Source organism: Sphingomonas sp. CFBP 13733 (genome assembly GCF_014841795.1).
Lineage (GTDB): Bacteria > Pseudomonadota > Alphaproteobacteria > Sphingomonadales > Sphingomonadaceae > Sphingomonas > Sphingomonas aerolata.
On sequence record NZ_JACYUP010000003.1, the window covers coordinates 790203 to 871956 of the forward strand.

An 81754-nucleotide genomic window follows, 5' to 3' on the forward strand; every position below is an offset into this window, starting at 1 on the left:
CTTCTTCCGCCAGCCGGTCCGGGCCTATCTTCTGCTGTGCGACCGCAGCGTGCCCTGCATCGACGGTTCGCGCGAGCCGCTGCTGCGCGGAGAGTGGAACATCGCGCCGCAGCTCGGACAGCTTCGCTTCGCTCCGCTGACGAACGGACCGTTCCAGAACAATGCCCTGAGCCTCGCCCTCCGAGAGGACGGAACCGTCGCGAGGTTCCAGTATGCCGAGAAGTCGGCCATTCTCGCGCAGGCCCTTGCCACGGCGAGCACGGTCGCGACCCGCCTCGAGGCCGAGCGCGACACACGTGCGAAGGAGGCGAGGCAGGGGGAGCTCGATCGACGGACGGATGTCGCCTACGTACGTGCCGAAGCCGCCGCCGTGCGGGCGGACGACATCGCCCGGACCCAGTACGAGATCGACAGGATCGCCAAGGACCAAGAACTGCTCGCGAAGCGCTCGCCACCGACGACGAGCGATCCCGTCGTCGCGCAGGCGTTTCTGGACGAGACCCTGCGGTACGAGGCGGAGGCGGTGCAGCTGCAGTGGCAGCTGGCGGCGATGAAGGCCCAGGACGCGATCGCAAGGCGGCAGTGAGGAGGCTATCCCGGGGTGCGGCACCCAAGAGCGCAACCGGTTAGACCCGCGACGTTCCTTCGACTGGCCTTCACCTCGGAGGTCCGGTGCTGTGTCTTTCTTCGGCTCCGTCCTGATCGACGGGGCCGACGATGTCGTCGGCACCTTGGCGTTCCAGATCGTTCGATGGACGGCACGCGACCGCCTGCATCAGGGGAGGTCGCCGTCCTCCTCAGCCAGCTTACGGTCTTCTTCGGCCTGCACGGCCGGGTCGACCAGCGGCGCGAACCAGTCCCTCGGCGCGGGAGCCTCGGTTTCCTCCTTCTGCATGCGGAACCGGCCGTCGGGTCCTACCGTGGCCGCAGTGCGTGCCATGATGCCTTCGATGCGCACCATCTCGTCGCCGAACTCTTCGAAGATTACGCTCCAAGGCCCATGGATCAGCCCCTGCAGCTCGCGCCAGGCGTCCAGCGCAAGGGTCCTCGTCGCGATATCGCGTGCGATCTGCTCAACGCTGGACCCTGAATTCTCCAGGCCGAAGTGGACGACCTTGTTTCGGTACTTTCGGAGTTCGTCGAAGGCGGCGAGGGAGGAATCCGGCAGCGGCTCGTCGACGATCACCTTGAGCCGTTTGGCGGCCTCCTCGAACGGCACGCTGACGAAGTCGCCGCTGCGGAACTTTGCCAGTGTCGCGTCCTTGGTTATGATCAGGCTCCAGTGCTCGCTAAGCAGACGAGCCTTCAGGAACAGCTCGATCGCCGTGTAGACCTTGATGGCGAACTGATCAGGGTGGTTTGCCCAGTCCTTCGGTGCCAGGCGCAGGTAGGTCAGGGCGTTCTCGGTCATCATGACAAAGGTGGATCTGCTCATGCGTCCGTAAGTGGACCGAGCATCTGCCGGGATCAAGCCGCGGCATCCCGAGGGGAAACGTCCAGCGCGTCGGTCGTCCCGCTAAGCAGCTGCGTACGCGCCTGCCGAAAAAGCCGCCGTCATCCACGATGCAGATGCGGGATCGTGTCCCTTGGACGACCTGCAGAACCAGCTGCACTATGACCTTGGAAAGGTAGATCAGGGCGATCACTACCAAGCGCGCACAATGACAAGAGAGGCGTTCTCGCCGGTGGTGGACGAAGGGCTTCTAATGCCCGTCCTTCCATGATCTAGTCGTGAGACGCGACGAACTCGAGGGGGAGCGATTCGCCGATGATACAGGGACGGCCATGCTGGCACCTTCGATCCAGCCGGACAGTACAGCGGTCGATACGCGGAACAACGAAGGCCACGCGTCGACTCGCGGCCTGCCGGTAGATGGCGGTCCTGCTCTTCGTGCACGGTGTCGCGACCCGCGCCGGCAACGACTACGACGTAGCTGCAGAGGCGAGGCGCCGTCGCTTCAGCGACGCGGCGTTCGCTGGCGTCCCGCTGGATGTCACCGCCACCTATTGGGGCGGCTTCGGTGCCGATCCCAGGTGGGGACTGACCTCCATACCGGACGTCCGGCGTGATTATGTCGATCTCGGGACGGCCGAGGGCGCGGGGTCTTCCCTAGACGCTCAGCCCGCGTCGCTGCTGCTAGCCGCGGCGCGGGCGGACCTCGCCGCCGTCGTATCGGCGCTTTCCGTAGAGGAGCTTTCGCTGCTGGAGCGCGAGGGCAACTACGCCGGTCTCGAGCAGGCGGAGCGGTTCTGGCTGGCGGCCGCCCGCTACGTATGCCGGTCGCCCGACCCCGGATGGCTCGCGGATATTTCCGACGACGAAGAGTTCGTTGCCGAACTCCATCGGCAGGTACAGCCTCTGACGAAGCAGCAGGATCTCGGCGTCCTGGATCCGCTCTGCCGTGCGGCAGGCCGCCTGGGGGGAGCGCTGTCCAACCTGGTCAACGCACCATTCGCCCGCATCGGTCGCGAACGGCTCTCCCCCTCGGTTGCCGTCTTCCTCGGCGACGTGTTCAAATATCTGCGCGAGGGCGAGCCGCGCGAGAACATCCGCAGGGCCGTACTTGGCGATCTCGCCGCCGTGGCCGCGAAGGCCCGGGACCGGCAGGAACCCCTGGTCGTGGTCGGCCACAGCATGGGCGGCATCGTTCTGCATGATCTGCTGAGCGACGACGTCGCGATGAAGGAGATCGAGCACGGGCAGGGTGCGCCGCTCCGGATCGACCTTCTTCTGACTGTCGGCTCGCAGGTGGGGATCTTCGAGGAGCTGAAGCTCTTCGGCTCGAGCGACGAGGACCGCTCGGGTGCGTCTGCGCCGCCGATGCACCGGGCGGCCCGATCGTCCCGAGTTGTACGATGGTGGAACGTGTTCGATCGGATAGACGTGCTGTCCTTTCTTGCAGAGCCGGTCTTTGAAGGCGCGATAGACCTGGAGGTCGACACGATCGCAGGCGTCGCCGGGGCGCATGGCGCGTACTTCACTAACATGGTGTTTTACGAACGGCTCAACCGCCGGCTTCGCGAGGAGAGGCTGGTGCCATGACGATCGTGTTCGACCGGGGCGTGCCACCTTCCGGGGTCCCTGTCACGCATGCCTTCGTTCTCGGCTGCGGCCGCTTTCCGGCTAGGCCTGCGCTGGCCCGGGCAGCCACGGTCGCCGGCGCCAGGAGGATCATGGAGTTCCTGGCGTCGCATGCCGACGAATTCGTCGCACCGATCTGGAGCATAGAGTGCCTGCTCTCTGATCCATCGGCGGCGCCCGGCGACGACCGGCTCGGCGTCGAGCTTCATCACGGCCCCAGGAACGCCGTCGAGCCGCCGCCCCATCCCGCCGAGATCGCTCCGCCGGACAAGGTGGTGGGCCCGGTAACGCTCAAGGCCGTGACAGACGCAGGCGATGTCTGGCTGAAACGGATCGGAGACGATGACCGCCACGGGGCGGATCAGGCATTCTTCTACATGTCCACGCACGGCGTCTCCGACGGCGCCAACGCTCTCGGCCTCTGCGAGGATGTCCTCAGCAACCCGAGGAGGCGGTGGTCGCAGTCGCTGAACGTCTCGACTCTGGCGCTGGGTCTGACGTCCCCTCTTGGCAAGGCGTTTCGCGGATGGATTTTCCTGGACGCGTGCCAGGAGATCGCGCCGGATTTGCTCGGCAGTCCGACTGGCCTGCCGGGCCTGCACCTCATCGAGTTCGGGGTGGCGGCCGCCACAAAGGCCAGCAACTCGATCGCGATCGCAGGCTCTCGCATGGGGGGCAAGGCATGGGCGCCTACGGGAGAGGAGGCGCCCTTCTTCACTCAGGCCCTCATCGAGGGGATGGAGAACGCGTGCGTCGAGGACGTGCCGGACGTCGGCTGGGCCGTCACTGCGACCCGCCTGATCTTCGATCTCCCCCGCGTGGCCGAGGCGACGTTCGGGCGCAGGGGCATCGAGAGCGAGCCACTGACGAGATTCAACCAGCCGCTCGTCGGTCTGCTCAAGGTCGCGGCGCCGATGATACCCGTCGCGATCTCCACGGAGGTCGAGGCGCACCTCTCGCAGGCCAGCGTCACGGTGAGGCGCGACGATCTGGGGCCGCCAGAGCACGAGCGGAAACCGGGCGGCGAGGACATGGTCTGGAGGTTCCGGGTGGAAGCTCATCGCAAGCGTACCTATTCGGCAGAGGCGACGTTCAGCGGCGGCGAAGCGAGCTACCGAAAGGCGAGCTTCGACTCACTGCCGCCGTGCCAGATCGTCCGCCTGAGGAGCGCGATGTGACCGACCGTCCGGAAGCGACCTTCGAACGCTTCAGCTTCGTGTCGCCAGGCGGCGGCGCGTACCGGGTCCGGCTGCTCGGCGAGGAGGTCGGCAACAGCGCATCGATCCTCCTTGCGGGTACCGGCGACGTCTCCAGCGTCGACATGGCGCCCGGCAGGTACACCGCGATCATCGAGCCCATCGGATCTGAGGAAATCACGCGCCAGGTGCTGGACCTGCGCGCCGGCGAACGGGAGAGCATTAGGCTCCAGGACCTCGGCTTCGAGGAGCTCGATCCGGTACCGAGGGCGGACCGCGCCAGACAGACGGTGCCCTCGGATGCCGCCGACGCCAGCGCCACGCTCGAGCCGGTCCGGGTCGCTGCCTCCGCGACGCTGCGATCCTCCCGACCGATGCGCTACGGGGGCGGGCCGGAAAAGCGGCTGTCCGCCGCCGATCTGCATCGGCGTGCTTTCTCCGCCGGCCTCTCGGTGCGCCATGCCCGAGACCCGGACCGCCTCTGGCGTCCGAGCGCGCTCTCCATGTCGGTGAACGACAGGCCATCCGGCGACGTCGCGATAACCGTCCGGCGTCCGCCGGACTGGCGCCAGAGGCCCGAGTGGCGGCTGACGGTCGCCGTGCAGGACGATCCACGGTGGCGCATGCGGATTCCCCTGTTTACGGGCGGCGTTCAGATCGTACTGACCCCGACTGCGACGCCGGGCGGGTCCGACGTCATCGTCGGCCTGGCGCCCCGCAACTCCGGCCGGGCGGCGCTCGTCTCGAACCTGCAGACGCTCTTCCTGGGCAGCGCCGGGGACGTCGTGCGATCCACCCTTCCCGCATTCCGCGACGGAGGCAGAGACGACCTGATCTCGCACCTCTCTGAATGCGGCGAGGATCCATGGACTGTGGCCGCGGCGGCGCTTCTCCTCGCCCAGAGCGACGAGCTCCTGCCGATGGCGTCATCCATGCGGCGATATGCGAAGAGATGGCCGTGGCTTCCGGACATGACGGTACTTCTGGCCTGGATCGCGGCACGGGATGAAAGGCAGGGTCGCGAACGGCGCGAGGCCGCCTGTCTCGAGCTGCTCGGAGCCATGCCGGGACGTCCGTACTTCGCAGCCACCCAGTCCCTGGGCCTCGACCTTCTCACGGTCCTGGCGTTGGGCGCCTGTCAGTCTGACGTGCGATCCGCCGCCTCGTCGGCTCGCGAAAGATGGGCAAGGACGAGCCGACGCCAGGTTCCGACAGGCGTCTTCCTGGCTGCCGAGGACGCCAGGATCGCGAAGGGCGTGACCCTGTCGCGGCGGAACTACGAGACGTTCGTGACCGGCACTATCGAGCCGTCCCAGATCGAGATCGCTCCGCGCGCGCAGCCGCAACCGCAACCGAGCCGCGGCAAGGTTCCGGCGCTTGCAAGATCGTCGATGCACCCGAACGATCCGTGGAAAGGGCGGTTCGGGGGGCAGTACACGCGGGAGGGCTTCACTCTGGGAGCCAGCTTCTCACGTGGACCGGAGAGCTGGGTCGAGGTCGACCTGTACGTCACCGGTCCGGGCGGCGATCGCGAGGTCGTCGAGTTCTTCCTCCATGACAGCTACCATCCCGAGCGCGTCAAGGTCGCGTTCGAGAATGGTCGGGCGTGCTATCCGGTGCTGGCATGGGGCGGCTTCACCCTAGGCGCCTGGCTGCCCAAGCGGGGGATAGAGCTGGAGCTGGACCTCAGCCTTCTGCCCGACGCCCCTGCCGTGATCCGCGACTACTGAAACCAGGAACAGGACAAGTAGCGTTCGGCGTCGTTGCGATCGTCGTTCTCCGCCGCCGGTGATCGCCCAAGCGACGAGAGGCCCTGCGTGGTATGTGCGCCGAGGCTCTGCGGTATGACCACTTCGTCTCGTGCCAGGACGATCCAGCTTAGACGCAGAACTGTTCCTTGGTAAGCTCGTCCAGCAGGTCGGCGGTTCCCGCCAAGATGACCTTATGGAGCGCTCCCGCCTCTGGAAGCATCTCGCGAACGAAGAAGCCCGCCGTGGCGATCTTGGCGGTGAGGAAGCCATGGTCGCAATCGCTCCTAGACTGCCTCGCCGAAGCGACAGCGGCCTGGCGGGCCAGAAGGTAGGCAGCGAGCACGATCCCGAAAAGCCGGAGGAACGAGGTCGCCACGGCGGCGGCGTCCATCCGCGAGGACGTTCCGCGCTTCAAGCGACTGCATGAACTGCGCGCGGCCAACGTCTGGCCGCACCTCTTCTACGTCGCGGTTATCGAGGATCAGGAGCTGCTCGACTATCTGGCCGAGGGCGAGCTTCCGACGTTGCGGTGAGGGTCGCCGGGAGCCACGTCAGCATGAGGCTGCGCCAGGTCCGTATCGGCGTAGCACACGCAGGATCAGCCCTCGCCGCGCGCCGTGCCGTTCCGGATTATCTCGAAGTTGGGTTCAATGTGCCCAAGCAGCAGGCGCAGGTTGCTGCCGGCGAAGTCCCAGCGGTCGAGGGGTGCGAACCAGTCGGGGGCGGGACGGCCATGCAGCTGGATCAGACGCTCGCCCTCGACGGTCTGGGTGGCGAAGTAGCGGCTGAAGATGCGGCTGGCCCAGCCGATGCCCTGCCATCCCTCACCGGCCGGCTCCTCAGGCTCGGCCACGTACTCGACACCGGCGATCTCTCCCTCCTCCATGAGCGCAAAGGGCCCGGCGAGCGTCCACTCGCCGTAGAAGATGAGGACCTCCGCGAGCTTGCGGTCGCGGGCATCGACCAGTCGCTTGCCATCTGCGAAGATCTCGACCGAGCCGACGATGAAGCTCGCGGTGTAACCCTCCAGACCGCGTGGCCGATCGGGCGCGGCGCGCAGGACGATCCTGAGCGGCGGGATCGTCATGATCGTCACCTCGCCCAGCCGGCCGAACTCGCTGACGGCGACGGCGTCCTGCATCCGGACCCGCAGGGAACCGTCTTTCCGCATGAACGGCTCCGGCGCAATTACGGTCCAGATGTTCCAGACCGACCAGTAGAAGGCGAGCCGCAGAGGTACGCCCATCGCGTCGGCATAGGATCGGAGCGAATGCAGATAGGCGGCGCTCATGCCCGTGCGCTGCCTGAACGGGTCGCTGCAGCGGACGTTCTTGACCTCGATCAGCCACTGGTCGCCGTCCTCCAGGACCACGCGGAAGTCCGGTACCCGCATGGTCTCGGCGGAATGGACGCGCCCGCTGTCCTCAGTTTTGAAGAGCCTGAACCTGCCCAGGCTGAGGACGGTGGCCTCGAACAGCCGTTCGGTCCTTGTGCCATGGAGAAGCGCCTCGTCGTCGAGCGCCGCCGCCAGCTGCTCGCCGGCATCGGCCGTGAACGTCGGGATCAGCTCCGGGTCGGTCAGCGCTATGCCGCGAGCATGCGCGAACGCTGCGAGCGATGCCAGCAGGTCGAACGGCTTGGGACGCGGTCGGTTGTCCGGATTGATCATCCCGCCACTCTAAGGCCGGCTCGGTGGCCTGCAAGCTGTCGAAAACCGCCGCAGGGCTGCTGCCGACGCACCCGCGGCTACGACGGTCCCACCTGCCGAACCGGTCATCGCCGTGAGACGAGAGACGTGGTCCCGAGACCTTCCGTCATGCCTGACGTGGACGGTCAGCGCGGCGACGGTTCGCTCCGGCTGAAGGCGAGGGCGGCGCAGAAGCGGCTCAGGCAAGCGCGCGCGCAGCCGGAAGCGCTCCAAGGCGACGCGTCGGTGATGGTCGGGGTCATCGCAGCGCGGCGTCCGGGGTCGCCGCCGGCGACGGCATCCGATGTCGTGACGACTTCGGCATCACGCCGCGATCTGACGCCGCCGAACCTCGGCGCGGTCCGGCAGGAGCCGGACGATCGACCGCACGATACCTGAGGCGCCGCCACGAAATGCAGGCCTAGGGCAGAGGAGCCCATATAGCGACGGCATCTCGCCTCCGGCGCATATCCTGCGGATGGCCTAGACCCCTTGGGAAGCAAGAGGGATCCACTGGGTTGCCGGGGATGAAAAGGAACCAGGTCGCAACCGCATGTAGGTCGAAGGTGGTGCCGACCAAGTCTGGTAGCCCGCTTCTGCTCGCACGCGTACGCACGCGTGGAGTCTCTCATCTCCTAGTCAGTATAAGAGAAGAAGAACCCAAAAGGAAAAAGAAGGCGCGAGTGCGCAGCCGCGCGAGCGATGGCGGACCCAGTAGCGTTGTCAAGCCGCCGACTGGGCCGCCAAGATCGCTGTCGTTCCCGATCCGGGACACGTGCGCGAGGGCTAGGCCACCGCCCGATGCACATGTGTGCATCGGGGAAGGCGCGCAACTTGCACATGTGTGCATAATCCGGGCTCAACATGCACATATGTGCATAAGAAGGCGATCTATGCACATGTGTGCAAAGCGGCGAGTCATGCACATGTGTGCATACCGGAACCATTGCGCACCAGAAAAATAATGTGGCGCACCGATGCGGGTCCTGCCGGCTCAGGGATGCGGCAGTGCAGCTCCCCCGAGCGAAAATTTGGAAATATGCGCCGACAAAATCAGCGGGATTGCGACATAGAGCAGGCGGTCGGTGATATGCGTCATGAAGCGGCTCGCGCCTCCCGGACACTGTCCGGGCGTCGACGCGCTTGCGAGGATCGATCTGCCACGAAACTCGGCCCGGTTATCTGCACGGGCTTGGCCAAGCCGGCGAACGCCGCCGGTCCTGTCGTCGTCGGCGCCGTCTGCAGCAGCTATCTCCAACATACACGATTCCCGAAGGCAGAACGGAGCAACTGCGGAGTCGCTCTCGTCTCTCGGGAACGGTCATCCGGTTTCGTTGCTGCCGATCCTGGCGCATCCGGCAAACATCGACGGCGCTCTCCGATGCACATGTGTGCATCGGCGGAGCGCGCAACTTGCACACATGTGCATAATCGAGCGTTTTTGCACATGTGTGCATCCACGCGATGTCTGAGCGGGCCACGCGCGCCCGCTAGGTCGGATTATGCACCTGTGTGCATCCGCTGGGTGTCGGCAGCGGGCCACACGCGCCCGCCATGCTGGATTATGTACATGTGTGCATCTGCGGGGGCCGGCGGCGCGCCATACGCGACCGTCCGGCCGGACTATGCACACATGTGCATCGGCGGGGCGCGCAACTTGCACACATGGGCATAATCGGGCGCTTTTTTGCACATGTGTGCATCCGCGCGACGTCTGCAGCGCGCTACTCGCGCTCGCTAGGCCAGAATATGCACATGTGTGCATATCGTAAGGCGGAGCGCCTGCCACGCATGACCGTGCGCGCGTCGATCCGAAGGAGCGCTGCGGCACGATGCGGGTGCGTCTACCTGCGGTCGGATCCTGGGCACGAGAGCAGGCGAATCCTAGGACTATGCCGTGATGTCGGCGATGGCGCCACGACGCGACGGAGGTGTTCGAGCGCGTGGCTGCCAAGCATCGTCTGGCGGAACCGCTAATGCGAAAGGCAGCGCTGCAGTACGAACATGGCGAGAAGCTCACCACGGCGCTGGCTTGGCCGGGGTAGACGCTTTCCTCGCCCCGAGAACGTCCTGACGGGAAGCGTCGCCGCTCGCTCTAGCGGAACCGCGTCCTTGCGGTCACCTTCTCGAAGTCGGGTCCCATCGCGCGGGCGCCCCTGCCGGCCGCATAGACGCTGGAGGCCAGCCAGAACTCCTCAGCCGATCGCGACAGGTCGTCGACCTCCTTCCACCAGCTCCGGCGTCCTGCATCCCAGCGATAGCTACGGTCGCGCAGCAGGTCCTTGACCTCGAACGACGCACCTGCCGCCCGGACGATCCAGGAGGGGTCCGCGGCGCGCTGCAGCAGCTGCGCCAGCGCAGTGGTTCCGTCCCCGAACCTGTGGCGGAGAAGCTGGATGACCGCATCGACGTCGGCAGGGCCGCGATGAGCCTCGTGGAACCAGCCCGCCTGCCCGAGCAGATGACCGAGCGCCAGTCCGTCGAAGCCGTGGCCACGCCAGTCGATCTGGCTCATCGAGCAGGCCCATTCCAAGTCGCCTGCGTCGTCCAGCCGCCCTTCGATCCACGGGCGGTCGAACGCCGCGTTGTGCGCGACGACGATGGATGCGGAACGGAGCACCCGTAGCGCAGCCTCGTCGTCGATGCGCCGGCCCGCCACGTCGTCGTCGGCGATGCCGGTCATGCGCGTTATGTCCGGCGGGATGGGGGATCCGGGATCCTCGCGCCAGCAGTAGCTCCGGTCTAGATGGGTGATCACGCCCTCGGCATCGAAGCGGAACCGGCGCATCGCCAGCTCGATGATCGCGCCGGTCTCCGGGACGGTACCCGTGGTCTCGACGTCGACCGCTACGCCGACGCGCGTAGCGGCGTCGTCTCCGAAGCCCGTCGGTCCCTCCGCGAGGTCGAGCCGGTACTGGACGCGCACGTCGGCGCCACCGGACGCGCCCGCGCGTCCGGCCTCGTCATGGCCTGCCATGATGGTTCTCCTTAAAGTGGGTCGGACGCTGCGGAGCGGTCCGTGGACTCGGTCAGATCTGGATGCGCTGCTCGATGTCGACCACGAACGACAGCGCCGCCGGCCGCGAGGGATTGCGTTCGGTCTCGCGGATCATGTCGGCGATCGCGGTCGGCACCAGGGCCACGGCGAGCGGCACGCCCGGGTGGAAGCCGAGCCGGAGTTCGGCAACGTCGAGGACCTCGTCGCCAAAGCGGGTGCGGAGGCGCTGGACCACCTGGCCCGGATGATCGGCGACGGATGCGTGGAACGCTTGCATCATCACGCTTCCGTCCGCATAGGCGATGGTCGCAGTGAACAGGCGCGGCGCCGGAGCGAGCCGGGAGAGCGTGCTGCGCCCGCGCTTCGGGCGGGCGAGCGCTTCGCCGCGCGCCTGGCGCCGGTCCGGCGCCTCCTTGGATCCCGACGCGGTGATCCGCCCCGTCCGGGGGGCGAGCCGACGGGCCCGGGCGTGACGCCCCTTCGGCCGGTCCCTCGCCACTCCACCGTCCGTCTTACTCTTCAGCATGCGTGTGTCCTCCTGTTGGAGCGATCCGGATATCAGGCCATCAGCGGCGACGGCTGTTCGACCTCGTCGTCCGCTAGCAGGTCGTCGATGAGGGCGGGATCGGCATCGAGGCCGATCGCCAAGCCGTGCAGCAGGATCGCGCGGAGGCAGCCTTCGAGATCGAGCGCCCCCTCGATGCCGTCGCGACCTTCGAACAAGGCGCGGGGCGTCAGCATCCAGGCGACGGGGTCGTGCTCGAGGCCGTCCCGCTGGAAGCGCGCGCCTGTCTCCGCGGCCACGAGAGCAAGACGGATCAGACGCCGACGGGTGACGAGGAGCGGGAGATCCTCGCCGGTGTCGGGATCGAGCGGGTCGGGCAGGCCGATGGTCCGGTCGACGGGACAGGGCTGGTGGAGGTGCAGCGTTTCGAGGCTTGCGAGCATGGGCATTTCCCTTCTGGATCGATACTCGTTCCCTACAGGAGGGCCGGAACGACGGCCCTCAGACGCACCATGTAGGTTACCACCGAAACTATTCAACAGTTCTAGAAACGATGAATTGATTTTTGATGGTTAACCCTTTTTCTCCACTTGGTGAGCAGCAGAGCTTGAAGCTGACGACGTCTCCATTATTCTGGGAGCATGGAACTACCGATCCTAGTCACCGTGATGAGCGCGCTGGCGCAGCCGACGCGATACCGATGCGTGGAGATGCTTCTCGCCAAGGGCAGATGCACCGCGGGCGATCTCGCGTCCGGGCTAGGCGTGCCGGCGAACACGATGTCCAGCCACCTGACGATCCTCACTCATGCCGGCCTCGTCTCGTCGATCAAGGAAGGTCGTCACGTGATCTACCAGGCACATGCCGAACTCCTTGGCGCGCTGTCGGAGCACCTTGCGCGTCTGTCCGTCTCCTGACGGCATCTCATGGAGGCATGGCTACCGCGTCACGCCGCACTGGCGTACCCACGTGACTGGAAACTCTCCGAGCGACCTGCCGTCGTCATGGATCCCATGGGCAGGGACTGAGGTGGGAAGATGCGCGAGTGCCGTATCGGTCCCGGATAGAAAAGAAGGAGGTCGGTAGCCTTCACTTCGATCGCATCGCTTGAAGTGACCCGCTCGCGCGTGCCGAGATGCGGGCCCCCTCCGTATCAGGTCTTCCCGATCTGCCGGCGGAGCATGGAGACGAACGCGCGCGCGGCCGGCGTCGGATTGCGCGACGGCATATGGACGACGCTTATCGGCACCGATGGCATCTCGAAATCGCGGAGCAGGCGAATCAGGCTGCCATCGTCGAGGTGCTTCGCCACCAGGTAGTCCGTGGCCATCACCAATCCGACCGCTCGGACGCCTGCATCCACAAGCGCCTCGCCGTCGTCCACGACCAGCCGGGCCGGAAGGTTCATCGTCCGGGACGCACCTTCCACCAGAAAGCGGTACGTGAAGCGCACGGCAGTGTCGGGCGTGACGAACCCGACGAGCTGGTGACCGACCAGATCGTCCGGATGGCCGGGCATCCCGGCTGTGGCGAGATACTCGGGCGAACCGCACATGAGGTAGCCGGTCCAGCCGATCCGGGTGGCGACCAGGCCGGAGTCCGGCAGGTGCCCGATCCGTATCGCCAGATCGACGCCTTCCGTCACCAGGTCCACGACCCGGTCGCTCAGCCGTGCTTCGATCTCGACCTGCGGATGCCCGTGATCGCGCTGCGGATGCGCAGCGTCCCGGGACCGGCCTCGCCGGCATCCACCACGCGGTACCTAGTCCCGAAGCTACGGACGAGCCGGGTGCGGAAATCCGCCTTCAGCTTTTCCTTGATATCGTCGCTGCGGGCGGGGGCGAGCCACTCCACCGTCTCGACGACCACCTTGTCGTACGCCCCGGGCGCATAGTCGGCTGCGACGAAGATCGCGTCCTTCTTGTGCTGCTTCGTCGGCTTCATCGCGGAGTAGTCGGGCAGGAAGCCGGAGCGGGTCAAATTCTGACCACCTGTCGAGCAGGCGCTCAGCCCGGCCAGCAGCGGTATGGTCAGCATGATGACCGCAGTGCGGCGTGCCTGTACGGTGGATCCGGGCATGTATGCTTCTCCTGGAGGTGCGCTCCACGGAAGTACGGAGACGCCAGGAATGCCTAGGTCGCGGGCTGCTGGTCGACCGGGACGAGTTCGTCGCTTCGGCGTTTTCTGCGTGTTCGCGTACGATCACGCGCGGCCCGACACGTCCAGCTTCGTGACTTCGCGGATTGACTTCGAATCGCAGTAGCCTCCGATCGAGCGGATTCTGACCTGAAGAGAAGTGGCAGGTCTCATCGACGATTTACCTGTCGGCCGATAGCCGAACAACGGAGTGCTTGGCGGAAGGGCTGTCCGGTCGGCGTTCGAGAGCCCTCAGCTGCCCTGACGCTGATGGTCGCAGGTTACCGGTATGCCGTTCCGTCATGTAGCGACCTGGCGGCGTTCCAACAGCCTTGCGGAACAGGGTCACGAAACTCGAGACGCTGCGAGACGTGGGCGGTCAAGTGGCTCTCGCCCTGATCAACGGCGCCTGGACGCTCTACCTGTCGGTTCGGAAGCTGATCGAAACTCACCTGCGATCCGGCGCGACGATACCGGGCGAGAACGCCCTCGCTCATGACTACCTTGCCTATGTCCGCCCTCCGGCGAACGGCTATATAGCGTACACGCTGTCTGCCGACGTCGGGCGCGGTAACGAATTCGTCGTGAGGGTAGGCTAGAACGACAAACGCCGCGGTATCTGTCGTTCTGGACGGCCTTAAGTGTGTTGCAGACGAACGGTCCTGCGGGGGCGTCGATATCCGAGGCTGTTCGAAAGAGCCTGATCAGTAGGCGCGACCCGCGAGGCGACCGTTCGACGCTGCCTACTCGAACCGCTGCTTCCCGCTTCGAGCCGTCGCATCACGGGCAGCCTCACCCTCCCGACTTCGTCAGTATGAAGGCGAGAAGGAAGCCCACTACGGCGATGAGGCCGCTGTAATCATGCGTCGCCTCGGTAGCTTCTGGAATCATCGTGTCGACCAGCATCGCCAGGATCGCGCCGGCGGCGATCGCAGTGACGGCGGCGATCACCTCCGGGCCGGCGCTCGCCAAGGCGACGTTGCCCAGCATAGCCGCGAGGCCGGAAGCGATCGCGATGCCGGTCCACACACCGAACACGTACCCGGCACCGCGGCCCGCCTTCTTCATGCCTGCCGCGCTCGACAGGCCCTCGGGCACGTTGGACAGGAAAATGGCGGCGACGGTGACGGTGCTCACGCCGGTGCCGCCGAGCAGGCTGACGCCGATGACGACGGACTCCGGGATGCCGTCGAGAAGCGCCCCGACTGCGATCGCCAGACCGCCGCCGCCGTCGGCGTGCGGCTGGCTCTCTTCCTCGTTGAAGCCCGAACGCTTACGATGGCGTGCGCCTCTCTTCGAGATCACGACGTTCGCTACGGTGTAGACCAGCGCGCCGCCGAGGAAGCCGATCGCGGTGGAGTCAAAGCCGCCCTGCCTGAAGGCCTCGTCCATCAGGTCGAACGCCACCGCCGAGATGAGCACGCCAGAGCCGATCGCCATGACACCTGCGATCAGCCGCTGAGGAAGACGCACGAACCAGGCGATCAGCGCGCCCAGGATCAGCGCCGACCCGCCGACGAAGCCCCAGAGGCCAGCCTCGATCACGCTGCAGCCTCGGATCCGTCGGCTCGCTCTAGCGCTGCCTCGCCCAATGCCGGATCAGCTGCCCGCCGATCCTGGGGCATAAAGCGCAGGACGAAGTCGATCACCTTGGAATCAGGCATCTCGCATAGCAGGGCGTTCAGGCGGCGTTCGGCGGCACGCCAGTCGTATCGCTCGAGCCGACGACCGACAAGGCGGCGGAAGTCCGCGACGCCTACGCCAGACGCCCAGTTGCCAGCATCGGGGAACGAAGACCAGTCGAAGCGCTCCAGTTCGGCCCGAATGGCGTCGAGGCGTTCGCCCGGTACGGTGATGGTGAATGGCTCTGGCATGATCGTCTCTACGGTTGATCTGGCACATCGATCCTGGCGCCGAGCAGGCGACCGCGAGGAATGCCTCTGCGTCGGCGAACATCGGGGGGTGGAATGACTGACTTCCGAAAACCGCTTCCACATCTCTTGGCAGGCAAGGGACGTCACAGCAGGATCTGCTACGGCACGTGCCATGGTCTGATCAACTGCTATCAACCGGGTCGCCGGAGAACCTCCGTCGGCGTCAGGGTATCATCATCTCGAGAGCCATTCGCACTGACGTCGGTAACCGTCACAGCCGGCTTCGAAGTCGGCTATGAGACGTATCGTGCAGATGTCATGCTTCCGCTCGTGCCGTAGCTGATTGCGCCATCTGAATTCGTCGGTGAGAGTATAGCGGTGATGGGCCGGCGCTTAGCCGCGCAACGCCGAACAGCGTCAATCGGCCGTATGGAAAGGGCCGGATGCCCCGTACATTGACCTCGCCAGCCACTGCGATCTGGGCTCAGCTCGGTCGTCTCGCCGACGAGCCGGCGTATGGAGTGTCGAGCCAGGATGAAGGCGCGCTGGAGTGACGGATTCCTCCTCCGTGCATCAAGGCTCTTCGAGGCACCGAGATCAGTGTCGGCGAGTTGCCGATCATGAAAAGCGCCTGTCCGGCGATGCGATGCGTCGGCGGCGCTGACGCGCAGCGACTCTGCCATCGCTGCTCCTGCAACGTTGTCCGCTGCTCCGCGGTATCGCTGGCGGCATCCCGCCTCCGCTCCGAAATGAACGCAGCGATGACAAGGAGGTCGCAAGGCATGGCGCGAGGAAGTACGAAGAGCCGGGACGTTGTCCAAGTGGTGTCGGATAGCAGCTACTACATCGGCGAGGTGATCGCAGATGCGGCGTTCCGGGTGCAGGATCGGCATCCCGAAGGCGAGGGCCTGTGGAAGATGGAGGCCGACAAGGTCGCCTGGAGGGATCCTGCAACCGGTCTGGACTGCATCATCCGCCGTTCGAAGGAGGGAGGATATCTGTCCGGCTATGTCGGAGTCCCGCCTCAGCATCCCCTGTACGGCTTCGAGGGCCGCGCCCTCGAAGCGCTCGGTATCCATCCGCATGGAGGCGTCGACCACGGCGCGCCCTGCGAGGAGTGGACGCCCGAACCAATCTCGGTTTGCCACGTCCGAGAACAGAATGCGGCAAAGGACCGGAACAAGGCAAGAGCGGCCGCAGCAGCCGAGATCGATCGGCAGCATGACCACGCATGGTGGTTCGGCTTCAGCTGCGACAAGCCGGGCGACCTGCAGCCGAGCAAGCACGGCGCCGCGCCGACCGTGCGGGGCGTGTGTGTGGGGCTGAAGGCCATCTACCGCGACGAGAACTACGTTCTGGCGCACGTCGTCGACCTGGCCGCGCAGCTGCACGCCATCGGCGCGGGCCGAGACCTGCCGCCCGCCACCGCACCCGCCGGGTACATTCGCGGTCGCGATCCTGACTACGGGGGGGACGCGTGATGGTGGAACGCGACTACGACGAAATCCTGCCCTGGGGTCATTGGATGCGCGTGAAGCCGGGCACCGTCAGCACGATCCTCGTGGACGAGGACGGACGGGAGTGGAGATCGCTGCGGGAGGCCCTCTTCCGCGGCAGGCTCGGCTTCAAAAACGTGTCATTGTTCTTCCGGGAAGTCGAGCTGGAGCGGATGCTGGCATACCTGCTGGCGGCTGGCGGTTTGCTTCGTAGCGGGAGCCACCGCTACGCCGGGATCGAGCTTCTGAAAGACGACCAGTTCCGGCTGTTCTATCCGCACTGGCTCGCCAGCCAGGGCCTGCTGGAGGGCGATGATCACCGCCCCCCTGTCCACGAAAGCAAGATGACGAAGGAGGGGCACTCGATCGCGAAGATGCTGCTGGCCACGCGTCCGCCCGAACTCGCCCCGTTCCATCCCGGCGTAGAGTCCATCCTCTTCGCACTGGGCAAGGCGGAGGAGATCCGTCGCCCCGCATTCGAGAGGGGCGATCAGGATCTGGGCCAGATGAAGTTCGCGTTCGTTCGCGAGCGGATCGGCCAAGTTCCGGCGATCTCGCTGCTGCACCGCGACGCAGGGACGAGGATGCCGCTCGTCCGCACGATCTGGGTCCAGACCTTTGCCGATGAGCGGAGCCGCGACAGCTACTTCGCTTGGCTGAGCCGAAGGCTGGACATGTGGAACGACTGGGGCGAGATCGCCAAACGTACCAGCTCCGCGGCGCTGACCCAGGAGCTGCTGTCCCTTCTCGTCTGCGAGATGGACGATGCAGCGGAAGACGCAGACGACGTTCATCCGGAAGGCAAGCGAGACGATGGAGAGGCGCCTCCATTTCTATCCATAGAATACCGGAAGCCCTAGGGGCGCCGGCGTTCCCGAGGTGCCTCGAAGGGGGCGGGTCGAATGACCGGCCCCCTTTCTCATTGCGGTGGCGCGACCAAGAATGCCGTGCACTCCGATGCAGGCTCCGGATGAACCGACCCGGCCGCGGTTCTATCTCCCTCGCTCAGACGCGGCCCTGGATCGCCGCTCCGCCGCCTTCATAGGCAGGACGCGTTTCGCAGGGCTGCTGAGCTGCCACCGGCCGGACATCCGCTCGTGCGTCCCGACGTCTTCCGCCGGCTGCCAGTTCGCCGCGGGATCGGCGCCGGTCGGCTGTCCCGCGCCGCCGACGGGCGGCAGACAGCCAGTCTACGCGCTTTCTCAGACCGGCTCTGCACGCCCGTTGCGATTCCTCCGGCAGCCGAAGAATCACATCGAAGGAGAAAGAGATGAAGGCACTCGACATGTCAGGCGTCGACCCGCTGCGCTGGGCGGAAGTGCGCGAGCGCGTCGCCGTCGTCGTCGCCTACCTCACGATCAATGGGCCCACCGAGGACGACCGGATGGATCACGCGGCACGTCTCGGCCTTGGCCGCACGCAGTTCCTCAAGCTGGTGCGAGCTTGGAGGGCACATGAAACCGCAGTCGCGATCGCAGGCGCGAAGCCCAAGCGCGAGAAGGCTCGGACGGGATGGAGGGCGCTTCCACCCGCTTCGGAAGGCGTGATGCGCGAGACGCTTGAACGGCTCGGTCCGGACGTGCGCCCGTCGGTCGCCACCGCCGCCGTCACCGCGGCGCTAAAGGCGAAAGGCCTGCAGAGCCCGGACCGCTCGACGGTATGGCGCCGGCTGATGGCGATCAGGCGGGATCGGGGATACGTCGCCGACGCCGGCGACGTGGTGGTCGCGGAGTGCCGGGTGCGACTGCCAGTCCTCGCGGACGGAACGATCTCGATGCCGAGCCTGCTGATCGCGGCACGTGCCAGCGACGGCCGGATCGCCGCCGCGCTGCCCCTCGCCGGCGAACGGCCGGACATGAGCGGCTTCGCGAAGGCGGCGCTGGCGGCATCACGATCCGGCTGCCTGACCGCCGATCGCGCGTTCGCCGCCGCCTTCGGCTGCGTGGAGGGGGTGAGGCAAGTCGGACCCGGCACTGCGCGGACCACCCTGTCGCGCGTCGTCGGTCGCAGGCTAGGCCGCCTGGAGCTTCAGTTCAACCGAACCAGCCGCCCGGTCGAGCGCCTGCTGCGGACGGAGGACGATCGCCCGCTGGATCTCGCGGACGCGCGGCTCGCGCTGGAGAACGCCATCGCGCAGCACAACGAGGCACGGGGCGGGTCAAGAAGGTTCCGACTGCTCTGAGAGTCCGTGATGCGGCCTGTGTGCGAAGAACTCGAGCGTGGCGACCAGTCCCGCCGAAAGGCGCGGCGCAGGATCCTCTACGAGGTCCGGCAGGATCGCCGCGTTATGTATCTCCACCTCCACCTGCAGGCGGGCGGCATCGTCGCCTGCATCTCCCACCTCCCGTGCATCGCCGTCCGCCGACTTCGCCAGGCGATCGGCCGAAAGGAAGAGCATTCGGCCCATGCGGTCGCCCGCCGCCCTCCGCAGATAGCGCCCCGGCTTTCCGGCAGGCTGCACCACCGGCAGCCCGGCCCATGCCGCCTCCACCCCGACCCGAAGAAGGCCGTCGTCGAGACCGGTGACCAGTTCGGTCTGCTCGAGTCGGTCCGCCCACGCGAGGCCCTTCAGCGATCCCGTCCCGATGCGGCGCAGCGCGTCGACCGCGGCCAGACCGTAGCCATGTCTGGCCTGCCGGGCGTTCCCCAACGCGGCACCGAGCACGAGCTGCGTCCGGCGATCGATGATCGCGAACGCGATGCGCTCGGGCCGATCCAGATTGGCCATCGCGAAGGCGCAGCAGTCGAAGTTGAGATGGCCGCCCGGCTGGGCGCTCCTCTCGCGCCTGCGCTGCTCCGCCAGCACCTTGCGGCGGAGCGTCGCGAAGCTCGGGATCTCGTTAAGGTCCGCGGCGGCGAGGGTGGCCAGCCGTTCCGCCACCTTGTTGACGATGACCCCGCCATCAGTGGACACCTCGTCGAACGCGGTCGTCACATGCGCATCGAGGGCGTCATCGTATTCGCTCACGCGTGCCCGCGGCGCTGCAGCGAGCACCTCCACCGACGCCAGCGACGGCACCGCTCGCCACGCCTTGGCCATCTCGTAGAAGTGGTTCTTCTTCAGTCCGGCCGCCAGTGCTGCCGCCGCCGGATTGCCGGAGTCGTCTTCCGGCTTCCAGTTGGCCAGCGCTTCCATGCGCTTCATAGCCACCTCGCGCTGATGCTTCGACATCGCGAGCCAGAGCGCAAGCTCCCGCATCGGCAGCGGATCGCCGAGCAGGCGATTCAGCTTTCGATCGAACTCGACGTGCGAGAGATCGATCCGCTCTTCCCGTTCACTGGTTTCCGCGGCGCCTCTCATGCCCATCACCTAGCATGTTCTCGGATTACCGGTCCGGAAAAGTTCATCAGTCGGTGACTTACTACTTGAAGGACAAGCTGGTCACGCCTAGATGAAAGTCACTGCTTAATGAACTTTCGTACTTTGGTTCTGATGGTGGACAGGAGGCCAGAGAATGGATCATCGACGAAGAGCAGGCGAAACCCGCCTCAAGACCTTTTGTCGCGAAAGCACGGGCCCACCGGTTAGCATGGTTCACGGTTGTACGTGGACCGGCCGGCGGGTGTCGACGACGGCGGCCTGAGGCGGCCGCAGGACGACATGCTGCCTGACACTAACGAACACGACGGGTCGCCTCACGAGGCTGCCCCCACACCTGTCAGCGAGGGGGCTGTCGGCGGTCGATGACCTGCGCCCTAGGAAGAAGTAAGCATGCACGAGATCTATAGCTCTGGCGACCGCGTCGATCCCGCCGCGGAAGCGCGACGTTCCGGCGCTCTGATCGTCCTCCGCAATGGTCGCTCGGCTCCGANTCGGACGTCCAGGACTTCCGCTTCGATACGCTTGCGATCCACGTCGACGACGGCTCGCAGGTGAGGAGGGTCGGCGTCCACGCGGTCGTCGAATGTCTGTCTCGGACGTGGCTGGTCAACGTGCATGGGGACGGAGCCGACGCCTTCCGGGCGACGTGCTACCTCGAGGCCGCCGCTGGTCAGCTCGGCTTCCTCCACCGCGTCGTGACCCCCATGGCGGTCGAATGCTCCTCCAGGAGGTTCCACACTTTGCTCGAAGTCGCGTGCTGGCAGCATGTCGAGCTGGACGCCGCCGACCTTCAGTCGATCGCGTACGTTGTCGCTCGGCGGCGTCGGCCGACGCTCGCAGACATCCACCGTGCCCTGGGCTCGGGATCTCGCAGGCGTGCGACGGCGCTGACCGCCGTCTCGCAGGGCTATCTGCGTCTGGAACCGCATGCCGAGCTCTCGTCCTCTCTGCGCGTCGCGCCCGGTCCGATGCTGGATACAATGATCGATCCCTTCAACGCAGTGGCGAACGATCGCGGCGGCGATCTGGACGGAGAGGCCGCGTGAGACCGCCGGAGCACCACATCCGGCTCCTCGTGACGATCGGACTTGGTCAGAGCGACAACGAGGTGACGCTGGAAAAGGTCGTCGTCGCAGAGGATCCCGGCGTCTTCCCCGACATTCCCGCATTCGGTCGCGCGCTGGCGGCCGAACCCGAAAGGCCAGGCCTGAGCGACTGGGATCTGTTCCGCGCGCGTAAGCGCCTGGCCCAGTGCCTGCTCATGGATCAGTACGACACGCCGAACGGCGACAAGGCCATCGCCGTCGCCCTGCACAGGCATTGGACGCCCCTGCTGGCTGCGGCGTTCGGCAGGCCGGATGATCCCTCCTCGATCAGGAGGTGGCGTAGAACGCGGGGGCGGCCCGGCAGCCGCCGCCTCGTCGACATGCTGCAGTCGGGACGCAGGGAGCGCGGCGATCCGGCAAGGCGCCGCGACCGCGGTCGTACGGCAGCGCGGGTTCGCGGCTAGTGCCCCGCCGCGGTCGGAGCCGCAGCGTCCAGCGCGGCGGTCCCCGGCGCGAGCGTTGCCGAATCAGTCGTCTTAGGCGATGTGGCCCTCCGCGGGCGCGGCCCGGCGCAGCCGTTCCCGCCCGGAGGCGCTCAGGCGTCGGATCCCTAGGGCGCGGGCCGCCTCTGTCGTCGGATCTTCGCCTCCGCAGCCGCGCAGGACCGCCGTCAGCTCGGGCAGTGCGATGTCGCCCAGATCGCGGATGTCCTCGCTCGTCGCGGGAAAGCGCGGTATGTCCCAGGTCGAGGCGGCCGTCGCGTCGCTCCAGACGAACGCGGTTCCCCCGTGTTCCTGCGCGACGTGCGTCGACGCCCGCGCCAGCGTCATCACGCGATCTCTGATCGCCCGGCCCGATCGTCTGAAGCCGTGGGCCCGGGCGATCCGCTCGACCAGCAGATCGTCCCGTATCGGCGCCTCGGCCGCGATCACGCGCAGGATCATGTCACGCAGGACTGCCGTGTATGCAGCTTCCATGAATCGCGCAGGATCGATCCGCGCCTGCAGATCGGCGAAGCTGGTCCTCGCATAGTCGCCGCCCAGCTGCTCCACCGGCTCCGCCTCCGGCTCGCTCCCATCCCCGTCCAGCGGTGCTGCATCCGCTACGCCCGGAACGTCCGCCGGTGCAGGGCGGTTCGCCTCGCGCTCCGCCCGCGCGCTTCGCACCTCATCGAGGATCGAGCGCAGCGCGGCGTCGAGACGGTCCAGCGCCGAGGGGGCGTCGTGCCACCAGTCGGTCGACCACACCCGCACCAGGCGCCAGCCGAGACCTGACAGCACGCCCTCCCGCACCTTGTCGCGGTCTCGGGCCGTCGCCGCGCTGTGGTAGGAAGCGCCGTCGCATTCCACACCTGCGAGATAGTCGCCGGGACACTCGGGATCGACGATGCCCAGATCGATCCGGAACCTGGAGACGCCGATCTGCGGCACCGCCGTCCAGCCGCGCTCGCGCAGGCCGCGTGCCACCGCCTGCTCGAACGGCGACTCGAAACCGCCTACCGATCCCATGACCGCCTCGCCGAGGGCCCGCGGGCCACGTTCGGCGAACTCGAGGAAATGGCGAAGGTCGCGCACGGCCTCCGCGCCGGTCCGGTTGAGGTCGATGCGATCGGCGGCGAACGAGGTAAACACCACCATCTCGCGGCGTGCACGGGTGATGGCGACGTTGAGCCGGCGCCAGCCGCCTTGGCGGCTGAGCGGGCCGAAGTTCATCGACATGGTCGGAGCGTCGGGCGTCTCGGGGCCGTAGCCGATGCCCAAGAGCACCAGGTCGCGCTCGTCCCCCTGGACGGTCTCCAGATTCTTGACGACGACGGGCTCGGCGGCGTCCTCGGAGAAGAAGGCCTCCAGCTCCGGCCGGCCGCGACGGGCGCGGTCTAGAAGGTCCTCGATGAGCTTCTGCTGCTCGGCGTTGAGAGTGATGACCGCGATGCTGAGCGGCCGGCCGGCCTCGTCGACGAACGCAGGATCGGCGAGCCGAGCCAGCACCTCCGCCACGATGGCCTCGGCCTCCACCTGATTGGTGCGCGCCTTGCCTCTGGCCCAGGCGCCGGCGACCCTGCGCCAGGAGACGGCCACGTCCTTCGTCACCGGTGCCGGGAAGGTGATGAGATCGCCGTCGTAGTAGCGGTGGTTGGAGAAGGCGATCAGGCTCTCGTTGCGGCTCCGGTAGTGCCACGTAAGGCGGCGCTGCGGCAGACGGGCACCCAGGCATTCCTCGAGAATGCTCTCCTGATCGCTCTCGACGTCGCTGTCGTCCTCCTCGGCTCCCGCGCCGCGGTCGAAGAAGCTCGTCGGCGGCATCTGCTTGGGATCGCCGGCCACGACGACCTGCCGGCCGCGCGCGATCGCGCCGACCGCATCCCAGGGCGTGATCTGCGAGGCCTCGTCGAAGATCACCAGGTCGAACGGCTCGGAGTCCGGAGGCAGATACTGCGCGATCGACAGCGGGCTCATCGGCAGGCACGGCGCGAGCGTGGTAAGGGCAGGCCCCATCTCGGCGACGAGCTGCCGCACCGGCTTGTGCCGTTTCTGGAGCTTCAGCTGGTGGGCGAGCGCGCCGAAGCCGGGCGGCTGCGTCTGCGCATCCCTGGGCGGGATCCCACCCGAAAGCCTGGCCCGGATGTACGCCTGCGTCAGCTTCGCGAACTGCTGGTCGAGGTCGCGGAAGCGGGTGATCGCGTCCGTCTGCTCGGCGAGCGTGAAGTCGCGGACCGCAGGCTCGGCGTCCATGACGCCATCTGCCCACCACCGCGCATAGGCCAGCTCGAACGTGTCGGCCGCAGCCCCGGGACTGACCGATCCGCCCTCGACCGCATCGACGAGAGCGCCGAGATCCAGATCCAGCGCAGCCTGCCGCGCACGCCGCCAGGCCGTCCAGCCGTTGAGCTGCGAAGCGCGCGAGGCGACACCGGCGGCGGCGGCCTTCGCTGCCGCCGGCAGGTCGTCACCGTCTAGGGCCGAAGGAGAGGATGCCACGGCCTGGAAGCCTTCGAGCGCCGTCTCCAAACGCTTGTGAACATCGAGGAAGGATGCGCCAGCTCGCCCAATCGCACCGTCACCGCCGAGCAGATCGCTGCCCTCCGTCACGAGGCGGCGCAGCGATCCCCGTAGCGACATAAGCCGATCCGGCGTATCCGCAGCACGCACAACGGCGCCGCGCAACCCCTCCGCGGCATCGAGCAGCGCGGCGATGCTCGCCACGTCGGTATCGACGCCGGACCAGCCCGGGACGGCGCCGGCTGCGCCGAGAGGTTCGAGCCGGGCCATGATCGAGCGCATGGATCGCAGACGGGGGAGCTCGACGTCCGGATCTGCCTCGCCGTTCGGGTCTAGCCGGCGGACGACCGCCTTGCGCCGGAAGATGGACAGCGGCCAGATCGCGGCGCAGGCGGCCTGCCATTCCGCCTGGATCTCGTCGAGCGGCAGCGCCCGAACCTCGGCGGGTTCCAAACGGACCCCCAGCGACGCCGCCTCCCGCCGGTACTCCTCGACGACCGGCAGGGCCTCGCGCGCATGCTCGATGGAGCGGGCGGCTTCGGGCGCGAACGCGAAGCCAAGATCGTGACCCGCAGCCGAGCCGAGGGCGCGCGCCACCGCCGCGGTCGCGGCGAGGCCTTGCCTGTCACGCCCCAGCTCGATCCCCAGAAGCGACAGGAAGGCTTGGCGCCGCGTCTCGATCTCGCCCGCCACGGTCTCGAGGCCGCCTGCCGCGGACAGCAGCTCGGCGACCCATGCGTTCGACCACTCGGTGCGGCCGACCAAGACCAGCGACGTCTCGGCGGGATCGGCGGGACGCAGCAGATCGAGACGGCGTGCCGCCTCGCGCAGCTGCTCGAGCTGCGCCTCGTCGTGGCGCGTCGAAGTCGGCCAGGCCAGACGGAGCGTGCCGCCCGCCGCGCCGTCCCGTACCACCCGGCCGATGGCGGCGTGCAGCGTCAGGCCGTTCCCATGCCGGCGATGCAGTGCGGCCACGAGCCGGTTGAGCCCGTCTCGGCTCGTCCGGAGCTCCGCCGCACGGCGGTCCCATTCGGCCTGCGGAGATCCATCGCTGACGCTCCAGGCCGCGTCGAGCTGCCGCAGCACGTCGAGCTTGGAGGCCTTGTTGCTGTGCAGCTCCAGGCAGAACGGTCCCAGTCCGTGCGCCACCAGACGTCGATGCACCACCTCGAGCGCCGCGCGCTTCTCGGCTACGAACAGCACCTTGCGCCCGAGCGCGAGATTGTGCGCGATTATGTTGGCGATAGTCTGCGACTTGCCGGTGCCCGGCGGCCCGTCGAGCACGAAGTCGCACCCGCGCGCCGATCCCACCACGGCGGCGAGCTGAGAGGAGTCGGCCGGAAGCGGCGTGAAGAGGTCGCCTGGCGCCACCTCAGCGTCGAGAGCCTCGGGACGCGGCGGCTGCTGATCGCAAGGGTACGGATCCCGCGGCGTCTCGAGCAAATGACGGACGACCGGGTTCGCCTTGAGGACGTCGGTGCGATCGACCAGGTCCTTCCACATGAGGTACTTCGCAAACGAGAAAGAGCCGAGCACCACGTCCGGAACGACCTCGAACCCGGCCGCGTCGCGAACCGCTCGCCGGACGACGGTGAACACGCGGGGCACGTTGATGCCCGACGCGTCCGCCGGCAGCGGACCGGCGAGCTCGGGGATCTCCAGGTCGAAGTCCCTGCGCAGCATTTCGAGCAGCGTGAGGTTGAAGCGAGGCTCGTCCTCGTGGATCGAAAGCCTGACGCCGGACCTCACCGAACGGCGATCCAGCCGTACCGGAAGCAGGATCAGCGGCGCACGGTACTGGCTGGCGTCGGTCGCCGACTTCTTCCACAGCAGGAAGCCCACCGCCAGGAACAGCGTGTTGGCGCCACCCTCCGCCATGTCCAGCCTGGCCTTGCGGTAGAGCTCGACGAGCTGCGCCTCGAGGTTCGCCGGATCACCCGGCGAGAGCAGCTCGCCGCGGTCGAGCGCGGCCTTCGCATAGGCCTCGTCCAGCACAACGCCCGTACGCTCGGCATGGAGCGAGGCGTCCCGCCCCGCCGCTCCCGCGAGGTCCGGTTCGCCGACTATGCGAAAGCTGCGGCCGTCGGCGAGCTCGTCCTCGAGCCTCGCCGGATCCGGGCAGACGAGCCGGATGGCCGTGGCGCCGGGCTTGACGTGCAGCAGCCGGTTGCGCGTGGTCAGGTCCAGGAGCTTGCGCTGCCAGCGATCCAATCGTCCCTCGGACGTAGCCTCGGCCACGTCGGCTTCCGCCAGGTCGAAGTCGGGCAGCGGCGGCGCAGCCTCGAGCGCATCGCCCGCGGGATCGGCCGAAGGGTCCCCGCCGTGGACCGACGTGGCCGACACCCCGGCGTCGGTCATCGCGAGCGGCCGGATGCGCTGCATCCGCGCCCGACGGACGTCGACCGCCACGACGAAGCGGCCTTCGTGCTCCTCGTCGATCAGCCTAGAGGCCGAGGCGATCGCGCGGGCGAAGCCGGCCGGGCTCGACCCCGTCGCGAGCGTCGTCTCGAACAGCACGAGCTCCTCCAGCGACACGCGCTTGCGCAGCGCGGCGGCGTCGGGGACGAGCAGGGTCGCGAACTCCTGCGGCTGGAGCCATACGCCGGCGAAGGCGTGACCCTCCACGATCACCAGCACCGGGAATAGGCCCGCCTGCTCGATCGCCGCGGCGAAGAGGAGCGCGCTGTCCAGGCAGGTCGCCAGGCCCCCCTCGACGATCTGTCCGGGCGTGCGGACCTTCTGTCCCTCGACCTCGAAGCTCGCCGGCGGCTCCGCGTACGTGAGGCGCAGGCCGGAGACTGCCGACCAGATCGCCGACACGAGCTCGTAGACCCTTGTTCGGGACTTCGACTGGTAGCCGTCGATGCCGTCGGGTCTGCCGGCCCTGCGCAGGACCTCGCTCGCGGCCTTCAGAACGCGTCCGACCGCAGGGTCGTTCGGGAGTGCGAACGCGGCGAGAAGTTCCGGCATCGCGCCCGATCCGCCCCACTCGTTCCGGGCGAGGAGCTCCACGGGTACGCGCCTTTCGGCGACGACGTCGCCCGTGGCGGCGCTGGTGGCCGTCAGCGTCACAGTAGCGCGTACGGCCTCCGTCAGCTGGAGCAGGAGCCCGGCGTCCAGCCCGATGTCGCGCTGGGAGACCCGTACCTCGCCGCCGGCCGCTATGCGGTCGAAGCGCCAGTCGCGTGGAGCGAATACCGGCGGATCGGCTCTCACCGACAGGACGACGTTCTCGACGGTCGCCTCACCAAGGTTTACGATCTTGAGCTCGCGTATGACCGGCACGTCGTTCTGGTGCGTGGCGAAGCTCAGCTTGGGTGCGATGACCGCATCGATGAGCAGTTGGTCTTCTCGAGGACTGGCCGCGACGTCGGCGATCATGTTCAAGACGGCGGCTCCTGTGCTTCTTTTCCTTGCCAAATTGGTCGTAAGCCGAACTAAATGGAAGAAGAATGACCAGCTTTCGCTTTCTGCACGTGGCCGACATCCATCTCGACAGTCCGCTGACGGGGCTTGCACGCTACGAGGGGCTTCCGGTCGACGACGTCCGTGCGGCCACCCGCGGCGCGTTCGACAACATGATCGACTTCGCGTGCAGGGCGGCGGTGGACTTCGTGATCATCGCCGGCGACCTGTTCGACGGCGACTGGCGGGACATGGGGACGGGCCTCTACCTAGCACGCCAGATGGGTCGGCTCGAGCAGGCGGGAATCGCGGTCTACGTCCTGCAGGGCAACCACGACGCGGCGTCCGTCGTCACGAAGAGCCTCCCATGGCCCGGCAACGTCTTCCGGTTCGGCAGCCGCTCTCCGCAGACCTTCCGGATCGAGGCACTGGGCGTCGCCCTCCACGGCTGGAGCTTCGCGCACCAGGCCGCGCCCGACAACCTTGCCATTCGCTATCCCGAGGCCGCCGCCAGCATGTTCAACATCGGCGTACTCCACACCTCGCTCTCCGGCAGGCCAGGGCACGCCTCCTATGCGCCCTGCGAGCTCGCCGATCTCAAGTCTCGGGGGTATGACTACTGGGCGCTGGGCCACGTCCACACCTTCGAACGGGTCTGCGAGGATCCGCCGGTGATCTTCCCTGGCAACGTCCAGGGCCGCAACATCCGCGAGACCGGCGCCAAGGGCGGCGTCCTTGTCGACGTGGCGGACGGCGTCATCTCGGCGATAGAGCCCGTGCACTTCGACGTCCTGCGCTGGGCCCGCGTCGCCGTCGTCTGTGACGGATGCGACACGATGGACGATCTCCAGGCCCGCCTGCGCGAAGCCCTTGCCGCGGCCCGGACGGCGGAGACGGCGGATCGCGGGCTGGTCGCGCGTGTGACCTTGTCGGGCGCGACGCCGCTCGCCGGGATGCTGGCGGACTCGCCGTCGCAGCTGCGTGACGATGCCCGCGCGCACGCCGGTGCGATCTCGCCCGATCTGTGGATCGAGAAGGTGCAGGTCAGGACGTCCGCGCCTGTGGCCGCGGCCCAGGTCGAGCTGTCGGACGACGTGGCCGCGCTGCTCGCATCGGCCGCCGGCGACGGAGAGCTACAGGAGGCGCTCGCGCAGGAGCTGGCGCCCTTTCTCGTCGCCACCGCTGCGGCGCAGCCGCCGGAAGAGGACGACATGCGGCATGCCGCTTCGGTGGGCGACTGGTCGGTCGTCGCGCAGGCTGCGGCGTCGAGCCTGCTCGTCCGGCTTGGAAGGGCTGGCTGATGCGCATCCGCCGCCTGTCGCTGGAGCGGTTCGGCCGCTTCGAGGGGTGCGACCTCGCCTTCCGCGCCGGAACGCCGGATCTACATGTGATCTACGGCCCCAACGAGGCGGGCAAGACGACGAGCATGGCCGCCGTTTCCGATCTGCTGTTCGGCTTCGAGGCACGGACTCGCTACAACTTCCGCTTCGACTATCCGCTTCTGAGGATCGGAGCCGAACTCGAGGAGGACGGGGAGAGCCTCGCCGTCCGCCGGCGCAAAGCGAACACGGGATCGCTGGTCGACGGGGACGACAGGCAGATCGACGAAGGCCCCCTTGTCGCCATGCTCCACGGTCAGACCCGCGAGCGATTCCGGCTCGCATTCAGTCTGGATCACCTGCGTCTGCGCGAAGGCGGCCGCGCGATCGTCCAGGCTCGCGACGACGTGGGTCAGGCGCTCTTCGCGGCCGGCTCGGGCATGACCGACGTCGTCGATGCGCTGGCGGCCCTGGAGGCGGAGGCGGATGCCATCTGGGCGCCTCGCGCCGCCAGGCACAGAACCTACACGCAGGCGGAGAGGAGCTACGAGGCCAGCCGCACGGCGGCGCGCGACCGGCAGGTGCGACCGAAGGCCTGGACCGACGCCCGCGACGCTCATCTGGCCGCCGAGGACGCCCGACGTGCTGCCGAGGCCGAGCGTGACGCCTTCCTGTCCGAGCAGGGCCGGATCGAGCGGCTACGCCGTATCGCTCCGGCCATGAGGCGGCGTGCCGAGCTGCTCGAGCTGCTGGCGGGTTCGGTTGGCGCGGGGACGATGCCCGCCGCCCGCGAGGAGCGCGTCGTCGCCGCACTGGACGTCATCGCAGCGGCGGATCGGAACAGGGCCGCGGCCGCCTCCCTCCAGGCCGAGGCGCAGGATAGGCTGGACAAGGTGCCGGACGACGCCGCGGCCCTGCTCGCGGCCGACGCGATCGACGATCTCGCCGAACGACGTGGCGCGGTGACGAAGGGCAGTACCGATCTCGAGCGGCTGACAATCGAGCGGCGAGCCAGGCAGGCGAGGGTCGCACAGCTGCGTTCGGACTTGGATCTGTCCAACGCCGCGCCTCCCGCCAGGGCAACCGTCACCCGACTGCGCGAGCTGGCGAAGGCGTACGCAGAGGCGACCGCCGGGCTGCGGGCCGCGGCTGAGACGGAAGAGGACGCCCGCGCCCGGCTGCTGCCGCTGGAGCGGCGCCTGGCGGACGCGCCGCTGACCGAAGGCCTGGATCTTCTGATCGCTGCCGTCGACGCCGCCAGGCGCCTGGGCGACGACGTGGACGTCCGGCATGCGGCCGCGCTCCGCGCCGCCACGGACGCGCGCGAAGCCGCAGGCCGAGCACTGGCGCGCTTGGCGCCGTGGACCGGGGGGGCGGAGGATCTAGAACGGCTGCCGGGGCTGCACGAGGACGAGATCGCCGCCGCCGACACCGAATTCGCGAGACTGGCCGAGGCGGCCCGGATCGCCGCCGAGGAGGTCCGGCGCGTCGAGGAGGAGCTCGAACGCGTCGCGCTGGACCGGCACGCGCTCGCCGGAGGGGGGCAGGCGGTATCGGCGTCCGATCTGGCCGCGGCTCGCGAGCGGCGCGAGGCGCTATGGCGCGAAGTGCGGGACGCTCTGGTCGGTTCTGCGACGCCGAGCGATCCCGCAAGGACTGGAGATGACTATCGAGCGCGCGTGGACGAGGCCGACGTCATGGCCGACCGGCGCTTCGCATTCGCTGCCGATTCGGGGCAACTCGGCCTGCTCGACAGGCAGGCAGGCGAGGTCGCGCTGAGAGGGGCACAGGCTGCGAGGCGGCGCGACGATGCGCAAGCCGCCAAGCGCACCGCCACTGCGGCCTGGACCGAACGCATTGAAGGTCTCGGCTTTCCCGCCATCGAGCCTGCACGGCTGCGCGGGTGGCTGGCGGATCGATCGCTGGCGATCGAGGCGGCCGAGGCGGTGGCCCGGCTGGCCGCGCAGGCGGAGGCGGAAGGCGCACGCCGGGATGCGTCGAGGAAAGCGCTGCTGGAGTCGATGCCTGGCTGGCAGCCGCCAGACGACCGTCTTGCGTCCGTCCTGACGGAGGCCGAGAGACGCCGTGCCGCCGGCGAGGCCCAAGCGCTCGCGTACCGTCACGATCATGCCGAGATGCGTCAGCTGACCGATACGATCGCCGACCTGACGAGGGCGAACCGCCGGCGGGGCGACGACAGGGTACGGATCGAGGGCGAGTGGCGCGACGTCCAGGCCGCAGCCGGCACGGGCTTTGCGATCGCCGACGGTGAGGGCGTTCTCGCCCTGGTGGAGGAGCTTCGTGCCGAGATGGACGCGGCGGAGACTTTGGACGCGCGGATGCGCGGGATCGAGGTGGACCGTCATCGCTTCGAGAAGGATGTGGCGGACCTCTGGGCGCAGATAGGCGGCGAGGGTGAGGGAACGCTCGACCGGCTACGCGAGCGGCAGACTGCCGCGCGCATAGCGTCCCAGGCGCGCGCAGACCTGATAGCCCAGCGGGATCGCTGGTCCGCAGAGATGGATGCCGCGGCCGCCACCCGGACGGCGGCGGTGGACGGTCTGCGGCCGGTGGTGGAGGATCTCGGGAACATCGCCATCGAGGAGCTGGATGCTGCGGTACAGACGTCGCGGCGCATCCGCGGCGAGCGCGACGCGCTGGCGGCCGCTGTCGCAGAGATCACCGCGGCCGGCGACGGCCTTTCCATCCACGTCCTTGAGGAGCAGTGGGCCGACAGCGACCCGGACGCCGCCGCGGCGCGGTCGGCGACCCTGGCGCCGCTGCTAGCCCAAGCGAACGCGGGCGTCACGGCGGCGGCCGAGGCGGCGAGCGCCGCCCGCATTGCCTTCGCGACGCTGGACGAGCACGGCGACGGCGCGGCGGCCGCGGCCGCGGAGGCAGAGGAGGCGCGGGCCGAGATGGGCGTGCAGGCGGAGGCCTATCTGCTCCGGCGGTCGCAGGCCGTGACGCTGCGCTGGGCGGTGGAGCGCCACCGGCGCGAGCGGCAGGATCCGCTGCTCGCTCGTGCCGGAGGGCTCTTCAGCCGCCTGACGCTCGGCCGCTATTCGGATCTGAGGATCGACCATGACTCGTTGACGCCCCGTCTTCTCGGGGTCACGGAGGACGGAAGCCGGGCCATCGACGTGGACGCCATGAGCGACGGTACGGCCGACCAGCTCTTCCTCGCCCTCAGGCTCGCGGCCGTCGAGCAGTCCGTCGCGGCCGGCTCGCGGCTGCCTTTCCTCGCCGACGATCTCTTCATCAACTTCGATGACGCCCGTGCCCGCGCCGGCTTCGAGGTGCTCGCCGAGCTCGCCGACTCGACGCAGGTCCTCTTCTTCACCCACCACGCGCATCTGGCCGATCTCGCCCGCGACGTGGTCGGGGCCGACCTCCACTCGCGATGCGACCTGGACCGGCAGGTCTGATGGCAGGAGCCGATGGCGGCTACACGGACCGGACACCCGGGACCGGGATGCAGGATGCGCGGGCGAACGGTCTGTCACTGGCTGGGATCGCACGCCGCGAATATCCGGCATCGTCGAACAGCAGGCCATCAGAGGTCGCTGCTCGTGCAGGCAGCCTAGCGGGGAGGCCGATCCTCCAGGATCACCTCGTCCGGCGTGACGATCATGCGAAACGTACCCGACGGATCGAAGCGGCTGGTTCTGCCCTTCGCCTGATCGACGAGGCGCATCTGCGCCACGGTCGCGCCCTCCGTCCGGTAGGTCGTCCGGACCGTGAGATGCATTCGCGATCCCAGTTCAGGATCGTCCAGTGCCTGCGCCAGAGCGGGAGCTTCGGTGGCATGGACGCGCCCGTATTCGTAGGCCTGCCTGACCACCAGCGCGAGGAAGCGGGTCCGCGACGGGGAGTGCAGGCCCATAACCATACGCCTGAGTTGATGCCCGACCACCGAAAGCGGCGTCGTGGTCCGCGGGTCCATTCCGATCAGGTCCCGTGCGTCGACGGCCAGTTCGCTGCTGGTGCGTAGCTGCGCTAGGGTGCTGGCCGGAGTGGCGCCACAGGTCACTACCAGCCCCTTCAGTCGCCTCAAGTCCGTAAACCCGTCTCCGGAATAATGGACCTCCCGCGCGGCGCGTCCGATGGGCTCGGCGAACCGCACGTCCAGATCGCCGCAGTCACCGGTTATCCTGATCGCCATGTCCCTGCCGACCTGATCGATGTCGGCAGCCGACCAGTGCTGACGTTCAAGAAGCTGAACTATCGCACTTCGATGGCGGAAGACGTCATCGGGCGTTCGAGGCCTCAAGTCGACGAGCATCGCTGCGGTGGCGCGCGACGTCGCCATCACCCGATCGACTGCGGGACCCCGGATCGCCCTCTCGGCCTCCAACAGCGCGTGGGCCGCCCAGTCGACGCCAGTCGCTATCGCCGGGTCTTCCCCAAACGGCATGAGGCAAAGGCTCCGCCAGGGAGCCAGGCCCATCGACCAGGAGCGGTCGTAGAGGGCGGCCCAGCCGTCCGAGCGCGCGTCCGGTCCCGTTCCCTGGGCACGAAGAAGGACGGCGGCCTCAACCGGCCATGACAGATCGGCTCTGACCCGATCCAGTTCGGCTGCAATCGCCAGCTCTAGCGCCGCGAGAATACCTCTGTCTCGACCGGCGCCGCCCGCCCGTATTCCGGGCGCGACGACATGGGTCGTCCGCCAGGGCTGCCTTTCGACAGCTGCTCGTGCCGCGCTGGTGGACGAGCCGATCGCCAAGCCGTGCATGTCCCGCACCGTCCAGTCACCCCGCGCGCGGCGCATCTGCTCTGGATCGCCGCCTTGGTAGGCGACGAACAGCGGAGCCCTGGTGTCCTCGACTGCCCGCGCGAACTCGGGACCGTTCTTCCATAAGACCTGCAGATCTAGAGCCGGCCGCCAGTCGTGGCTGACCGCCTCTTGGGCCATGACCAGCACAGCGGCGTCCGGCGCCAGCCCTCTCCTGACCGGGGCGGGCGTCAGTATGACGTCCCATCCGCCGGCCGGGTGCGGGTACAGGGCGGCGAAGTCGTCCAGCAGTTTGGCCATCCCGCCCTTCAGCTCCTCGACGCGCGCCGGCTCTAGCGTGCGGGGCAGGCCCGAGATCTCGATCACGCCATCCCGAGCGGTTGCGACGATCGAGCTGGCCAGGCGCCGCGACGCCGGATGTCGGGCAGCTACCAGCCACCGACGGATCGCGGTGGTGAGGACGCTGAGGTCGCGCCATGTGTCGGCCGCGGGCCGGGACGTCTGCCGTAGCCTCCGATGCACCTCCACGGCGCGTTCGAGCAGCAGGTCGTCCCGGCGCAGGAACGCGGCCAGCTCGACTGCAAGCATTGGGCGCTCGAGCAGAACGGGATCGTCGATGCGGCGCGTCAGCTCCTCCAGACCCTCGGGCCCGGTGACGACGAAGATGTCGTTCGGACCGAATGCGAAGGCGTGGACGGCATGATCGCCGTCGCGGACGGCTACATGGGGGGCGCGCAGGCTCGGTGCGTCGGGCACCTCGTAGGGCTCGAACCCGCGTATCGTGCCCCCCTCCCCGATGATCTGCACGAGCGGCGCGTTCGACCGTCGGTCGCTGAACAGCGGCACGAGGAAGCCGAGCATCGCGCCGCCGGGATCGACGAAGCTGGACAGGGTGCGGACTTCCAGCGTCACGACATCACCTTCTGCGATACGAGGTACCTGGCGACGTGATCGTACAGGAGACCGGTGTAGGCGGACGGCTGGTGTCGTCCATAGGTCTCGTACGAGATCGGCACGGCGTTCGGCATCGCCGCCAGCGCGGTAGCGATGACCGGGTCCGACAGCAGCGACGCCGGGGCGACCACCGCGCGCAGCGCCCCCGCCAGCGGGACCGACCTGGCGATCTGCACTTCTATGGTCGACCTTCGATCGTCGTCGTCCGCGATCGACTGATCGCGGCTCAGGCGGGCGAAGGCTCTTGCAGCCTCGTGCGCGAAGGAGATTCCGTCGGCGTGCGCGGTCGGTCTGGCCCGGTAGTAGTTGCCGTTGCTGTCGAAGAAGGCACGCACCAGACGCATGGGCAGATCGCCGCGAGGGCCCAGCTCGAAGTCGGGGCGGTCCAGCAGCGGACCGATATGCGGGGCGTAGCGACCGTAGCCGCCGCTGTCGAACGGCAGGATTCTCAGAGCGTCACCGAGCAGTGCCGGGTCCAGCACCAGGCACATAGGAAGGTGCTCGGCAATGCCGCTGGGTGCCGCGCCCGGCAGCGGCTTGAACGCCGGACGGCCGTAGAAGAGGTAAAGCAGGTCGGTTCCATATACCCTGCAGCCTCGCGTGCGAAGTTCGCCCTGCACGATGATCCGGGCACCGATCGCGGTCGCGGTGGAGTGCATCAGCGGCATCGCCAGCTCGTCGGCATCGAAGGCCTGGAGATAGTCGAACAGACTCACCGGAATTGTCGTGGCGCAGTCCGGCGAGGGAAGCAATTACCGCAAGGAAACGAGAGGTCCTGCAGCGTGCGGGATCGTCGATGTCCCGTCAGTGGAACGGCTGGCAATCTCTGGCGCATGAAGCGGTCCATCCTCGAGAGCCTGCCGCCCGAGCGTGCGATCGGTGGCACTAGGGCGTCGAACGAACTTCCCCGGCGTCGGTCGAAAAAGGCAGCTGGCGACCCGCCAGTGAAAGTTCGTGCTATCGAGTATGAATGGCGTGCGCCCGCAGGACTCCAAGGGCGTAGCTCTTCCGGAGCCGCCGGAGGTATGCCACGGCGATCAACTGATCATAGGGGACGGGACGGATGCACTTCACCCGGGAGCAGCGGGACGCTTGGGCGGCAGAGACACGGAACGGTCCGTTCAATCTCTGGCTGAGGCACCGCACGACGGGCCCCGACGGCGCGCTCGACCTCGATCTGATGCGTCAGGTCGCGCAGGAGTACGGCATAGACGCCGACAGGTATGCGCACCTCAACCCAGGTCAGCAGAGGATGAACGTCGGAAACCGTCTCAGACGAGCCGTACCTGCGGAGGTCTACGGATCGAGGCGGACGCGGCCGAACGAGATCGAGCCGGCGGTGTGCGAGCAGACGGGTTCCTCGCCGGGTGTCCGCTGGGCCTTCATGCAGTCCGCAGGCGTCGTCGAGCTTCTGCAGATGCAGGCTGCCGCCATCGAGGAGCTGCGCCGCCGGAAGGTGGTACGGACAAGCAACGCGCCGCTCGGCGACTACGCCGAGCATCTCTTCGCATGCGCGTTCGGCTGGACGCTGTCGCCGAACTCCGGCGCTGGGCACGACGCCGTATGCGGTGCCGGCACGAGATATCAGATCAAGGCTCGCAGGCTCCGCGACAACATTCCAGGCGAGCGGCAGCTCGGCGTCCTGCGTGGGCTGCCAGACGGCAGCTTCGACCATCTTGCCGCGATCCTGTTCGACGCGGACTTCTCGGTCCGACGCGCCGCCGTGATTCCCCATGCGGTCGTGGCGGGCAGGGCTTCGCGGACCAGCCACGTGAACGGCTGGCGCTTCAGGCTGGACGATGCGGTCTGGACCCTGCCCGGCGTTCGCGACGTGACCGGAGACGTGAGAGCCGCAGCTGCCATGTACATGGGCGAAACCTCGATCGCGTCGAACGATGAAAGCGTCTGATCGGCGGTGAGCATCCGCCGTGTTCCGGGGTGGTTCGAAACGCCCCTGATCCCTCGCGCGACGGCGCGGACGGAAGAGGTAAACGTGTGTCCGGCAGCACCCGGCCCGGCGGGTCCCGGCGATGCGCCAGGAGAACGAGCACCCCGAAGACCCGCTGGATCACGAACCAGGTCGCGCATACAGTAACGGCGGGTCGTATAGGGAGGATGCATGCGTATCTCTCGTTTCGTTGCAGTACTGATGGCCGGCACCGTGTCCGGTACATCGGGCGCACAGACCAGGTTGGACGAGAAGTCGGAGCTGCGGCTTGAACTCTCTCCGCGCTTCGGCGAGTCGCTTCTCGAGTCCCGAGGGAACCAGCCCGTCGACGAGAGCGAAGTGCGTCTCGCCGTGCGTCTCGTCCGGCCGGTGACCGACACGATCGCCCTCGAGGCGGTTCCACTGATCGCGTACAGTCCACAGGTCTATGACGACCGGGATCCGTCCTCGCAGGTCCGTATCGGCTTCGAACTGCGCCGCAGACTTACCTTCGGAGAGGATGGACGGGCGCTGCGCTACACGAGCGTCGGGAAGGTCGGCGTCGAGCCCTTCGTCCGCTACACCCCGTCCCTGGGGTTCAAGGACGCGTTCGGATCCCACGCTTTCTTCGACAACTCCTTCGGTCTGGGCGCCCGAGTGGAGAACGCCGTGTGGTTCCACTGTCGGCGCCGATGGATCATCGCTGCCGGCCTGGGCTGCAATCCGAAGCGCACGGTCGGCTTCCGGGTCACCCCGCAGGTGCAGTACACGCTCTCGGATCAGGAGGGGCGACGCAGGCTGACCCCGCAGGTCGAGGCGCGAGTGGTCGTTCCGCTCCGCGACGTCAACATACGGCTCGTGTCCGCGCTCGAGCAGAGGCGCTTCTCCGACCTGAGGACACCGTCCGACGAACGGCAGCGCGACGGTCGTGCAAGCGCAGGCCTGAGCGTCGACTTCGCCCCGGCGATCCCCAAGCTGCGCCGACTGCTGTTCGGAGACGAGACGGGAAGGGAGATCGTCAACGACTTCACGCTGGAGGTCGGCGCAAGCTACGTGCGCAACCGCTCGAACAATCCGTCGCAGAACTTCGATCGCATCTTCTTCGTACCGGCCTTCACGTACACCCGCCAGCTGGACTGACACGGTCGAACTTCGTCGTCCGTCGCCCTGACGGGCGCGGCCGCCGACGAATGACGGTACGGGCGCGACCAGATCTGCTTCCGGCGACCGTCAGTACGTGTCAGCGGCCGCGGCCTCAGGGACGGCAGCGAGGCGACGCCGCCCGGGTGCCGATCCCGTCCCGGGGATCACCCGCGGCAGCGCGCGCTCCTGTCCGCCGCCAGTCCCCTCTCACCCCCGGATGCCTGCGGCCAGGAAATCTCCTGCGCGGATCGACGTCTCGGGCGCGACCGGAGGCGGGTCGGCCACGTCGTAGCATATTGCCAGGGTCGCCGCGTCGGCAGATGCTGGCGCCGAACCGACTCGGGGGGGGAGTTGATGGACGCTTCGACGAAGGCTGCCGACCATCTTCTCGTGAAGGTGAGGGGGACGTCGTCCAGCGAGCTGGCAATGACCGCCGGCGGGATGGTGCGTGGTGCCGAGGTCGTGCTTCACGTGCCCGCCGCTTCCGCCGAGATGGGGGTCGCGTCCGGAGCAGACGCGACCTGGGTTCGAGTTCCAGCAAGCATGAATCCCTGGGACCAGGCGCACTCGATGATGCGCCTGGGCTTCGCCGGGACCGGCGAGATCCTCGCGGTCGAGCCGGACCTGCAGCAGAGCTGGGCCGACGGGGAGCATGCGATCGGCTGCGAAGCGTCCCCCCGCACGGAACACGGCGGCAGGGCGCCAGGTCCACATGATCGCTGGCATCTCGACGCGGCCTACTCGGGCCTGGAGGATGCCAACGCAGCAGTCGCGGCCGACCTGCAGAGGCGCGTGCTCGTCGCCCACCTTGACACGGGCTACGATCCCAAGCATCGCAACCGGCCTGCGAACCTCGCTTCCGGCGAGCGCAGCTTCGTTCGGGGCGACAGGTCCGGCAGCGCGCAGGACGTCACCGTACCGGGAGGCCTGCGCAACCGGGGGCACGGTACCGGCACCATGGGGATCCTTGCGGGGCGCGAGCTCGGTGGCGCCCGCGAGGCGAGCGTCCTGCCGATCCGGATCGCCGACTCCGTCGTGCGCTTCACGACCGCGACCATGGCTATGGGCTTCGAACATGCTCGCCAGCAGGGCGCACACGTGCTCAGCATGAGCATGGGCGGGCTGGCCTCGGAGCTCGTCGCGGACGCGGTGAACAGGTGCTATGACGCCGGCATCTTCATGGTGACCGCCGCCGGCAACAACTACGCCGGCCTGCCGGTACGCTCGATCGTCTACCCGGCTCGCATGAGGAGGGTGGTGGCCGCGTGCGGCATGATGGCCGACTATGCGCCGTACGCCGACCTGGACGCCGACACGATGGAAGGCTGCTACGGTCCTGCGCGCAAGATGGCCACGGCCGTCGCGGGCTTCACCCCGAACATCCCCTGGCCCGTGCTGGGCTGCGAGACGACCGTTCGCCAGAACGGCGAGGGTACGTCGTCCGCAACGCCCCAGATCGCCGCAGCGGCAGCGCTGTGGATCGCGCGGCACTTCGAAGTCCTCCAGGCGCTTCCGGAAGCATGGATGCGCGGCGAGGCGGTGCGTCAGGCGCTCTTCGCCTCCTGCCGGATGCCAGCCGGCGGTTCCTCCACGAAGCTGGGACGCGGACACCTCAGCGCAGGCGACATGCTGTCACGGGCACCCAGCGCGGCATCCAGGCTTCGTGCGGAGGAACGCGCGTCGGCGGCATGGGCGTGGGTGAAGCTGCTGACCGGTCAGGGAGTAGGGGTGGTCGCGGAAGGATCGCAGCGGGCTAACCGGATGTTCGCGCTGGAGCTCGCTCAGCTGGCGCAGCTCGATCCTGACGTCGCGGCGATCGTGGACGAGCCGGAAGCCTTCACCCTGAAGCAGGAGTTCCGGATAGGCATATTCACGGCGGCGGAAGCGTCGCCGCTGGCCTCTCGCTCCCTCAGGGCGGCGCTGGCCGACAGGCTGTCGAAGCGCACTCCGGTGAAGCTGGTCGCGCCGGAACTTCCCGCCACGCCGCCGGCACGCCCGGCCGGGCGTGTAAAGCCGCCCAAGCGACGACGCCTGCGCATCTTTGCGCTGGATCCCAGCCTCGGCGCATCCCTCAACTCCTACGAGAGCCAGGTCGCGACCATCGAGGTCCGCAACGAGCCGGACCTGATGCCCGGGCCGGTCGGCGAATACGTGGAGGTCGTCGACATCGATCCGGCGTCGAACCGGTTCTACCCCCCTGTGGATCTCAACGATCCCAACCTCCTGCTGCAGGACGGCCTCGATCCGTCGGAAGGCAGTCCGAACTTCCACCAGCAAATGGTCTATGCTGTGGCGATGCGGACCATCGAGCAGTTCGAACTGGCGCTCGGTCGTCCCGCGCTCTGGGCGTCGCGGCCGCCGAACGGCTCCGGTCCGAACCAGTTCGTGCGTCGTCTGCGCATCCACCCGCATGCCCTGCGCCAGCAGAATGCCTACTACAGCCCGGAGCGCAAGGCGCTGCTGTTCGGCTACTTTCCCGCGAACTCGCAGATCTCCGACCTGACGCCGCCAGGAACGATGGTCTTCAGCTGCCTGTCGGCGGACATCGTCGCACACGAGACCACCCATGCCCTGCTGGACGGACAGGCGAGATCCTTCGCCGAGCCGTCCAACCCCGACGTGCGCGCATTTCACGAGGCGTTCGCCGACATCGTCGCCCTCTTCCAGCAGTACACCTATCTCGACCTGGTCCGTCGCGAGATCGCACGCGCACACGCCGACCTCTCCGCCTTCGGCCTCATCGGCGGCCTGGCTCGGCAGTTCGGCGAGGGCACGGGCAAGTCGGGGCCGTTGCGCGACTACGGCAAGCCGGACCCCTCGATCTCCTACGATACCACGATGAACACGCATGCCCGAGGCTCGCTCCTGGTCTCGGCGGTCTACCGCGCCTTCCTGGCCGCGGTGACCAGGCGGACCGCGGACCTGGTGCGGCTCGCGACCGGCGGCAGCGGCGTGCTGCCGGCCGGAGCCCTGCATCCCGACCTCGTCGAGCGGCTGACTAAGGAGACGTGCAGCGCCGCACGGCACATCCTGCGGATGTGCATACGCGCGCTGGACTACTGTCCGCCCGTCGACATCACCTTCGGCGAGTACCTCCGCGCGATCATCACCGCCGACGTGGATGCCTTCCCCGTCGATACGTTCGGCTACCGCACGGCCTTTCTGGAGGCGTTCCGACAGTATCAGCTGCTTCCCAGAAGTCTCCGCACCGTGTCGGTGGAGACGCTCCACTGGCGCGAGTGGGAGGACGTGGCGACGGATCAGCCGGAATGGCTGTCCGGAGCGATCGACGAACTCGCCATCGACGTCCGCGCGCGGCCCTCGCGAGCGGAGATATTCGCGCAGATGGAAGGCGACGGCACGGACGCCACGCCGGGAAGCCGGAGGCTCTTCCAGGACGCCATGAACAGAGGTCTTCAGAAGTCGGGAGACTGGGAGCGCTTCGGCCTGCAGGCGAACCTGAGATACTATTTCGGACTGACGGCCAAGGGCGTCGACCGGGGGACCACCTTCTTCGTCGAGAGCCTGCGGGTCTCGAAGCAGGTCCGGCCGAACGGCGACCTCGACGCGACGCTCTTCGTGGTCGTGCGGCAGCGGCGACCGGAGAGGCTCCTGCCTGACGCCGCGGGCGACCTCTTCTGGTTCCGCGGCGGCAGCACCCTCGTCATCGACCTTCTAGGTAGCGAACGTCCATGCCTCCGATACGTGCTGCGCAAGCCGATCGTGAGCCCGACGCGCCTGGCGCGCGAACGCCGGTACCGCGCGGGTGACGTCATCGACAGGCTGCGCGCCACCTACTTCGGTCTCGAAGGGCGGGTAGCACGGGAGCCCTTCGCGGCCCTCCACGCGGAGCGGCAGTGATGGTCGACACGTCCGTGGACATCCGCTGCTACTGCCATGGCCTGGGCGACTGCATCCTGCTGCGTCTCCCAAGCGAGGTGGACGGGCGCGATTTCTGGATGCTGGTCGACTGCGGCGTGCACACGTCGCAGAAGGAAGGACCGAGACTCGTCCGGGAGGTGACCGCGGACGTCGCCGAAGTGACCGGAGGCCACATCGACGTCGTCGTCGGGACCCATGAGCACTGGGATCATCTCTCCGGCTTCCTGCAGGCCGCCGAGATCTTCGCCAAGGTGACGGTCGGCGAGGTCTGGTTCAGCTGGGCAGAGGACCCCGTTGACCCGGACGCCCGCAGGCTGGACCGCTATAAGGCCGACGCGGCTATGGCACTGGCGGGTGCATCGCTTTCCCTTGCGGACTCGCCCGGCATGAAGGACGTGGCTGTCGGCACGGCGGCGCTGCTCGGGTTCGTCTTCGGCGCGAAGGGGGAAAAGGTGCGGGACGCGCGCGAGGCTCTGCGCGGGCTGGCGTCCCGCGGGGTGAGACACCTCCAGCCAGGCACCGTCGCGCCGCTGAAGGGCGCGAGCGGCGTCCGATGCTACGTCCTGGGGCCTCCGCGCGACGAAAGGCTGCTCGGCATCGAGGATGTCGTATCCGAGACGTATGCGTTCGGCGGGTCGCCGCTGTCGGTCGCCCCGCTGGCCAACGGACTGGCGGTCAACGGCGGTGCGCTGCGGGTCGACGACGATCCGGCCGCCCCCTTCGACGGTTCGGTCGGTGCTGACTGGTCGCGGCTGTCGGCCGGTGAATGGTCCACGGACCCCGACAGCGCCCCGTTCGCCTGGAGCCGATACTTCAGTCCGCTCGACGACGACGGGCTGGAGCAGGACTGGCGGCGGGTGGATCAGGACTGGCTCGCAAGCTCGGTCGACCTGGCTCTCCAGCTCGACGGACGCACTAACAACACTAGCCTGGTCCTGGCGCTCGAGATCGTGGACTCGGGAAACGTTATCCTGCTCGCGGCCGATGCGCAGATCGGCAGCTGGCAGAGCTGGCAGAGCGTCGTGTTTCCGACATCATCCGGGGAGACGGCGCGAACCGGTGCGGATCTCGTCGCCCGCACGGTCTTCTACAAGGTCGGGCATCATGGCAGCCGGAACGCCACGCGCAGCTTTGAGCTCGAGCACATGGACCATGCCAATCTCGTCGCCTTCAGCCCGACGGACGCGGCGATGGCTAAGAAGGTGAAGTGGAAGGACTTCCCTGCACCGAAGACGGCGGAACGGCTGGAGGAGATCACATCCGGGCGCTTCGTGCAGGGGGATGCCGAGTGGCTACGCGGAAAGGGACAGATGCCGGCGGTCGACGGAGGTGCGCTGCTCGCACCCATGCGCTCGTGGCTGAGCGAACTTCCAGAAGGCTCGGAGGTCCCTGAAGAAGGAGCCGCCCGATGGGTCGAGTTCAAGGTCAGGTAGCCGAGCTGGCGCGAAAGTCGTGATCGCCGGGCGTGATCCCCGCAAGGGTGCCGAGGCGATCGCCCGGATCACGGCAGGGATGCCGGCGGCGAACGTACGCCATGAGACGCTGGACCTGGCGTCACTCGCCTCGGTCGCGCGCTTCGCCGCGCAGCTGCGCGATAAGGAGGATCGGGTCGATCTGCTGGTCAACAACGCAGGCGTGATGGTGCCGCCCGAGCGGCGGCAGACGGCCGACGGCTTCGAGCTGCAGTTCGGCACCAACCATCTCGGGCACTTCGCATTGACGGGGCAGCTGCTGGCGCTCCTGCACGCATCGGGCGACGCCAGGGTCGTGTTGGTGTCGAGCGTGGCGGCCCGATCGGGATCGACCGACTGGTACGATTGGAATGCCGAGGCCGGCTACTCGGCCATGCCGGTCTATGCCCGTTCCAAGATCGCCTGCCTGATGTTCGCGCTCGAACTCCAGCGGCGCAGTGCTGCGGCCGGGTGGAACATCAGCGGCATCGCCGCGCATCCCGGCGTCGCGCGCACCAATCTGCTTTACAACGGACCAGGCCCCAGCAGCGTGTACGGTCGTGTCCGGTCGCTCCTGCCGTTTCTGTTCCAGCCTGCGGCGCAGGGCGCGCTGCCGCTGCTGTTCGCGGCCACGTCTCCCGATGCGAAGGCGGGCGGCTACTATGGTCCCCACCGGCTCGGTGAGACACGCGGCTACCCGGTGGATGCCAAGGTCCCGTCGCAAGCGCTCGACCGCGAGGCGGCCGAACGCCTGTGGAAAGTGTCGGAAGACTCGACCGGTGTGCGGTTCTGAGCAGGTAGGAAGGACGTGAGCATGGCCAGGTATCTGACGTTCGGCACTTTCGGGTGGCTGACGCTCACCGGTACGCTGCACTTCGCGATCGATGTCGTAAGCCAGTACTGGCGTGGCATGCACGCGCACGGGCCGGAGACCACGCTTCACTATGGACGGCACTCTGCCTTTGCATTTGGACAGGTGATGTTCGGGCTGATGTGCTTGTGGGCGGCACGGCGGCAGCTCGACCTTCTGCAGGATCCTGCGATCGTCGTGCTCCCGACCGCAGGCGCAGCGGCGTGGCTGACGCTTACCTTCGCCACGATGGAGTCCTGGGAGCCGAAGCTGAACGCCGGGGTCTTCGTGGCGTTGCTCGCCGCGGCGGTGGCGGCGGAACATAGCCGGGCGTGAACAGGGGCAAGGGTGCCGGCGTGATTACCAAGGAGAAGAGTGTAGAGCATAGCGAACAAGATCGTTGCCATTGCCGGTGCCAGCAGCGGTATCGGACGCGCGACCGCGATGCTTCTTGCCGAGAGAGGCGCCTTTGTCGTCCTAGGCGCAAGAAGAGAGGACGCGCTTAAGAGCGTTACGAACGAGATCGCGCGCAGCGGGGGCCGGGCATCGTACAGACCGACCGACGTTCGCCGCCGTGAGGATCTCGACGCGCTTGTCGCGCTTGCGATCCGGGAGGGCGGGCGGCTCGACGCGATCGTGAACTGCGCCGGCATCGGGCCGATCTCGCGTTTCGACGCCCTGGACGTCGGAGGCTGGGACGCCATGATCGACGTGAACCTGCGCGGCACGCTCTACGGCATCGCCGCGGCCCTGCCGGTCTTCCGCAGGCAGAACAGCGGGCACGTGGTGAACGTGATCTCGACCGCGGGCATCCGGCTCGTGCCCAGCATGGGCGTCTACGCGGCGACAAAGAACGCCGTCCGGACCGCGACGGAGGTGCTGCGACAGGAGGCTGGGCCCCATCTCCGCGTGACCGAGGCGTCGCCCGGCATGACCGCCACCGAGTTCACCGACGGCATCACGGACCAGGCCACCCGGGAAGCGACGGCTGGCCAAGTCGACGCGATCGCGATCCCGCCGGACGCCATCGCGCGCGGGATCCTCTACGCAATAGAGCAACCTCCGGAGGTAGACGTCGGCAGCATCGTCATTCGTCCCACTGCACAGCCTGAGATGACGCCTCGTCCTTCGCCGCTCGCCTGATCCGTTGGCTTCCCCCGACGGTCGACTCGGCCATGACGAAGCGGGGGTCGGCATTGGCGCCATTGCACCCATGCCGACCCCCAAGGTCAGGCAGTCTGTCCGCCATCGACGGTCAGGATCGCCCCGGTCATGTGACCGGCCGCCGGACTTGCCAGGAAAACCACCGCCGTAGCTACGTCTTCCGCCGAACGGTAGCGCCCCAGCGGACTGAGGCCGCGCTGACTGTGATCTCCGCGTAGAGATCAGTCTACGTCCGACCGTTTCGGCGACTCGCCCTCGCGGCTGCGGACGAGCGCCGGACTTGGCGGCCGCTAGCGTTCGCTGGGCGCAGCTCGTGCGCGTGACCCTACGCGTCTGCCGAACTAACAGGCCGCGCAGACCACGTGGGTCATCCTGGCGACGGAAGACATGACCCGCACCTAGATCCATGGTCGGTCTGAACCGATCCTGGCCCTGCTGATCGATGCGGCTCTTCCCGAGCCTCGTCGAACCACCCCCCTATAGACTCAGCTGTCCCGCTCGCCGGACGTGATCGTCCGCTCGGCTCCAGCGCGCATGACGAGCGGAAGGGCGCCGACAGCGGACAAGAACTTTGCCTGAAGAAGACGCTCGGCGAAGGCCGCGTCGCGCTGGCACGTCGCTCCGAACCGATCATGGCGCGCCCGCCACAAGGCCGATCGGCGGCCCTCCACGCTGAAGGCCGGAAGCTGCGGCATGCGTCGGCTCAGTTCGCCGGGGACGCGCAACATCAGAAGGGAACGGAAAAAATGAACGACATCGACATGACGGGCGTGGATCCGCTTCGTCGAAGCGAAGTGCGCCGGCGCATAGGCGTGGTCCGGGCCTATCTCGAGATCGCCGACCCGGTCGACGATGACCGCCGCGAGCATGCGGAGCGTCTCGGCCTTAGCGCCAACCAGTTCATGGCGCTGGTGCGCGCCTGGCGGGAACACGGCAGCGCGGCGAAGGTTGCGGGTTCGGGTGCCGCACGCGGCGTAGCACGACGGCGCAGCGGCCTCGCCGTGCCGAAGGCGGCCAAGGCCATCGCCGGGACCGTAATCGACGAGAGGGGCCCGGCCGCAGCCTTCGTGGACATCAACCGCGCTGTCGTGACGCGATGCGCGGCCAGCGGGGTTGCCGCGCCGTCGCGATCGACAGTCTGGAACATGGTCATGGCACGCCGCCAGCTGCAGAACGGTGCCGGCACCGGCATTGTGATGGGCACGTGTCGCGTGCGGCTGCCCGTAGAGACGGAAGGTGTCCTCGCGATGCCGTCGCTGCTGGTCGCCGTTCGGGCGGATGACGGCACGATCCTGGCTGCCGCGATGGACCAGCGGCAATACGAGGTGCCCCACCTTCTGGCGGCGCTCGGAGGCGCCCCCGAGGGCCTGCGCATCAGTCGTGATCTGGTGCCGGCAGAGCAGGAGGAGGGCGACGGCATATCGCTGCTGCCGCCGACTGCAGTCCGATCCGCGCTTGCGAGGGTACTCGGTCGCGGGATCGACAGCGTACGGCTGGTCTACGTGGCCAGCAAGGCGGTCGCGCCGGCTAGGCTTCTGACGGCCAGGGAGGATCGCCCGCTGCTTCCGGACGAGATCCGCAGCGTGGTATCCGCCGCCATCGTACGCCACAACGCCGCCCGTGGCGGGTACGAGGCGACCTGGCTGGACGGCTCGGCATAACACGGCAGCGCCGGGCAGGACGGCTGAGGCGGGCCGCCAGCGGTCGGACGGAGCCTGGAGTTCGCGTCAGAGACGCCTTTCCGGCGGTACTTCGGCGACGAACTCGAGCAGCGCGATCAGGTCGGCAGACGGCGGGCGCGCCTCGGCGGCGGCGGCGACTAGGGGCAGGTCGGCGTTGTGCAGATCGATCTCGGCACCCAGTCTCGCCACGTCGTCCGCGGTCGGGGTCGCATGGGCTTCCCCGCTCGTCGTCCTGCCGGGCACGAACCTGACGCGGCCGATGCGATCGCCCAGGAGACGGCGCACGTACATGCCGAAGCGTCGCCGGGAGGTGGCGATCTGGAGATGACGAGCGAGCCCCCTGTCAGCCATCGCCTCGCGCGTCCCGCTCCAGTCGGCCTCGTCCGCCCCCAGGACGATCTGGCTTCTTTCCACCCGCTCTACCCAGTGCAGATCCGTCAGCGGCGTGCGCGTCAGCCGTCCGAGCGCATCCTGCGCGGCCTGCGCATACCCGGCGCGGCTGTCCGCCATGGATCCGAGCGCGGCGCCCAGAACGGCGTGACTGCCCCTGTCGAGGACCAGGAAGGAAACGAACGTGCCTTCGGCATGCGGCAGCATGCAGGCGCAGCAGTCCAGCATGATCTCGTTGCCGGGTGCGCCCTCGCGGTCCCGCCTTCGGACCTCGTCCTCCGCGAACTTCCTCAGCGTGTTGTAGCTCGGCCGCTTCTCAGGCTCGATTCCGAGCTCGGTCCCCAGCGCCTCGCCCAGCGCCAGGGCGAGCTGCCTTACGCTCCCCTTGGGAGCACTGTCGACGACGCCGACCACCAGACTCTGAAGATCGGCATGGTGCGACTGGGTCCTGGTGCCGGGAAGCGCGGCGAACGTCCCGACCGAAGCCAGCGATCTGCGCTCGCGCCAGTCGCGGTGCATCTCGTACCAGCGGTTGAGACTCACGCCGGCGTCCGCCGCCGCGCGTTCGACGGCAGGTGCAGTCTCCGGATCGTCGAAGAGCAGGAGCGTCCGGATGCGCTGCACGGCACTGCCCTGCTGCGCGGGCGACATCAGGGCCCACATCGAGGCCTCCTGAACCGGGAGGGGAGAGCCGAATGCCCGCTCGAGCAGCTCGGCGACGGGGACCTTCCGCCCACGGGCTCGCGTCGGACGATCATCGCCCGTCGCGTCTCCTTCGATGTCCGCGCCGCTCATGGCAGTCGATTAGCCCATGTCCATCTTGCCGTCGAGAACGAGGTGACCCATATCCCCGATGCAGTGTACAATTATCTATCGATATCCAACTAACTATCATTGAAACTATCTTTTGTCCAATTATCTATCGATTACCCAATCGATGGAGGACAGAACGCATGCAGCACGACGACCAGAGCCAGCCCCCGGAAGGTCGCGAGCCGCGGCCGCGCCTCTCGCCCGTCTGGCGCCGCCGCACCTCGTGCCGCACGTCGACGTACCGCCCCGTCCATCGTCCCTCCCTCGCGAAGCAGGGTGATCTCTGATGAACCGTGTCGATGCGCAGGACGCGCTCCGCATTCGTGTCCGCTCAGTGGTCGAGCTGTGCGTCCAGGGTCATCCCTTCGCGCTGGACGGCGCCCGGACATCCGTGGAGTTCCGCCTCGCCTCGCGGCGCGGCTTCCGGTGGGACCTGGTGGTCCTCCGGTTCGAGGACGGTTCGATCGGAGGACACTCACGCGAGGTCATCATGGTCGACGAACTCGAGTCCGCCGTCCGCGATGCCCGGGTAAGCCTCTCGGACACCTCGCGGTGCAGCGGCCGCGGGAATGCGGCGACCCGTCCTTCGGCTGCCGTCGTTTACGGTATCCGGGACGACTGCAGGCTTAGCTCCAAACGACGGTCCGTCACACGGCGGCACAGCCTGTATGGCAAGCTGCTCGACGACACCTCCATCAAGCCTGCGCTCGATAGCCGCGAGCCGGTCGGCGACGGTCGTTTCGAGGGCCATGACGGCTCCGCCGATACCGCGAATCGGGTCAACCGCACGACCGGTGCGGAGACGCTTCAGACCGGTAAGATGCGGGCCTTCCAAGCCGTCGTCGCCGCGATCGTGAGATATCCGCGGACGCCGACCGTCGCCATCTACGGCATTCTCGACCGCGACTGGGCGGCTGAATGGGGGCCGATGCCCAGCTACCGCTCCATGTGCCGGGTCCGGCGACTGATGGTGAGCGGCCCGGCATCCTGCCGCACCACGGGCCGGGAGATTGTACGGTGAGGCTCGCCAGCAGCAGCGCGAGCGTCACGCGGGAGAGTCGGTCGCCCAGGCCCGATCCGCAGCAGGTCCTGCGGCTCGTCCGTTCCGGCAGCGCCGAGGCGGAGACCGCCCGGTTTGCGGCCAGGATGTACGTCGCTGACGACGGCGGACCGATCCGTACCATCGTGGGTGACGGTCACCGTCACCTTACGGGAGAGGAGCCGTCGCAGAAGACGGGGCTTTCAAATCCGTACGACGGTGCGACCGAGCACGCCCTCATCATCGAGAGCGAGCTACGCTCCGACGTGCTGCGTTACCGCACCCAGGCGTTCCGCCTGAGGCTGCTCGTCGGCGCCGACGTACGCGAGTGGATCTGCGATCACCTGCGTCATATCCGCGTCGATGGCGTCGACGTCGTCGAGGCCATCGAGTGCAAGCCCGACCCGTCGTTCCTGGACGAGGACGAGCGCGCTGTGCAGACGGCCGTCGGCGCCATCATGCGCGGTATCGGATGGCGACACCGCATCCTCTATCGTCGCGACGTCGAGGGCAGCGGCGAGCGGCAGATGAACTTCGGCGAGATCTACGCCCGTCAGACGAGGCACGTGCCGGAAGATCGCCTCGATCTTTTCGAGAGCATGTGCGCCGAGACGCCCGACGTCACCTTCCGGGACCTTCGGCAGGCGCTCAACCCAGACCGCGTCGCCGGTACCTCCATGGCGCACGCCATGATTTGCCGTGGTCGCGTGCAGTTCGATCTCGACCGCTACCTGTTTGATCCCATGCCGATCCGGCTGCTTCCCGCGACGGAGCACCAGTCGATCTTCGGCTTCTGATCACCGTGGACAGGCTTCCTTTCAGCAAGGGTTCGCACCTCTCGTATCACGGCCACCCGTGCGTCTTTTACGGCATCGCGGCCAACGGCCGCTGCCAGTTCGCCGACGGCGAGGGCTGGATGCTCGAAGTCGCGGACGAGGAGACCGGACTTCCGGTCTGGCCGTTCCCCGATCGCGTGAGGGACCTCATGGCGGATCAGCGTCTGCTCCTGCGGGCGGATCCACTGGACGATCCGATCCGCCGGCGTGCGCGTGCCGAGGAGGGCACGAGGGACGAGCTCGCGAAGGCTAAGTGCAAGAGCAAGCCGGACCAGTCGCGGGATCCCTGGTACTACCTTCGGGAGGAGACGCTCCGGGTCTGGGACGATCCCGAGGTCGAGCGCTGCTCCCTTACCCGCAGGGCGATCCCGGAGTGGTACGCGCGCAACTTCGACGTGGAGGATCTCGAGCGCCGGTTCGGGCGGCTGCCTAGCGACACCACGTTCCGCAAGTGGGTCCAGACACGCGGTACCGACGGCGATCGTCGCCCCGGCGACTTCGCCTCGTATAAGAGCGTCGGTACGCGTCGTCGCCGCATCCACTTCACGGTGCTCGCGATCATCAGGCACTGGGCCGTACGCTTCCACGCGAAGCCGCGGCAGTCGGTCAATGCCTTCTTCCGAAGGGTGGAGGAGGATGTCGACCGCTTCAGGCGCGGCGAGAAGCTCGAGATCCTGAACTTCGAGCGCGGGGTCGATCCGCCGGCCGATCCCGAGCGCGTGAAGATGTGCACTCGACGCATCTTCACGATGGAGCTCGAGCGCGCCAGGGGCGGCAAGGCGATGAGCGTCGCCTTCGGGCAGCGTGCTCGCGAGCAGCGCTTCGGCGGCGGCGGCGTGGCGCAGGAGCCGGTTCGTTTCCTGCAGTACGTCCAGCTCGACGACACGCCCTTCCCGATGGTGTTCGTCTTCGATGCCGTCCGACGTCTGCCTGTCGGCATACCGACGGTCACGATCGCCCTGGACGTGTACACCCGCGTCATCCTCGGCTGGGACATCACCTACGAGCCGCCCAGCTACGCCAGCTACTTTCGCACGATGCTGCATACGGCACTGCCCAAGCGGGTGCCGGAGAGCTTCACGTGCGAGCCGAACATCAAGGCGGGTCTGGCCGAACTGTGCGGGAAGGTCGTCGGGCACATGCTTCTCGACAATGCCCGGCACCAGATCGGCCGGGCTGCGCAGGATGCCGGAGGCGACATCGGACATGGCGTGCGCTGGGCAGGCAAGAAGCAGCCGACGCACAAGGGGCATGTGGAGAGCTGCCTGGGCACCCTGCAGATGATCCTGCGCGATCTTCTGCCTGCCGCGACCTGGGACATCCCGCTCATGCGGGAGTTCGACTACGACCCGTCAAAGCATGCGATCGTCACGCTGCAGCAGTTCCGTGAAATGTTCGCCGAGGTCGTGGCTCGCTACCACACGCTCGGGCATGACGGTCTGCTGAAGCGCACGCCGCTGGACGTCTGGCTCGAGCAGCGTGCACTTCACGGTCTGGACTGGGTAAGGGATCCCGATCATTTCCGCCGCGCCACGGGCGAGGTCGCATACGTCTCGTTCCGCGGGGACGGTGCAGGGATCGAAGGGCTGCGTTATGGCAGCGACGGCTCGGACGAACGCTATCCGCTGTCCAACGAGGACATACTTTTCAACCTGGGCCTCGCTCGCGGCGTCGCTTCCGACGCCAAGAAGCGATCGTTCGACAACGTGAAGATCAAGTACGATCCCAACGACCTGAGCGCCGCGTGGCTCTTCGACGAGCATCTGCGCGAATACGTAGCCATCCCCTGTACAATGCGACGCTACGCCGAGGACTTGCCGCTCTGGCTCCACAAGCGCCTCAAGGAGTGGGCAGGCCAGAAAAGGCGTAAGTTCGAGACGGAGCACGACATGGTCGCCGTCCGCGACTCGTACGCGCAGGCGATGTCGAGGATCATGCCCGAAGCCGTCGTGGCGGAACGCCGCGCCGCGGCACGTCTGGCCGATTCGTCCCAGGGACGGGCATATCTGGGCGACTCCGTCGAGATCCTCGGCATCCATCCCTCGCCCAGCGGCATGGAGACGATCGTCGACCATGACCTGCGCGTGGGCACGCGGGGCGATGCCAATCGCAAGGCGCCGCGCAGCTCTACCGGTCGGAATGCGGCCGGGAGGGGGCGTGGCAACCGCGACTCCTTCGGCACCCCGCAGTCCGAAACGTTCGAACAGGCCAGACAGGACACCGCTCAGACCGCCCGTCGCCTCGACATCGATCTGAGTCCCGACAGCTACAGCTGAACGCCCACAAGGAGATCATACGATGCCCCGCAGCAAGCCGCACGACACCCCCGCCGCGCCTATCGGGGCGCAGGCCGCGAAGATCCAGCCCCGCCACTCGGCGGAGAAGGCGGCCGCCGGCAGACCGGCTCAGCCGCCGCTCCCGGCGATTGTCGAAGCCTCGCCGCTGAAGCCTTCCGAACTTGCCGAACGTGTCGGCAGCGGCATGGCGGCCTTCGAGAACATCATCATTCCCACGGCCGCGCAGAACACCGCCGTGCGGCAGATGGACTCGCTGCGCATCATGGGGCTGAAGCAGCCGGAGGGCCAGCAGCGCCGCGCCTACCGCTATCTGCACCAATCGGGTACCGGCAAGAGCACGTGCGCCAAGATCCTCCGGAACTTCGTGGAGGGCCAGAACGGCCGCGATCCAGCGATGAAGCCGGTCCTGCATGTCACGCTGTCGACCACGGGCACGCCCAAGAGCCTCGCAAGCTCGATCCTCGACGCTCTCGGCGACAACTACTCGACCCGGGGCGAGGCGGAGCTCCTGCTCAGGCGGGTCCGCGTGGCGCTGAAGGAGCTGGGTGTGGAGATCGTGATTATCGACGAGCTGAACCACTTCCGGCTCAAGAGCATGCAGAAGGACGCGGCCAACACCATCAAGAACATCCTCTCCCTGGGGTGGGTGCCGGTTGTCCTGATGGGTACTACTGATGCCCAGTCTCTCTTCGCCGACAACCGCGAGCTGAAGAACCGCTGCGCCCCGCAGGTGGTGCTCTCGCCCTACGACTATCGCGAGGAGAAGGGCGACCTGCCCGCCTGGACGCAGCTGCTCGGCCGCCTTGACGAGGAGATGGTGAAGCGCGGCATCCTCCGGGTCCGTTCGGGCTTGGCCGAACCCGGGCTGGCCGAGGATCTCTGCCGCGCCAGCAACGGCCTCATCGGCGAACTCCACAACATCCTGCTCGCCGCCCTGGAGCAGGTGCTGCTCGCCGACGAACCCGGCATCAGCCACCAGCGTCTGGTCGATGCCGTCGATGCCTGGTGCATCCAGGACGGCACGATCGACCAGAACTACCTCAAGCTCCGCAAGGCGAGGTGATCCATTGGCAGGACCTGTCCTCCTGAGCGTGTCGGCTATCCCTGGGGAGGGATTCATGAGCCTCGTCACCAGAACGGTGACGAGGAACCTTCTGCCTTCCTCGCACATCCTCCTGCGCCAGGTAGGCTCGCCGCACGCCAATAATCCGACCGCCGGCGTCATGCCGGATCTCGACGAGGTCGCGCTGGCGTGGATCCTGAAGCAGCCGGTTGAGGAGATTGCCACTCGGCGCTTCAGACCCTCGTCCGAGCCCGGCTTCGTCGAGACCTACGGCGTGATGGTGCGCACCGATGAAATCGTGTTCCGACGCCGCCGCTTCGGCCCCGCGGCTGTCGGTGCCTCGCCCCATGCCCGCATGCTGTGGTCCCTCAAGACGGTGCCATGCTGCATCGAGCAGTGGCAGTATCTCGTCGACCGCTGCATGTGCGGAACGGTCCAGCGATGGCAGAGCGCCGACCGTCTGGACCGCTGCGACGCCTGCAACCATCTGCTCGCAGCGACTCCGGCTGACACCGTCCCTCCTGCACTGCGGGATGACCTGAGGTTTCTGATCGGCCTTCTGGATCCCGATCGATCCACAAGGGAGCGGTCCCGTCGTCGGCTTCCTGCAGGCCTGTCGGACTGGAACGGCGGCATGGTGTTCGAGCTGGCTCTCGCCCTCATGCCGGTGACCCGGGAGGGCTTCCAGCCTCGACGCGGGCACGGACCTTCCGCCAAGGAGCTGCCCGGCTACACGGCGTCTCTCGCGGAGGCCGGCGAGATCGTACGACGCTGGCCGGAAGGCCTTCTGGACGTACTCGCCGACCGCATCGGCGAGCGCGCGGTATCCCGGCCTAACGTGCGGTACAAGGGGACGGGACACTATCTGGCCGGACTGACCAGCAGCATTCTCCCGCGCCAAGTCAACGATGCGATCGCGCTGGCGCTCGCGCCCATCAGCTCCGTTCCCGGCACGAATCCCCCGGACCAGATCAGTATGCGTGAAGCGACGTTCCTGACGGGTCAGGAGGAAAGCAAGCTGGCTGCGGCCCGCCGAGCCGGCCAGCTCAGGACCCGTATCGTGCTGCGCGCGAACAGGCTTCTGCCGACGCTCGACCGGCAGGAGATGGAATGGCTCGCCGACTTTCTCGAGCATAGGGTCAGCGCCGCGAAGGTATCGATCATGCTGCGCCTGCCGCAGTACGCCGTCACCCAGCTCGTCCATGAGAAGCTGCTCGGTCCCGTGGACCACCCGTACGTCGTCGCCCACTACGAGAGCCTTCAGATGCACGCAGCCGAGTTCGCCCGCTTCACGGCTCGGATCTTGGACACGGCCGTATCGCCTGACTCGTTGACGGACCCCGTACCGCTGCATCGCGTCGCACGCGGCATCGGCGGCGGGCTGAAGCCCTGGGGGCGGATCCTCTCAGGTCTCCTGAATGGCCGCATGTCATACGCGTGCACGGGCCCATCGATCGACAGGATCATGATCTCCCAGGCCGACGCGCTTACCCTGCGTCGCATCGACATCGGTCGTGAGCATCGGCTGCTCAAGGGGCTGGACCTGTCGCAGCGGGACGCGGCCGAGGTGCTGAACCTTCCGCTGAAGCATGCGCAGTGTCTTTCGGGATCTCCGAAGCCAGGTGGAACTCGCTTCATCTCCTGGCGACGGGTGCGTCGTCTGGCCCGCACCCGCGTCACGCTCGCGGAGCTCAGCGCCCTGACGGGGCTGCATTCCACTCCGCTGGAGGCCAGACTTGATCGGGAGGGGCACGTCAGACGCGACGTCTTCGGTTGGGCCCGCCGCAGCACACTCGAGAGCGTCGTCAGGTGGTAAGCGCTCGGTAGCTTCCGCCTTGATCGCACGCCGCCCTGCGGCATGATCCTGGGCCGCGCGCAGCGATGACCACGCTACGCTGGCCGTTGTCGGTGGCGCTCATGCTGACAGCGGGGCCGTCGAGATCATGTCGGCGAAAGCGGGCGATCTGATCGGCTTCGATGGCACGCTGAAGTCAGCAAGGAAGAAAATAGAGAATATGAATGGATGACCTCGCGGGCGATTCAGATCGACGATCACGCGGTGGGGCTCCCTCCAATCCTTGTAGGGAGCCAGCTCCCCGCCGGACGTTGGACAGGCCGACGTTAATGTATTTGTCTAGTACGCAGGGCTAGCGCGTCCAACCCTTCGGACGGGGTTCGCTAAAGTAGCCCACGCGAACCCCTAAAGGGTCAACGTCAAAAAAGCTGGTGCTGCCGGTGAGGATTGAACTCACGACCTCAGCCTTACCAAGGATGCGCTCTACCACTGAGCTACGGCAGCACTCGTCGACATCGCTGTCGGCGGAGTGGGGCTAAGAGACGAGGGCGGGACGATTGTCAAGGCGTCGCGCGACGATGTAGGGCGTTATTATGCAATCGAACGATGAAAAAGCGGCGGAAAAAGCGGCCCGCATGGCCGCCGCGCTGCGCGAGAATCTGCGCCGTCGCAAGGCGCAGGCGCGTGCCGCGGCGGCCGAGCCCGCCGCGGCTCCCCCTACGGATGAGCCGCCTGTGGACTGAGGCGGTCAGCCGATCGGCGCGCATTTTGCCTGGAGCCAGGCGAGGTCGTCGCCGGTCATTTCGGGCGAGAGCGTGTCCAGCACCTGCGCGTGATAGGCGTTCAGCCACGCGAGTTCGGGCTGGGTGAGCAGCGAGGGTTCGATCAGCGTGCGCTCGATCGGGCAGAAGGTCAGCGTCTCGAAGCCGAGCATCGCGCGGTCCGCGCCGGGAATCGTGCGCGGTTCGATCAGCAGCAGATTCTCGATCCGGATGCCGTATTCGCCCGCCTTGTAATAGCCGGGCTCGTTCGACAGCATCATGCCCGCACGCAGCGGCTCCATCGCCGCGCCGCCGGGGTAGTTGGGCGAGGCGATCCGCTGTGGTCCCTCGTGCACCGCCAGATAGGCGCCGATGCCGTGACCGGTGCCGTGCGCGAAATCGAGCCCCGCCTCCCAGAGCGGACGCCGTGCGAACGCGTCGATCTGGCCGCCAAGCGTGCCGTCGGGGAAGACCGCGGTCGCGATCGCGATATGGCCCTTGAGCACGCGGGTGAAGCGGTCGCGGATCTCCTTGCCCTGTTCGGGTGCCAGCGCGCCGATCGGCATGACGCGCGTCACGTCGGTGGTGCCGTCGGCATATTGCCCGCCCGAATCGACCAGATAGAGCTGGCCGGGCTCGAGGGGGACGTTCGACTCTTCGGTGCAGTGGTAGTGCGGGCTGGCGCCGTGCGCGCCGGTCGCGGAGATCGTGTCGAACGACGTGTCCTTCAGCAGCCCGGTCGCCTCGCGGAAGGCGAGCAGCTTCGCGGTGGCGGACAATTCGGTCTCGCTGCCGTCGGCGCAGTCGGTCTCGACCCAGCGCAGGAAGCGCGCGAGCGCGGCGCCGTCGCGGACCGAGGCGGCGCGGTGGCCGGCGATCTCGACCGGGTTCTTGAGCGCCTTGGCGAGCACGACGGGATCGCGCAGCGCGAGCACCTTGGCCCCGCCCGCGATCAGTGCGTCGGAAATCGCGGCGACGGCGCGTTCGGGGTCGGCGGCGACGCGCTTGCCCGCATAGTTGCGCAGCGCGGGCTGGAACGCGGTGCGGTCATGGACGCGGACCGCGTTGCCGAGATGCTGGCGGACGGTGTCGTCGAGCTTTTCGGGTGCGACGAACAGGTCGGTGGTGCCGTCGGCGCCGACGATCGCATAGCTGAGCGCGACGGGGGTGTGGCTGACGTCGTCGCCGCGGATGTTGAGCGTCCAGGCGATCGAATCGAGCGCGGAGAGCACGACCGCGTCGGCGCGCTGTTCGGCGAGCCAGTCGGCGATCCGCGCGCGTTTTTCGGCGGACGAGGCGCCGGCGAACGCGTCTGGCTGGATGGTGATCCTGGCGGGCGAGGGCGCGGGGCGGTCGGTCCAGATCGCGTCGATCGGGTTGGCGTCGACCGCGACGAGCTCAGCCCCGCGATCGGCGAGCACCGCGCTCGCTTCGGCGACCCAGGCGCTGGTGTGCAGCCACGCGTCATAGCCGATCCGCGCGCCCTCGGTGACGTGGGTGCCGAGCCAGGCGGCGACGCTGGTCTGCGGCACGGGGGCGTATTCCCAGTGATCGCCATCGACCTGTTCGCGGACCTGGAGCGTGTAGCGGCCATCGGTGAAGATCGCGGCGCGGTCGGCGAGCACCGCGGCGCTGCCCGCCGAGCCCTGGAACCCGGTCAGCCAGCCGAGCCGCTGCGCATAGCCGCCGACATATTCGCTCATATGCTCGTCGGTCAGCGGGACGACGAAGCCGTCGAGGCCGGCGGCGGCGAGATGGGCGCGCAGGGCGGTGAGTCGGGTCGGGCTGGATCGGGTCATCGGGGCTTTCGTCGATCTGAATGTTGTGAATGTTGAGACGCTGGCAGCAAAAAATGCGGCTTTGTCAGGTCCAGCGGGCCGGTCGGGTGCCGCGCGGGCGGGGCGTGTGCGGGCGATTGGGGCCGGGACAGGGCATGGCGCGTGTTGTGACAGAAACGCGGCGTGTAGGACAGCGGGGTTTGCTTGCGGGGAGGGGGCGTGGTGCGTTGGCTTCCGGTCGTCGGGGCGGTAACAGGGGGGATGACCATGAATTCCCCTGCCATCTCTTCGCCCGAGACCCCATCCATGCCGCCGCGTGCCGAGCAGCGGCCGCACAGCTTCACCGCGCATGGCGTGACGATCGAAGATCCCTATGCGTGGCTGAAGGATCCCAACTATCCCGAGGTCGATGACGCGGACGTGCTGGCGTATCTCGCCGCCGAGAACGCCTATTTCGAGGCGCAGATGGCGCCGCACAAGGCGCTGACCGACACTTTGTACGAAGAGATGAAGGCGCGGATCAAGGAGGACGAATCCTCGGTCCCGCAAAAGGACGGCGACTGGCTTTACTGGACCGCCTACGAGACCGGCGGCCAGTACAAGAAATGGTGGCGCAAGCCCGTTGCGGGCGGTCCCGACGAGCTGCTGCTCGACGAGCCCGCGCTGGCCGAGGGGCATGAATATTTCCGGCTCGGCGCGTTCTCGGTCAGCAATGACGGGCGCTATCTCGCCTATGCGATCGACGACAATGGCAGCGAGCGGTTCGAGGTCCGGGTCAAGGACCTGAACACCGGCGAGCATCTGCCCGACGTCATCCCGGGGATGCTGAGCGAGATCGTGTGGACTGCGGACGATGCGGGCTTCCTCTACGGCCTGGCGAACGAGCAGTGGCGGACTGACAATGCGCGGTTCCACCGGCTGGGGACGCCGATCGCGGACGACGTCGTGCTGTTCCACGAGGAGGACGAGGGCTTCCGCGTCGGCGTCGGCGAGACGAGTTCGCGCAAGTGGATCGTGATCGCGACGAGCGACCATGTGACGAGCGAGATCTACCTGCTGCCCGCGCACGAGCCGCTGGCGGTGCCGATCCTGGTGTCCGCGCGGAAAGTGGGCCGCGAATATGACGTCGACGAGCATGACGGCACGCTGTTCATCCACACCAACGACGTCGATCCGAACTTCCGCCTGTGTACCGCGCTGGTCGAGGAGCCGGGTGCCTGGACCGAGCTGATCCCCGCGAGCCCGACTTTCTACATGACCGGGGTGGAGTGCTATCAGGACTTTTTCGTGGTCGACGGGCGCGAGGACGGGCTCGATCAGATCGCGATCCACCGGTACGAGACGCCGACCGAGGGCAAGCGGATCGAGTTTCCCGAGGCGAGCTATGTCGCCGGGCTCGGCGATAATCCCGAATATGACATGACCGTGCTGCGGCTCGGCTATGAGTCGATGGTCACGCCGGGGACGGTGTACGACTATGACGTCGATACCGGTGAGCGGACGATGCTCAAGGTGCAGGAGATCCCGAGCGGTTACGACGCGGCGAAATACGCGACCGAGCGGCTGAAGATCACCGCACGCGACGGCACCGAGATCCCGGTGTCGATCGTCTATCCGGCGGGGTTCGTGCGCGACGGGTCGGCGCCTGTGTTCCTCTATGCCTATGGCGCTTACGGCTATGCGATCCCGCCGGGCTTCTCGACCGGGCGGATGAGTCTGCTCGACCGCGGCTTCGCCTATGCGATCGCGCATATCCGCGGCGGCGATGACCTTGGCCAGCAATGGTACCTCGACGGCAAGCTGGAGAAGCGCGAGAACACGTTCAACGATTTCGTCGATGTGGCCAAGGCGCTGGTCGACGCGAAGTGGACGTCTGCGGGGCGGATCGCGATCGCGGGGCGGTCTGCGGGCGGCGAGCTGATGGGGGCGGTGGTCAATTCCGACCCCGCGCTCTGGGGCCCGGTGATCGCCGACGTGCCGTTTGTCGACGTGCTCAACACGATGCTCGATGCCGAGCTGCCGCTGACGCCGGGGGAATGGCCCGAATGGGGCAATCCGATCGAGGATCCGGCGGCGTTCGCGCTGATCCGCTCCTATTCGCCGTACGACAACGTCAAGGCGCAGGCCTATCCGCCGATGTTCATCAGCGGCGGGCTGAACGATCCGCGCGTAACCTATTGGGAGCCGGCGAAATGGGCGGCCAAGCTGCGGCTGATGAAGACCGACGACAATGTCCTGCTGCTCAAGACGAACATGGGCGCGGGGCATGGCGGCAAGTCGGGCCGGTTCGAGTCGCTGCGCGAGGCGGCGGAGGAGCATGCGTTCGTGCTGTGGCAATTGGGCGTCGCGGGATGATTCTTGGTTCGCGCGAAGGCGCGAAGGCGCGAAGATTTAGAGTTTTCGCGCGGAGACGCGGAGGACGCAGAGAGAAGATGCACACCATTCTCAGCGTCCTCTGCGCCTCTGCGCGAACCACCCTTCTTTGCGCCTTCGCGCCTTCATGTGACCAAGGACTGCTTGCCGCGTGACGATCGAGGCGTTGGTGGCGCGGTACGGCGTCGTTGCGATTTTTCTGGGGGCGGGGGTCGAGGGGGAGGCGGCGGTGGTGACGGGCGGGGTGCTGGCACATCAGGGGCTGGTGTCGCTGGCGGGCGCGATGGCGGCGGCGGTAATCGGGTCGTTCGTCGCGGACCAGCTGTTCTTTGCGGGCGGGCGGTATTTCCGCGAATCGCGCCCCGTTGCGGCGATCCGGCGGCGGTCGGCCTATGCCCGCGCGATCGACCTGCTCGAACGCTATCCGCGGCGGTTCATCTTCGCCTATCGCTTCGTCTACGGGATCCGCACGGTCAGCCCGATCGCGATCGGGACGAGCCGGATTTCGCAGCGCCTGTTCCTGGCGGTGAACCTCGCCGCGGCGATCGTGTGGGGCTGTGTGTTCAGCGCGATCGGCTATGCGTTCGGCAACGTCATCGAGGAGATGCTGGGGCGGATCGGCACCGGGCGGCTGATCCTGCTCGGCGCGGCGGCACTGCTGCTGGTCGGCGGCGGCTGGTTCGCGTGGCGAAAATGGCGGGAGCGCAGCCTATGACCTTCACAATGACGATCACCGCGGCCGAGGCGGATATCGACGAGCTGGGGCACGTCAACAATGCGGTCTGGGTCCAGTGGATTCAGCGGATCGCGACCGCGCATTGGGAGGCGGTCGCGCCCGCCGAGCACAAGGCCGCCTATGTCTGGGTCGTGACGCGGCACGAGATCGACTATCGCGGCAGCGTGGTCGCGGGCGAGACGGTGACCGGCGAGACCTGGGTCGAGGGCGGGCCGAAGGGTGCGCGGTTCGACCGGCATGTGCGGTTCGTCGGCGACGACGGGCGCGTGAAGCTGGAGGCGGTGACGACCTGGGCGCTGCTCGACCGGGCGAGCGGGCGGTTGCTGCGGGTGCGGCCGGAGATTGCGGCGCCGTTTTTTGGTGCGGCGGGCTGAGGGGTTTGGGTGAGGGTTTTAGCCTCACTTGCCCTCACCCTTCCCGCGGCAAGGGCCGCGGGCCCCTTCCCTCTCCCCTGAGGGGAGAGGGAGTTAGCCTGAGTTTCTCAGGCCGGTGGCGATGGCGTTGATCGAGAGGAGGATGCCTTCACCGATGCGCGCATCCTCTTCGCCGGCGCGGCGGCGTTTGATGAGTTCGATCTGGAGCAGGTTGAGCGGCTCGATATAGGGCAGGCGGAGGCGGATCGACGCCTCGAGCGCGGGGTGCTTTTCGAGCAGGCGCGACTGGCCGGTCGCGTCGAGCAGCCCGTCATGCGTCTGCTGCCAGCCGTCGCGGATCCGGCCGAAGACGGTGTCGCGCAGCGCCGGATCCTCGACCAGCCCGGCATAGCGTGCGGCGATCGCCATGTCGGACTTGGCCAGCACCATCTCCAGATTGGCGAGCGCGGAGGCGAACAGTGGCCAGCCCTGCGCCATGTCGCGCAGCAGCGCCTTGTCCTCGAACCCGGCGAGCGCCTGGCCGACGCCGTACCAGCCGGGGAGCATGACGCGCGCCTGCGCCCAGCTGAACACCCAGGGGATGGCGCGCAGATCCTCGATCCGGTCGGACTTGGTGCGGCTGGCGGGACGGCTGCCGATCTTGAGACCGGCGATCTCGGCGATCGGCGTCATCTGGCGGAAGAAGGTGCGAAAGCCGCGCTCGTCGCCACCGACCGTGCCGTAGACGAGGTCGCGATAGCTGTGGAACGCGGTGTCGCTGAGCCAGTCCATCGCGGCGCAGAAGCGCGTGGTGTCGGCGTTCGACAGGCGTTCGGGTTCGAGGCTGGCGAGCAACGTGGCCGAGGCGATCGCCTCCAGATTGGTCATCGCGGCGTCGCGCGTGCCGTATTTGGCGGCGATCACCTCGCCCTGTTCGGTGATGCGGATGCGGCCCTGCACGGTGCCGCCGGGCTGTGCGCGGATCGCCGCGAAGGCCGAGCCGCCGCCGCGCCCGACCGCGCCGCCGCGGCCGTGGAACAGCTGCATGCCGACGCCCGCCTGCTCGAACACCGGCCTGAGCGCGGTCGACGCCTTGGACAATTGCCAGGTGGAGGTGAGGTAGCCGCCATCCTTGTTGCTGTCCGAATAGCCGATCATCACCTCCTGATGACCGCGCGCCTTGGCGATCGTCGCGATCTCGGGCAGCGCGAACCAGGCGGTCATGACCGCGGGCGCGGCCTCGAGATCGCCGATCGTCTCGAACAGCGGCACCGCCATGATCGCGGCGGTCGGCGTGTCGCCGGGGCGGTAGAGCCCGACCTCCTTCAGCAGCAGGTTCACCTCGAGCAGGTCGCTGACCGACTGCGCCATCGAGACGATGTAATTGGTGATGCAGGCGGGGCCATAGGCGGCATGCGCGTCGGCGGCAGCCTGGAGGATCGCGAGTTCGCCCGCGGTCTCGTCGCTGTACGCGGCAAAGCGGGTGGTGAGCGGGCGCGCATTGGCGAGTTCGCGGCGGAGCAGCGCGACGCGCGCCGCCTCGTCGAGCGCGAGATAGTCCGCCTCGACGCCCGACACCTTGAGCAGTTCGGCGACGACGCGTTCATGGACCGCGCTGTTCTGGCGCAGGTCGAGCGTGGCGAGGTGGAAGCCGAACGTCTCGACCGCGCGGATCAGCCGGCCGAGCGCGCCGCCGGTCTTGAGCGCGGTGCCGAGCCCGTGCGCGAGCGTGACGAGATCGGCGCGCAGATCGGCCGGGCTGGCATAGGGCGCGCCGGTGAGGCGGCCGGGACGCGGCGCGGCCTTGCCGGTCAGTTTCTGGTGCGTCGCGGCGAGGCGCGCATAGATCCCCGACAAGGCGCGGCGATAGGGTTCGTCGGCGCGGCTGGTGGCGTCGTCGCCGCTTGCCGCAGCCAGCGCCTCGACCGCGGGGTCGGCGACGGCGTGCTCGGTCGAGATCGACAGCTCGGCACCGAGCGCGTGGACCGCCTGGCAATAATAGCCGAGCACCGCCTCGCTCGCGCGGGCGAGCGCGGTCTTGAGCGAATCGGCGGTGACATAGGGGTTGCCGTCGCGGTCGCCACCAATCCAGCTGCCGGGCTTGAGGAAGCTCGGCGTACGTTCGCCAAGCGCGCGGTCCCAGCGCTGATAGAGCGCGGGCAAGGCGGGGAGGAAGACGTCGCGCAGATAGCTGAGCGCGGTATCGACCTCGTCGGTGACGTAGAGCCGGTCGCGGCGCAGCACGCGCGTCTGCCACAGCAATGCGATCTGGCGCAGGATCGCGTCGTCGACCCGGTCGCCATCGGGGGTGGTGTCGCGACCCGCATCGCGCAGCGCGAGCAGCTCGGCGATGCGGTTGCGGTGGTCGATCATGCTCTTGCGCCGCACCTCGGTCGGGTGCGCGGTGAGCACGGGGACGATCAGCGCATGGTCGAGCAGCGCGCGGACCTGCGTCCGGTCGATCCCCTCGGCTTCGAGCTGCGCGATCGCGGAGGCGAGGTCGGCGCCGTGTTCGGCCGCGATCCCCTGCCGGTCCTCGGCCAGATTGGCGAGCATCGAGAACAGCATGAAGCCGCGAACGAAATCGAGCGTCTCGTCGAGGCTGAGCTTTTCGAGGCTGAGATCGACCGCGGCGTGATCGTCGGTCCGGCCCTCGGCGAGGCCGCGGTGACGCTCGACCGAGGCCTTGCGGATCGTCTCGGTCGCCTCGAACAGACGCGGTCCGCCATAGCTGCGGATGACGTCGCCGAGCAGCGTGCCGAGGAAACGGATGTCGGAATTGTTCGCGATTGCGGGAAGACTGGCCATGCGCCTTGCTGCGCTGCGACAGGGATCAGGTCAACCGCCGAACCCGCAATCGGCGATGAAATCCGCGTCTGAAGGCGTGGGGTCAGGACATAAAGTTACAGGCGATCACCGCCCCTCGCGCTTGCGGGCTTCGGCGCGCTCTTCGGAGGTGACGGTGCCGTCGTGGTTCAGATCCATCCGGTCGAACCATCGCAGCGTGCCTTCGCTCCACTCGACCTCGGTGATCACGCCGTCCTTGTTGCGGTCGAACGCCTTGATCCGTGCATTGGGGGAGGGCAGCTCGTCCTTGGTGATGCGATCATCGGCGTTGCGGTCGAGCGTGCGGAAGCGCCGTTCCATGCTGGCGCCGAAATCGAGCCGCGAGGTGACCGAGGGGGGCACGAAGCCGACCGCGCCGGCATCCGCCTCTGCGCGCTGCGCGTCCTTGTCGCCGCACCCCGCGACGATCAGTCCCGCCGCGATCACACCCATCATCACCCGCATCGACCCGTCTCCCGCACAATGCTGCGCGGCCGGACGGTCACGCTTCGAGTTCAATGTCCCAGTAGAGCCAATCATGCCAGGTTTCGTGCAAATAATTCGGCGGGAAGCTGCGGCCATGTTCGTGCAGATGCCAGTTGGTCGGGCGGATCGGCTCGAGATGCAGCGGCATCGCGGCCTGACGCGGGGTGCGCCCGCCCTTTTTGAGGTTGCACGGCGCACAGGCGGTGACGACATTTTCCCAGGTGGTCCGCCCGCCTTGCGCGCGGGGAATGACATGGTCGAAGGTGAGATCGCGCAGCTTGCCGCAATATTGGCAGGTGAACTTGTCGCGCAGGAACAGGTTGAAACGGGTGAAGGCGGGAAATTGCGACGGTTTGACGAATTGCTTGAGCGCGATCACCGACGGGAGCTTGAGCGCGAAACTGGCGCTGCGCACCTCGCGTTCGTAATTGGCGACGATATCGACGCGATCGAGGAAGACGGCCTTCACGGCGGTCTGCCAGGGCCAGACGCTGAGCGGATAATAGGAGAGCGGCGTATAATCGGCGTTGAGCACGAGCGCCGGACATCCATCCGGGTGGCGTATCAGGTCGGGGTGAAACACGGCTCCTCCCACAAAAGTCCCGGACGCGCTTTCGCGCACCGGCATGACAGGGTCATGACAGCACGGCGCGGGACATGGGGTCAAGTCCAGTGAACAGCGCGGAATTCGTCACGACGCGGTTCGCGCCCAGTCCGACGGGGCGGCTGCACCTTGGCCATGCGCTGTCGGCGATCCGCGCGCATGATTTCGCGCGGGCGCGGGGCGGGCGGTTCCTGCTGCGGATCGAGGATATCGACATGGGCCGCAGCCGGCCCGAGCATGTTGCGGGAATCGTGGAGGATCTTCGCTGGCTGGGGCTGGACTGGGACGATCTGTCCTACCAGTCGGCGCGGCTCGCATCCTATCAGGCGGCGCTCGATGGCTTGAACGCGCGCGGGCTGCTCTATCCGTGTTTCTGCACGCGGGCGGAGATCGCGGCGAGCCTGTCGGCGCCGCATGAGGGCGAGGGCGCGGTCTATCCGGGGACGTGCCGGCGGCTGGCGCCCGCGGAGGTCGCGGCGCGGATGGGGGAGGCGCATTGCTGGCGGCTCGGCATGGTAGCGGCGCTCAGCGTGACGGGACCGCTCGACTGGGCGGATGCGCGCGCGGGGACGGTGCGTGCCGATCCGGCGGCGCAGGGCGATGTGGTGCTCGCGCGCAAGGATGCGCCCGCCAGCTATCATCTCGCGGTGACGCTCGACGATGCGGCGCAGGGCGTCACCGACGTGGTGCGCGGCGACGACCTGTTCGCGGCGACCGACGTGCACCGGCTGTTGCAGGCGCTGCTGGGGCTGCCGACGCCGCGCTATCATCATCATCCGCTGATGCTGGGGGCGGATGGTGCGCGGCTGGCCAAGCGCACCGGCGCGCCCTCGCTCGCGGCCATGCGCGAACGGGGGGAGGACGGGCTTAAGGTCGCGGCGGGGGTGCGGGCGATGCTGGCGGAGGATGCTCACCACGTGCCGTCATCCTGACGAACGTCAGGACCCAGGGTTCCGACGTGCGGCGTGTTTGGCTCTGGGCCCTGACTTTCGTCAGGGTGACGGGGTGGGTGGGGTGACCCGGCCCCGTCGCGCCGTACGGATCAATAGAGGCCGGGGACTTCGCGTTGCGGGGTGGTGGGGTGGTCGGGGATGAGCAGCGCGCGCGTGGGGAGGTCGGTCGTCGGCGTGGGCGTGCTGGTGCGGGCCGACGCGGTCGCCGCGGTCGCAGTGACGGGCAGGCAGCTGCGGCCGGCGAGGAAGTCGATCGCCTGCCGCGTCGAGGCTTCGCGCGGGTCGCCGAGCGGATAGCGGATGTCATCCTCGGCCCGGCAGCTCGCCTCGACCGTGCCGGCGAGCCCGTCATAATAGGCGCCTTGGCGTGCGGCGTTCTGCGTCGACAGCGCGACCACGCGCAGACGGTCGTCGCAGGCGGCGCGGTCGAGCCCGATCTGGCCGACGGGCTTGCCATAGGTGTTGGTGCCGATCAGCCCGGCAGCGCTGTGCAGATAGGGGATCATCGCGTTGATCACGAGTTCGCTCGCCGAGGCGGTCCCGCCCGTGCCGATGAACGCGACGCGCGTCGGCGCGATGGATTCGGGCTGCGGCGCGAAGAAGCGCGTCGTGTTGTTGGCGGATTTTTCGGTGCGGAAGGTGGTGTAGCTCGACACTTCGGAGGTCGCGCGGTTGCGACCGAGCAGGTCGGTCATCAGCTCTGCGATCGAGATCAGCCCGCCGCCATTATAGCGCAGGTCGATGACGATATCGGTAACGTTCTGCGCGCGGAAGCTGGCAAAGGCGGCGCGCAGCGCGGGGTCGGCGGTCGAGATGAACGTCCGGAGGTTGATATAGCCATAGTTGCGCCCGCCATCGCTGATGACCTTCGCGCCGTAGCGGCTCGAGACCGGGAGCAGCGCGAAATCGGTCTTGGTCAGCGTGATGTCGCGCGTGCCCTGCGCGTCGCGGATCTGCAGCACGCGGCTGGTGCCGACCGTGTCCGGGCCGAGCGCGGTCGAGACGCCCGCGCTGCCCTCTGCGGCGAAGATCGCGCTGACGGTCCGCAGCGTGTTGGCGTTGGTCCCGATCGCGACGATTTCGGCACCGCGATCGACCTGCGCCGCCAGCGCCGCGCCGCCTTCGAAGGATTCGATGACATAAGCGCGCCGCCCGCTGCCATCGATGCCGAGACGGAAGCCGAAACCGGCATTGGACCCCGCCTCATAATAGGCGTCCTCCTCCTTGATCGACGTCAGGTAAGTGAAATAGCGGTCGCGGCGCTGGCCGCGCGCGGTCGCGGTGAGCGCGTCGATATAGCTGTCAACGGTCGTATAGGGTGTCGGGTCGAGGCTGGCGGGCAGCGTCTCGGGGAAGAGATACCATTCGCGCAGCTGCGCCGCGGCCCAGTCCTGCCGCTCACGCAGGCTGCACCCCGCGACGGTCGTCGGGGTGGTCGTGCCGGTGGTCGGGGTGGACACCCCGGGCGTACCGCCGGTTGATCCCGACACCGCGCCGGAGTCTCCGCCGCACGCACTCAACATAGCCAGCATCGCCAGGCTGGCGCCGATCCGTCCGTTACGCATACTCATTCCCCCATTTGTCACGATGCTAGCCGGGAAGATCGGGGCTGTCAGCGTAGAATTCCGCCCGTTTCGAGGCTTGTCCGGCGACCGGCGGAACGGCCATTGCGGGGCGGGGCGCGCATGCCTAGATTGTCGTCATGAACACCTTCCTCGTCATCCTCCTGATCGCGGCGATGATCGCGACGCTCGTTGCTCTGGTGCGCGGGGTGGTGACGTTCCTGCAGGACCAGTCGGCGCAGGTGAAGGACGGGGGGCCGAGCGCCGCATCGTTGAAATCGAACCGGATGATGCAGCAGCGCATCTTCTTTCAGGCGATCGCGATCCTGATCGTCGTTCTGATCCTGTTCGCCGCGGGCCGGACCTGAGCCCGAAGGGCGTAACGTCATGGTGAAGCTGAACAAGATCTACACGCGGACCGGCGACGCGGGGACCACGGGGCTGGTCGACGGGTCGCGCGTGTCCAAGGCGTGCCCGCGGATGCAGGCGATCGGCGATGTCGACGAGGCGAACAGCGCGATCGGCGTCGCCGCGGTGGCGCTGGGCGATCATCCGCTCGGCCGAGCGCTCGAGCGGATCCAGAACGACCTGTTCGATCTCGGCGCGGACATCGCGACGCCGGGCGAGGATTTCGCGCCGTCGGAAATGACGCTGCGGATCATCGGTTCGCAAGTCGAGCGGCTCGAAGGCGAGATCGACGCGATGACCGCACAGATGGCGCCGCTGACCAGCTTCATCCTGCCGGGCGGATCGCCGGGCGCCGCAGCGCTGCATCTCGCGCGCGCGATCACGCGCCGCGCCGAGCGCGCGGTGGTCGCGGTCGACGACCCGATCAATCCATTGGCATTAGCGTATGTTAACCGCCTGTCGGATTTCCTGTTCGTCGCCGCGCGTGCGGTGAACCAAAACGGGGCGAGCGACGTTCTTTGGCGACCGGGGGCAACGCGCGGATAGCGCTCCGTATCGCTGCATCCTTTTATAAGGGGCCGTGCCGCGTGCATCGCCCGCACGAGGACAGTCGATGCCGAACCCCGTCCCCACCCATAATCCCGCGACCCTGCCTGACACGGACGCGCTCGGTCGGCGCTTCGCTGCCGTGCGCGATCTGTCGATCGCGCTGGCCGCGCCGTTGTCGGATGCGGATGCGACGGTGCAGTCGATGCCCGACGCGTCGCCGACCAAATGGCATCTCGCGCATACCAGCTGGTTCTTCGAGACGTTCGTGCTGCGCGATCATGTCGCGGGCTACCGGCTGCACGACGAACGCTTCCCGTTCCTGTTCAACAGCTATTACGAGGCGGAAGGGCGGCGGCATGCGCGCGACCGGCGCGGGATGATCACGCGGCCGACGCTCGACGAAGTCCGCGCCTACCGCGCGCATGTCGATGCGGCGCTGATCGCGGCGCTGCCCGATCTGCCCGAGGCGGCGCGCGAACTGGTGGCGCTGGGGTGCCATCACGAGGAGCAGCACCAGGAATTGCTGGTGACCGACATCCTCCATTTGTTTTCGGAAAACCCGCTCGAGCCCGCGGTCTGGGCCGCGCCGCGCAAGGTGCCGGTCGAGATGCCGGGCGCGATCGGCTGGATCGAGCGCGACGCCGGGATCGCGCGGATGGGGCATGACGGTGACGGCTTCGCGTTCGATTGCGAGACGCCGCGACACGACACGCTGCTCGCGCGCCACGCGATCGCCGACCGGACGGTGACCAATGGCGAATGGGCGGCGTTCATTGCCGATGGCGGCTATAGCGAGCCGCGCCACTGGCTCGCCGATGGCTGGGCCTGGGTGAAGGCGGAGGGCATCGTCGCGCCGATGTACTGGGAAGAACGCGACGGCGGCTGGACGCGGTTCGGACTCGACGGGCGGCGCGCGATCGATCCGGCGGCGCCGGTGACGCATGTCAGCTTCTACGAGGCGGACGCCTATGCCAGCTGGGCGGGCGCGCGGCTGCCGACCGAGGCCGAATGGGAGGCCGTCGCGGCGGACTATGCCGGTGATGGCGGCAATCAGATGGATGCGGCGGGCCCGGTCGAGCCGCGGCCGGCACGCGCCGGCGACCCGGCCTTTTTCGGCGACGTCTGGGAATGGACGGGCAGCGCCTATCGCCCCTATCCCGGCTTCCGCGCGGTCGAGGGCGCGGTCGGCGAGTATAACGGCAAGTTCATGAGCGGGCAGTTCGTGCTGCGCGGCGGGAGCTGCGCGACGCCGCGCGGCCATGCGCGCGCGAGCTACCGCAATTTCTTCTACCCGCACCAGCGCTGGCAGTTCACCGGCGTCCGGCTCGCCAAGGATATCTGATGTTGAAGCGTGAAATCGAAGACGGCGAGCAGAGCCTGGCCGACCCCGCCTTCCGGGCGGACGTGCTCGCCGGGCTGGAACGGCGGCCGCGCGCGATTCCGGCGCGCTGGTTCTACGACCGGCGCGGGTCGGAGCTGTTCGAGGCGATCACCGACCTGCCCGAATATTATCCGACGCGGACCGAGCGTTCGATCCTCGAGACCGCCTGTCCCGAGGTCGCCGAGATTGCCGGTGCAGGACGTGCGGTGGTCGAATTCGGGTCGGGGTCGTCGAGCAAGACGCCGATCCTGCTGAGCGCGGTGGCGCCGTCGGTCTATGTGCCGATCGATATCTCGGGCGATTTCCTGCGCGAATCGTCGCGCGTGCTCGCGGCGCAGTTCCCCGAGCTGCTGGTCCTGCCGTTCGAGGCGGATTTCATGCGGCCGCTGGCATTGCCGAAGACGATCGCGGACACGCCCAAGCTCGGCTTCTTTCCGGGGTCGACGATCGGTAACATGATCCCGCTGATGGCGGTCGACCTGTTGAAGGCGATGCGCGCGTCGCTCGGGATTGGCGCGATGCTGCTGATCGGGATGGACCGGATCAAGGATCCGGCGGTGCTGGTCCCGGCCTATGACGATGCGCAGGGCGTGACCGCGGCGTTCAACATGAACCTGCTCGAGCGGATCAACCGCGAGCTCGACGCCGACGTGCCGGTCGAGGCGTTCCGGCACAAGGCGGTGTGGAACGATGACCGCGCGCGGATCGAGATGCATCTCGAGGCGCAGCGCGACGCCGCATTCACGATCGAGGGGCGGCCGTTCGATATCGCCGCGGGCGAGACGATCCACACCGAGAACAGCCACAAATACGGGTCACGCGATGCGCGGATCCTGTTGCGGTCGGGCGGGTGGACGCCGATCCGCGAGTGGACCGATCCGGCGGGGTTGTTCTCGCTGTATCTGGCGGAAGCGCAGGCGGAGCGGCCGGCGCCGTAAGGGCGGGGCAGGTGCTTCGACTTCGCTCAGCACGAACGGGGTTTGGTGTTTCGCGGCCCCGTTCGCCCTGAGCGCAGTCGAAGGGCGCGCCGGGTGCGCGCCGCTTCGACTTCGGTCGCTTGTGATCAGCGGCCTGCGGCGTCGTCCGCGTTCATGGGCTCGTCGCCCTGCTTCTTGGCCTCTTCGTAGCGCTCGATCGCCTCGATCGTGATGCGCTTGGCTTCCTCGGCATCGCCCCACTTGCCGACGCGGACCCACTTCTTCTTCTCGAGGTCCTTATAGTGGGTGAAGAAATGCTCGATCTGCTCGAACACGATCTCGGGCACGTCGGCACGGCCGCCGACGTTCGAATAATAGGGGAACACGTCGTTGACGGGGACGCAGACGAGCTTCTCGTCGCCGCCGGCCTCGTCCTCGAGGTTGAGCACCGCGATCGGGCGCGCGCGGACGACGCAGCCCGGGATGAACGGCGAGCGCGCGATCACGAGCGCGTCGAGCGGGTCGCCATCGGGGCTGAGCGTGTGCGGCACGAAGCCGTAGTTCGCGGGGTAGCGCATCGGCGTGTGCAGGATGCGGTCGACGAACAGCGCGCCCGATGCCTTGTCGAACTCGTACTTCACGGGCTCGCCGCCGGTCGGGACTTCGATGATGACGTTCAGGTCTTCGGGCGGGTTCTTGCCCGTCGGGATGAGGTCGATACGCATGGCGGTCCTTTCAGAAATGGCGGTGCCGGCCGCTTCCCCTTGGGGAGGCGGCCGGCACCGGAAAAATATCGGAACTGTCAGCGCGGCATCAGCAACTTGTCCAGTCCGCCGTCACCTGTACCGACCTTCTCGAGCCGCGGATAGCGCGGGCCGTCATGGTAATCGAGCGAGACGTCGCGGAATCGCTCGTTGTTTTTTACAGTCAGACGGATCGGCAGCTTTGTGCCCTGGGCCGCCAGAATTGCCGCTTTCATGCGGTCCGACGAGTAGGACTCGCCGTTGACCGCCTCGATTTCGGTGCCGACGTCGATCCCGGCGCGGAACGCGGGGCTGTCCCAGATCGAGGCAGTCACGACGCCGTCCTTGTTCATCACCAAGCCCAGCGAATAGCTGACATCGGTGCCGCGGCTCTTCTCCGCCTGCTTCAGATACGGGCTCTGCACGGGGCCATAGACCAGCTTGTAGCCGTTCATCGCAAAGCCGTTGATCGGCGCGGGCTTGCCCGTCTCGGTCAGCCGCGTGGTGAGGAAGCCGGCCCAGTCATAGGGCAGGATCCCGTTGAGCGTCTTGGCGACGTCGTCGAACGTATAGGTGACCTCGCCATAGTCACCGTTGCGGATGCCGAAGAAGGCTCGCGCGAAATCGTCGATCGACTTGGTGCCGCCCGACTTCTGGCGGAGCATCGCGTCGACCTCCATCCAGACCATCAGCCCTTCATTGTAGTAATCCTCCGACCGCTGCCAGCTGGTCCAGCCCTTGGGACGGCGCGACGAGATGACCGGATCGTTGGTGGTGTCGATCAGCGGGCGCCACTGGCGACCCTGCGCGGTGTCGTAGGTGCCCAGAATCGAGGCATAGCCGTCGAGCGTGTCCTGCTTGCTGACCAGACCCGAGCGCGCCTGGAGCACATAGCCCCAGAACTGCGTCTGGCCCTCATAGACCCAGAGCAGCGAGTTGCGCATCGGCGTGCGGAAATCGGGGGTCCACAGGTCGGCGCCGCGGCGGAACTTGCCGTCCCAGCTGTGCGTGAATTCGTGCGGCAACAGGTTGCGCGCCGACGCGCCCATCTCCCATTCGGTGAAATAGCCGGGGCGGACGCCGTTTTCCGAGCTGCGATGATGTTCGAGCCCGATCCCGCCGAGCTGGTCGGTGATCGAGAGCAGGAACTCGTAGTGATCATAATGCTCGGCGCCGAAGGTGCGCGCGGCCTGGTCGACGAGCCGCTTGTGCGCGTCGATCTGTTCGGGCTTGGCGGCGAGCTGGTCGGGGGTGTCGGCGAAGACGTTGAGGTCGACCTTCGGGCTCAAAGGCCAGACCTTGCCGTATTTGCCCGCGAGGATCGGCGAATCGACGAGGATCTCGTAATTGGTCCGGTCATAGGCATAGGTCGCGCCCGAGACCTTGGCGGGGACCGCACCCGCGGCGGTCCAGCCGGTCGGGTAGGTGACGGTCATCTTCACCGGGATCTGACGCGTATAATAGCCGGCGGGATAGAGGCTGACCGAGTTCGGCTGGAGGCTGATCATCGTCGGGGTCATGACGACACGGCCCTGGTCCGCCTTGGTCGCGGAGATGAACTGGAAGGTCGCGTCGAGCTGTCTGGTGCCCGCGGGGACGTCGATGTGGAAGGCGTAGACGTCGACCGGATCGCGCGTCCAGGGCAGGATCCGGCCGTTCGCGCGGATCACCAGCCCGGCGAGCTTCTCGATCTCGCCGCGTGGCGCATGGTTGCCGGGCAGCCATTTCGGGAAGAGCAGCGCCATCTTGCCCGATTTGGCGACGGGGATCGTCTCCTTGACGCGGAAGATGCCGCGCTCGGTGTCGGTCGCGTCGATGTCGAGCAGGATCGTGCCGGGATAGGGCGTGTCCTGTGCGGCGGGGATCGTGTCGACGAACGGCACCGGCTGTGGTGCGGTGTTGCCGGCGGGGACTTGCGCGACCGCGGGAAGTGCAGACGCGAGCAGGGATGCGACGAGAAGCTTGCGGATCAAGGAAAAGGCCTTCCGGCAGAGAGACGATGGTCAAGGTGTAAGCGGCAGAAAGGGCAGTCGTCCAGCCCTTTGCCGGGGGGTATAGTTTCGCGTCGCAGGCGTTTGGTGCGTCGCGCTTTGCCACATGCGCCGTCATCCTGACGAACGTCAGGATCCAGGGTTACGGGCGGTGGTGTTTATGGCTCTGGATCCTGACTTTCGTCAGGATGACGGAAGGGGCAGGGTCAGCTGCTGCCGAGCACGTTGATGGTGAAGGCGAGCACGCCGATGTTGAAGACGAACGCGGCCATGCACTGGCCGAGCGCGACCTTGCGCACGCGCCGCGACGTGATCTCGACGTCGGAGGTCTGGAAGGTCATGCCGAGCGTGAAGGCGAAATAGGCGAAGTCCCAGTAATCGGGCTCGGCGCAGGAGGGGAAATCCAGCCCGCCCGCGTCGCTGCCATCCGCGGCGTCGCTGTAGAACAGATGCGCGTAATGCAGCGTGTAGACCATGTTCGAGAACAGCCAGGCGAGCACGAGCGTCGCGACCGAGATCAGGATCGCGACGAGATCGGTCTTGCCCTGCAATTCCTTCGCCACCGCGACGAGCACGACGATCAGGATCGTCCCGCTGAACGCCAGCAGCACCGCGCGGTTGGCGTCGTTCTCGTCCGCATAGCGCCGCATCCGCTCCGCGGTGGCGTTGCCGAACAAGGTCGCGACGGTGGCGAGGAACAGGACCGCGGCGATATCGAACGCCGCCATCGTGCCGCGGCCCAGCCCCAGCCCGAGTCCGAACGGGGGGATCAGCGCGACGAGGCCGATCGCGAAGACGCATGCGAACAGCACGAAGCGCGGCGGGGCGATGCGCCGGCCGAGCCCCCAATAGCGGACGTCGTTGCTCATGTGACGGCGCTAGCGCTTCGCGGGCACGTCGCCTAGATACGCGCGCATCATGGCCAGAACAGAAACCCCGCGTCGCATCCGCGGCACTCAGGACATCTTCGGCGACGAGCAGCGCCGTTTCGCGCATGTTCTCAGCACCTTCGAACGCGTGCGTGCGCTGTATTGCTTTCAGCGGATCGACATCCCGGTGTTCGAATCCACCGCGGTGTTCGCGCGCTCGCTCGGCGAGACGACCGATGTCGTGTCGAAGGAGATGTACACGTTCGAGGACCGCGGCGGGGATTCGCTGACGCTGCGGCCCGAATTCACCGCCGGGATCGCGCGTGCCTATCTGACCGAGGGGTGGCAGCAGTTCGCGCCGCTGAAGATCACGACGAGCGGTCCGGTGTTCCGCTACGAGCGCCCGCAAAAGGGGCGGTTCCGGCAGTTCCACCAGATCGACGCCGAGGTGATCGGTGCGGCGGAGCCCGCGGCGGACGTCGAACTGCTGGTGCTGGCGGACCAGCTGCTGCGCGAACTCGGCATTGCGGACGGGGTGACGCTGCAGCTGAACACTTTGGGCGATGCCGAGACGCGTGAGGCGTGGCGCGCGGCGCTGGTCGCGCATTTCGAGGCGCATCGCGACGAGCTGTCCGAGGACAGCCTCACGCGGCTCGAGAAGAATCCGATGCGGATCCTCGATTCGAAGGACCCGAAGGACCGCCCGATCGCGGACAGCGCGCCCGATATCGACGCGTATCTGACGCCCGAGGCGCGCGCGTTCTTCGACGCGGTGACCGCCGGGCTCGATGCCGCGGGCGTCGCGTGGGAGCGCAATGCGCGGCTGGTCCGCGGGCTCGATTATTACCGGCACACCGCGTTCGAATTCGTGACCGATCGGCTGGGGTCGCAGGGGACGGTGCTGGCCGGTGGGCGCTATGACGGGTTGATCGGGTCGCTCGGCGGGCCCGAGACGGCGGGTGTCGGCTGGGCGGCGGGGGTCGAGCGGCTGGCGATGCTGCTGGAGGAGCCGGCGGCGGCGGGGATCGATGCGGTGGTCGTGCCGATGGGTGCCGCGGCCGAAGCGCGCGCGACCGGCATCGTTGCGGACCTGCGGCGTGCGGGCGTGGCGGTCGAGATGGCGTATAAGGGCAAGATGAAGGCGCGGATGGCGAAGGCGGATGCGCTCGGCGCGCGGTTTGCGATCATTCTCGGCGATGACGAGCTCGCCAAGGGCGTCGGCGCGGTGAAAGCGCTCGCGACCGGCACGCAGACCGAGGTCGCGTTCGCCGATCTGGCGGAGGCGCTGCGTTGAGCCTCCCCGTCATCCCGGCTCAGGCCGGGATCCAGCGCCATGAGGGCTGCGCCCGGTCACCCTGGATCCCAGCGTTCGCTGGTATGACGCAAGAGGGGGCGTCCGCATGACCCAGATCTCCCCGGACCGCATCCGCGCGATCGAGGCGCGGCGCGACGAGTTGCAGGCGCTGATGTCGACCGGCGACCTGCCGTCCGACCGCTTCGTCGCGGTGTCGAAGGAATATGCCGAGCTCGAACCCGTCGCGCAGGCGGCGACCGAGGTGCGGCGGCTGCGGCAGGAGGCCGAGAGTCTCGCCTTCATGGCCGAGGATGCCGATGACGAGCTGCGCGCGATGGCGTCGGAGGAATTGCACGAGAATCGCACGCTGCTCGAGACCGCGGACCGCAAGCTCGCGCTCGCCTTGTTGCCGCGCGATTCCGCAGACGAGCGCTCGGCGATGCTTGAGGTGCGCGCCGGCACTGGCGGCGACGAGGCGGCGCTGTTCGCGGGCGACCTGTTCCGGATGTACCAGCGTTATGCCGAATCGCAGGGCTGGCGGGTCGAGATGATCTCGGGATCGTCGTCCGACGCGGGCGGATTCAAGGAAGTCGTCGCCAGCGTCACGGGGCAGGGCGTGTTCGCGAAACTGAAGTTCGAAAGCGGCGTCCACCGCGTCCAGCGCGTGCCCGCGACCGAGGCGGGCGGCCGGATCCACACCTCGGCGGCGACCGTCGCGGTGCTGCCCGAGGCGGAGGAGGTCGACGTCAAGATCGACGACAAGGACCTGCGCATCGACGTCTATCGCTCGTCGGGGCCGGGTGGTCAGTCGGTCAACACGACCGACTCTGCCGTGCGGATCGTCCATATCCCGACCGGGCTGACGGTGATCCAGCAGGACGAGAAGTCGCAGCACAAGAACAAGGCGAAGGCTTTGCGCGTGCTGCGGACGCGGCTCTACGAGGCGGAGCGCGACCGGCTGCATGCCGAGCGCGCGGGCGCGCGCAAGTCGATGGTCGGGTCGGGGGATCGATCGGAGCGGATCCGGACGTATAATTTCCCGCAAGGCCGCGTGACCGATCACCGGATCAACCTGACGCTGCACCGGCTGCCGGAAATCGTCGCGGGCGACATGGGCGAGCTGATCGGTGCGCTGGTGTCGCAGGACGAGGCGGACCGGCTGGCGCAGCTGGATGGCTGAGCCTAGGTGCTCCCCCCCCTCCCGCGTGCGGGAGGGGGCCGGGGGGTGGGCGCGCGGCGTGTTCCAGGAAGGCGCCGCGTTCCGGTCTTTCGACGCATCACCGATGGTGCGGTCGCGGTGAGCGCGTGCTCACCCCCCAGCCCCCTCCCGCAAGCGGGCGGGGGGGTACGTCAGGCCCTCGCCACCGCGGCCGCGCGCTTCGCCTTCTCCGGCACCCCCCGCCTCGATGCCGAACTGCTCATGGCGCATGCGCTGGGCGTCGAGCGGAACGCGATCCTGCTCGATCCCGACCGCTACGCCGTTCCCGCCGGTTTCGCGGTGCTGGTCGAGCGCCGTCTGCGGCATGAGCCGATCGCCTATATCACCGGCACGCGCGGCTTCTGGTCGATCGATCTCGCGGTCGGGCCGGGGGCGCTGGTGCCGCGCGCGGACAGCGAGACGCTGCTGATCGCCGCGCAGGCGCATTTTGCCGGCGGTGCGCCCGCGACGATCCTCGATCTCGGCACCGGCCCCGGTACGCTGCTGCTCGCCGCGCTCGACGAATGGCCCGCGCGCGGTCTCGGCATCGATTTTTCGGCGGACGCGCTCGGCTATGCGCGCGCCAATGCGGCGGCGCTCGGCATGGCGGACCGTGCGCAGTTCGTGCGTGGCAGCTGGGCGGACGCGATAGAGGGGCGGTTCGACCTGATCCTCGCCAACCCGCCCTATATCGGTACCGCCGAGACGCTGCCGCCCGAGGTCCGCGATCACGAACCGCATGCGGCGCTGTTCGCAGGCGCGGACGGGCTCGACGATTACCGGATCCTCGCGACGCAGCTCCCTGCGCTGATCGCACCCGGCGGCGCGGCGGTGATCGAGATCGGCGCGACGCAGGCGAGACCGGTCTCGGCGCTGCTCGAGGCGGCGGGGCTGCACGTTGCGCTACATCATGATTATGGCGGAAACCCGCGCGTCTTGCTCGCGCGATGACCGGCGCGACTTGACGATTATGGCCCGCCGCCGCATATTTCGCTTGTGGGAGGCCCTTCCGGGCCGCTATCACGTGGGCAGGGGCACGCAATCTCGACAACTTGGTCGTTTTTGAGCGTTGACCCGCATCCTTCGCCTTAAAGTCGCTGCAGTCCGGCGGCCCTGGCAAGTCCGACGCATCGTCATCGGTGCGCGGCGGGGGGTTTGCACCGCATTTCGGAGCACGACCAGATTTTGGTTCGACGACTGAGGACACAAGCTTGATCAACAACCGGCAAGCCGGCCGCCGTCGCGGTCGTGGCAACAATAATAATGGCGGCGGTGGCGGCGGTGGCGGTCAACGCCAGGGCGGCGGCGGTGGTGGTGGCCAGGGTGGCCGCGACACCGGCAACCGCATCGACAGCCGCGCGCGCGGCAACGCGAGCCAATTGTACGAGAAGTACAAGAACCTGGCGCGCGACGCGCAGATGCAGGGCGACCGCGTCAACATCGAATATTATCTCCAGTTCGCGGATCATTATTTCCGCGTGCTGAGCGAAACCCGCGCGCGCTTCGAAGAGAGCCAGCCCCAGGCGCAGCAGCAGCCGCGTCGCCAGCAGCCGTTCGATCTCGACGGCGACGACGATTATGGCGACGAGGGCGAACCGATCCGCTCGGGCGAGCAGCAGGGCAGCCAGCAGAACGGGCAGCAGCACGGGCAGCAAAACGGCCAGCAGGGGTCCGGCGATCAGGCGGCGATGGCGAATGGCGGCCAGTCCAATGGCCAGTATTCGAACGCCCGCGCGCCCCGTGAGAACCAGGGCCGTGACGACCGCTCGCAGCGCGACGATCGCCCACGCTACGACGCGAACCGCAACGAGGGTCAGCGCAACGAGGGCCAGCGTAACGACGGTCAGCGTGGCGAGGCCCGCAGCCCGCGGATGACGCAGTCGCGCGACGAACAGCCCGGTGACGAGCAGGGCCAGCAGCGCGAGACCCAGCCCCGCGAAAACCAGGTCCGCGACGAGTATCGCGATGCCCCGCGCCGCGACACCATCCGTCGCACGCCCCGCGCCGCGCGTCCGGTCCAGGCCGAGTCCGAGCAGCAGGGCGAGCGCATGGAAGAGGTCGCCGCGCGCAGCGTAACGCCGGCCACGCCCGACGCAGCCACGTCCGACGACCGGTCGTCCGCGCCCCAGTTCACGGGCGAGCCGGTCGACGCCTCGACCGCGAGCGCCCCGGCGCCCGCGTCGGACGGTTCGGGCGAGGAGCAGCCCCGCCGTCGCGGTCGCCCGCGTCGCGACCGCAGTCTCGACGCGCCGGTCGCCACGGACGATGCCGCACCCGCGGCGTTCGACGCAGACCGCCTGCCGCCATCGCTCGGCATCTCGGCCTCGGCACCCGCACCAGCTGCCGACGCTTCGGCGGACGGCGCAGCCGCAGAAAAGCCGCGTCGCCGTCGCGTCCGCGTCGCCACCGACGAGGTCGAGGCGGGCTGACCGTCGCGCCAGACGGCAGTATCGAAAAAGGCCGGTACCGCGACGCTGCGGTACCGGCCTTTTTTCGTTTCCTCCCTCGACCGCGCCATCGCCCGGACGGCTAGTCGATCCGGGTCACGTCCTCGTCATGGCCGCTTCCCGAACTCAGGAAGACGAGCCCCATCAACAGCCCGGCCATGATCACCGATCCGCCGACCCCGCCGAGAATCGCGAGCATCGTCACGAGGTGCAGCGCCCCCTGAAGATGCGCCATCGCGACGATGACGCCCGCGGCGCAGATCGCCGCCGCCAGTATCATCCACGCCATGATCGTCCGGAACCGGCCCCAGGCGAACGCGGCATAGTGTGGATCGTCGAGTCCGGTCGGTGTCTCGGCAGAAGGATCGGTCATCGCTTTTCATTGCCGCGCAAACATGGTTTTCTCAAGCCACGCGCATGGAGACGCGACAAGGAGAGGCGGAGATGACGATCGCGACGATCCTCGAGACCAAGCGGCGGACCGGTGACGGCACGCGCGCGGACATGGTGCTGTCGCTGCACCCCGATGCGAGCGTCGCGGACGCGGTGGCGATGCTCGCGGAACAGCGGATCGGCGCGGCGCCGGTGCTCGACGACGGCCGCGTCGTCGGGATATTTTCCGAACGCGACGTGATCCATTGCCTGCAGGCCAAGGGCGCGGGCGCGCTGACGCAGCGGATCGGCGACGTGATGACGCGCGCGGTCAAATCGGTCGCGCCGACCGAATCGGTGATCGGCGCGCTGTCGCTGATGACCCAGCGGCGGATCCGGCATCTGCCCGTGATCGACCAGGATCAGCTCGTCGGCTTCGTCTCGATCGGCGATCTCGTCAAATTCCGGATCGACCGGATCGAGGCGGATGCCGCGGCGATGCGCGCCTATATCCAGTCCGCCTGACCCGCGGGCCCGGTCAGGGCGCGTATCCGATCAGGGCGTAACGGGGCGTTTGCGCAGCACCGCGACGAGCTCGCCGAGCGCCGCGCGCGCGAAGGCGAGCATCCCGCCCGCATAGACCAAACCGCCAACCGCGAGCAGCACCGCGAGGCGCCAGACCGGATCGAGCACTGGCAAACGCTGATCGACCAGCCAGACCGCGAGCGCCATCGCCGTCGCGGCCAGCGCGGGCGACGCGACCGCGCGCGCGACCGCGCGGGCGGGGACGCCGATCACCGGCAGGCTCCGCCACGCGCTGATCGCGAAATACAGCGGATAGGCCGCGATCCAGGCAAGGCCGAGCCCGGTCGGCCCCCACTCAACCCCGATCAGGAACGCGGTGCCGAGGATCACCGCGCCGGTCGCGCCGTTGCGCACGCCGATACCCGGTCGTCCCCGTGCATCGGAGGCGGGGGTCAGCAGCACCTGGAGCGTCATGAACGGCATCGCCAGCGCGAGCAGCCGGACGATCGGCGCGGTCTCGACCCATTTTTCGCCCAGCACCGTCAGCACCAGCGGCTCGGCGGTGACCGCGAGCCCGAGATAGAAGGGCATGGCGACGATCATCACCAGCCGCACGCCCTTCACGAACGCCCGTCCGATCGCGTCGGGATCCGCCTGCATCCGCGCATAGGCGGAAAAGGCGACCTCGTTGAGCGGCGGCACGAACTTGCTGACGAAGATCTGCGTGAGGAACAGGCTGGTCGTGTAGATGCCGAGCATGTGCGGCGAGAACCGGCGCCCGGCGATGAACACATCGGCCTGGCTCTGCAGGAACCAGAAGAGCTGGCTCGCCGCCATCACCCCGCCATAGCGCGCGAGCCGGCCCGCGCCGCGAAAGTCGAAGCTCGGCCAGACCAGCGACCGCGCGCTCCACGTCATCATCGCGCCCCGCACCGCGAACAATACGAGCGGGGCGATGACGAGCGTCCATACTCCCAGTCCGTAGAGCGCGCCACCAAGCGCGGTGCTCGCCGAAGCGATCGAGGCGGTGATGTTCGCCTTGGCCTGATGGCGAAAATCCATCGCGCGTGACAGCAGGGCGTAGGGCAGGGCGATGAACGGCGTGGTGAGATAGAGCAGCGCCTGGACGCGCAGCATGTCGGCGACGACCGGCTGGCGGTAATAGGCCGCGGCCAGCGGCGCGAGCACCAGCTGCGCCGCGGCCAGTGTCGCGTTTAGCAGGATCAGCATGCCGAAAAGCTGGCGCACCTCATGGCGGCTGATCGTCGCCTGCTGGATCAGCCCACTCGCCAGGCCATAGCCGTTGAGCATCGCCATGAAGGTCAGGATCACCTGGCACATCGCGAATAGACCGTAATCGGCGGGCGCGAGGATGCGGATCACCAGGAAGGTGGCGCTCCACTGGACGAGTTGCGCGACGATCTGGCTGCCCGACCGCCAGATCAGCGCACTGCGGACCTGCCCGGCGAGCGGCGCCGGGGCGGCCAAGCCGTCGATCGGCCCGTCGGGCGGCCGGTCCGCCAGCGGGTCTGCCGCCGGCGGGGCGCTGGGAATCGGCGTGGTCATCGGTCCGGCCCTATAATCGCCTGCGCTTCACAAGCACTTAAGAAAGCTGAGCGGGGATGCCGCGTCGCGTCCCTTGCTGGCACGCAGGGGCGTCGTCGTCGTGCCCTGCACGGCCCACACGGGCTGCCTGGGGGCGTAAGTCGGTCGAAATGAAGAAAATTGCCATAAAAGTGAAATTTGCGTTTGACGGGATTAGGGATGGGCCCTAGAGGGGTGTCACCGCAG

At 67.7% G+C, this 81754-nt stretch carries 67 protein-coding genes, 1 tRNA gene and 1 pseudogene (1 of these 69 running past the window's edge); 40 read left to right on the top strand and 29 right to left on the bottom strand.

Features of this window, described 5'->3' with window-relative positions; translation table 11 throughout:
• On the top strand, nt 1-586 hold the 3' portion of the coding sequence (locus IFT71_RS12270; protein WP_192141079.1) for a hypothetical protein. Its footprint begins 1256 nt before the window's first position; only the last 586 of its 1842 coding nucleotides appear in the window; its start codon lies off the left edge, out of view; the stop codon is at nt 584-586.
• 189 nt (nt 587-775) lie between these two features.
• Here IFT71_RS12270 and IFT71_RS12275 read toward each other — a convergent pair whose 3' ends face one another.
• On the bottom strand, nt 776-1435 hold the full coding sequence (locus tag IFT71_RS12275) for a hypothetical protein (protein WP_206757449.1): 660 nt from the start codon (nt 1433-1435) through the stop codon (nt 776-778).
• Nucleotides 1436-1873: 438 nt separating this feature from the next.
• Here IFT71_RS12275 and IFT71_RS12280 point away from each other — a divergent pair, with 438 nt between their 5' ends.
• Genes IFT71_RS12280 through IFT71_RS12290 form a run of 3 tightly spaced genes read left to right on the top strand, consistent with a single transcriptional unit; the run spans nt 1874 to nt 6008 of the window.
• The gene (locus tag IFT71_RS12280; RefSeq protein ID WP_192141083.1) at nt 1874-3043 is read left to right on the top strand and encodes a hypothetical protein; all 1170 of its coding nucleotides are present in this window, start codon (nt 1874-1876) and stop codon (nt 3041-3043) included.
• Entirely contained in the window at nt 3040-4260 is a 1221-nt protein-coding gene (locus IFT71_RS12285; RefSeq protein WP_192141085.1) for a caspase family protein, read from the top strand. The genes IFT71_RS12280 and IFT71_RS12285 overlap by 4 nt, the downstream gene beginning before the upstream one ends.
• A complete protein-coding gene (locus tag IFT71_RS12290) occupies nt 4257-6008 on the top strand; it encodes a pYEATS domain-containing protein (RefSeq protein ID WP_192141087.1) in 1752 nt (583 codons plus the stop codon). The genes IFT71_RS12285 and IFT71_RS12290 overlap by 4 nt, the downstream gene beginning before the upstream one ends.
• Nucleotides 6009-6156: 148 nt before the next feature.
• Here IFT71_RS12290 and IFT71_RS12295 read toward each other — a convergent pair whose 3' ends face one another.
• Nucleotides 6157-6420 carry an acyl-CoA dehydrogenase C-terminal domain-containing protein gene (locus IFT71_RS12295; RefSeq protein ID WP_192141089.1) on the bottom strand — a complete coding sequence of 88 codons (264 nt, stop codon included), beginning with the start codon at nt 6418-6420 and terminating at the stop codon, nt 6157-6159.
• Nucleotides 6421-6627: 207 nt separating this feature from the next.
• Nucleotides 6628-7698: a hypothetical protein gene (locus tag IFT71_RS12300; protein WP_192141091.1), complete on the bottom strand. Its 1071-nt coding sequence runs from the start codon at nt 7696-7698 to the stop codon at nt 6628-6630.
• A 147-nt stretch (nt 7699-7845) separates the two neighbouring features.
• On the opposite strand from IFT71_RS12300, the gene IFT71_RS12305 reads away from it, so the two are divergent.
• The gene (locus IFT71_RS12305; RefSeq protein WP_192141093.1) at nt 7846-8115 is read left to right on the top strand and encodes a hypothetical protein; all 270 of its coding nucleotides are present in this window, start codon (nt 7846-7848) and stop codon (nt 8113-8115) included.
• 1696 nt (nt 8116-9811) lie between these two features.
• On the opposite strand, the gene IFT71_RS12310 is transcribed toward IFT71_RS12305, so the two are convergent.
• The 3 genes from IFT71_RS12310 to IFT71_RS12320 are packed head-to-tail and all read right to left on the bottom strand — an operon-like array spanning nt 9812 to nt 11662.
• On the bottom strand, nt 9812-10693 hold the full coding sequence (locus tag IFT71_RS12310) for a 3'-5' exonuclease (RefSeq protein ID WP_192141095.1): 882 nt from the start codon (nt 10691-10693) through the stop codon (nt 9812-9814).
• A 52-nt stretch (nt 10694-10745) separates the two neighbouring features.
• A complete protein-coding gene (locus IFT71_RS12315; protein ID WP_192141097.1) occupies nt 10746-11240 on the bottom strand; it encodes a hypothetical protein in 495 nt (164 codons plus the stop codon).
• A gap of 32 nt (nt 11241-11272) precedes the next feature.
• The gene (locus IFT71_RS12320) at nt 11273-11662 is read right to left on the bottom strand and encodes a hypothetical protein (protein ID WP_244654880.1); all 390 of its coding nucleotides are present in this window, start codon (nt 11660-11662) and stop codon (nt 11273-11275) included.
• Nucleotides 11663-11860: 198 nt separating this feature from the next.
• Here IFT71_RS12320 and IFT71_RS12325 point away from each other — a divergent pair, with 198 nt between their 5' ends.
• A complete protein-coding gene (locus tag IFT71_RS12325; protein ID WP_192141099.1) occupies nt 11861-12136 on the top strand; it encodes an ArsR/SmtB family transcription factor in 276 nt (91 codons plus the stop codon).
• Nucleotides 12137-12372: 236 nt separating this feature from the next.
• On the opposite strand, the gene IFT71_RS12330 is transcribed toward IFT71_RS12325, so the two are convergent.
• Nucleotides 12373-12873: a substrate binding domain-containing protein gene (locus IFT71_RS12330; RefSeq protein ID WP_342212645.1), complete on the bottom strand. Its 501-nt coding sequence runs from the start codon at nt 12871-12873 to the stop codon at nt 12373-12375.
• A gap of 11 nt (nt 12874-12884) precedes the next feature.
• The gene (locus IFT71_RS12335) at nt 12885-13298 is read right to left on the bottom strand and encodes a DUF3313 family protein (protein WP_192141101.1); all 414 of its coding nucleotides are present in this window, start codon (nt 13296-13298) and stop codon (nt 12885-12887) included.
• Between the two features lie 440 nt (nt 13299-13738).
• Here IFT71_RS12335 and IFT71_RS12340 point away from each other — a divergent pair, with 440 nt between their 5' ends.
• Nucleotides 13739-13954 (top strand): hypothetical protein, encoded by a 216-nt coding sequence (locus tag IFT71_RS12340; protein ID WP_192141103.1) that lies wholly within the window; start codon nt 13739-13741, stop codon nt 13952-13954.
• A 193-nt stretch (nt 13955-14147) separates the two neighbouring features.
• On the opposite strand, the gene IFT71_RS12345 is transcribed toward IFT71_RS12340, so the two are convergent.
• Nucleotides 14148-14900: a ZIP family metal transporter gene (locus tag IFT71_RS12345; protein ID WP_342212646.1), complete on the bottom strand. Its 753-nt coding sequence runs from the start codon at nt 14898-14900 to the stop codon at nt 14148-14150.
• Entirely contained in the window at nt 14897-15229 is a 333-nt protein-coding gene (locus tag IFT71_RS12350) for an epoxide hydrolase N-terminal domain-containing protein (RefSeq protein ID WP_192141105.1), read from the bottom strand. The genes IFT71_RS12345 and IFT71_RS12350 overlap by 4 nt, the downstream gene beginning before the upstream one ends.
• An 821-nt stretch (nt 15230-16050) precedes the next feature.
• On the opposite strand from IFT71_RS12350, the gene IFT71_RS12355 reads away from it, so the two are divergent.
• The 3 genes from IFT71_RS12355 (at nt 16051) to IFT71_RS12365 (ending at nt 18907) form a co-directional block, all read left to right on the top strand.
• A complete protein-coding gene (locus tag IFT71_RS12355) occupies nt 16051-16710 on the top strand; it encodes a hypothetical protein (protein ID WP_192141107.1) in 660 nt (219 codons plus the stop codon).
• Nucleotides 16710-17585: a hypothetical protein gene (locus IFT71_RS12360; protein ID WP_192141109.1), complete on the top strand. Its 876-nt coding sequence runs from the start codon at nt 16710-16712 to the stop codon at nt 17583-17585. Before IFT71_RS12355 ends, IFT71_RS12360 begins: the two co-directional genes overlap by 1 nt.
• A gap of 410 nt (nt 17586-17995) precedes the next feature.
• Nucleotides 17996-18907 (top strand): hypothetical protein, encoded by a 912-nt coding sequence (locus tag IFT71_RS12365; RefSeq protein WP_192141111.1) that lies wholly within the window; start codon nt 17996-17998, stop codon nt 18905-18907.
• Here IFT71_RS12365 and IFT71_RS12370 read toward each other — a convergent pair.
• The gene (locus tag IFT71_RS12370; RefSeq protein ID WP_192141113.1) at nt 18884-20026 is read right to left on the bottom strand and encodes a hypothetical protein; all 1143 of its coding nucleotides are present in this window, start codon (nt 20024-20026) and stop codon (nt 18884-18886) included. The two genes, IFT71_RS12365 and IFT71_RS12370, sit on opposite strands and share 24 nt — an antisense overlap.
• A 1063-nt stretch (nt 20027-21089) precedes the next feature.
• Between IFT71_RS12370 and IFT71_RS12380 the strand changes: the two genes are divergently transcribed.
• Nucleotides 21090-21557 (top strand): hypothetical protein, encoded by a 468-nt coding sequence (locus IFT71_RS12380; protein ID WP_192141117.1) that lies wholly within the window; start codon nt 21090-21092, stop codon nt 21555-21557.
• A 72-nt stretch (nt 21558-21629) separates the two neighbouring features.
• Here IFT71_RS12380 and IFT71_RS12385 read toward each other — a convergent pair whose 3' ends face one another.
• Nucleotides 21630-27473: a DUF3320 domain-containing protein gene (locus IFT71_RS12385; RefSeq protein WP_192141294.1), complete on the bottom strand. Its 5844-nt coding sequence runs from the start codon at nt 27471-27473 to the stop codon at nt 21630-21632.
• A 71-nt stretch (nt 27474-27544) separates the two neighbouring features.
• Between IFT71_RS12385 and IFT71_RS12390 the strand changes: the two genes are divergently transcribed.
• Both IFT71_RS12390 and IFT71_RS12395 read left to right on the top strand, forming a co-directional pair.
• Entirely contained in the window at nt 27545-28798 is a 1254-nt protein-coding gene (locus IFT71_RS12390; RefSeq protein WP_192141119.1) for a metallophosphoesterase family protein, read from the top strand.
• The gene (locus IFT71_RS12395) at nt 28798-32244 is read left to right on the top strand and encodes an ATP-binding protein (protein ID WP_192141121.1); all 3447 of its coding nucleotides are present in this window, start codon (nt 28798-28800) and stop codon (nt 32242-32244) included. Before IFT71_RS12390 ends, IFT71_RS12395 begins: the two co-directional genes overlap by 1 nt.
• A 155-nt stretch (nt 32245-32399) precedes the next feature.
• On the opposite strand, the gene IFT71_RS12400 is transcribed toward IFT71_RS12395, so the two are convergent.
• Together IFT71_RS12400 and IFT71_RS12405 are read right to left on the bottom strand one after the other, a co-directional pair.
• On the bottom strand, nt 32400-34463 hold the full coding sequence (locus IFT71_RS12400) for a hypothetical protein (protein ID WP_192141123.1): 2064 nt from the start codon (nt 34461-34463) through the stop codon (nt 32400-32402).
• Nucleotides 34460-35221 (bottom strand): hypothetical protein, encoded by a 762-nt coding sequence (locus tag IFT71_RS12405; protein ID WP_192141125.1) that lies wholly within the window; start codon nt 35219-35221, stop codon nt 34460-34462. The genes IFT71_RS12400 and IFT71_RS12405 overlap by 4 nt, the downstream gene beginning before the upstream one ends.
• A gap of 347 nt (nt 35222-35568) precedes the next feature.
• Between IFT71_RS12405 and IFT71_RS21485 the strand changes: the two genes are divergently transcribed.
• The 7 genes from IFT71_RS21485 to IFT71_RS12440 all read left to right on the top strand — a co-directional run bounded on the left by IFT71_RS21485 (nt 35569) and on the right by IFT71_RS12440 (nt 44901).
• Nucleotides 35569-36414: a hypothetical protein gene (locus IFT71_RS21485; protein WP_244654881.1), complete on the top strand. Its 846-nt coding sequence runs from the start codon at nt 35569-35571 to the stop codon at nt 36412-36414.
• A 210-nt stretch (nt 36415-36624) separates the two neighbouring features.
• A complete protein-coding gene (locus IFT71_RS12415; RefSeq protein ID WP_192141127.1) occupies nt 36625-37572 on the top strand; it encodes a hypothetical protein in 948 nt (315 codons plus the stop codon).
• 357 nt (nt 37573-37929) lie between these two features.
• A complete protein-coding gene (locus tag IFT71_RS12420; RefSeq protein WP_192141129.1) occupies nt 37930-41436 on the top strand; it encodes a S8 family serine peptidase in 3507 nt (1168 codons plus the stop codon).
• Nucleotides 41436-42890: an MBL fold metallo-hydrolase gene (locus IFT71_RS12425; RefSeq protein WP_192141131.1), complete on the top strand. Its 1455-nt coding sequence runs from the start codon at nt 41436-41438 to the stop codon at nt 42888-42890. The genes IFT71_RS12420 and IFT71_RS12425 overlap by 1 nt, the downstream gene beginning before the upstream one ends.
• Nucleotides 42847-43701 carry an SDR family oxidoreductase gene (locus IFT71_RS12430; protein ID WP_192141298.1) on the top strand — a complete coding sequence of 285 codons (855 nt, stop codon included), beginning with the start codon at nt 42847-42849 and terminating at the stop codon, nt 43699-43701. Before IFT71_RS12425 ends, IFT71_RS12430 begins: the two co-directional genes overlap by 44 nt.
• A 21-nt stretch (nt 43702-43722) precedes the next feature.
• Nucleotides 43723-44094, top strand: a complete 372-nt coding sequence (locus tag IFT71_RS12435; protein WP_192141133.1) for a hypothetical protein — start codon at nt 43723-43725, stop codon at nt 44092-44094.
• A 69-nt stretch (nt 44095-44163) separates the two neighbouring features.
• The gene (locus tag IFT71_RS12440; protein WP_342212650.1) at nt 44164-44901 is read left to right on the top strand and encodes an SDR family oxidoreductase; all 738 of its coding nucleotides are present in this window, start codon (nt 44164-44166) and stop codon (nt 44899-44901) included.
• Between the two features lie 86 nt (nt 44902-44987).
• On the opposite strand, the pseudogene IFT71_RS12445 reads toward IFT71_RS12440, so the two are convergent.
• Nucleotides 44988-45107: pseudogene (locus tag IFT71_RS12445) on the bottom strand (SDR family oxidoreductase); the annotation flags it as partial.
• A 300-nt stretch (nt 45108-45407) separates the two neighbouring features.
• Nucleotides 45408-45617, bottom strand: a complete 210-nt coding sequence (locus IFT71_RS12450) for a hypothetical protein (protein ID WP_192141135.1) — start codon at nt 45615-45617, stop codon at nt 45408-45410.
• A gap of 51 nt (nt 45618-45668) precedes the next feature.
• Here IFT71_RS12450 and IFT71_RS12455 point away from each other — a divergent pair, with 51 nt between their 5' ends.
• The gene (locus IFT71_RS12455; protein WP_192141137.1) at nt 45669-46583 is read left to right on the top strand and encodes a hypothetical protein; all 915 of its coding nucleotides are present in this window, start codon (nt 45669-45671) and stop codon (nt 46581-46583) included.
• Nucleotides 46584-46649: 66 nt separating this feature from the next.
• Here the strand turns inward: IFT71_RS12455 and IFT71_RS12460 are convergent, their stop codons facing one another.
• Nucleotides 46650-47789 carry a hypothetical protein gene (locus IFT71_RS12460; RefSeq protein ID WP_192141139.1) on the bottom strand — a complete coding sequence of 380 codons (1140 nt, stop codon included), beginning with the start codon at nt 47787-47789 and terminating at the stop codon, nt 46650-46652.
• Between the two features lie 304 nt (nt 47790-48093).
• Here IFT71_RS12460 and IFT71_RS12465 point away from each other — a divergent pair, with 304 nt between their 5' ends.
• Genes IFT71_RS12465 through IFT71_RS12485 form a run of 5 tightly spaced genes read left to right on the top strand, consistent with a single transcriptional unit; the run spans nt 48094 to nt 54858 of the window.
• Complete coding sequence (locus tag IFT71_RS12465; RefSeq protein WP_192141141.1) at nt 48094-48828, top strand: hypothetical protein; 735 nt, start codon at nt 48094-48096, stop codon at nt 48826-48828.
• Nucleotides 48825-49643 carry a hypothetical protein gene (locus tag IFT71_RS12470; protein ID WP_192141142.1) on the top strand — a complete coding sequence of 273 codons (819 nt, stop codon included), beginning with the start codon at nt 48825-48827 and terminating at the stop codon, nt 49641-49643. The genes IFT71_RS12465 and IFT71_RS12470 overlap by 4 nt, the downstream gene beginning before the upstream one ends.
• A gap of 5 nt (nt 49644-49648) precedes the next feature.
• Nucleotides 49649-51958: a hypothetical protein gene (locus IFT71_RS12475; protein ID WP_192141143.1), complete on the top strand. Its 2310-nt coding sequence runs from the start codon at nt 49649-49651 to the stop codon at nt 51956-51958.
• A 22-nt stretch (nt 51959-51980) separates the two neighbouring features.
• Entirely contained in the window at nt 51981-53042 is a 1062-nt protein-coding gene (locus IFT71_RS12480) for an ATP-binding protein (RefSeq protein WP_192141144.1), read from the top strand.
• A 55-nt stretch (nt 53043-53097) separates the two neighbouring features.
• Nucleotides 53098-54858, top strand: coding sequence for a hypothetical protein (locus IFT71_RS12485; RefSeq protein ID WP_192141145.1), 1761 nt, complete (start codon nt 53098-53100; stop codon nt 54856-54858).
• A gap of 99 nt (nt 54859-54957) precedes the next feature.
• On the opposite strand, the gene IFT71_RS21215 is transcribed toward IFT71_RS12485, so the two are convergent.
• Together IFT71_RS21215 and IFT71_RS12490 are read right to left on the bottom strand one after the other, a co-directional pair.
• Nucleotides 54958-55098, bottom strand: coding sequence for a hypothetical protein (locus IFT71_RS21215; RefSeq protein WP_206757450.1), 141 nt, complete (start codon nt 55096-55098; stop codon nt 54958-54960).
• Between the two features lie 168 nt (nt 55099-55266).
• Nucleotides 55267-55341 (bottom strand) — tRNA-Thr (locus IFT71_RS12490).
• Nucleotides 55342-55430: 89 nt separating this feature from the next.
• Between IFT71_RS12490 and IFT71_RS12495 the strand changes: the two genes are divergently transcribed.
• Nucleotides 55431-55580: a hypothetical protein gene (locus IFT71_RS12495; RefSeq protein WP_168427513.1), complete on the top strand. Its 150-nt coding sequence runs from the start codon at nt 55431-55433 to the stop codon at nt 55578-55580.
• 5 nt (nt 55581-55585) lie between these two features.
• Here the strand turns inward: IFT71_RS12495 and IFT71_RS12500 are convergent, their stop codons facing one another.
• Nucleotides 55586-57397: an aminopeptidase P family protein gene (locus IFT71_RS12500; protein WP_192141147.1), complete on the bottom strand. Its 1812-nt coding sequence runs from the start codon at nt 57395-57397 to the stop codon at nt 55586-55588.
• Between the two features lie 285 nt (nt 57398-57682).
• On the opposite strand from IFT71_RS12500, the gene IFT71_RS12505 reads away from it, so the two are divergent.
• From IFT71_RS12505 to IFT71_RS12515, 3 genes are all read left to right on the top strand, one after another.
• Nucleotides 57683-59731, top strand: a complete 2049-nt coding sequence (locus IFT71_RS12505; protein WP_244654883.1) for a S9 family peptidase — start codon at nt 57683-57685, stop codon at nt 59729-59731.
• A gap of 169 nt (nt 59732-59900) precedes the next feature.
• Nucleotides 59901-60464, top strand: coding sequence for a VTT domain-containing protein (locus IFT71_RS12510; protein ID WP_192141151.1), 564 nt, complete (start codon nt 59901-59903; stop codon nt 60462-60464).
• Nucleotides 60461-60859, top strand: coding sequence for an acyl-CoA thioesterase (locus tag IFT71_RS12515; protein ID WP_192141153.1), 399 nt, complete (start codon nt 60461-60463; stop codon nt 60857-60859). The genes IFT71_RS12510 and IFT71_RS12515 overlap by 4 nt, the downstream gene beginning before the upstream one ends.
• 93 nt (nt 60860-60952) lie before the next feature.
• On the opposite strand, the gene ppc is transcribed toward IFT71_RS12515, so the two are convergent.
• The 3 genes from ppc to IFT71_RS12530 form a co-directional block, all read right to left on the bottom strand.
• On the bottom strand, nt 60953-63646 hold the full coding sequence (gene ppc / locus IFT71_RS12520) for a phosphoenolpyruvate carboxylase (protein ID WP_192141155.1): 2694 nt from the start codon (nt 63644-63646) through the stop codon (nt 60953-60955).
• Between the two features lie 105 nt (nt 63647-63751).
• Nucleotides 63752-64129, bottom strand: coding sequence for an EF-hand domain-containing protein (locus IFT71_RS12525; protein WP_056409745.1), 378 nt, complete (start codon nt 64127-64129; stop codon nt 63752-63754).
• A gap of 37 nt (nt 64130-64166) precedes the next feature.
• Nucleotides 64167-64733, bottom strand: a complete 567-nt coding sequence (locus IFT71_RS12530) for an HNH endonuclease (RefSeq protein ID WP_031440448.1) — start codon at nt 64731-64733, stop codon at nt 64167-64169.
• Nucleotides 64734-64807: 74 nt separating this feature from the next.
• On the opposite strand from IFT71_RS12530, the gene gluQRS reads away from it, so the two are divergent.
• On the top strand, nt 64808-65686 hold the full coding sequence (gene gluQRS, locus IFT71_RS12535; RefSeq protein ID WP_192141157.1) for a tRNA glutamyl-Q(34) synthetase GluQRS: 879 nt from the start codon (nt 64808-64810) through the stop codon (nt 65684-65686).
• 110 nt (nt 65687-65796) lie between these two features.
• Here gluQRS and IFT71_RS12540 read toward each other — a convergent pair whose 3' ends face one another.
• The gene (locus IFT71_RS12540; protein ID WP_244654884.1) at nt 65797-67272 is read right to left on the bottom strand and encodes a S41 family peptidase; all 1476 of its coding nucleotides are present in this window, start codon (nt 67270-67272) and stop codon (nt 65797-65799) included.
• Nucleotides 67273-67409: 137 nt separating this feature from the next.
• Between IFT71_RS12540 and IFT71_RS12545 the strand changes: the two genes are divergently transcribed.
• The 4 genes from IFT71_RS12545 (at nt 67410) to egtD (ending at nt 70545) form a co-directional block, all read left to right on the top strand.
• On the top strand, nt 67410-67637 hold the full coding sequence (locus tag IFT71_RS12545; protein WP_031395690.1) for a twin transmembrane helix small protein: 228 nt from the start codon (nt 67410-67412) through the stop codon (nt 67635-67637).
• A gap of 19 nt (nt 67638-67656) precedes the next feature.
• Nucleotides 67657-68223, top strand: a complete 567-nt coding sequence (locus IFT71_RS12550) for a cob(I)yrinic acid a,c-diamide adenosyltransferase (RefSeq protein WP_031395689.1) — start codon at nt 67657-67659, stop codon at nt 68221-68223.
• 142 nt (nt 68224-68365) lie between these two features.
• Nucleotides 68366-69568 (top strand): ergothioneine biosynthesis protein EgtB, encoded by a 1203-nt coding sequence (egtB, locus tag IFT71_RS12555; protein ID WP_446740762.1) that lies wholly within the window; start codon nt 68366-68368, stop codon nt 69566-69568.
• Complete coding sequence (gene egtD, locus IFT71_RS12560; RefSeq protein WP_192141161.1) at nt 69568-70545, top strand: L-histidine N(alpha)-methyltransferase; 978 nt, start codon at nt 69568-69570, stop codon at nt 70543-70545. The genes egtB and egtD overlap by 1 nt, the downstream gene beginning before the upstream one ends.
• Before the next feature lie 125 nt (nt 70546-70670).
• Here egtD and ppa read toward each other — a convergent pair whose 3' ends face one another.
• From ppa to IFT71_RS12575, 3 genes are all read right to left on the bottom strand, one after another.
• On the bottom strand, nt 70671-71249 hold the full coding sequence (gene ppa, locus IFT71_RS12565) for an inorganic diphosphatase (RefSeq protein WP_031393175.1): 579 nt from the start codon (nt 71247-71249) through the stop codon (nt 70671-70673).
• A 77-nt stretch (nt 71250-71326) separates the two neighbouring features.
• A complete protein-coding gene (locus IFT71_RS12570) occupies nt 71327-73240 on the bottom strand; it encodes a M61 family metallopeptidase (protein WP_192141163.1) in 1914 nt (637 codons plus the stop codon).
• A gap of 224 nt (nt 73241-73464) precedes the next feature.
• On the bottom strand, nt 73465-74127 hold the full coding sequence (locus IFT71_RS12575; protein WP_192141165.1) for a DUF1345 domain-containing protein: 663 nt from the start codon (nt 74125-74127) through the stop codon (nt 73465-73467).
• A 49-nt stretch (nt 74128-74176) separates the two neighbouring features.
• Here IFT71_RS12575 and hisS point away from each other — a divergent pair, with 49 nt between their 5' ends.
• The 4 genes from hisS (at nt 74177) to IFT71_RS12595 (ending at nt 79048) form a co-directional block, all read left to right on the top strand.
• Nucleotides 74177-75421 (top strand): histidine--tRNA ligase, encoded by a 1245-nt coding sequence (gene hisS / locus IFT71_RS12580; RefSeq protein ID WP_192141166.1) that lies wholly within the window; start codon nt 74177-74179, stop codon nt 75419-75421.
• Between the two features lie 106 nt (nt 75422-75527).
• On the top strand, nt 75528-76601 hold the full coding sequence (gene prfA, locus IFT71_RS12585; RefSeq protein WP_107045050.1) for a peptide chain release factor 1: 1074 nt from the start codon (nt 75528-75530) through the stop codon (nt 76599-76601).
• A gap of 117 nt (nt 76602-76718) precedes the next feature.
• Nucleotides 76719-77570 (top strand): peptide chain release factor N(5)-glutamine methyltransferase, encoded by an 852-nt coding sequence (prmC, locus tag IFT71_RS12590; protein ID WP_192141167.1) that lies wholly within the window; start codon nt 76719-76721, stop codon nt 77568-77570.
• A 260-nt stretch (nt 77571-77830) separates the two neighbouring features.
• Nucleotides 77831-79048 carry a DUF4167 domain-containing protein gene (locus tag IFT71_RS12595; RefSeq protein ID WP_192141168.1) on the top strand — a complete coding sequence of 406 codons (1218 nt, stop codon included), beginning with the start codon at nt 77831-77833 and terminating at the stop codon, nt 79046-79048.
• Nucleotides 79049-79148: 100 nt separating this feature from the next.
• Here IFT71_RS12595 and IFT71_RS12600 read toward each other — a convergent pair whose 3' ends face one another.
• Complete coding sequence (locus IFT71_RS12600) at nt 79149-79439, bottom strand: hypothetical protein (RefSeq protein ID WP_031394022.1); 291 nt, start codon at nt 79437-79439, stop codon at nt 79149-79151.
• A 71-nt stretch (nt 79440-79510) separates the two neighbouring features.
• On the opposite strand from IFT71_RS12600, the gene IFT71_RS12605 reads away from it, so the two are divergent.
• The gene (locus IFT71_RS12605; protein WP_192141306.1) at nt 79511-79963 is read left to right on the top strand and encodes a CBS domain-containing protein; all 453 of its coding nucleotides are present in this window, start codon (nt 79511-79513) and stop codon (nt 79961-79963) included.
• 30 nt (nt 79964-79993) lie between these two features.
• On the opposite strand, the gene IFT71_RS12610 is transcribed toward IFT71_RS12605, so the two are convergent.
• Nucleotides 79994-81529 (bottom strand): lipopolysaccharide biosynthesis protein, encoded by a 1536-nt coding sequence (locus IFT71_RS12610; RefSeq protein ID WP_192141169.1) that lies wholly within the window; start codon nt 81527-81529, stop codon nt 79994-79996.
• Nucleotides 81530-81754: the final 225 nt, after the last annotated feature.

Coding starts and splice junctions, on each gene's coding strand:
- IFT71_RS12275 (WP_206757449.1), bottom strand. CDS start 1,435: ATGAGCAGATCCACCTTTGTCATGATGACCGAGAACGCCCTGACCTAC.
- IFT71_RS12485 (WP_192141145.1), top strand. CDS start 53,098: ATGAGCCTCGTCACCAGAACGGTGACGAGGAACCTTCTGCCTTCCTCG.
- IFT71_RS12550 (WP_031395689.1), top strand. CDS start 67,657: ATGGTGAAGCTGAACAAGATCTACACGCGGACCGGCGACGCGGGGACC.
- prfA (WP_107045050.1), top strand. CDS start 75,528: ATGACCCAGATCTCCCCGGACCGCATCCGCGCGATCGAGGCGCGGCGC.
- gluQRS (WP_192141157.1), top strand. CDS start 64,808: ATGGGGTCAAGTCCAGTGAACAGCGCGGAATTCGTCACGACGCGGTTC.
- IFT71_RS12320 (WP_244654880.1), bottom strand. CDS start 11,662: ATGCTCGCAAGCCTCGAAACGCTGCACCTCCACCAGCCCTGTCCCGTC.
- IFT71_RS12325 (WP_192141099.1), top strand. CDS start 11,861: ATGGAACTACCGATCCTAGTCACCGTGATGAGCGCGCTGGCGCAGCCG.
- IFT71_RS21485 (WP_244654881.1), top strand. CDS start 35,569: ATGCACTTCACCCGGGAGCAGCGGGACGCTTGGGCGGCAGAGACACGG.
- IFT71_RS12480 (WP_192141144.1), top strand. CDS start 51,981: ATGCCCCGCAGCAAGCCGCACGACACCCCCGCCGCGCCTATCGGGGCG.
- IFT71_RS12365 (WP_192141111.1), top strand. CDS start 17,996: ATGAAGGCACTCGACATGTCAGGCGTCGACCCGCTGCGCTGGGCGGAA.
- IFT71_RS12610 (WP_192141169.1), bottom strand. CDS start 81,529: ATGACCACGCCGATTCCCAGCGCCCCGCCGGCGGCAGACCCGCTGGCG.
- IFT71_RS12435 (WP_192141133.1), top strand. CDS start 43,723: ATGGCCAGGTATCTGACGTTCGGCACTTTCGGGTGGCTGACGCTCACC.
- IFT71_RS12455 (WP_192141137.1), top strand. CDS start 45,669: ATGAACGACATCGACATGACGGGCGTGGATCCGCTTCGTCGAAGCGAA.
- IFT71_RS12495 (WP_168427513.1), top strand. CDS start 55,431: ATGCAATCGAACGATGAAAAAGCGGCGGAAAAAGCGGCCCGCATGGCC.
- IFT71_RS12360 (WP_192141109.1), top strand. CDS start 16,710: ATGGTGGAACGCGACTACGACGAAATCCTGCCCTGGGGTCATTGGATG.
- egtD (WP_192141161.1), top strand. CDS start 69,568: ATGTTGAAGCGTGAAATCGAAGACGGCGAGCAGAGCCTGGCCGACCCC.
- IFT71_RS12390 (WP_192141119.1), top strand. CDS start 27,545: ATGACCAGCTTTCGCTTTCTGCACGTGGCCGACATCCATCTCGACAGT.
- IFT71_RS12515 (WP_192141153.1), top strand. CDS start 60,461: ATGACCTTCACAATGACGATCACCGCGGCCGAGGCGGATATCGACGAG.
- IFT71_RS12460 (WP_192141139.1), bottom strand. CDS start 47,789: ATGAGCGGCGCGGACATCGAAGGAGACGCGACGGGCGATGATCGTCCG.
- IFT71_RS12295 (WP_192141089.1), bottom strand. CDS start 6,420: ATGGACGCCGCCGCCGTGGCGACCTCGTTCCTCCGGCTTTTCGGGATC.
- IFT71_RS12540 (WP_244654884.1), bottom strand. CDS start 67,272: ATGCGTAACGGACGGATCGGCGCCAGCCTGGCGATGCTGGCTATGTTG.
- IFT71_RS12450 (WP_192141135.1), bottom strand. CDS start 45,617: ATGCCGCAGCTTCCGGCCTTCAGCGTGGAGGGCCGCCGATCGGCCTTG.
- IFT71_RS12605 (WP_192141306.1), top strand. CDS start 79,511: ATGACGATCGCGACGATCCTCGAGACCAAGCGGCGGACCGGTGACGGC.
- IFT71_RS12545 (WP_031395690.1), top strand. CDS start 67,410: ATGAACACCTTCCTCGTCATCCTCCTGATCGCGGCGATGATCGCGACG.
- IFT71_RS12600 (WP_031394022.1), bottom strand. CDS start 79,439: ATGACCGATCCTTCTGCCGAGACACCGACCGGACTCGACGATCCACAC.
- IFT71_RS12420 (WP_192141129.1), top strand. CDS start 37,930: ATGGACGCTTCGACGAAGGCTGCCGACCATCTTCTCGTGAAGGTGAGG.
- IFT71_RS12395 (WP_192141121.1), top strand. CDS start 28,798: ATGCGCATCCGCCGCCTGTCGCTGGAGCGGTTCGGCCGCTTCGAGGGG.
- ppc (WP_192141155.1), bottom strand. CDS start 63,646: ATGGCCAGTCTTCCCGCAATCGCGAACAATTCCGACATCCGTTTCCTC.
- IFT71_RS12425 (WP_192141131.1), top strand. CDS start 41,436: ATGGTCGACACGTCCGTGGACATCCGCTGCTACTGCCATGGCCTGGGC.
- IFT71_RS12350 (WP_192141105.1), bottom strand. CDS start 15,229: ATGCCAGAGCCATTCACCATCACCGTACCGGGCGAACGCCTCGACGCC.
- ppa (WP_031393175.1), bottom strand. CDS start 71,249: ATGCGTATCGACCTCATCCCGACGGGCAAGAACCCGCCCGAAGACCTG.
- IFT71_RS12370 (WP_192141113.1), bottom strand. CDS start 20,026: ATGAGAGGCGCCGCGGAAACCAGTGAACGGGAAGAGCGGATCGATCTC.
- IFT71_RS12525 (WP_056409745.1), bottom strand. CDS start 64,129: ATGCGGGTGATGATGGGTGTGATCGCGGCGGGACTGATCGTCGCGGGG.
- IFT71_RS12415 (WP_192141127.1), top strand. CDS start 36,625: ATGCGTATCTCTCGTTTCGTTGCAGTACTGATGGCCGGCACCGTGTCC.
- hisS (WP_192141166.1), top strand. CDS start 74,177: ATGGCCAGAACAGAAACCCCGCGTCGCATCCGCGGCACTCAGGACATC.
- IFT71_RS12280 (WP_192141083.1), top strand. CDS start 1,874: ATGGCGGTCCTGCTCTTCGTGCACGGTGTCGCGACCCGCGCCGGCAAC.
- IFT71_RS12385 (WP_192141294.1), bottom strand. CDS start 27,473: ATGATCGCCGACGTCGCGGCCAGTCCTCGAGAAGACCAACTGCTCATC.
- IFT71_RS12285 (WP_192141085.1), top strand. CDS start 3,040: ATGACGATCGTGTTCGACCGGGGCGTGCCACCTTCCGGGGTCCCTGTC.
- IFT71_RS12465 (WP_192141141.1), top strand. CDS start 48,094: ATGAACCGTGTCGATGCGCAGGACGCGCTCCGCATTCGTGTCCGCTCA.
- IFT71_RS12505 (WP_244654883.1), top strand. CDS start 57,683: ATGCCGCCGCGTGCCGAGCAGCGGCCGCACAGCTTCACCGCGCATGGC.
- IFT71_RS12315 (WP_192141097.1), bottom strand. CDS start 11,240: ATGCTGAAGAGTAAGACGGACGGTGGAGTGGCGAGGGACCGGCCGAAG.
- IFT71_RS12305 (WP_192141093.1), top strand. CDS start 7,846: ATGCCTGACGTGGACGGTCAGCGCGGCGACGGTTCGCTCCGGCTGAAG.
- IFT71_RS12310 (WP_192141095.1), bottom strand. CDS start 10,693: ATGGCAGGCCATGACGAGGCCGGACGCGCGGGCGCGTCCGGTGGCGCC.
- IFT71_RS12335 (WP_192141101.1), bottom strand. CDS start 13,298: ATGCCCGGATCCACCGTACAGGCACGCCGCACTGCGGTCATCATGCTG.
- IFT71_RS12500 (WP_192141147.1), bottom strand. CDS start 57,397: ATGACCCGATCCAGCCCGACCCGACTCACCGCCCTGCGCGCCCATCTC.
- IFT71_RS12575 (WP_192141165.1), bottom strand. CDS start 74,127: ATGAGCAACGACGTCCGCTATTGGGGGCTCGGCCGGCGCATCGCCCCG.
- IFT71_RS12300 (WP_192141091.1), bottom strand. CDS start 7,698: ATGATCAATCCGGACAACCGACCGCGTCCCAAGCCGTTCGACCTGCTG.